General features: G+C 63.0%; 90 protein-coding genes and 2 pseudogenes (2 of these 92 cut by a window edge). 44 read left to right on the top strand and 48 right to left on the bottom strand.

All coding sequences use genetic code 11. The features are described from left to right. The 4 genes from BMY71_RS15475 to thiD form a co-directional block, all read right to left on the bottom strand. Positions 1–411: the start of a glycosyltransferase family 4 protein gene (locus BMY71_RS15475; protein WP_092684889.1), read on the bottom strand. Its footprint begins 648 nt before the window's first position; only the first 411 of its 1,059 coding nucleotides appear in the window; it begins with the start codon at positions 409–411; its stop codon lies beyond the left edge, outside the window. Beyond that, the gene (locus tag BMY71_RS15470) at positions 411–1,208 is read right to left on the bottom strand and encodes a UDP-2,3-diacylglucosamine diphosphatase (RefSeq protein WP_011502051.1); all 798 of its coding nucleotides are present in this window, start codon (positions 1,206–1,208) and stop codon (positions 411–413) included. The genes BMY71_RS15475 and BMY71_RS15470 overlap by 1 nt, the downstream gene beginning before the upstream one ends. 53 nt (positions 1,209–1,261) lie before the next feature. Further along, positions 1,262–1,918, bottom strand: a complete 657-nt coding sequence (locus tag BMY71_RS15465; protein ID WP_011502050.1) for a class I SAM-dependent methyltransferase — start codon at positions 1,916–1,918, stop codon at positions 1,262–1,264. A gap of 94 nt (positions 1,919–2,012) precedes the next feature. Continuing rightward, positions 2,013–2,813, bottom strand: coding sequence for a bifunctional hydroxymethylpyrimidine kinase/phosphomethylpyrimidine kinase (gene thiD, locus BMY71_RS15460; protein ID WP_092684887.1), 801 nt, complete (start codon positions 2,811–2,813; stop codon positions 2,013–2,015). A 149-nt stretch (positions 2,814–2,962) separates the two neighbouring features. Between thiD and BMY71_RS15455 the strand changes: the two genes are divergently transcribed. Next, positions 2,963–3,208 (top strand): Lrp/AsnC ligand binding domain-containing protein, encoded by a 246-nt coding sequence (locus BMY71_RS15455; protein ID WP_041805211.1) that lies wholly within the window; start codon positions 2,963–2,965, stop codon positions 3,206–3,208. A 22-nt stretch (positions 3,209–3,230) separates the two neighbouring features. On the opposite strand, the gene BMY71_RS15450 is transcribed toward BMY71_RS15455, so the two are convergent. From BMY71_RS15450 to BMY71_RS15435, 4 genes are all read right to left on the bottom strand, one after another. Continuing rightward, a complete protein-coding gene (locus BMY71_RS15450; RefSeq protein ID WP_092684885.1) occupies positions 3,231–4,151 on the bottom strand; it encodes a c-type cytochrome in 921 nt (306 codons plus the stop codon). 110 nt (positions 4,152–4,261) lie between these two features. Further along, the gene (locus BMY71_RS15445) at positions 4,262–4,711 is read right to left on the bottom strand and encodes a c-type cytochrome (RefSeq protein WP_092684883.1); all 450 of its coding nucleotides are present in this window, start codon (positions 4,709–4,711) and stop codon (positions 4,262–4,264) included. Between the two features lie 203 nt (positions 4,712–4,914). Beyond that, positions 4,915–7,221, bottom strand: coding sequence for a xanthine dehydrogenase family protein molybdopterin-binding subunit (locus BMY71_RS15440; protein ID WP_092684881.1), 2,307 nt, complete (start codon positions 7,219–7,221; stop codon positions 4,915–4,917). Positions 7,222–7,488: 267 nt separating this feature from the next. Next, positions 7,489–7,782: a hypothetical protein gene (locus BMY71_RS15435; protein WP_011502044.1), complete on the bottom strand. Its 294-nt coding sequence runs from the start codon at positions 7,780–7,782 to the stop codon at positions 7,489–7,491. A 423-nt stretch (positions 7,783–8,205) separates the two neighbouring features. Here BMY71_RS15435 and BMY71_RS15430 point away from each other — a divergent pair, with 423 nt between their 5' ends. Next, positions 8,206–10,014 carry a carbamoyltransferase family protein gene (locus tag BMY71_RS15430; protein WP_092684879.1) on the top strand — a complete coding sequence of 603 codons (1,809 nt, stop codon included), beginning with the start codon at positions 8,206–8,208 and terminating at the stop codon, positions 10,012–10,014. A gap of 2 nt (positions 10,015–10,016) precedes the next feature. Here BMY71_RS15430 and murJ read toward each other — a convergent pair whose 3' ends face one another. The 8 genes from murJ to rfaD form a co-directional block, all read right to left on the bottom strand. Then, the gene (murJ, locus tag BMY71_RS15425; RefSeq protein ID WP_092684877.1) at positions 10,017–11,546 is read right to left on the bottom strand and encodes a murein biosynthesis integral membrane protein MurJ; all 1,530 of its coding nucleotides are present in this window, start codon (positions 11,544–11,546) and stop codon (positions 10,017–10,019) included. Positions 11,547–11,605: 59 nt separating this feature from the next. Beyond that, positions 11,606–12,757, bottom strand: a complete 1,152-nt coding sequence (locus BMY71_RS15420; RefSeq protein WP_011502041.1) for a DegT/DnrJ/EryC1/StrS family aminotransferase — start codon at positions 12,755–12,757, stop codon at positions 11,606–11,608. A gap of 69 nt (positions 12,758–12,826) precedes the next feature. Beyond that, positions 12,827–13,825 carry a Gfo/Idh/MocA family protein gene (locus BMY71_RS15415; RefSeq protein ID WP_092684875.1) on the bottom strand — a complete coding sequence of 333 codons (999 nt, stop codon included), beginning with the start codon at positions 13,823–13,825 and terminating at the stop codon, positions 12,827–12,829. A gap of 169 nt (positions 13,826–13,994) precedes the next feature. Next, the gene (locus tag BMY71_RS15410; protein WP_092684873.1) at positions 13,995–15,407 is read right to left on the bottom strand and encodes a mannose-1-phosphate guanylyltransferase/mannose-6-phosphate isomerase; all 1,413 of its coding nucleotides are present in this window, start codon (positions 15,405–15,407) and stop codon (positions 13,995–13,997) included. A gap of 18 nt (positions 15,408–15,425) precedes the next feature. Continuing rightward, positions 15,426–16,403, bottom strand: a complete 978-nt coding sequence (locus BMY71_RS15405) for an SDR family NAD(P)-dependent oxidoreductase (protein WP_092684871.1) — start codon at positions 16,401–16,403, stop codon at positions 15,426–15,428. Positions 16,404–16,547: 144 nt separating this feature from the next. After that, positions 16,548–18,464 carry an SDR family NAD(P)-dependent oxidoreductase gene (locus BMY71_RS15400; RefSeq protein WP_092684869.1) on the bottom strand — a complete coding sequence of 639 codons (1,917 nt, stop codon included), beginning with the start codon at positions 18,462–18,464 and terminating at the stop codon, positions 16,548–16,550. Positions 18,465–18,588: 124 nt separating this feature from the next. Then, positions 18,589–20,061 carry a D-glycero-beta-D-manno-heptose-7-phosphate kinase gene (gene rfaE1 / locus BMY71_RS15395; protein ID WP_092684867.1) on the bottom strand — a complete coding sequence of 491 codons (1,473 nt, stop codon included), beginning with the start codon at positions 20,059–20,061 and terminating at the stop codon, positions 18,589–18,591. A 25-nt stretch (positions 20,062–20,086) separates the two neighbouring features. Then, complete coding sequence (rfaD, locus tag BMY71_RS15390) at positions 20,087–21,067, bottom strand: ADP-glyceromanno-heptose 6-epimerase (RefSeq protein ID WP_092684865.1); 981 nt, start codon at positions 21,065–21,067, stop codon at positions 20,087–20,089. A 187-nt stretch (positions 21,068–21,254) separates the two neighbouring features. Between rfaD and waaF the strand changes: the two genes are divergently transcribed. The 3 genes from waaF (at position 21,255) to BMY71_RS15375 (ending at position 23,530) form a co-directional block, all read left to right on the top strand. After that, on the top strand, positions 21,255–22,331 hold the full coding sequence (gene waaF / locus BMY71_RS15385) for a lipopolysaccharide heptosyltransferase II (RefSeq protein ID WP_092684864.1): 1,077 nt from the start codon (positions 21,255–21,257) through the stop codon (positions 22,329–22,331). 66 nt (positions 22,332–22,397) lie between these two features. Continuing rightward, positions 22,398–22,985 (top strand): D-sedoheptulose 7-phosphate isomerase, encoded by a 588-nt coding sequence (locus tag BMY71_RS15380; protein ID WP_092684862.1) that lies wholly within the window; start codon positions 22,398–22,400, stop codon positions 22,983–22,985. Beyond that, a complete protein-coding gene (locus BMY71_RS15375; RefSeq protein WP_092684860.1) occupies positions 22,982–23,530 on the top strand; it encodes a D-glycero-alpha-D-manno-heptose-1,7-bisphosphate 7-phosphatase in 549 nt (182 codons plus the stop codon). Before BMY71_RS15380 ends, BMY71_RS15375 begins: the two co-directional genes overlap by 4 nt. Here BMY71_RS15375 and waaC read toward each other — a convergent pair. Next, positions 23,527–24,471 (bottom strand): lipopolysaccharide heptosyltransferase I, encoded by a 945-nt coding sequence (gene waaC, locus BMY71_RS15370; protein ID WP_092684858.1) that lies wholly within the window; start codon positions 24,469–24,471, stop codon positions 23,527–23,529. The two genes, BMY71_RS15375 and waaC, sit on opposite strands and share 4 nt — an antisense overlap. 187 nt (positions 24,472–24,658) lie before the next feature. Between waaC and galE the strand changes: the two genes are divergently transcribed. From galE to BMY71_RS15345, 5 genes are all read left to right on the top strand, one after another. Next, positions 24,659–25,672 (top strand): UDP-glucose 4-epimerase GalE, encoded by a 1,014-nt coding sequence (gene galE / locus BMY71_RS15365; protein WP_092684856.1) that lies wholly within the window; start codon positions 24,659–24,661, stop codon positions 25,670–25,672. A gap of 226 nt (positions 25,673–25,898) precedes the next feature. Then, on the top strand, positions 25,899–27,701 hold the full coding sequence (locus BMY71_RS15360; protein ID WP_092685025.1) for an ABC transporter ATP-binding protein: 1,803 nt from the start codon (positions 25,899–25,901) through the stop codon (positions 27,699–27,701). 72 nt (positions 27,702–27,773) lie between these two features. Beyond that, positions 27,774–28,475 carry a fumarylacetoacetate hydrolase family protein gene (locus BMY71_RS15355; RefSeq protein WP_092684854.1) on the top strand — a complete coding sequence of 234 codons (702 nt, stop codon included), beginning with the start codon at positions 27,774–27,776 and terminating at the stop codon, positions 28,473–28,475. 99 nt (positions 28,476–28,574) lie between these two features. Further along, the gene (locus BMY71_RS15350; protein ID WP_092684852.1) at positions 28,575–29,594 is read left to right on the top strand and encodes a glycosyltransferase; all 1,020 of its coding nucleotides are present in this window, start codon (positions 28,575–28,577) and stop codon (positions 29,592–29,594) included. Continuing rightward, positions 29,591–30,799: an O-antigen ligase family protein gene (locus BMY71_RS15345; protein WP_092684850.1), complete on the top strand. Its 1,209-nt coding sequence runs from the start codon at positions 29,591–29,593 to the stop codon at positions 30,797–30,799. The genes BMY71_RS15350 and BMY71_RS15345 overlap by 4 nt, the downstream gene beginning before the upstream one ends. A gap of 240 nt (positions 30,800–31,039) precedes the next feature. On the opposite strand, the gene BMY71_RS15340 is transcribed toward BMY71_RS15345, so the two are convergent. Further along, positions 31,040–31,249, bottom strand: a complete 210-nt coding sequence (locus tag BMY71_RS15340) for a DUF2934 domain-containing protein (RefSeq protein WP_092684848.1) — start codon at positions 31,247–31,249, stop codon at positions 31,040–31,042. 926 nt (positions 31,250–32,175) lie between these two features. Here BMY71_RS15340 and BMY71_RS24930 point away from each other — a divergent pair. From BMY71_RS24930 to BMY71_RS15305, 7 genes are all read left to right on the top strand, one after another. Further along, positions 32,176–32,313: a hypothetical protein gene (locus tag BMY71_RS24930; RefSeq protein WP_011440492.1), complete on the top strand. Its 138-nt coding sequence runs from the start codon at positions 32,176–32,178 to the stop codon at positions 32,311–32,313. A 372-nt stretch (positions 32,314–32,685) separates the two neighbouring features. Then, positions 32,686–32,943 (top strand): type II toxin-antitoxin system Phd/YefM family antitoxin, encoded by a 258-nt coding sequence (locus BMY71_RS15330; protein WP_092684846.1) that lies wholly within the window; start codon positions 32,686–32,688, stop codon positions 32,941–32,943. Next, positions 32,943–33,350 (top strand): type II toxin-antitoxin system VapC family toxin, encoded by a 408-nt coding sequence (locus tag BMY71_RS15325; protein WP_092684844.1) that lies wholly within the window; start codon positions 32,943–32,945, stop codon positions 33,348–33,350. The genes BMY71_RS15330 and BMY71_RS15325 overlap by 1 nt, the downstream gene beginning before the upstream one ends. 181 nt (positions 33,351–33,531) lie before the next feature. Beyond that, the gene (locus BMY71_RS15320) at positions 33,532–33,780 is read left to right on the top strand and encodes a FitA-like ribbon-helix-helix domain-containing protein (protein ID WP_092685023.1); all 249 of its coding nucleotides are present in this window, start codon (positions 33,532–33,534) and stop codon (positions 33,778–33,780) included. After that, positions 33,777–34,199, top strand: coding sequence for a type II toxin-antitoxin system VapC family toxin (locus BMY71_RS15315; RefSeq protein ID WP_092684842.1), 423 nt, complete (start codon positions 33,777–33,779; stop codon positions 34,197–34,199). Before BMY71_RS15320 ends, BMY71_RS15315 begins: the two co-directional genes overlap by 4 nt. 321 nt (positions 34,200–34,520) lie before the next feature. Beyond that, the gene (locus tag BMY71_RS15310; RefSeq protein ID WP_092684840.1) at positions 34,521–35,840 is read left to right on the top strand and encodes a DUF4365 domain-containing protein; all 1,320 of its coding nucleotides are present in this window, start codon (positions 34,521–34,523) and stop codon (positions 35,838–35,840) included. Further along, on the top strand, positions 35,837–37,291 hold the full coding sequence (locus BMY71_RS15305) for an argonaute/piwi family protein (RefSeq protein ID WP_092684838.1): 1,455 nt from the start codon (positions 35,837–35,839) through the stop codon (positions 37,289–37,291). Before BMY71_RS15310 ends, BMY71_RS15305 begins: the two co-directional genes overlap by 4 nt. Positions 37,292–37,488: 197 nt before the next feature. On the opposite strand, the gene ahcY is transcribed toward BMY71_RS15305, so the two are convergent. The 3 genes and pseudogenes from ahcY to BMY71_RS15290 all read right to left on the bottom strand — a co-directional run bounded on the left by ahcY (position 37,489) and on the right by BMY71_RS15290 (position 41,850). Next, positions 37,489–38,904 (bottom strand): adenosylhomocysteinase, encoded by a 1,416-nt coding sequence (gene ahcY / locus BMY71_RS15300; RefSeq protein WP_092684836.1) that lies wholly within the window; start codon positions 38,902–38,904, stop codon positions 37,489–37,491. A gap of 336 nt (positions 38,905–39,240) precedes the next feature. Continuing rightward, complete coding sequence (gene metK / locus BMY71_RS15295) at positions 39,241–40,437, bottom strand: methionine adenosyltransferase (protein WP_092685021.1); 1,197 nt, start codon at positions 40,435–40,437, stop codon at positions 39,241–39,243. 59 nt (positions 40,438–40,496) lie between these two features. After that, positions 40,497–41,850: pseudogene (locus BMY71_RS15290) on the bottom strand (hypothetical protein). A 200-nt stretch (positions 41,851–42,050) separates the two neighbouring features. On the opposite strand from BMY71_RS15290, the gene BMY71_RS15285 reads away from it, so the two are divergent. Continuing rightward, the gene (locus BMY71_RS15285; RefSeq protein ID WP_092685019.1) at positions 42,051–43,358 is read left to right on the top strand and encodes a UDP-glucose dehydrogenase family protein; all 1,308 of its coding nucleotides are present in this window, start codon (positions 42,051–42,053) and stop codon (positions 43,356–43,358) included. 30 nt (positions 43,359–43,388) lie between these two features. Here BMY71_RS15285 and BMY71_RS15280 read toward each other — a convergent pair whose 3' ends face one another. The 7 genes from BMY71_RS15280 to BMY71_RS15250 form a co-directional block, all read right to left on the bottom strand. Beyond that, a complete protein-coding gene (locus tag BMY71_RS15280; RefSeq protein ID WP_092685017.1) occupies positions 43,389–44,378 on the bottom strand; it encodes a glycosyltransferase family 2 protein in 990 nt (329 codons plus the stop codon). 162 nt (positions 44,379–44,540) lie between these two features. Further along, a complete protein-coding gene (locus BMY71_RS15275) occupies positions 44,541–45,659 on the bottom strand; it encodes a cobalamin-independent methionine synthase II family protein (RefSeq protein WP_092684834.1) in 1,119 nt (372 codons plus the stop codon). A gap of 20 nt (positions 45,660–45,679) precedes the next feature. Continuing rightward, entirely contained in the window at positions 45,680–46,402 is a 723-nt protein-coding gene (locus tag BMY71_RS15270; RefSeq protein ID WP_092684832.1) for an ABC transporter ATP-binding protein, read from the bottom strand. A gap of 24 nt (positions 46,403–46,426) precedes the next feature. Next, the gene (locus BMY71_RS15265; protein WP_011502010.1) at positions 46,427–47,179 is read right to left on the bottom strand and encodes an ABC transporter ATP-binding protein; all 753 of its coding nucleotides are present in this window, start codon (positions 47,177–47,179) and stop codon (positions 46,427–46,429) included. Next, positions 47,176–48,189, bottom strand: a complete 1,014-nt coding sequence (locus BMY71_RS15260) for a branched-chain amino acid ABC transporter permease (protein ID WP_175557684.1) — start codon at positions 48,187–48,189, stop codon at positions 47,176–47,178. Before BMY71_RS15260 ends, BMY71_RS15265 begins: the two co-directional genes overlap by 4 nt. A 5-nt stretch (positions 48,190–48,194) precedes the next feature. After that, positions 48,195–49,061 (bottom strand): branched-chain amino acid ABC transporter permease, encoded by an 867-nt coding sequence (locus BMY71_RS15255; protein ID WP_011502008.1) that lies wholly within the window; start codon positions 49,059–49,061, stop codon positions 48,195–48,197. 155 nt (positions 49,062–49,216) lie between these two features. Further along, positions 49,217–50,395, bottom strand: a complete 1,179-nt coding sequence (locus BMY71_RS15250; RefSeq protein WP_092684828.1) for an ABC transporter substrate-binding protein — start codon at positions 50,393–50,395, stop codon at positions 49,217–49,219. 398 nt (positions 50,396–50,793) lie between these two features. Between BMY71_RS15250 and BMY71_RS15245 the strand changes: the two genes are divergently transcribed. Beyond that, positions 50,794–51,093: a hypothetical protein gene (locus tag BMY71_RS15245; RefSeq protein WP_092684826.1), complete on the top strand. Its 300-nt coding sequence runs from the start codon at positions 50,794–50,796 to the stop codon at positions 51,091–51,093. 63 nt (positions 51,094–51,156) lie between these two features. Then, positions 51,157–51,744, top strand: coding sequence for a DUF2939 domain-containing protein (locus tag BMY71_RS15240; protein WP_092684825.1), 588 nt, complete (start codon positions 51,157–51,159; stop codon positions 51,742–51,744). 27 nt (positions 51,745–51,771) lie between these two features. Here BMY71_RS15240 and purU read toward each other — a convergent pair whose 3' ends face one another. Continuing rightward, positions 51,772–52,635, bottom strand: coding sequence for a formyltetrahydrofolate deformylase (gene purU / locus BMY71_RS15235; RefSeq protein WP_011502004.1), 864 nt, complete (start codon positions 52,633–52,635; stop codon positions 51,772–51,774). A gap of 317 nt (positions 52,636–52,952) precedes the next feature. On the opposite strand from purU, the gene BMY71_RS15230 reads away from it, so the two are divergent. The 7 genes from BMY71_RS15230 to BMY71_RS15200 all read left to right on the top strand — a co-directional run bounded on the left by BMY71_RS15230 (position 52,953) and on the right by BMY71_RS15200 (position 62,820). After that, positions 52,953–55,430 (top strand): CaiB/BaiF CoA transferase family protein, encoded by a 2,478-nt coding sequence (locus BMY71_RS15230; RefSeq protein ID WP_430715334.1) that lies wholly within the window; start codon positions 52,953–52,955, stop codon positions 55,428–55,430. 258 nt (positions 55,431–55,688) lie between these two features. After that, complete coding sequence (locus BMY71_RS15225; RefSeq protein ID WP_011502001.1) at positions 55,689–56,918, top strand: branched-chain amino acid ABC transporter substrate-binding protein; 1,230 nt, start codon at positions 55,689–55,691, stop codon at positions 56,916–56,918. Positions 56,919–57,046: 128 nt separating this feature from the next. After that, positions 57,047–57,994, top strand: a complete 948-nt coding sequence (locus BMY71_RS15220; RefSeq protein WP_011502000.1) for a branched-chain amino acid ABC transporter permease — start codon at positions 57,047–57,049, stop codon at positions 57,992–57,994. Next, entirely contained in the window at positions 57,991–59,292 is a 1,302-nt protein-coding gene (locus tag BMY71_RS15215; protein WP_011501999.1) for a branched-chain amino acid ABC transporter permease, read from the top strand. Before BMY71_RS15220 ends, BMY71_RS15215 begins: the two co-directional genes overlap by 4 nt. Then, on the top strand, positions 59,289–60,038 hold the full coding sequence (locus tag BMY71_RS15210) for an ABC transporter ATP-binding protein (RefSeq protein ID WP_011501998.1): 750 nt from the start codon (positions 59,289–59,291) through the stop codon (positions 60,036–60,038). Before BMY71_RS15215 ends, BMY71_RS15210 begins: the two co-directional genes overlap by 4 nt. Further along, positions 60,038–60,733 carry an ABC transporter ATP-binding protein gene (locus BMY71_RS15205; RefSeq protein WP_011501997.1) on the top strand — a complete coding sequence of 232 codons (696 nt, stop codon included), beginning with the start codon at positions 60,038–60,040 and terminating at the stop codon, positions 60,731–60,733. Before BMY71_RS15210 ends, BMY71_RS15205 begins: the two co-directional genes overlap by 1 nt. A gap of 185 nt (positions 60,734–60,918) precedes the next feature. Further along, complete coding sequence (locus BMY71_RS15200; protein WP_244526069.1) at positions 60,919–62,820, top strand: glycosyltransferase family 39 protein; 1,902 nt, start codon at positions 60,919–60,921, stop codon at positions 62,818–62,820. Positions 62,821–62,973: 153 nt separating this feature from the next. Here BMY71_RS15200 and rfbA read toward each other — a convergent pair whose 3' ends face one another. Genes rfbA through rfbB form a run of 4 tightly spaced genes read right to left on the bottom strand, consistent with a single transcriptional unit; the run spans position 62,974 to position 66,409 of the window. Then, positions 62,974–63,852 carry a glucose-1-phosphate thymidylyltransferase RfbA gene (gene rfbA / locus BMY71_RS15195; RefSeq protein WP_092684819.1) on the bottom strand — a complete coding sequence of 293 codons (879 nt, stop codon included), beginning with the start codon at positions 63,850–63,852 and terminating at the stop codon, positions 62,974–62,976. A 15-nt stretch (positions 63,853–63,867) separates the two neighbouring features. Continuing rightward, entirely contained in the window at positions 63,868–64,764 is an 897-nt protein-coding gene (gene rfbD / locus BMY71_RS15190; protein WP_092684817.1) for a dTDP-4-dehydrorhamnose reductase, read from the bottom strand. A 3-nt stretch (positions 64,765–64,767) separates the two neighbouring features. Continuing rightward, positions 64,768–65,325 (bottom strand): dTDP-4-dehydrorhamnose 3,5-epimerase, encoded by a 558-nt coding sequence (rfbC, locus tag BMY71_RS15185; RefSeq protein WP_092684815.1) that lies wholly within the window; start codon positions 65,323–65,325, stop codon positions 64,768–64,770. 22 nt (positions 65,326–65,347) lie between these two features. Then, complete coding sequence (gene rfbB / locus BMY71_RS15180; protein WP_092684813.1) at positions 65,348–66,409, bottom strand: dTDP-glucose 4,6-dehydratase; 1,062 nt, start codon at positions 66,407–66,409, stop codon at positions 65,348–65,350. A gap of 479 nt (positions 66,410–66,888) precedes the next feature. Here rfbB and BMY71_RS15175 point away from each other — a divergent pair, with 479 nt between their 5' ends. From BMY71_RS15175 to BMY71_RS15135, 9 genes are all read left to right on the top strand, one after another. Continuing rightward, positions 66,889–67,716 carry an ABC transporter ATP-binding protein gene (locus BMY71_RS15175; protein WP_011501991.1) on the top strand — a complete coding sequence of 276 codons (828 nt, stop codon included), beginning with the start codon at positions 66,889–66,891 and terminating at the stop codon, positions 67,714–67,716. Then, the gene (locus BMY71_RS15170) at positions 67,713–69,641 is read left to right on the top strand and encodes a long-chain fatty acid--CoA ligase (protein WP_092684811.1); all 1,929 of its coding nucleotides are present in this window, start codon (positions 67,713–67,715) and stop codon (positions 69,639–69,641) included. Before BMY71_RS15175 ends, BMY71_RS15170 begins: the two co-directional genes overlap by 4 nt. A gap of 205 nt (positions 69,642–69,846) precedes the next feature. Beyond that, positions 69,847–70,740, top strand: a complete 894-nt coding sequence (locus BMY71_RS15165) for a branched-chain amino acid ABC transporter permease (protein ID WP_011501989.1) — start codon at positions 69,847–69,849, stop codon at positions 70,738–70,740. Between the two features lie 104 nt (positions 70,741–70,844). Next, positions 70,845–71,918, top strand: coding sequence for a branched-chain amino acid ABC transporter permease (locus BMY71_RS15160; protein ID WP_092684809.1), 1,074 nt, complete (start codon positions 70,845–70,847; stop codon positions 71,916–71,918). A 58-nt stretch (positions 71,919–71,976) separates the two neighbouring features. Continuing rightward, positions 71,977–73,257, top strand: coding sequence for an ABC transporter substrate-binding protein (locus BMY71_RS15155; protein ID WP_092684807.1), 1,281 nt, complete (start codon positions 71,977–71,979; stop codon positions 73,255–73,257). Between the two features lie 250 nt (positions 73,258–73,507). After that, positions 73,508–74,347, top strand: coding sequence for an ABC transporter ATP-binding protein (locus tag BMY71_RS15150; protein ID WP_092684805.1), 840 nt, complete (start codon positions 73,508–73,510; stop codon positions 74,345–74,347). A gap of 218 nt (positions 74,348–74,565) precedes the next feature. Further along, positions 74,566–75,012, top strand: a complete 447-nt coding sequence (locus tag BMY71_RS15145; protein ID WP_092684803.1) for a GtrA family protein — start codon at positions 74,566–74,568, stop codon at positions 75,010–75,012. Between the two features lie 138 nt (positions 75,013–75,150). Continuing rightward, positions 75,151–75,849: an imidazole glycerol phosphate synthase subunit HisH gene (hisH, locus tag BMY71_RS15140; protein WP_244526068.1), complete on the top strand. Its 699-nt coding sequence runs from the start codon at positions 75,151–75,153 to the stop codon at positions 75,847–75,849. Then, entirely contained in the window at positions 75,843–76,604 is a 762-nt protein-coding gene (locus BMY71_RS15135) for an AglZ/HisF2 family acetamidino modification protein (protein ID WP_092684799.1), read from the top strand. Before hisH ends, BMY71_RS15135 begins: the two co-directional genes overlap by 7 nt. A gap of 151 nt (positions 76,605–76,755) precedes the next feature. Here the strand turns inward: BMY71_RS15135 and wecB are convergent, their stop codons facing one another. The 5 genes from wecB to BMY71_RS15110 form a co-directional block, all read right to left on the bottom strand. Continuing rightward, a complete protein-coding gene (gene wecB / locus BMY71_RS15130) occupies positions 76,756–77,853 on the bottom strand; it encodes a non-hydrolyzing UDP-N-acetylglucosamine 2-epimerase (protein ID WP_092684797.1) in 1,098 nt (365 codons plus the stop codon). Beyond that, positions 77,850–78,479 (bottom strand): acyltransferase, encoded by a 630-nt coding sequence (locus BMY71_RS15125; protein WP_092684795.1) that lies wholly within the window; start codon positions 78,477–78,479, stop codon positions 77,850–77,852. The genes wecB and BMY71_RS15125 overlap by 4 nt, the downstream gene beginning before the upstream one ends. Before the next feature lies 1 nt (position 78,480). Next, the gene (locus tag BMY71_RS15120) at positions 78,481–79,542 is read right to left on the bottom strand and encodes a Gfo/Idh/MocA family protein (protein WP_092684793.1); all 1,062 of its coding nucleotides are present in this window, start codon (positions 79,540–79,542) and stop codon (positions 78,481–78,483) included. Between the two features lie 2 nt (positions 79,543–79,544). Further along, entirely contained in the window at positions 79,545–80,849 is a 1,305-nt protein-coding gene (locus tag BMY71_RS15115; protein ID WP_092684791.1) for a nucleotide sugar dehydrogenase, read from the bottom strand. Between the two features lie 863 nt (positions 80,850–81,712). Next, entirely contained in the window at positions 81,713–83,161 is a 1,449-nt protein-coding gene (locus BMY71_RS15110; protein ID WP_139202651.1) for a lipopolysaccharide biosynthesis protein, read from the bottom strand. A 241-nt stretch (positions 83,162–83,402) separates the two neighbouring features. On the opposite strand from BMY71_RS15110, the gene BMY71_RS15105 reads away from it, so the two are divergent. Both BMY71_RS15105 and BMY71_RS15100 read left to right on the top strand, forming a co-directional pair. Continuing rightward, on the top strand, positions 83,403–84,539 hold the full coding sequence (locus tag BMY71_RS15105) for an N-acetyl sugar amidotransferase (RefSeq protein WP_244526067.1): 1,137 nt from the start codon (positions 83,403–83,405) through the stop codon (positions 84,537–84,539). Between the two features lie 7 nt (positions 84,540–84,546). After that, a complete protein-coding gene (locus tag BMY71_RS15100; protein ID WP_092684785.1) occupies positions 84,547–85,683 on the top strand; it encodes a glycosyltransferase in 1,137 nt (378 codons plus the stop codon). A 136-nt stretch (positions 85,684–85,819) separates the two neighbouring features. On the opposite strand, the gene BMY71_RS15095 is transcribed toward BMY71_RS15100, so the two are convergent. The 4 genes from BMY71_RS15095 to BMY71_RS15080 all read right to left on the bottom strand — a co-directional run bounded on the left by BMY71_RS15095 (position 85,820) and on the right by BMY71_RS15080 (position 100,593). Continuing rightward, positions 85,820–87,175, bottom strand: a complete 1,356-nt coding sequence (locus BMY71_RS15095) for an HlyD family type I secretion periplasmic adaptor subunit (protein WP_092684783.1) — start codon at positions 87,173–87,175, stop codon at positions 85,820–85,822. A 20-nt stretch (positions 87,176–87,195) separates the two neighbouring features. Continuing rightward, complete coding sequence (locus tag BMY71_RS15090; RefSeq protein WP_092684781.1) at positions 87,196–89,511, bottom strand: calcium-binding protein; 2,316 nt, start codon at positions 89,509–89,511, stop codon at positions 87,196–87,198. Then, complete coding sequence (locus tag BMY71_RS15085) at positions 89,508–91,259, bottom strand: type I secretion system permease/ATPase (protein WP_092684779.1); 1,752 nt, start codon at positions 91,257–91,259, stop codon at positions 89,508–89,510. Before BMY71_RS15085 ends, BMY71_RS15090 begins: the two co-directional genes overlap by 4 nt. A gap of 73 nt (positions 91,260–91,332) precedes the next feature. Beyond that, a complete protein-coding gene (locus BMY71_RS15080) occupies positions 91,333–100,593 on the bottom strand; it encodes a peroxidase family protein (protein WP_092684777.1) in 9,261 nt (3,086 codons plus the stop codon). Between the two features lie 299 nt (positions 100,594–100,892). On the opposite strand from BMY71_RS15080, the gene BMY71_RS15075 reads away from it, so the two are divergent. Further along, positions 100,893–102,380 (top strand): sensor histidine kinase, encoded by a 1,488-nt coding sequence (locus BMY71_RS15075; RefSeq protein ID WP_244526066.1) that lies wholly within the window; start codon positions 100,893–100,895, stop codon positions 102,378–102,380. A 181-nt stretch (positions 102,381–102,561) separates the two neighbouring features. After that, the gene (locus BMY71_RS15070; protein ID WP_011501979.1) at positions 102,562–103,227 is read left to right on the top strand and encodes a LuxR C-terminal-related transcriptional regulator; all 666 of its coding nucleotides are present in this window, start codon (positions 102,562–102,564) and stop codon (positions 103,225–103,227) included. 327 nt (positions 103,228–103,554) lie between these two features. Here the strand turns inward: BMY71_RS15070 and BMY71_RS15060 are convergent, their stop codons facing one another. From BMY71_RS15060 to BMY71_RS15050, 3 genes are all read right to left on the bottom strand, one after another. After that, positions 103,555–106,725 carry an efflux RND transporter permease subunit gene (locus BMY71_RS15060; protein ID WP_092684775.1) on the bottom strand — a complete coding sequence of 1,057 codons (3,171 nt, stop codon included), beginning with the start codon at positions 106,723–106,725 and terminating at the stop codon, positions 103,555–103,557. Between the two features lie 15 nt (positions 106,726–106,740). Continuing rightward, on the bottom strand, positions 106,741–107,853 hold the full coding sequence (locus BMY71_RS15055; protein ID WP_041805207.1) for an efflux RND transporter periplasmic adaptor subunit: 1,113 nt from the start codon (positions 107,851–107,853) through the stop codon (positions 106,741–106,743). Positions 107,854–107,949: 96 nt separating this feature from the next. Then, complete coding sequence (locus BMY71_RS15050) at positions 107,950–108,501, bottom strand: cytochrome b (protein WP_092684771.1); 552 nt, start codon at positions 108,499–108,501, stop codon at positions 107,950–107,952. A 243-nt stretch (positions 108,502–108,744) separates the two neighbouring features. Here BMY71_RS15050 and BMY71_RS15045 point away from each other — a divergent pair, with 243 nt between their 5' ends. Next, positions 108,745–109,449, top strand: coding sequence for a TetR/AcrR family transcriptional regulator (locus BMY71_RS15045; protein ID WP_011501974.1), 705 nt, complete (start codon positions 108,745–108,747; stop codon positions 109,447–109,449). A gap of 63 nt (positions 109,450–109,512) precedes the next feature. Here BMY71_RS15045 and BMY71_RS15040 read toward each other — a convergent pair whose 3' ends face one another. The 3 genes from BMY71_RS15040 to BMY71_RS15030 form a co-directional block, all read right to left on the bottom strand. Next, positions 109,513–109,713 (bottom strand): YbdD/YjiX family protein, encoded by a 201-nt coding sequence (locus BMY71_RS15040; RefSeq protein ID WP_430715333.1) that lies wholly within the window; start codon positions 109,711–109,713, stop codon positions 109,513–109,515. Beyond that, a complete protein-coding gene (locus BMY71_RS15035; RefSeq protein ID WP_092684767.1) occupies positions 109,706–111,796 on the bottom strand; it encodes a carbon starvation CstA family protein in 2,091 nt (696 codons plus the stop codon). The genes BMY71_RS15040 and BMY71_RS15035 overlap by 8 nt, the downstream gene beginning before the upstream one ends. 170 nt (positions 111,797–111,966) lie before the next feature. Then, positions 111,967–112,923: a LysR family transcriptional regulator gene (locus BMY71_RS15030; RefSeq protein ID WP_244526065.1), complete on the bottom strand. Its 957-nt coding sequence runs from the start codon at positions 112,921–112,923 to the stop codon at positions 111,967–111,969. Between the two features lie 118 nt (positions 112,924–113,041). Between BMY71_RS15030 and BMY71_RS15025 the strand changes: the two are divergent. From BMY71_RS15025 to BMY71_RS15015, 3 genes and pseudogenes are all read left to right on the top strand, one after another. Continuing rightward, positions 113,042–114,461 (top strand): annotated as a pseudogene (locus BMY71_RS15025) (form I ribulose bisphosphate carboxylase large subunit). Between the two features lie 42 nt (positions 114,462–114,503). After that, the gene (locus BMY71_RS15020) at positions 114,504–114,866 is read left to right on the top strand and encodes a ribulose bisphosphate carboxylase small subunit (RefSeq protein ID WP_011501969.1); all 363 of its coding nucleotides are present in this window, start codon (positions 114,504–114,506) and stop codon (positions 114,864–114,866) included. 151 nt (positions 114,867–115,017) lie between these two features. Next, positions 115,018–115,343, top strand: the start of a protein-coding gene (locus tag BMY71_RS15015) for a CbbQ/NirQ/NorQ/GpvN family protein (protein WP_011501968.1). It continues 484 nt past the right edge of the window; the window shows 326 of its 810 coding nt (coding positions 1–326); its start codon is at positions 115,018–115,020; the stop codon falls past the right edge of the window.

Raw genomic sequence — 115,343 nt, 5'->3', positions numbered from 1 at the left:
CATCACCGCGTGGCTGGCGCCGTGAAACCGGCGAAGCAAGGCCCAGACCCAGGATTCCGGAATCGGCATACGCGCCGAGACGTATTCCGGGAAACGGGTGTGAAAACTGGTGGTGAAGCGCAGGCCGCGCTTGCGGCAGTAGCGCCGCGCGGCCAGCCCAATAGGCCCTTCGGTCGCGATGTGGATACAGTCGGGCTGCGCCGCGATGATCATCCGCGCCACCTTGGCCGGATTCGGGATCGCGATCCGCAGATCCGGGTAACTCGGAAGTCGCATGGTCGGAAAGGTTTCGGGCGTCAGGAACGTGACTTCGGCGCCGAGCGACTTCGCCGCCTCGGCCATCATGGTCAGCGTCCGCACCACGCCGTTGACCTGCGGATGCCAGGCGTCAGTGGCGATCAGGATGCGCATCAGGCGGCACGCGCCGCGACCGTCGGCACCGGCAGATTGCGCTTCAGTGGATCGGTCCAGGTGATGATTTCGAAACTGCCGTCCTCGTGCTCGGCCAGCGCCGTGCAGCTTTCGACCCAATCGCCGCAGTTCATGTAGCGAATACCGTGATCGTCGCGGATCGCGGCGGTGTGGATGTGGCCGCAGATCACGCCCTCGGTGCCGTGGCGGCGGGCTTCCTGCGCCAGCGTCTGCTCGAACGCCCCGATGTAGTTCACGGCATTCTTGACCTTGTGCTTGGCCCATTGCGACAGCGACCAATACGGCACGCCGAACCAACGCCGCAGCGCGTTGACCATGCGGTTCAGCCGGATCGCGAGGTCGTAGGCCTTGTCGCCGACATGGGCGAGCCAGCGCGCGTTCTGCACGACGAGGTCGAACATGTCGCCGTGGATGACCAGATAGCGCCGGCCGTCGGCGCCGGTGTGGATCGCGGTTTCCGCGACCTCGATGCCGCCGAAATGCGTGCCGTAGTAGGAACGCAGGAATTCGTCGTGATTGCCGGGAATGTAGATGACGCGCGCGCCCTTGCGCGCCTTGCGCAGCAGCTTCTGCGCGAAGTCGTTGTGCGATTGCGGCCAGTACCAGTTCGATTTGAGCGCCCAGCCGTCGATGATGTCACCGACCAGATAGATCGTGTCGGCGTCATGGACGCGCAGGAAATCCAACAGCAGATGGGTCTGCGAACCCCGCGCGCCGAGATGAACGTCTGAAATGAAAAGCGTACGGAAACGCCGTTCCGGGCCGTCGTCGCTCATCGGTCTATGTCCCATGCCAGGCTGCCACGGCAGCGAATGACAATGCGGTGGCTTCACGCCGCCAGCGGTGGGCCGGCTCGCTCGAAACACACCAGCGTGTAGATGCCGAACGGCTTGATCTTGCGCCGCTCGATCAGAATTGCGTCGCTGTTCGCCTGCGCCCAGGCCTGCAATCGCGCAAACGGAAATTCAGGGCGCAGACCCAGTCCGCGCGTCTTCTGCGCCGCCCAGCGCTCGACTGCGGCGGCGACGCCGACTTCCGAGTAAAGATGATTGACCAGGATGATGCGACCGCCGGGCTTCACTACGCGGTGGCACTCCGACAGCACGCGCTCGGGATTGGCGACCAGCGTGATCACGAACTGCGCCACTACGCAGTCGAAACTCGCGTCGGCGAAGTCCATGTGGTGCGCATCCATCTGGCGTACGTCCTTCACCCACGGATAGCGGCCGGACAACATCTTGGCGCGGGCTTTCTCGAGCATCGGCGCGCTGAGGTCGATACCTATGATCTCCGTCGAGGCATCGTAATCATCGAACGAAAGCCCGGTTCCGACGCCGACTTCGAGGATCCTGCCGCCCTGCGCCCGCGCTTCGGCGGCCGCGGCGCGACGCCCCTTGACCATCACCGGCCCGCACACTGCGTCGTAGATCGGCGCCCAGCGAGCGTAGGCGGTTTCAACCAGGGATTTGTCGAGGTCGGGGGTCATCGGGTCCGTCGCGAATCTGGAAATCATCATTGATTTCCGATTAGCAGCGGAGTGCGACGGTGCTGCGACAACCCGTCCCGCAGTCCCTCCGGCCTTAGTCGAAGGCGTGGAAATGATGAATCGGGCCGTGGCCTTTGCCGACTTCGAGGCGGTCGGCGGCGGCGATGGCCTCGCTGACCCAAGCCTTGGCGTGACCGATCGCCGTCGCCAGTTCCTCGCCCTTGGCGAGTTGCGCGGCGATCGCTGAGGACAGCGAGCATCCGGTGCCGTGGGTGTTTCGGGTGTCGATCCGCGGCGCCACCAGCACCAAAGTGCCGGCTTCGCTGAACAAATAGTCGGTGCTCGTCGGCCCGTGGCCGTGGCCGCCCTTGATCACCACTGCACCGCAGCCGAGCGCCAGCAGCCGACGGCCCTGGCTTTCGATCGCCGCCTGATCGGTCGCCACCGCTTCGTCCAGCAGCGCGGCCGCCTCGGGCAGGTTCGGAGTGATGATCCGCGCGCGGGGGATCAGCATGGTTCGCAGCGCTTCCACGCAATCGTCGGCGATCAGGCGATCGCCGGAGGTCGCGACCATCACCGGGTCGAGCACGACGTTGGCGGCTGACCAGCGGTCGAGGCCGGCGACGATGGCTTCGATCACCGGCCGCTGCGAGACCATCCCGATCTTGACGGCGGCGACCGCGAGATCGCTGAACACCGAATCGATCTGCGCGGTGACGAACTCAGCCGGCACCGAATGGATCGCGCTCACGCCGAGTGTGTTCTGCGCGGTCAGCGCCGTGATCACCGAGGCGCCGTAGACGCCGTTGGCGGCAAACGATTTGAGGTCGGCCTGGATCCCTGCGCCACCGCTGGAATCGGACCCGGCGATCGTCAGCGCGATCGGAATAGCCATGTCATGCTCGTCGTCGTCATCTGAGGCCGGCCGGCGCCGAACCCATGCTTTCGGACCGGTGGTAGCGTGCCGCCAAGGTCGCCGCAAGCTTGCCACGCCAGGTGGTTTTGGGCTTGATGGGGCCAAAGCAAGACCCGGAGAGACAAGCGATGGTCCCCTTTTTCGTTCAATTCAAATGCGAGCTCGGCAAGTCCTATGCCGTGGCCAATGCGATCGCCGAGGCCGAGATCGCGTCGGAGATCTATTCGACCGCGGGCGACTACGATCTGCTGGTGAAATTCTACGTCGACCGCGCCACCGACATAGGCCACTTCGTCAACGAGAAGGTGCAGGTGATCCCAGGCATCAAGGACACCCACACCATCATCACCTTCAAGGCGTTCGGGCCGAAATAGCGCCCGGCCTCCGTTCCGGGTCTCAATTCTTGCGCGGCGGGCGCGACGGCCCGTCGACCGGCGGCAGCGACTTCACATAGGCGGCCATCGCGTTGCGATCCTCGGCGCTCATTTGCGAGGTGTTGCGGATCACGCGGGCCATCGAGCCGCCGGCGCTGTCGCCCTCGGGCGTCTGACCGGTCTCGAGGAAATAGGCGATATCCTTCTCGCTCCAGTCTTTCAGGCCCTTCGAGGTGATATTCGGCACCCAGCCCTTGCCTTCCGGATCAGGCCCGCCGGCGAAACGCTGCGATGCCACGATGCCGCCGAGGGCATTGCGGGGGCTATGGCATTCGGCGCAATGGCCGAAGCCGTTGACCAGATAGGCGCCGCGATTCCATTGCGCGGTCTGTGTCGGGTCCGGCGCGAAGGTCTTGTCGTCCAAGAACAGCAACTTCCAAACTCCGACAGCGCGGCGAATGCTAAACGGAAACGGCAGTTCGTGCGGAGCCGCCTGCCCGGCCACCGCCGGCAGTGTCTTGATGTAGCCGAACAGATCGCGGACGTCGTCCAGCCGGGCATGCGCATAGGATGGATAAGGAAACGCCGGATACAGATGCGCGCCGTCGGGCGACGTGCCCTTGATCACCGCACTGACGAAATCCGCTTCGCTCCATTTGCCGATGCCGTCGTTCGGATCGGGCGAGATGTTGGGCACGTGGAACGTGCCGAACGGCGACGGCATCGCCAACCCGCCGCCGAGCCTGGTGCGGTCATTCTGATTTGGGGTGGCGTGGCAGGAGGCGCAGCCGCCTGCATCGAATGCGATCTTGCCATTGGCGAGGTCGGGCGTCCGCGAGGGCAGCGCACTGGCGGCGATCGTTGCCGGCGTGGTGAGGACCCATAACCCGCCGCCGACGATGAACGCGATCACGACGATCGCCAAACCAAATCTTCGAGCCACTGCCGCTCCTCACTGGCGAAGGCAACACCCGTCGAATCCGCCTTCTCGGGGCAGATCCCAGCGCACAGGTCAAAGGCGGACGCGTGCGGCGCCCGCCTTTCCTGCGGAGACTAACCGTCCTTCAGACGGAAGGTTTCGTGGCAGCTGCCGCACTGCTTGCCGATCGGCTGGAATGACGCTTTCAGCGTGTCGACATCCTTGATCTTGCCCTGCGCTGCGTTTACGGCCTTGGCAAAATCCGCGATCTCGGCATCAAACTTGGCGCGCTCGTCCCAGATCTTCGGCGACGAACTGTATTTGCTGTCGAACGCCTTCAGGCCCTTGACGCTGGCCGGAAACAGCTTCGGCAGCTCCTTCGCGGTTTCGTCGAACTGCTTCAGCGCCGCATCGACCGCGGCCTGATCGTAAGGCTTGTCGCCCTTCGCCATCGCGCCCAGCAGCATGGCGTTGCGACCGTTGTCTTTCATCAGCTTCTGGGTTTTGTCGACGATATCCTGCTGCGCGACCACCGCGCTCACGCTCAGCAACAAGGCTCCGGCTACTACAAATGTTCGCAACATCAATCATCTCCCACTGGCTCAATTCGAACGAAGCGCGGTTCGGCAGCCTGCCCCGAACCGCACCATGGAAACCCCGATCCAATCGGACTATTCCATATCGCGCATATGACGAAGACGTTACGGGTGCGGTGTCTCATCGCACCGTGCAGAATTAGCGCATGATCGTACCGCGAGACGCGGCCGATCACGTAATCGTCAACGACTCACAACCGATGCTGGCGCTCGTGTTCGCGGATGGCCATCCAGACGCGTTCAGGCGTCGCCGGCATGTCGATGTGATCGATCTTGTACTCGCGCCACAGCGCATCGACGATCGCATTGACCACCGCCGGGCACGAGCCGATCGCGCCCGCCTCGCCCGCGCCCTTCACGCCCATCGGATTGGTCGTGCACGGCACGTTGTGAGTCTCGAAGATAATCGGCGCGGCATCTTCTGCGCGCGGCAATGCGTAATCCATGAAGGTGCCGGTGACGAGCTGGCCGTCGTCGGGATCATACACCGCCCGCTCCATCAGCGCCTGGCCGATCCCCTGGATGGTGCCGCCATGGACCTGTCCCGCGAGCAACAGCGGGTTCAACGTCACGCCGAAATCGTCGACGATGACGTAGTTGACGATCGCGATCTTACCGGTCGCGGGATCGAGCTCGATCTCGACCAGATGGGTGCCGTTCGGGAAAGTGCCGTCGGCGCTGGAGAAGGTCGCGCTGGCGTTGAGTTTCGACGGGTCGACGCCGGGGCGCTTGGCGAGATCGGCGAAGGAGATCGACCGGTCGGTGCCGGCGATGCGGATGATACCGTCGCTGATCTCCAGGTCGGCGGCGCTGGTTTCCAGAGCATCGGCGGCGGTCTCGCGCAACTGCTCACCGAGCTGGTGAGTCGCGCGCTGCACGCTGACGCCACCGGAGGGGATCGATGCCGAGCCGCCGGTGCCGAGCCCGGTCGCAATCCTGTCGGTGTCGCCTTGAACAACGCGGACGCGCTCCTGCGGCACGCCGAACTGTTCGGCGACGATCTGCGCGTAGGCAGTCTGGTGGCCCTGCCCGCTCGACTGGCTGCCGATCAGCACGGTGATGTCGCCATCGGGATCGAGCACAACCTTGGCGGTCTCCTCGCCCATCGTGCCGCAGACCTCGACATAGCAGCCGAGCCCGATACCGCGCACCAGGCCCAGCTTCTTGGCCGCCTTGGCGCGTTTCGGGAATTCCTTCCACTCGCCGATCTCCATCGCCCGCTTCAGATGGGCGTTGAAATCGCCGGAGTCGTAGACCTTGCCGGTCGCGGTCTTGTAGGGCATCGCGCGCGGCGCGATGAAGTTCTTGCGCCGGATCGCATCCGGCGAAATCCCAAGCTTGCGCGCGCAGGCATCGACCAGGCGCTCGATGACATAGGCGGCCTCCGGCCGCCCCGCGCCGCGATAGGCATCGACCGGCACGGTGTGGGTGAACACCGTGCGAATGCGACAGTGAAACGCCTGAATGTCGTAGAGACCCGGCAGCATACCAGCGCCGCCATAGGGGATGTACGGCCCGAAGGTCGACAGATAGGCGCCGAGATCGCCGATCAGATCGACGTCCATGCCGAGAAACTTGCCATCCTCGGCAAGCGCCATCCGCGCCGTCGTGATGTTGTCGCGGCCCTGGGAGTCGCCGACGAAATGATCGGAGCGATCGGCGGTCCATCGGATGGTCTTGCCAAGCTTCTTCGCCGCCACCGCGAGCAGCGCATATTCGCGATACGGGAAAAGCTTGGTGCCGAAGCCGCCGCCGACATCAGGGCAGATCACCCGCATCTTCTCGACCGGGATCTTGAGCACGTTCTGGCACAGGATATCGCGCAGGCGATGGCTGCCCTGGCTGCCGACCGTGAGGGTCAGATGATCCTTCTTGGCGTCGTATTCGCAGACCGCGGCGCGGGTTTCCATGTAGTTGGTGACGATGCGCGGATTGACGATTTTGATCTCGGCGACCGCATGCGCCTTCGCGAAGGCCGCGTCAGCGGCGCTCTTGTCGCCGATCGCTGTATCGAACAGCACGTTGCCGGCGAATTCCGGCCAGACCTGAGGCGCACCCGGCTTGACTGCCTCGGCCGCGCCGATCGCGGCCGGTAGCGGCGTCCACTCCACCACGATCGCTTCCAGCGCGTCGCGCGCCGTCGCCAGCGTGTCCGCCACCACAAATGCTACCGCATCGCCGACATGCCGCACCTCGCCGCTGGCGAGGACCGCGTAGTCAGGGCCCTTGAACGGAGTGTCCGGCAGGTTGAACAGGCACGGCAGCCCACCGAGATCCTGGACGTCGGCCGCCGTCAAAATCGCGAGCACCCCACGCAGATTTCGCGCGGCCGTCGCGTCGAGCGTGAATTTGGCGTGCGCGTGCGGCGAGCGCAGCACCAGCGCGTGCGCCGAGGATTGCGGCGCATAATCGTCGGTATAGCGTCCCTTGCCGCGGATAAGGGGGTCATCCTCCTTGCGCAGGACGCTCTGGCCGACGCCGAACTTTGTGGGAGCCATCGATCACCCTCTCTGGTTCTTTCCGCCATCATGCAGCGGATCGGCGTTCCGCGCAAACAACGTCGCTCGATCACTGCTTCCAGCAGCCGCAAAACGAACCGAATCTCGGAAAGGCCGCGGTGCGGCAGCAAGGCGACATGACAGCTGTTGTCGACGACGTCGTCGACAAGAAACGACAACGTAGTCGACAAGAAAAAGGTGCACCGGCTTGCCGATGCACCTTTTCGATTCGTTAGAGCTTCCGGCGTCACCGCCCGGAGCGGTGCGTTAGTAGCAGACCACCCGGCCGTAGACCGGATTGAACACGCAGCCGCCGCCATAGTAGCCGCGCCCACGACCACGATAGTACCCACGCCCACGTCCGCCGCGATAAAAACCGCCGCCTCGCCCGCGTCCGCCGCCACGCCCGCGGCCACGCTGGGCGTCCGCCTTGGTGGTAGAGGCTGTGAGGAACACCGCCGAGGTGCCCACCAGGCTGAGGCAATAAATGCCGGTCAACGCTGCAGCCGCGATCACTCGCGCCAGCAAACCTTTCCGGGCCTTCGAAACACTTTGAGCCATCTTACGTCTTTCTCCGATCGTTTGAGCATTTGACCAGAACTTCGCCCGTATTGGTGGGCACGCAAGTCCTGAAGGTTCAAAAATGCCGGTCGATTCAAACCGATCTTTGCCGTCTCAACAAATGAGCTTAAGAGCAAGCGCCGGTTTGGGTCAAGTTGCGTCGAAAACTGAAACACCAAACGATACGCGTGCGAAACAGTTTCAACGGCGATAAGTTTCCTTGTGCAATGCGGCATTTCAAAGTTCAAAACGCAAGACCGCAGAGGCAATGAGCATCGCATCCAAAGTCGTGTTCAAGCGCAGGCGACACACTATACTGATATCCTGCAAATTCACTGAACCGCAGCCTCGTGCGGATCGACTTCAGGGTAAAAAGTGCCGGTTGCGATATCCGCGGCCGCCGGGCCTTCAGAAAAGTGGTCAATGTCAAATCAACACACCTACATCCTCGGCCTCAACACCTACGATCACGACGTCAGCGCCGTCCTGTTGCGCGATGGCGAGATCGCCTTCGGTATCGCGAAGGAACGCATTACCCGCGAGAAGCACGCCAGCGGCTTCTACAAGGAGGTCATCGACTATTGCCTGAATGCCGAAGGCATCACGATGGCCGATGTCGATCTGGTGGTGCGCAATTGCTACATCCTGCCGGTGCAGGAAATGGAGGACCGGCTGATCTATCAGGACATGCCGGCCTTCCTGCCCGAATATGAGCGCGGCGACGCCGGCACCCATGCGCTGTTCCGCACCAATTCCAATAAGGTGATGACGATCTCGCATCACCTCGCGCATGCCTACAGCGCGTTCGCGGTGTCGCCATTCGATGAAGGCGTGGTGATGGTCGTCGATGGCGTCGGCAGCTATCGCTCCGACGTCGACGAGAGCTTTCCCGGCGACGAAGCCAGCCCGCTCGCACGCGAATCCGAGAGCTACTACAAGTTCAGCGGCAGCAAGCTCGAGTGCCTCAAGAAAATCTGGATGGAACCGGTGCGCGGTTTCCTCAGCGACGAGTTCTACAACATGCCCGGGCTCGGCGCGTATTACAGCCGCGCCTCGACCTATGTATTCGGCGACTGGAACAAATGCGGCGAGCTGATGGGTCTCGCGCCCTACGGCCGCCCCGGCGCCGTGAAACCGATGCTGCAGATCGAGAACAATGTTCTGACGGTGCCGCATTGGACGCCCGAATTGAACCAGCCCTACATCATGGACTCGCCCGGCAAGTGGGAGAGCCACCCGTCGATGCGGCATTGGGAGGACATCGCCTGGCAGGCCCAGGACGACACCGAGCGCGTTCTGCTGGAGCGGGCGCGCTGGCTGCGCGAGACCACCGGCGCGAAGAATCTCTGCATCGCAGGCGGCGTGGCGCTGAACTGCGTCGCCAACGGCCGGATCGCGCGCGAGAGCGGCTTCGAAAACGTCTGGATCCAGCCGGCCGCCGGCGACGACGGTATCGCGATCGGCTGTGCTTACTACGGCCATCTCGCAGTCCAGCAGAAGCAGCGCTCATTCGAGATGAAGCACGCCTTCATCGGCCGGGCCTACACCGAGGGCGAGGTCGAGGCAGCGACCAAGCGGTTCTTCGTCAAGCCGCAGATCAACATAATCCGCAGCAACAGCGTCTACAAGGAAACCGCCAAGCTGCTCGCAGACCAGAAGGTGATCGGGTGGTTCCAGGGCTCTTCCGAGTTCGGCCCCCGCGCACTCGGCCATCGCAGCTTGCTCGCCGACCCGCGCAAGGCGGAGATGAAGGACATTCTCAACAGTCGTGTGAAGCATCGCCAGCCGTTCCGCCCCTTTGCGCCGATCGTGCTGAAAGAACGCGCCGACGAGATTTTCGAAGGCACAGGCGACTCGCCATTCATGCTGATGGCGAAGCCGGTGGCCGCGGCGTGGCGTGACAAGATTCCCGCTGTGGTCCACGTCGACGGCACCGCGCGTGTGCAAACGGTGGACGAAGAGACCGCACCGGACCTCTATTACATCCTGAAGGAGTTCGAGGCCCTCACCGGCGTGCCGGTGCTTGTGAACACTTCGTTCAACATCAAGGGCGAGCCGATCGTCGAGACGCCGCGCGACGCGATGGCCTGCTTCCTCACCACCGGCATCGACCATCTGGTGATGCACGATACCATCGTGTCGAAGAACAAGGCGCACCGCTTCATCAACCCGGTGCTCGAGGTCTATTCCGACGTCAGCAATCTGGTGCGATCGGCCACCCGCGCGGGCTGAGCTCAGCCCCGCAGCAGCGTCTTGATCCAGCGCGGCCCGAACAACATCAGGACCGCGGCGCCGTAGATGACGGCGCCGACGACGATCAGCAACAGCAGCGCGGCTTCGTCGCGCAGCGTCGGCAGTTGTGCGAGATAGGGCGCGGCCAACCCGTTGGTCGCCCACAATGCCGCCCCGAGCACCACGCCGGTCGCAAGAAACTTGATGATCGCGCTGGTGAGCGCGCGGTCGAACTCGAGATATCCGGCGCGCACCGAGAAGCCGATCACCAGCAGCAGATTGATCCAGGCGCCGGCGGCGGTCGCGAGCGCCAGGCCGACCTGCGCCAGCGGTCCCATCAGCAGCACTTTCAGCACGACATTGGCGGCAACGCCGGTCAACGCCGCCTTCACCGGCGTCGCGGTGTCCTTGCGGGCGTAGAACGGCGCCACCGCGCTGCGGATCAGCACGAACGGAATCAGCGCGATCGCGTAGGCCGCGAGCGTCGCCCCGGCCGCGATCGCGTCGGCGCGGGTGAACGCGCCGCGCGCGAACATCGCCCGCATGATGACGTCCGGGACCGTCAGGAACGCCGCGACGAACGGCGCCGAGAAGAGCAGCGTGAATTCGAACGCCCGCCGCTGCGACTTTTTTGCGCCGGCATCGTCGCCGGCAGCGAGCTGCCGCGACATTTCCGGCAGCAGCACGGTGCCGATGGCGATGCCGATCACGCCGATCGGCAACTGGTTGAGGCGATCGGCGTAGTACAAAGCCGACAGCGCGCCGGCGGCCAAAAAGGTCGCGATGATGGTGTCGGCAAATAGCGCAAGTTGGGTGCCCATCGAACCCAGCGTCGCAGGTCCCAGCGCGCGGAAGAAGGCGCGCGCGTCTTCATCGAGCTTCGGCCTGGCGAAGCGTGGCAGCCCGCCATGCAGCGACAGATCACCGGCGAGCAAGAAGTACTGCAGGAAACCCGAGATCAGCACACCCCACGCCGCCGCATGTCCGGCGGTCGGGAAGAACGCGGCCAGCGCCAGCGTCGCCATCATCGAAATATTGAGAAAGATCGACGCCGCCGCTGCGCTGGCAAAGCGCTGCATCACGTTGAGGATGCCGCCATACAGCGTCACCAGCGTGATCAGCAGCAGATACGGAAAGGTGATCCGCGTCAGTTCGATCGCCAGCGACCGCTGCGCCGGATCATCAGTGAAGCCCGGCGCCAGGATGCTCATCATCTGCGGCATGAACAGCAGCGCCGCCGCCAGCAGCACCAGCTGGGACGCGAACAGCAGCGTGAAGATGCGGCTGGCAAACAGCCGCGCCGATGCCTCGCCGCGCTCGCCATGGACATGGGCATAGGCCGGCACGAAGGCGGCGTTGAACGCGCCTTCGGCGAAAATCGCGCGGAAATGGTTGGGCAACCGCAGCGCCACGAAGAACGCATCGGCGATCGGGCCCGCACCGAGAATCGCCGCGAGCAGGATGTCGCGGGCGAAGCCGGTCAAACGCGACAGCAGGGTAAAGCCGCCGACGGTGAAAATACGCCTGAGCATCCGCCCGCTTTACATCATGATGCGGGCGGGCAAAACGGCGAAATCAGGCAGAGCCGAAATCAGGCCCCGAGCGCGCTGCGCACCGCCGCGATCACCCGATCCTGGGTCGCCTCGTCCAGATAGGCGTGCATCGGCAGGCTGATGACGTCGCGCGACAGCCGCTCGGACGCCGGCAGCCCGCCCTCGGCCACCGGAAAGCCACGATAGGCGGTCTGCTGGTGCATCGACTTCGGATAATAGATCGCGGTCGGAATGCCCTGCGCCTTCAGCGTGGCGGCAAAGTCGTTCCGATCGACGCCCTGCGGCAAACGGATGGTATATTGCGCCCACACCGAGGTGCAGCCCTCCGCCAGCCGCGGCACGGTGACGAGATTGCCGAGCGCGCGGGAATAACGCTCCGCGGCCTTGTTCCGGGCAACGATCTCATCGTCGAAGATCTTCAGCTTTTCGATCAGAATCGCGGCCTGCATGGTGTCGAGGCGCGCTGTCAGCCCGATCCGGACGTTGTCGTATTTTTCGCTGCCCTGACCATGGACCCGTATGCTGCGCAGCACCTCGGCCAGCTCGGCATCGTCGGTGAAGATCGCACCGCCGTCGCCGAAGCAGCCGAGCGGCTTGGCGGGAAAGAAGCTGGTCGCGGTGGCGAGACCAAAGGTGCCGATCTTCCTGCCGTTAAAGCTGGCGCCGAACCCTTGGGCGGCGTCATCGAGCACGAACAGATCCTCGTCGGCGGCCACCGCCGCGATCGCGTCATGATTGAGGGCCTGCCCGAACATGTCGACCGGAATCACCGCCCGCGGCTTCAGGCCGAGCTTGCGCGCCGTGTCGATGCCGCGTTTCAGCGAGGCAATGTCGATGTTGAAGGTACTTTCATCGACATCGACAAAAACCGGCGTGGCGCCCGTCAGCACCACAACCTCGCCGGTTGCGCAGAACGTGAAGGAGGGGCACAGGACGGCGTCGCCCGGACCGATGCCCTTGGCCATCAATACCATCAAAAGCGCATCCGTGCCGCTCGCGCAAACAATCACGTGGCGCGCGCCGCTGAAGGCTGCAAGATCCGCCTCAAGGCGGGTGACTTCGGGACCGTTGATGAAATTGCAGTGCGTCAACACGCGTCCGATCGCTTCATCGAGCAAACCGCCAAGTCGGCGGCGCTGCGCCTCGACATCGATGAACGGGACCGGTTCGGTTCGGAGATGCTGATTCATGAGACCTGGCTGGGATCGGTGAGAACGATAATGCGCCGGGGCGGCGCGCGAGCAGACGGACTGGTGCGCTTAACCTGCGGCGCGCAGCGGCTGCGTGTGCCGAACGGCGGCGGCCTTGGGTGGCTGCTCCAGACACTGGATGGCGATCTCGAGGCTGGCGACGCCCTCCTCGCCGGTGACGGCGGGAACGCCGTTCGAACGGACGGCGCTGATGAAGGCGATCAGTTCGGCGCGGAGCGGCTCGTCGTGTCCGACCGGCAGATGCCGCATCGAATAGCTGCCGTCGGCCTTGAAGCCGAAGCACTCTGTGACCTGACGGGTGAGCAGATCGCCCATCACGTACTTGCCGCGGGTCGCGACCGTGACGTTGCGCGCCTTGAACGGCGTCAGCCAGTTGGTGTTGATGTGGGCGAGCACGCCCGACGCGGTGCGGAATTGCAGCAGCGCGATGTCCTCGCGCTCGGCGACCGCGCTCGAGAGCTGCGGCTGCACTTCGACGATCTCGGATTCGGTGAACCAGCGAATCAGATCGATGTCGTGCACCGCGAGATCGATGACGACGCCGACATTCGACATTCGCGGCGGGAACGGTCCGACCCGGGTGATGCCGATCGACAGAATGTCCTCGTTGCGAATGGCCTGCTTGATCGCGGCGACGGCGGGATTGAAACGCTCGACATGGCCCACCATCAGCGTCACCCCGGCGCGGCGTGCAGCGGCGACGATGTCGCGCCCCTCCGCGACGGTGGAGGCGATCGGCTTTTCCACCATCGTATGGACGCCGCGACCGATGCAGGTGAGCGCGATGTCATGATGCAGATGCGTGGGGGCCGCGATCGTCACCGCATCGACGCCGGCCAGCAGCAATTCGTCCACCGTCGCGAAGGTGCGGCAACCGATCAGCTCGACCGCGCGACTGCGGTGCTCTTCCAGCGGATCGACGACGCCGACCAGCGACACCCCCGGCAAACCGGCCAGAACCCGCCCATGATTGGTTCCCATCACGCCGGCGCCGATAACGCCGATCCTGAGCAGGGGTTTCGTGGCCGGATCAGAAGGTGAAGTCATTGCGTGATGCCTCGGACATTGGCGATGCGGCTTCCTAGCACGCCGCCACAGATGTGGCGATGCGCAGGGGAAATTGCCCAAACACGTTTTGATTCAAAAGATTACAGAGTTCCAACGCGACGCTGACGAAACTACGCAAGCGCCGCTTGGACAGGCGCTGCCGACCGGCTCATTGTCGACTGTATTCGTCGGAGATCCGGATGATATCATCCTCCCCGAGATAGCTACCCGTTTGCACCTCGATCAGTTCGAGGGGAATCTTGCCGGGGTTTTCCAACCGATGGGTTGCCCCCATGGGAATGTAGGTTGATTCGTTCTCGTGAATCATTTTGACATCATCGTTTACGGTGACAAGAGCCACGCCCCTAACGACGATCCAGTGTTCCGACCGGTGGTGATGCTTCTGCAGCGACAAGCGTCCGCCGGGCTTGACCTCGATCCGCTTGACCTGATGGCGTTCGCCGGTGTCGAGCGACTGGTAACTTCCCCATGGTCGCAGCACATGCAGATGATGGTCAGTGACCTCCGGCGCTATCGCCTTCAGCTTCGCCACCAGGCGCTTCAAACCGGCAGGATCGCGTTGGCTCGAAACCAGTACGGCATCCTGACTTGCGACCACGACGAGGTCGTCGACGCCTTCGAGCGCAACCAGCGCGGCATCTGTCGCGACATTGCAGTTGTGGGAATTCTCGAAGACGACCGCGCCCCGGGCGGCGTTGCCGTGCTCGTCCTTGTCGGACAGTTCCCAAACCGCATGCCACGAGCCGACATCGGACCACCCGCAGGACACGGGCACGACGGCCGCACGGGCGGTCTTTTCCATCACCGCATAGTCGATCGAAATCGGCACGGCTGCAGCGAAGGCTTCCGGTTGTAATGTGACGAACCCGAGGTCCGATCCAGCATGTGCAACGGCCTCCTCGATCGTTTCGACGCTGACTGAATCGGTCTTTCGATACTCATCGAGCAGCATTGCTGCGCCGAACATGAAATTGCCGCTATTCCACAAATAGCCGGCCCGAACGTACTCGTTCGCTGTTGTCTCGTCCGGCTTCTCGACGAATGTCTCGACCTTGAAAACATCGGACGAAATCTTGTCCCCTGCGCGAATGTAACCGTACTCGGTCGCCGCACGTTCCGGTCTGATTCCGAATGTGACGATGTATCCCGATTGCGCGGCGTCCCTGCCTTTCAGGCAGGCCTCGACGAACGCCTCGTTGTCGCGCACGACATGATCAGACGCCAGTGCGAGCAGCACGGCGTTGCTATTCACCGCTCGCGCAAAAGCGGCGCCAGCTGCGATCGCCGGACCGGAGTCTCTGCGGAGAGGCTCAAGCAGGATGTCGGCAGCGATCCCGATCTCGTCGAGTTGCTCCTTGACGATGAAGCGATAGGTGGTGTTGGTGATGATGATCGGGCGCGCAAACAGCGTCGAATCCGCGACCCGCAGCAGTGTGTCTTGAAACGTCGATCGTGGACCGAACAGCTGCAAGAACTGCTTTGGACGCGCCTCACGTGAGGCCGGCCAGAGTCGCGTCCCCGCTCCACCACACATGATCACAGGAACGATTTTCTTGTCCATTGAATGCCAATCCGTTTTTCAGACGCCATAGTAGCTTCGATACCATGACGCAAAATCGCGAATACCATCCTCGATCCGCGTTTCTGGACTGAAACCGAAATCGCGCTTGAGGTCGTCGATGTCGGCGAAGGTCTCCGGCACGTCACCCGGTTGCATCGGCAGCAACTCCTTCTCCGCCTTGCGTCCGAATTCGGCCTCCAGAAGATCGACGACACGCATCAACTCTTCGGGTCGATGATTGCCGACATTATAGACGCGCGCGGTCGGATCGCCTGCGTTTTCGGGGACGTCCAACAGGCGACGCATCACACGCATGACGTCGGAAATGTGGGTGAAATCACGCCGCATTCGGCCATGGTTGAACAGCCGTATCGGCGCGCCGGACGATATCGCCTTGGCGAACAGGAAGATCGCCATGTCAGGTCGATACCAGGGGCCGTACACCGTGAAGAACCTCAAACCGGTCGTCCGCAATCCGAACAGATGGCTGTAGGAATGCGCCATCAACTCATTGGATTTCTTGGTCGCGGCGTACAGGCTGATCGGATGGTCGGTCCGGTCACCGACGGAGAAAGGCAGCTTGGCGTTCGCGCCGTAAACGGAGGACGACGAAGCATAAACGAGATGACGACATCCATTGTGCCGACAGCCTTCCAGGACATTGACGAAGGCCCCGAGGTTGGAATCGGCATAAGCATGCGGATTGCTGATCGAATACCGAACGCCGGCCTGGGCGGCGAGATGAAAGACGACCGGGAAGCGTCCCTTAGCGAACACCGCATCGGTCGCCGAACGATCCTTCAGATCCAGCTTCACGAAATCGAACCTGGGATTGTCCCGCAGCAGGTCCAGACGCGCGGATTTCAACGCCGGATCGTAATAATCGTTGACGTTGTCCAGTCCAACGACATCGTAGCCGGCCTCCAGAAGCTCGCGGGATAGGTGATACCCGATGAAGCCAGCCGCTCCCGTGACCAGAACCGCGCTTTTCGGCATCTCCCCCCCAAATACAAGCAGGCAACCCGTTCGAACCTCGCTGCGCGCCTCTGCGGACGGAGGCGGCAGCCATCACGTTTGACGACAGAGGTGCGACATCAGCGGCGCCAGAGACCGCGCATCGCGGACATCACCACCAACACGTCACGCCATGCTGACGCCGAACTCCGGAACCGCATCTTTCAGCACCAGTTGAACTCTTGCATGGTCATTGGTTGCGATGGCCTCATCGAGCGAGATGATCCAGTCTCTCAATGTCTGCATTCTTGGCTCGTTGGGTTTCGCCGCCATCACCCCCGCGATCCCGATTTCAATCGTCGGCTCCTGATGCGCGAACAGGATTTCATTCAGGCGCTCACCTGGGCGCACGCCCGTATAGACGATCTCGATATCGTGCCCGGGTTCAAGGCCCGACAATTTGATCATGCGCTCGGCCAGTTCGACGATCCGTACCGGCTGCCCCATGTTGAGCACGTAAACCGACACGTCGGAACATGCAGACGTCAGAGCATGCGTGGCCGCCGTGATGACCAGATCACATGCCTCACGGATCGTCATGAAGTACCGCACCATATCCGGATGGGTGACAGTCACAGGGCCGCCCGCTTCAATCTGAGCCTTGAACTTCGGCACGACGGAGCCATTCGAAGCCAGCACATTACCAAATCGCACGGAAATCAGCCGCATCGGCGTCTTTCCTGCGCCCTTGTCCGAGAGTTCGCGATCGAGCGCCTGACAATACATCTCCGCGAAACGCTTGGTGAGCCCCAGCATCGACACCGGCTCGATGGCCTTGTCGGTCGAGATCATCACCATCGCTTCCGCACCCGCGGCCAAGGCCGCGTCTGCAACGTTGATGGATCCGAAAATGTTGGTCTTGACGGCCTCGCTCCAGTCGCGCTCCAGAATTGGAACGTGCTTCAGCGCGGCGGCATGGAACACCAGATCCGGCTTGAACTCGTTCATCAAGCCGAGGATACGCTCGCGATCCCGAATATCCGCGATGCGACCTTCGACGCGGATCTGAACCGGAGTCGCCGAGAGCGTTTCGACGACCGCGTAGAGCGCCGGTTCGGAATTCTCGATCACCAGCAATCTTGCGGCGCCGAAGGTTGCGACTCGGGCGCAGATTTCAGCGCCAATCGAGCCGCCGCCTCCGGTCACGATCACCGCCTTGCCCTTCACCAGGGCCTCCAGACGGCCGTAGTCGATCTTCTCGGTCGGCCTGAGCAGCAAATCTTCGACCGCAACGGCCGCCAGCCGGGGCACGTCGCGGCTTTCTTCAAGTGACGGCAACCGGCTGACCAACAGGCCGAGTTTTCGTGCGCGGACCAAAATCGATTCCGCATGGGCGTCAGGCTCGAAGGCGGACGGCGTCATTACCACGCGCTCGATCGGCTTTCCACGTCTCGCGTAGTCCGCGACGACATCCTGAAGGTCGCCAATCCCTCCGAGGACAGGAATATTTCGAACGAGCTGGCCGCGGTCAGCGGCCGAAGGCGATAAAATCCCCACCGGCCAAAGCTGCTTGACGGCGCCACTCTCGATTCCCCGAATCAAAATCTCGGCATCGGCTGCGCGGCCGATCAGAACCGTGGGAGCGGCATTGATCGCCTTAGCCTGATTGCGTGTTCGTGTGTAGCGGAAGTAACGGTAAGCAAATCGCGGCGCACTCAGAAAGGCGACTTCGAGGAACCAGTACAGAACGATGGTGATCCGACCCAGGAAGAAGGTTCCGTAAGCGTCGGGCGCCAGGAAAATGTAATCGGTGATGACAAGAACTACGGTGAGGACGGTTGCTGCACGAAGAATATTGATGCCGTCGGGAAGCGAAACAAACCGCCATTTCGACGTCGTCAACCTGAAGACATAGAATACGAAGACGCTCAGCAGCAGAAAGCCCGGCATCAACGTCCAAAGTAGCGGGAGGCGAGCAGACAGATCTTCACCGTCGAAGCGAAGATAGAAACTCGTCAGAATCGCGCACGCCGTCGCAATCACATCGTGCAAAATGATGAGGTAGTTTCGCGATCGCATCTTTGAAAAAAAACGCATTACCATTCGCCCGCAACTTGAAAATCTGGAATTTCTCTAATCACAACGCGCTGATATCTCATTCCCATTACGATTGCCATATTCCTGTGCGATCGCAACCGATAGACGGATTCCGATTCCAGGGACCGCCTCATGTGGTCCCCTCCCGCGCTTTCTCGACGAGCGAGGTCGTGCTGAACCCCGGCAGCACGTCGACCAGCAGCACCTCACCGCCTCTGGCCGCGACGATCTCGTGGCCCACCACCTGCTCGCGCGTGTAGTCGCCGCCCTTGACCAGCACGCTCGGCACGATCCGCTTAATCAGCTTCAGAGGGGTGTCCTCCCCGAAGATCGCCACCAGATCGACCGCTTCGAGCGCGGCCAGCACTTCGGCGCGCGCCCGCTCGTTCTGGACCGGACGGCTCTCGCCCTTCAGTCGGCGCACCGAGGCGTCGCTGTTGAGGCCGACGATCAGCCGGTCGCAGGCGCCGCGGGCCGCGGTCAGGACCTTGACGTGGCCGGGATGCAGGATGTCGAAGCAGCCGTTGGTGAAGCCGACGCGCAGCCCTTCGCGCCGCCATTCGGCGAGGCGAAGGTCGAGCTCGGCTTCGCTGCCGATGATTTTCTCCTCCGCGGCGAGCGAGGCATGCGGCAGGATCTTTCGCCGCAACTCCGCCGGCGTCACCACCGCGGTGCCATTCTTGCTGACCGCGACGGCGGCCGCGGCGCTCGCGGCCCGCATCGCGGTCGCCCAGTCGGCGCCGGCGGCAAGCACAACCGCCAGCACGGCAGCAACGGTGTCGCCTGCGCCGGAGACGTCACGCACCTTCACCGGCATCGCCGGCACATGGATCGGCTCGCCGACGCGGGGCACCAGCGTCATGCCGTGCTCGCTCTGCGTCACTAGCATCGCCTCGCAATCGGCGAGCGCCATCGCGTCCTGCGCCGCCGCTGCGATGTCATCGACAGTCTCCGCGGCGCTACGTGTCGCGGACACGAATTCCTTACGGTTGGGCGTCAGCAACGTCGCGCCGCGATAGATCGCGAAGTTGGCGCTCTTGGGGTCGACAATCACCCGCTTGCCGAGTTTTCGTGCGGCTTCGATCACACTTGCGATGACCCGCTCCGTCAGCACCCCCTTGGCATAGTCGGACAGCAGGACGATGTCGGCGCGTTGAAGTTGCGGCAGGATGGCGTCGAGCAGGCGCTGTTCGATCTCGCTGGATGCGGCCGACGCGGTCTCCCAATCGGCACGCAGCATGTGGGTGGAGAAATGTTCGGACACAAACCGCACCTTGCGGGTGGTCGGCCGTGCCGGATCGCACACCAGCAGCGGCTCGATCCGGGATTCCCGGGCAATCTCGGCGCTCAGCGTCCGGCCCGCCTCGTCGCCACCGATCAGTCCGACAAAAATGCATCGCGCGCCGATCGCCGCGATGTTACGCGCCACGTTGCCGGCGCCGCCGACATTGATCTCGCTGCGCTGGACTGCGATCACCGGCGTGGGCGCCTCCGGTGAGATCCGCGACACCTCGCCATAGACGAACTCGTCGAGCATCAGATCGCCGACGCACAGCACCGTCGTGCGGGCAATCGATTGCAGCAGGGTGTCAAATCTGGACATCAAACTCGACGCAGTTGGAGCGCGATCAGCGGAAGCGATCGTTACCGTCAAGGTAGCCCCTGACATAGGAAGCGACCGCATCTTCGAGCGGCGTGAAGCCGCCATTATAGCCTGCGGCACGCAACCGGTCGCCTTCGCTCTCGGTGAAATACTGATAGCTGCCGCGAATCTGTTCCGGCATGTCGATGTACTCGATATGCGGTGGGGTTCCGAGCGCCGAATAGGCCGCAAGGATCAGGTCGCGGAAACTGCGGGCATGGCTGGTGCCGACATTGAACAGGCCGCTCACCGACGGCGTCGCGAACAACCACAACATGACCCGAACGACATCGTCGACATAGATGAAATCGCGGCGCTGGTCGCCGTCGGCAATGCCGTCGCGATGCGACTTGAACAGCTGCACCACGCGCCCGGCCTTGATGTCGTCGAAACGCCGCGCCAGCACGCTCGCCATCGTGCCCTTGTGGTATTCATTGGGGCCGAAAACGTTGAAAAACTTGAGCCCCGCCCATTGCGGCGGCAGCCGGTCGCCGCGCGCGGCGCGCTCCGCGACCACCTGATCGAACAGGTGTTTGCTCCAGCCGTAGAGATTCATCGGCCGCAACTGCTTCAAGGCGGCAAGCGAGGCATCATCGCTGAAGCCTTGCGCGCCGTCGCCATACGTCGCGGCCGAAGATGCGTAGATGAACGGTACCCGGTTCTCGGTACACCAGTCGAGCAGTCGCAATGACAACCGGAAGTTGGTGTCAATCACCAAATCGCCATCACTCGCGGTCGTCTCCGAGATCGCGCCCATGTGGAACACCGCCTCGAGCCTGCGGCCTTTCAGCCAGTCGGCCAGTTCGGCTGGCGGCACGACATCGGCAAGCTGACGCTTGGCGAGGTTCTTCCACTTGCCGTCATGACCCAGGACATCGCTCACGGCGATGTCGCTGCGGCCGGCGTCGTTCAGCGCGGCCACGATGTTCGATCCGATAAAACCGGCGCCTCCGGTTACCAGCAGCATGTGTCCCCCGCCTTGATTTGAGCGGCCACCTTTGCCCCACTCCGCCCGGGCAGGCAACTCGAACTCTGACTTTCGGCGAAATCGGAACCTGCATGCCGCAGAAATCCGGCTGGACGCGGGGCGACGCAAGCGCTAACCGGCATCACCGCGTTCCTCTCGGGGTATTAGAGACTCCGCCCGCAGCGTAATGAATTACAATTCACTCAAATTGAGCCTGGCCACGGCGGTCGACCGCTCTGAGACCAGCCCGGTTTTGCTGATCCCCTATATGTGGATCGGCGATTTCGTGCGCTGCCATACCGTGGTGCGGGTGCTGAAGGACCGCTGGCCCGACCGACCGGTCGACGTCCTGACCACGACGCTATGCGCCCCGCTGGTGGATTACATGCCGGGCGTGCGCCAAGGGATCGTATGGGACCTGCCGCGCAAGCAGCTCGCGCTCGACCAGCAGCGGGCCCTCGCCGCCAGACTCCGCGAACAGCGCTACGGCGATTCGCTGGTGATGCCCCGCACCTTCAAATCCACAATCGCGCCGTTCCTCGCCGGTATCCCGAACCGGACCGGCTTCATCGGAGAGGTCCGATTTGGCCTGCTCAACGACTGGCGACGCGGCGAGAAGGCGCTGCCGCGGATGATCGACCGCTGCGCCGCACTGGCGCTGCCGTCCGGAATCGAACTCCCGATGGACTGGCCGGAGCCGCAGCTCGTCGTGCCGGAGGCCGAAATTGCCGCCTGGCGGCGGGCGAACGGGCTGGAAGGTCAGGCCGCCGTGGCGCTGGCGCCGGGCGCGGTCGGGCCCTCGAAGCGCTGGACCTATTATGCCGAGGCGGCGAAAGCGCTCACGGACCGCGGTTTCGCGGTCTGGGTGATCGGCGGGCCGGGCGAGACAGACAAGGCGGCCGAGATCGTGGCGATGGCCGGTCCCCGCGCGCGCGACCTCACCGGCGCCGATCTGCGTAACGGCATCATGGCGCTGGCGGCGGCCGATCTGGTGATCTCCAACGATTCCGGCCTGCTCCACGTCGCAGCGGCCATCGGCAGCCGCACCATCGGGATTTTCGGCCCGACCAGCGCCTGGCACTACGCGCCGCTGAACCCGATCGAGGCGGTGATCGAGACCACAACCGACGTGCCCTGCCGCCCCTGTCACAAGCCGACCTGCCGGATGGTGCACCACAAATGCATGCGCGACATCCCGGTCGAGGATGTCATGACCGCGGCGCTGCGGGCGCTCGGCGCGGCCGGCCTCGCCCCGGCGCAGTAGCGCCGCGCGACTTGCGCCCGTCCCTGCCCTGCGCTTAACCAGTGCCTTTCAGCTTTCAGGTGTCACGTGAGCCAGGACCGGATCGCCGCGCATTTTCACAACTCACTCGTCGCGATGACCGCGGCGGTGGGCGACGAGGCCGTGTTGTCGGCGTCACGCGCGATCGCCGCGGCTTCAATTGCGGCGCTGCGTGACGGTCGCAAGATTCTGATCGCAGGCAATGGCGGCAGCGCCGCCGACGCCCAGCACATCGCCGCCGAGATTATCGGGCGCTACAAGCGGGATCGACCCGCGTGGCCGGCGATCGCGCTCACCACCGACACTTCGGCGCTGACCGCCATCGCCAACGACTACGGCTTCGATCGGGTGTTCGCGAGGCAGGTCGAGGGGCTCGGCCAGCGCGGCGATGTCTTCATCGGCATCACCACGTCGGGCCGCTCACCCAACATTCTCGCCGCGTTGAAGATGGCGCGCGAACGCGGCCTGGTCACCATCGGCATGACCGGGCCGAGCGGCGTCTCGATGGCCGCGTGGTGCGATCATCTGCTGGTGGCGCCCGGCGCCGAGACCGCGCTGGTTCAGCAGATCCATCTGATGGCCGCGCACGCAATCTGCGACGAGATCGAAAGCGTGCTCGGCGCGACAAAGGCATGACGTCGAGCTCCACAGCGCCGCTGCGGCCGGCCGCATTCCTCGATCGCGACGGCGTCATCAACTACAACGACCATTACGTTGGCACGCGCGAGCGGTTTCGCTGGATGCCCGGGATCGCTGCGGCGATCCGCAGGTTGAACGACGCCGGCTACTACGTCTTCATCATCTCGAATCAGTCCGGCGTGGCGCGCGGAATGTTCAGCGAGGACGACGTGCAGGCCCTGCATCGCTGGATGCTGGACGAATTGCGTCCGCAAGGCGCGCGGATCGACGACATTCGCTATTGTCCGCATCATCCAGAGGGCGTCGTCGAGGCCTACCGAAGGGCGAGCGACGACCGCAAGCCGAAGCCCGGCATGATCCTCGATCTGGCGCGCGCTTGGCCGGTGTCACTGCAGGGCAGCTTCGTGATCGGCGACAGTGACATCGACATCGAGGCGGCGCGGGCCGCTGGCATTCCGGGCTTTTTGTTCGAAGGCGACGATATCGACGCGTTCGTCGTGCAAGTGCTCGATCGAATGGCCCGCGGCGCCGTATCGAACTAATCGAGCAGGCGCTCGGCAGCCTCGATCGCCTGTCGGGCCGATGGCGCGCCGGCCTTGCCGCCCAGCACGCTCATCGGACCGCTGCCGACCGGACCGGTCAACCCCGGATCGGTCGAGACATAGATGCCGACCAGCGGCACCCGATAGGCAGCGGCCAGATGCATCAGACCGGTGTCGACGCCGACCACCAGCGCCGCATTGGCGATCACCTGCGCGGTGAGATCGAGGCGCTGCCGCGGCAGCACGCGGCTGCCTTCGATCGCGCCCGACAGCATTTCGGCGAGTTGCCGTTCTGCCTCGGTGCCCCACGGCAGCACGACCTGCATTCCGCGCTTCTGCAGCCAGCGGCCGGTCTCGATCCAGTCCTCCGCGCGCCATTCTTTGGAGGCGCGCGAAGTGCCGTGCAGTAGCACGGCGTAGCCGTTTTCCTCCGCGCGCGGCGGGCGGATCAGGCCGTAGTCGATTTTTGCGGGCGGCTGATAGCCGAGCGCGTGACCCGTGAGCAAGCGATTGCGCGCCACCGCATGGAGGTCGCGGCTTACGGCGTGGGTGACGCCGTAGAACCGCGCAGCGAGAGGCTCGCGGATGCTGTCGGCATCGTAGCCGTGACGTTCGCCATGCGCGAGGCGCGCGATCACCGCGGAGCGGATCAACCCCTGCGTGTCGATCACCTTGTCGAAATCCGGCTCGCGCAGTCGCGTATTGAACGCGCCGATCTCGCGCCAGGTCGCGCGCGAAGCGAGCTTCGATCGCCAGCGTCGCGTCGCCACTGGAATCACCTCCGCGATCGACGGATGCAATTGCGCCAGCGGCGCGAAAGATTCCTCGACCACCCAGAACAGCCGCAATCCGGGAACCGCGCGCGCGGCATCGGTCATCGCGGGCATCTGATGCACCACGTCGCCGAGCGAGGAAGTCTTGATGATGAGAATGTCCGACATTGCCGCCGATGGCCGCCACAACAGCGGCACTCGTTACAGTTTGGCAACCATATTGTCGATTCCCCCTGTGGAGCGCTGGAAAATCGCGAAGATCAGGGGCTTGGCTACACCGCAAGTCCACCGTTTGACGAAAGACTGAGGCCGACCGCGCGGGCGCAGATCCGCAACCTCAACACGGGAGCCCTTCATGACCGTGCTCGTGACCGGCGGCGCCGGATACATCGGAAGTCACACCGTGCTGGCGCTGGTCGAGGCCGGCGAAAGCGTCGTGGTGATCGACAATCTGAGCACCGGCTTCTCCAGCTTCATCCCGGAAGGCGTGCCGCTGTTCATCGGCGATGCCGGCGATGAGAATCTGGTCGAGGGCGTGATCAGGAATCACGGCGTCGACGCCATCATTCATTTCGCCGGCTCGGTGATCGTGGCGGACTCGATGCGCGATCCGCTCGCTTACTATCGCAACAACACCATGACCTCGCGCAACCTGCTGAGCGCAGCAGTTACGTGCGGCGTGAAGAACTTCATCTTCTCCTCGACCGCAGCGGTCTACGGCAATCCCGACCGCACGCCGGTCCCGGAAGAAGCGCCGACCCGACCGCTGTCGCCCTATGGCTGTTCCAAGCTGATGACCGAGATCATGCTGCACGACACCGCATCGGCCTACGGCATGAACTACGTGGCGCTGCGCTACTTCAACGTCGCGGGCGCCGACCCGCAGGCGCGGATCGGGCTCGCAACCGCCGGCGCGACGCATCTGATGAAGATCGCGGTCGAAGCCGCGACCGGCCAGCGCCCGCTGGTCGAGGTCTATGGCGCCGACTATCCGACGCCCGACGGAAGCTGCATCCGCGACTTCATTCATGTCAGCGACCTCGCTCAAGCCCATGGCGCGGCGCTCGGCTATCTGCGCCAGGGCGGCACGCCGGTGACGCTGAACTGCGGCTACGGCCGCGGCTATTCGGTGCTGGAAACCATCGAGGCGGTGCGGCGCGTCGCCGGTCGCAATTTCGCGGTGTCCACCGCCGCCCGTCGGCCCGGCGACATCGTGGCGATGGTCGCCGACACGCGCCGGATACGCGCGACTCTGGACTGGACGCCGCGCTACGACGACCTCGACACCATCGCGGCGGATGCGCTGGGATGGGAGCGCAAGCTGGTCGCGCAGCGCCAAGGCTTTGAACGGCAAGCGATTCCAGCTTAAGTCAGCCCCGCTTCCCTAGCTTTTGGCTTGAAAACCCGGTCCATCAAGGGCAAGGAGGCGTTCGTTACGCACGCCCGCGCGGATCCCGCACAACTGTACCCGGTTTTGTGATCAGGATACGGGCAGCCTCATGGACTGGAGCACTGTCTTTCGGCAAACCGGTTGGCACTTTGCCGAAACATGCTCGGACGCGCGCGACCTGTTCGACGCCGTCGATGGAACGCGGATGACCGACGCCCCACGTAAGATAACGGACGATCCCTACGGCGCGGCGCAGCTCGTGCGTCGTCTGGTGATGGAACAGGCCTCAGTCTATTGGCGTCGCTATCTGCTGGCCTTCAGCCTGATGGCGGTGGCCGCGGCTGCGACGGCGCTGTCGGCCTATCTGCTCGGACAGGTAATCAACCAGGCCTATGTCGACCGCAATCTGCAGGGCATCATGATCCTGTCGGTCGTGAGTCTCGCGATCTTCACGCTGAAGGGGGCAGCGACCTACGGCCAGTCAGTGATCCTGACCCAGATCAGGAACGCGATCCTCGCCAATAATCAGCGGCGGCTGTTCGCCAAGCTGATGCACGAGAGCCTCGGCTTCTTCTCGCAGCGGCACTCCTCGGAGTTTCTCGCGCGCCTGACATCCGGCGCGAACTCGGTCACCGAGGTCCTCAATTTGCTGATCAACGCGGTCGGCCGCGATCTGCTGTCACTGATCGCTCTGGTCATCGTGATGGTCTCGCAGGACCCGTTCATGGCGCTGTTCGGCCTCTTGATCGCGCCGCCGGCGGTGTTCGTGCTGCGCAAGCTGGTGCGGCGCGTGAAGGGCCTCGCCTACACCCAGTTCACCGGTAACGCCGAAATTCTCGAGACCATGCAGGAGTCGCTGCAGGGCATCCGGACCGTGAAGGCGTTCTCGCTCGAACAGACCATGCGCGAACGGATCGACGCCAGCATCAGCGCGGTCGAGCGGAACGCCAACAAGATGGCGCGAGTCTCGAATCGGTCCAGCCCGCTGATGGAGACGCTCGGCGGCTTCGCAGTGGCGGCCTCGCTGATGTATGGCGGCTACCGCGTGGTCGCGACCGGCGCGACGCCGGGGCAGTTCTTTTCCTTCCTCACCGCGTTCCTGCTGGCCTACGAGCCGGCGAAGCGGCTGGCGCGGCTCAACATCGAGCTCAACAGCGCCCTGGTCGGCGCGCGGATGTTGCTCGAGATCGTCGACAGCCCGCAGAGCGAGCCCGACGACAGCGACAAGCCGCCCCTCGCGTTGACCGTGGCGCGCGTCGAGTTCGACAACGTCTGCTTCGCCTATCGTCCCGACGAGCCGGTGCTCAATCACATGAGCTTCACGGCCGAGCCCGGCAAGATGACCGCGCTGGTCGGCCCCTCCGGCGGCGGCAAATCGACCGTGCTGGCGCTGCTGCTTCGGCTGTACGAAGCCGGCTCCGGCGACATTCGCATCGACGGCCAATCGATCGCGGCGGTGTCGCGGCGGTCGCTGCGGCAGCAGACCGCCTATGTCGGCCAGGACGTCTATTTGTTCCGCGACAGCATCCGCGCCAACATCGCTTTCGGCAAGATCGGCGCCAGCGAGGACGAGATCGTCGCCGCCGCCAAGGCTGCCCATGCGCATGATTTCATCATGAGCTTCCCGCTCGGCTACGACACGCCGGTCGGCGAACACGGCGCGCAACTGTCCGGCGGCCAGCGCCAGCGGATCGCGGTGGCGCGCGCGCTGCTCCGCGATGCGCCGATCGTGCTGCTCGACGAAGCGACTGCGGCGCTCGACTCCGAATCGGAAAAGCTTGTGCAGGAAGCGATCGAACGTTTGTGCCTCAACCGCACCACGATCGTGATCGCGCACCGGTTGCACACCATCATGCACGCCGACGCCATCCTGGTGGTCGAAGCCGGCGAGATCGTCGAGCAAGGCCGGCACGACGATTTGTTGCGGCGCAGCGGCCGCTACGCCTCGTTCTTCCGTCTGCAGCAGCGCCACGCCGCGCCGCTGGCGCCCGCAGACACCGCGATCTAGACTCACGAAGACGACGTTTCGCGCTTCCGCGCCGATCACTCGATTTGCAATCCCCAACGGCGAAGGTCAGTCATGAGCAATGCCAACCACGTGATCGCGCCTCCGGCGCAACCCGCGCTGGCCGTGCACGGCGTCAGCAAGACCTTCCCGGTGCGCCGGATCTGGTGCGTGGGGCGCAACTATCTCGAGCATATCCGCGAACTCGGCAATGACGAGCGCAACCCGCCGTTCTTTTTCGCCAAGCACGCCGACATGGTCGCGCCCGACGGCGCCACCATCCCCTACCCGACGCTGACCAAGGACATGCAGCACGAGGTCGAACTGGTGGTGGCGCTGAAAAGCGGCGGGCTGAACATTCCGGTCGACACCGCGCTCGATCACGTCTGGGGTTACGGCGTCGGCATCGATCTGACGCGGCGCGATCTGCAGACCGCGTCGCGCAAGAAGGAACAGCCCTGGGAGATCGGCAAATCGTTCGACCTCTCGGCGCCTTGCGGCGCGCTGCGCCCGGCGTCGGAGATCGGCCATCCGGCGAAAGGCCGGATCTGGCTGTCGGTCAACGGCGCCGAACGACAGAAGGGCGATCTCTCCGAGATGATCTGGAACGTCGCCGAGATCATCTCCAGGCTGTCGCAGCAGGTGCAGCTCGGCGCCGGCGACATCATCATGACCGGCACCCCGGCCGGCGTCGCCGCGCTCGTGCCGGGTGACAAGATCGAATGCGGCGTCGACGGCCTCGGTACGCTGAAGGTGACGATCGGCAAGGCGATGTGAGTTGCGACCGACAACTCCGCTTGCCGCTGGCAAGCCTTTACCAATTGGCATAAGAACTTAGTTATACCAGCCCGTGCTGGGGTCGCTACCAGGTAGCCGATGCGCATTCTGTTCAGCCAGACTGTTCCCTATCTACCTCATGAGTTCGGCGGCGGGCTGACGAATACCGACGCTCTATGCCGGGCTTTGATCGCGCGCCGACACGAGGTGATGGTGCTGTGCAGAGATCTTCGCAGCGGGCTCACGCGGCTGATGCCATGGGCGCGCAAGGTCGATCTCGGCTATCCGGTCACGCGCGTCGACGATCCGCTTGGCGCGGTGCGAGACGTATGCCAGAGCTATCGGCCCGATCTCGCCGTGGTGCAATTCGGCGATATCGCCGGCATGGTCGCGGCGCTGAAGTCGGCGGATATCCCTGTTCTGGCTTACCTGCACGACACCGGAACGGTCGCACAGGTCAAGGGTGGCGCGGACGCCTACGCGGCTTGCTCAAGCAGCGTCGCCGCGGCGCTACGCAACATCGACATCGAGGCCACCGTGCTGCCCGTGTTGATTGATCCGGCCTCCTATCGGGTCCCCGCGCCTGGCAATTTGATCACCTTCGTCAATCCAATTCCGCGCAAGGGAATCGAGATCGCCTTCGAACTGGCGGCGCGGAGGCCCGAAATCGGCTTCCAATTCGTCGAGGCATGGCACTTGCGCGCACGGGTTCGCAAATATCTGCAGCAGAGGATCGCCCATCATGGCAACATCCAGTTGCGTCCGCCGGTGCGGGACATGCGCCAGATCTACGCCAATACACGGCTGATCCTTGCGCCGAGCCTTTGGGAGGAAGCGTGGGGACGGGTGATTTCTGAAGCTCAGGTCAGCGGCATCCCGGCTCTGGTCAGCGACAGCGGCGGCATGCCCGAAGCGGTCGGCGCCGGCGGCGTCGTCGTGGCACGCGATGCGCCGATCGGAGAGTGGGCCGCGGCGCTCGACAAATTGTGGTTCGATGAGGATTTCTACCGGCAAACATCCAAATTCGCGCTCGACCATGCAGCGCGCCCGGAATTTTCCGTCAACGCCATCGCCCATCGCTTCCTCAATCTGATCCAGGGGCATGCAACGCGTCGATGACGACACTATCGGAGCGGCTGACCATCACGCGACGTTTCTTTCGGGAGAAGTATCCATTCGCCTGGGTGCTGGCGGGCTTCTTCGTGCTGCTGGTTTTCTACGGAAAATCGATCACCCAGAATTACTACTATCTTCTGCTGCTTGTGCCGTTTCTTCTGGCGATCACCGCTGCGGAGGCGAAACAGCTGGCGCGGAACGGTGTACTCATCGCACTCGCCGTCTACTTTGCGACGCTGTGGTTTTCGCTGCTCTGGAACGGGCACACCACTCCGGCGTGGACGATATACTACGCGCGAAACCTTCTGGCTGAATTGTCCTTTGTGACGCTGATCGCCTGGCTTCTTGAACACGACCGCAACCGCACAGAACTCCTGGCGAGCCTCTCGTTGGGAGGGAGCCTTTTCATCGCACTTGTCCTGTCCTTATGGGGACAAACGGAGTTCGTCGGCGGCCGGTTGACGCTGTTCATGTGGTCGAACTCGAATACCGGAGCGGCTGTGACCGGCGTGGCGACGCTGTTGCTCGTCAGCGCCTTGTTGAATTGCCGGAACGGGCCGCTGCGATATCTGATTGCAGTTCTGCTGTTCGGACTCTCGATCGAGATCGTTTTTTCGCTCAGTCGCGCCACCCTTCTGGCTGTGATCACCGCCTGCTTCGTTGCCCTTCTCGCACGCCGATCTCTGAAAGCCTTGTTGCTGTTGACCATCCCCCTGCCGGTCGTCATGGCTGCCGCAACTGCCGCGGGGTTCATTCAACCACTGAATTATCTCACGAGAGGCGACTCCGCACGGTTCGAGGTCTGGCGAGCATTCTGGCAGCCGATCTCGGAGCATATTTGGCGCGGCATCGGGATCGATCGGCAATTCGCGCTGGTGTTCGAGATCGCGGGATCGCCCATCGACAATCCGCACAATATGTTTCTGATCGCTCTGTTGTATGCGGGGATTCCCGCGTGCCTTGCCTGGGCTGGCGTTCTGTTCGTGATGGTGAAGTCGGCGGTGCCGATCGCTTGGCGTGGCGGGGACGTGCTCGCCTTGAGTATGGCTGTGTACGTGTTTGTTCATGGTTTGGTCGAGGGCGTGCTGCTGGTCGAACTTGCCAACTGGCAATGGATCTATCTGCTGCTGCCGATCGGCTGCGTCGCAACCGCCGCATTCCGCAACGAGGCTGCGGCGGCTTCGCGTTCGATCGAGGCCAAAGCTTGATTCACGCCGACCCGGCGGGTCTCTGAATGCCCCCTTGCCCAACGGCTCCCGCGAGAGCGGCGCGGCCGGAGCGGGTCGGATCGGCGTTTTTCCGAGTTCGATGTGTTTTTCGAGCGGCGTTCGGCCGCGGGTGTTGCGACGGGTTTCGCACCCCAATCCATCCAACCGCGACTGACGGGTCACGGATCCAGTTTGGTCAGTGCAGATCGCCGATCTTGGCGACCTCCGATCCGGCGGCGTTCAAGCGACCTTGCGTTTGCGCGGCGTCGCGGTCGTCTTCGCGGATTTCTTGGACGCGGTCGGTTTGACAGGCGTGATCTGCGCCAACGACTGCGCAAGCAGCTCGCGTTGAGCGGTCAGCCAGAAGCCTTCAGCGTTGCCGTCCGGGCGGCCGGCGTCGTTCCAGAGATGATAGGCGCGCTCGCGGATCGCCTGTTCCAAATCCTGCATCGAATACTCCTGTTGCGTTGCGGGAGACGATGCCGACGTGCGGTTAATAAAATTTGAATCGGCGGAATTTGCAGCGCGATGCGTGCGCCTGTCAAATGACGTGCAACGACGGGACGGCTGGCGATCGCGACGCCACTTGCTACCGGCTGCGCGCGATGGTCACAGCCCCATCACAACCACCCACACACAACCACCCACGCCTCCGCGTTCTCGCGGCGCGATGCGCCCGAGGTTTGCGCCGTTCGTTTCGCCCTCCTCGAGAAGAGGGCGCGCGGAACGCCGGGTGCCCGATGCACCCGCGGCCTCGTGTGCAAAGTGAAAAAGCACACGAGTTCGAAACCACGGTCACACCGGAGAACATCCGGCGTTCCGCGCGCGGTGGGTTAACGCCTATTTCGCGCTCTCCCCGGTGGACGGCTGTTTCGCCACCGCTCGTGGGTGATTGAGAGATCCCCGCTGTCGGCATCAGGCCGGGGCCTCCACCTCCCACATGACGTCAGCATCGCGACGTCAGGACCACGCGACTTCGGCCGTCCGCGTTCGGCGTGTCGTCTGCCGGGCGGGTTGCGGCCGATCCCGCAACGCCGCTTCGGCCGACGCCGACTGCGTCCACCGCCTCCCGCCCCGCGGATCGTGACGATCGCGAAACGCCCCTCTCATTGGGGCGGGATGAGCGGACTATAATCCTATTTCGATGCGTCTGTCAAGCGACGCTTTCGAGCGCGTCCGGTTCCGATCCGCAGCCGGCCGCGCCGACGCTGAACGCGACCGGGCGCTGACGATGGCGGCGCGCGCGAAATCCGTGGCACCGCGGCCGCAAAGGGCGCACGATGGCGCCACCAATGCCGCGCGACGCGAATCGCAAGCGGTTCCGCCGTCGCGATCGGCAGCAGACGTCCTCAATCCCAGTCGAACAGGAGACCACGATGGCCAAAGGCGAGCAAAAGGGTAATCGCGAGACCAAGAAACCCAAGAAGGAAAAGCCCAAGACCATCGCCGCCGCCCCGAGCCAGAAGACCGGCGGCTGGCAGCCGACGCAGGGTGGCACCGGCAAGAAGAAGTAACAGCGCACGAGACGAGCGCGCCCGCGGACGGGCGCGTCACCTCTCGTCCGTCATTCCGGGGCGCGAGCGTAGCTCGCGAACCAGGAATCCATCATCACCGCGATCCGTGATGAATCGCAGCGCCGCGACTTGTCGCGATCTGTAGCCCGAATGAGCGCAGCGACATCCGGGACGGCGATCGCATTCTTCGTAGGGCGGGTTAGCCGAAGGCGTAACCCGCCGAACAGCCGCAGGGCTTGTCTCGGCGTAATGGCGGATGACGCTGCGCTCATCCGCCTTACGGGCTCTGGTGAGTACCGCGCAGCGATGGCTTGACCGCGATCGACCATCGCCGTATTCTGGCCAGATAATCTAGCCAGAAAGATCCGCCCCATGGCCGAGCGCAGCTGGTCGGTGCAGGACGCCAAGAACCGCTTCAGCGAGGTGGTCGAGGCGGCACGGCGCAGCCCGCAGACGGTGACCAAGCACGGCAAGCCTGCCGTCGTCGTCGTCGATGTGACCGAATACCAACGCCTGCAACAGCTCGAACGCGCCCACGCGCCGTCGTTCGCCGATGTGCTGCTGGCGATGCCGCAGGACGACCGCGACTTTTCGCGCGCCGACGTGCGCATGCGCGATCTCGATCTGTGATGTTTCTGATCGACACCGTGACGCTGTCCGAACTGCGCAAGCGGCAGCGCGACCCGCAGGTCGTCGCGTGGTTCGAGCGGCAGCGAACGGCCGACCTGTTCCTCAGCGTCATCAGCATCGGCGAAATCGAGCGCGGCATCGCGCGGCAGCGCACGACCGACCCGGACTTCGCACGCGCCCTCGCCGCCTGGCTCGACCGCGTTCTGACCGTCTATGGCGAGCGGATCGTCCCGTTCGATCTGCGCGCGGCCCGGCGCTGGGGGGCGCTGAGCGCCGCACTCGGCAACGACAGCGCCGACCTGATGATCGCCGCCACCGCACTCGAACACGGACTCACCGTGGTGACCCGCAACGTCTCGGATTTCGCACCGACAGGGGCGGCGGTGGTCGATCCGTTCAGTTCGTAGGGCGGGTTAGCCGAAGGCGTAACCCGCCGAACAGCCGCAGGGCTTGTCTCGGCGCAATGGCGGATGACGCTACGCTCATCCGCCCTACGGGCTACGCCGAACCTTAAGATGTCGCCTCTTCAACGCTTGCTCGCCTGCCCATCAATGACTATTTTGCAGTCATTGACTGATGGAGGCCGGCATGGCGGTGATGACGATCCGGAACATCGACGACGCCATCAAGCAGCGGCTGCGGGTGCGCGCCGCCGTCAACGGGCGCTCGATGGAAGACGAGGCGCGAGACATCCTGCGTTCGGCGCTGTCGACCGACGAGCCGCGCGCGCGCAATCTCGCGCAAGTCATCCATGAGCGGTTCGCGGCGACGGGCGGCGTCGACCTCCCCGACACGCCGCGCGAGGCGATCCGGCAGCCGCCGGATTTCGGCGAATGATCGTCCTTGATACCAACGTCATTTCCGAGCTGATGCGTCCAAAGCCGGATGCCGCGGTGATGGCATGGATCGGCGAACAACCGATCGCCGGCTTGTTCACCACGAGCTTGACGCAGGCGGAGATCTTCTACGGCCTGGCGCTGCTGCCGGAAGGACGCCGCCGCGACGACCTGATCGCCGCCGCGCGACCGATCTTCGAGAGCGACCTCGCCGGTCGCGTGCTGCCGTTCGACACCGACGCCGCAGACGCCTACCCGGCCATCGCGGCGAGCCGGCGACACAGCGGCCAACCCATCAGTCAGATCGACGCCCAGATCGCCGCCATCGCCCGCTCCCGCGGCGCCCGGCTGGCGACGCGCAATGTTGCGGATTTCGCCGAGTGCGGGATTACGGTGGTTGATCCCTGGAGGGGGAGGTAGCGGTCCACGTAGCTTGGATGAGCGCAGCGACATCCGCGACAGCAAGCGCATTCTTCGTAGGGTGGGCTAGCCGAAGGCGTAACCCGCCGAACAGCCGCGGGGCTTGTCCGGGTGCAATGGCAAATGACACCGCACTCGGCCGCCCTACGGGCCGATGAAGTTATCATCGGCCGCCCGCCGAACTGGAGACTGCGGGCAACATCAATCCCTCTGCCAGGTATCACGATACTACAAGTCCAAAACAAAGCGAAATCTCGCATAAAGCTATCAATATCTTCAAATGCCGCTTAACAGTGTTCCCGAATTGTTCTATATTTCAGCATGACCAAGAAAATTACCTCCAGCCAGCTCTTGGGAGAAATCGGCGAGACTTCGGTTCGTCTGCGCTTCCTTCACATCGGCTTCCAATTCGACGGGCGCTCGCGCCTGGAAGCTGGGGTCGATGGAATTGCGGAGGTCATGGACAAAGGTAAGCCTCTGGCCCGAATGATTGCAGTTCAGGTCAAAGCCACCGAAGCAGCGCGATACACCTCTGAAGATGAGACCAGCTTCAGCTACCTATTACGTTCAACCGACTTGGCGTATTGGAGAGGATCGAACCTTCCTGTAATTATAGTTCTCTACCGGAAATCAGATGATACTTTTTATTGGAAGGAAATTGCCGGCAAGGTCGACGATGACGATCGTAGACTTCAATTCGATAAGATCGTTGATGTACTAGATGAACGCGCCGTCGATCGACTGGCCGCTCTAACCGTCCCAAAAGCTGGATTCGGTTACTATGTCCCCCCAATTGGGGGCGGCGAAGACGCGCTGGTTAACATCCTGCCAGTGCAATACCCATCAGAATTATTCGTCTCGTCTACTCCTTACACGCCCAAGAAGGCGGCTGCGATTCTTCTAGAAGGAGACGAACCTCGCTTCGATTGGGCAATCAAAGGCGAAACATTCTGGTCATTTAGCGACCCCCGTGAATCAGTCTGCCGCCACATTGTCGATCCCGATCAAGTGGAAGCGATAGCAACATCTTTCCTAGCATTTCACGAAGATAGCCACGAACGGAATAATTTCTCTTTCTTGCTGCGCAAGACGCTGGACCATCAATTTCGCAAAGACCTATCATGGGATAAAGAGCGAAAGATATATTACGCTCGCGCCTTCTCAGAAAACACACCGCGCTCATTTTCTTACGGGGCATCGAAAAAGAGAACTTCAACCGAAATAGTGAACGTGTCCGAGAACAAAATTGAAAAGAGCAAGATCGATTTTGTTCGGCACCACGCCTTCATCCCGCGATTTGAATTACTCTACGATCAATGGTACCTTATTGTTAGCCCTACCTATTTCTTCACAACTAATGGATTTATCCCGCATTCCTATCCATCCGCACTGTTAGCTGGCAAGAAACGGCTGGACAACAGCGCATCGCTACGAGGGCAAGTCATTATGTGGCATCGCTTTCTGACTCAGTCCGAGCGCGATCAAGAGAGCCTCTTTGCAACACCGGCACCAGAGCAGCGATTGAGGTTTGGCGAGCCTCCTACGGTCACTCTCTCAACGCGAGTACCTGAGGACGTTTGGGGAGCTCAAAAGAGGCGCACCACTGAATCAGATGATGGACAGGAGCGCATGTTCGGATGAGATTCGAAACGAAGATATTCGACGAACCCCACCTTGAGTTTGGTGACAAACATCATCATCCGGACCCCCGACTAGGACTGTTCGAAGCTGGACCTCTTCAAACCCCTTTAGGAGACGCCATTAAAATCGCAGTTGTTGGCAGCGCCAAGACTGTGGAGAATACGAAGGAATTTCTTGCGGACGCATCGGCCGGCTTTACCGGCAGCGGCGAGAAGCATCCTAATCTACATCCAGATTTTCCTGGCCTGGGAAATAGAAATCCCTTCCGCTGCAAATTCGAAATCGAGGAGGGGGCGACGGCGGCAATTTCTCAGTCCAAAATTGATAAGATTAGGAAAGAGCCCAATCACACAAAGGCCGTGGAATTAGCTGTCGATGAGATCGTTCAACAGCTTGAGACTCTCGACGAGAGCAGCCGCCGCCCCCACGTGGCGATTATCGCCTTACCCGTCGAACTGATCGAGCGCGTTTGGAATGCGAAGGTCGATTCCAAGGCCACAGTCGAGAAGGATGATAGTGGCGGCTCGGACGCGCCAGACTTTCGCGGAATGCTCAAAGCAAAAGCGATGGGGCTTAGCTTTCCGATTCAGATCGTGTGGGAAGACGTACTTGATGAGAGCGCCAAGATTCCCCTGAAGGTCAAAGAAAGTCGATCCAGAAAGATCCAAGAGCAAGCAGATCGAACATGGAATCTCCTTACCACGCTTTATTACAAAGGGACTGGACGCATCCCTTGGCGAAAGATGCCTCAGGACGGCGAGTTCAGAGCTTGCTATATCGGCATTAGCTTCTACCGCGAAGTGGGTGGCCAACAGCTATTCACAAGCGCGGCGCAGATGTTTGATGAAAGAGGTCGCGGCTTTATTCTCAGAGGAAAGCGATCGCAGACTGAGAGTCGAGGGCGCCATCCTTACATGACTCGGGAGGACGCCTTTGAACTCATCCGAGATGCACTGTCGGCCTACAAGAACCACCACAAACATTACCCTGCACGTGTCATAGTCTTCAAGACTTCTCAGTTTCGAGAAGAAGAGGCGGCAGGCATTTTTGACGCGATTGACGAAGCGGGCGCCGAACTTCGTGATCTCGTTTGGATCCAGGAATCATACTCCGTAAAAGTACTTCGGGATGGAAACTATCCAGTAATGAGAGGAACTTTTGTGGAGCTGGACGGAAAGGGCCTACTTTATACAAATGGAAGCATTCCTTACTATGGGACTTATCCAGGTCAGTACGACCCGCGCCCACTTCTGCTTTGCCCATACCAAGGGAGTGACAGCACAGTCGCACAGATCGCAGGAGAGGTATTGGCTCTAACCAAAGTCAATTGGAATTCCACACAAATGAATCAGAAGTTACCAATTCCAATTCGCGCTGCCCGTGCAGTTGGCGAAGTACTGAAGTACACAACAAATCAGAAGATCAGCTCGGACTACGCTCGCTATATCTAACAGCTCAGGTGAAAAGCGCCTCTACTTCGAACACCTTGTCGCGGTCGATTTTTCTAGCTAGCGAAAAGCCCCGGAGCATCGCTCCGGGGCTTCGTTTTTCCGATGGATGGCCTGGTCAAGCCCGGCCATGACGCTGTGCGATAACGACAGCGGCAGTGCGAGATGGCGGCGAGCGCAGCGACCGCCGCCCTCCCCCATCAATACCGATAATGATCCGCCTTGAACGGGCCCTCGACCTTGACGCCGATGTAGTCGGCCTGGTCCTTGCGCAGTTCGGTGAGCTTGACGCCGATCTTGGCGAGGTGCAGGCGCGCGACCTTCTCATCCAGCGACTTCGGCAGGACGTAGACTTCCTTCTTGTACTTGCCGTCCTTGTTGTTGGCGAACAGTTCGATCTGCGCCAGCGTCTGGTTGGTGAACGACGCCGACATCACGAAGGACGGATGGCCGGTGGCGTTGCCGAGGTTCACGAGGCGGCCTTCGGACAGCAGGATCATCCGCTTGCCGTCCGGGAAGGTGATCTCGTCGACCTGCGGCTTGATGTTGTCCCACTTCAGGTTCTTCAGATGCGCGATCTGAATCTCGTTGTCGAAGTGGCCGATGTTGCAGACGATGGCGCGATCCTTCATCGCGCGCATGTGCTCGATGGTGATGATGTCCTTGTTGCCGGTGGCGGTGACGAAGATGTCGGCGATCGGCGCCGCATCTTCCATGGTCACGACCTGATAGCCTTCCATCGCCGCCTGCAGCGCGCAGATCGGATCGACTTCCGACACCATCACGCGGGCGCCGGCCTGGCGCAGTGACGCCGCCGAGCCCTTGCCGACGTCGCCGAAGCCCGCGACCATCGCGACCTTGCCGGACATCATCACGTCGGTGCCGCGGCGGATGCCGTCGACCAGCGATTCACGGCAACCATAGAGGTTGTCGAATTTCGATTTGGTGACCGAGTCGTTGACGTTGATCGCCGGCCACAGCAGCGTGCCGGCCTTCTGCATGTCGTAAAGGCGATGCACGCCCGTGGTGGTTTCCTCGGAGACGCCACGGATGTTCTTGGCGATCTCGGCGAAGTAACCCTTCGGCTTGTCCTTGAGCTGCTTCTTCAGCAGCGCGAAGAAGATCACTTCCTCATCGGAGCCGGGCTTGTCGAGGAACGCGGTGTCGCCGTTCTCGGCGCGCAGGCCGAGATGGACGTACATGGTGGCGTCGCCGCCGTCATCGAGGATCATGTTCGGGGTGCCGCCGCCGTGCCAGTCGAACATCCGGGCGGTGTAGTCCCAATAGTCCTCCAGGCTCTCGCCCTTGATGGCGAACACCGGAATGCCGGCGGCGGCGATCGCCGCGGCGGCATGGTCCTGGGTCGAATAGATGTTGCAGGACACCCAGCGCACGTCGGCGCCGAGCGCCGTCAGCGTCTCGATCAGCACCGCGGTCTGGATCGTCATGTGCAGCGAGCCGGCGATCCTGGCGCCCTTCAGCGGCTGCTTCGGGCCATATTCCTCGCGCGTCGCCATCAGGCCGGGCATTTCGGTCTCGGCCAGCGAGATTTCCTTGCGGCCGAACTCGGCGAGGCCGATGTCCTTGACGATGTAATCGGTGAACTTGGCGGTCATGAGTACTTTCCTGAACGGAGTAATTCGGAAACGTCGATACGAAGCGAAATCGAACGTTTTGTGACGAACCGCAAACGAAACGTCATCCTGAGGTAGGCGCACGCTCGAGCGGGACGATGCTTCCTCGAATCATCATCCCGTTCGAGATTCCTGTCCGAGCATGATCTTTTCCGAAAACCGGCATCCGCTTTCCGGGATCATGCTCTCGTGCGCGCCTCGAAGGAGCGCTGCGGGCACTTCGCTGGGTCATCCGTCGAGGCTCGCCGAACACGGCGAGCACCTCAGGATGACGGCAGACGCCTCCCCGGCGATCGGCCGGAGAGGCGGAACGTCTTCTTAAACCGCGCGCTTCAGGGCGTCGGCAAGATCGGTCTTCTCCCAGGAGAAGCCGCCGTCGGCGTCGGGCGTGCGGCCGAAATGGCCGTAGGACGAGGTCCGGGCGTAGATCGGCTTGTTGAGGTCGAGATGGGTGCGGATGCCGCGCGGGGTCAGGTCCATCGCCTCGGCGACCGCCTTCTCGAGCTTGTCTTCCGAGACCTTCCCGGTTCCGTGGGTGTCGATGTAGATCGACAGCGGCCGCGCCACGCCGATGGCGTAAGCGAGCTGCAGGGTGCAGCGGTCGGCGAGGCCCGCGGCGACGATGTTCTTGGCGAGATAGCGCGAGGCGTAGGCGGCCGAGCGGTCGACCTTGGTCGGATCCTTGCCCGAGAACGCGCCGCCGCCATGCGGGGCCGCGCCGCCGTAGGTGTCGACGATGATCTTGCGCCCGGTCAGGCCGGTGTCGCCGTCGGGGCCGCCGATGTAGAACTTGCCGGTCGGGTTGATATGCCAGATCGTCTTGTCGGTGATCCAGTCGGCCGGCAGCGCCTGGCGGACATAGGGCTCGACCCGCTCGCGGACCTGGGCCGAGGTCATGTCCTCGACCAGATGCTGGTGCGACACCACGATTTCGCGGACGCCGACCGGCTTGCCGTTCTCGTACTGGATGGTGACCTGGCTCTTGGAGTCCGGGCCCAGCACCTTCTCCTTGCCGGAATGTCGGGCTTCCGAGATCAGCCGCAGGATCTTGTGGGCATAGAAGATCGGCGCCGGCATCAGGTCGGGCGTCTCGTTGGTGGCGTAGCCGAACATGATGCCCTGGTCGCCGGCGCCCTCTTCCTGGTTGGTGCCGGGCTGCAGCGCGTCGACGCCCTGCGCGATGTCCGCCGATTGCGGATGCAGCAGGATTTCGATGTCGCAGGTCTCCCAATGGAAGCCTTCCTGCTCGTAGCCGATGTCCTTGATCGCGGCGCGGACGACGCTCTCGATCTGGTCGTTGGTCACCGAGGCCGGTCCGCGGGTCTCGCCGGCGATGACGACCTTGTTGGTCGTTGCGAGCGTCTCGCAGGCGGCGCGGATCGCCCAGGGGCTGATCCCCGCCTTCGGCCCCTCGCGGAAGAACAGATCGACGACCTCGTCGGAAATCCGGTCGCAGACCTTGTCCGGATGTCCTTCCGACACCGACTCACTCGTGAACATGTAAGACGCGCGCATCACCAACCCCTGTATCCGCCGGATCCGGCGGCGCTTTCGTGAATGATATCCCTGAAATGTCAGTCGCGACGGCGCGAGATGACGTAGGATTCGTCGTAAAACCAGAGCCCGCTGTGCTTGCGCAGAACTTCCCTGGTAGCATCGAGATACTGGCCGCCCTGGGTCATCTCGGTAAGCCGATCATCCTCGATCTGCGCGACATACACCGCCGCATTCCAGGCTGCAAAGGCCGTCGAATTGCCAATCGACCCGGTGACCTCGTTTGGCAGGGCTTCCATATCATAACGAAAGATCGACCGGCTATCCGCATATGCGTTAAAGTTGAGGTCCCTTCCGGCCGATCCGAGCTCGTATTTGACCGCACGTAGCAGTTCGTGGCGGCTCACTGAGAACGGGTTTTCCTCCGGCCACACCGACTGGACGATTTCCAGCCCCGGATCGTGCCCGTGGGAGTGAATTCCGATCAGCCGCCCCCCCGGCCCGCAACGCACGCGCCAGCGGCGCGATGATGCGTTTGGCGCGAAAATTCACGCTGGATTTGGCCCGATAGGGCTGCGAGGCGATGATCAGGTCGAAATTCGCCTCGGTCCGCCCTGCCCGCGGGATCACCGAATCGAGCAGGAAGCGATGGTCCTCGCGATACAGAACGATCGCCACCGGCCGCTCATAGACCGGCATTCCGGAGCGCGGGCTGACGCTGGCGCGCCAGTTTTCCTGCAGAAACGGCGCCAATTCGGCGATCTGGGTCTCAAACTCGCCGGATGAAGCGCCGCGCAACGGCACTTCATGCCAGATCATCCCGGCCGCCGCTGTCGGCGAGGCCGGCGTCAGCCATGGCGCTTCGGCGTAATACATATTGGTGAGAACAAAAACCGTCGCCGGGTGCTCGAACAGCCGGTCCGGGACCTTGTCGAGCGTCAGGCGGACGTCTTCAACGCTGAGTTCCTTGCCCGCAACATAGAACGGCATATGCGGGAACCGGCCATGCATCGCACGCAGAACGCGCGCCAGCACGGTCCCGTCTCCGCAGCCGGCGTCGAACACGCGCAGCGCGGGCGGCCGGGGATGGATGCTGGCGAGTTCCAGCGCGACCCGGTCGGCGACCACCCGCTTTTCGCTGCAGGTGTGGACGAACAGCAGATACTTCTGCCGATTCTCGAAGAACCGGAAGTTGCCGCGGGCGTCGCGCCGCTCCGGCGGCACCACCAGCCCCCGCGGCGGCGGCGCGGTTCCCAGCCCCGCCGCGACGAACGCCTCGATCCGCTCCAGCGTATCGACGGTGATGCGTTTGCCCTCGCGCAGCCGCTGCACCAGCTTGCCGTCATTGACAGCGCGGCGGCCGAACGTGGTCTCGGCCATGCCCGCCTGACGACAATAGTCGGAAATCCGGCTGAGGAGCTGGTCGTTTTTCATCATTCGGCGGTGGGCAGAACGGAATCGGACAGGAAGCGCACCATCACCTGCCCACCGCCGGAATGCAACCGGGCGATCGCCGGACAAAACCTCGGCCACCCCCATGGAATTCATGCACCGTCATTTGGAAACACTGGTCTTTCTGCTAAGAGGCCCCGGCGCCGACGATCCGCCGGGCGTGCCAGCAGAATGAGCGTATGATGCGAATAGCGATGATCGGAACCGGCTATGTGGGGCTGGTGTCGGGGGCGTGCTTTGCCGATTTCGGCCATCACGTCGTCTGCGTCGACAAGGACGCCGACAAGATCGCCGCGCTACATCGGGGCGAAATCCCGATCTATGAGCCGGGGCTCGACGAACTGGTGGCGGCCAACGTCAAGGCGGGGCGACTCGGCTTCACCACCGATCTGAGCGTGCCGGTGGGCGAAGCCGAAGCGGTGTTCATCGCGGTGGGCACGCCGTCGCGCCGCGGCGATGGCCATGCCGACCTCAGCTACGTCTATGCAGCGGCGCGCGAGATCGCCGCCGCGCTGAAGGATTTCACCGTCGTCATCACCAAGTCGACCGTGCCGGTCGGCACCGGCGACGAGGTCGAACGGCTGATCCGCGAGACCAATCCCGAGGCGGATGCCGCCGTTGCCTCCAACCCGGAGTTTCTGCGCGAGGGCGCGGCGATCCGCGACTTCAAGTTTCCCGACCGCATCGTCATCGGCACCTCCGACGAGCGCGCGCGCAAAGTGCTCGGCGAGATCTATCGGCCGCTGTCGCTGAACCAGGGGCCGCTGATGTACACCGAGCGGCGCACCGCCGAGCTGATCAAATACGCCGCCAACGCCTTCCTCGCGACCAAGATCACCTTCATCAACGAGATGGCGGATCTGGCCGAAAAGGTCGGCGCCGACGTGCAGGACGTCGCCCGCGGCATCGGCATGGACAACCGCATCGGCGCGAAATTCCTGCACGCCGGCCCCGGCTTCGGCGGCTCGTGCTTCCCCAAGGACACCCGCGCTCTGGTCAAGATCGGTCTCGACCACGAGGCGCCGCTGCGGATCGTCGAAGCGGTGCTGGCCGTCAACGAAAACCGCAAACGCGCGATGTCGCGCAAGGTTCTGCATGCGCTCGGCGGCAGCCTGCGCGGCAAGACCGTCGCGGTGCTCGGGCTGACGTTCAAGCCGGACACCGACGACATGCGCGAGGCGCCGTCGATCCCGCTGGTGACCGGCCTTCTCGACATGGGCGCGACGGTGCGCGCATTCGATCCCGCCGGAATGGCGCAGGCGCGCGAAGAATTGCCGGATATCACCTATTGCACCGACGCCTATGACTGCGCGCAGGGCGCCGACGCCCTCGTCATCGTCACCGAATGGGTCCAGTTCCGCGCGCTCGACCTCGCCAGACTGAAGCAGACCTTGAAGCAACCGGTCATCGTCGATCTGCGCAACGTGTACCGCCCGGAGCAGATGGCGGAGCACGGCTTCGTCTATCACGGCATCGGCCGGCCCTCGTAAGGGTTCGGCTCGGACGACGACGCGGTCGAGCTACCCGTCGCGGCGGGTCTCGCCGAGCGCCGGATGCGCGAGATAGGCGAGCAGTTTCATCTCGCGGCGTCCGCGCGTCACGGTGTCGAGCACAAGGCCGGACGAAACCGACAGCACGGCGACGATCATCAGCCCCATCGACAGCACCGCGGTCGGCAGCCGCGGCACCAGGCCGGTTTCGAGATAGGTCACGATCACCGGCGTCGCGAGGCCGAGCGACAGCATCACGAGGCCGAGCGAGATCGAGCCGAAGAACCGCAACGGCTTCTCCGAGCGATACAGCTTCAGGATGGTGCCGAGAATGCGGAAGCCGTCGCGCCAGGTGTTGAGCTTACTGAACGAACCGTGCGGCCGCTCGAAATACGGCGTCTCGATCTCGCGCACCGGCATCGCCAGTTCGAGCGCATGCACGCTGAGCTCGGTCTCGATCTCGAAGCCGTCGGACAGCACTGGGAAGGTCTTGACGAAGCGGCGCGAGAACACCCGGTAGCCGGACAGGATATCCTTGAAGGCCTGGCCGAACACCGCCGAGAGAAACCCGGTCAGCAACAGATTGCCGGTGCGATGGCCGGGACGCCAGGCGCCGCGTGCCTGATCGATCCGCGATCCGACCACCATATCGAGATGCTCGTCGATCAGCGCTGCGATCATCTTCGGCGCGCTGGCGGCGTCGTAGGTGGCGTCGCCGTCGACCAGCAGATAGACGTCGGCGTCGATGTCGGCGAACATCCGCCGCACCACCTGCCCCTTGCCCTGCCGCCGCTCGCGGCGCACCTCGGCGCCGGCCTCGCGTGCGACCTCGGCGGTGCGGTCGGTCGAATTGTTGTCATACACGTAGATCGCGGCGTCCGGCAGAACGCGGCGGAAATCCGCGACCACGGTCGCGACCGCCGCCTCCTCGTTGAAGCACGGCACCAGCACCGCGACGCGCGGCTGGGCGGCGGCTTGCGGAAACTCTTGCTCGGCGAAATCGTGCAGCGCCTGCGCCATCGACGCGAGATCGCCGCGGATCGGGCGTCGGGTCTCTGGCGCTGCGGCCATGCGGCAATCCTTAAGCAATCGTTAGGGTTTGAACCCGGCGATGATAAGGACGCGCCGCTTAAGGAACTCTCAAGCGACACGATCGACCGAGGCACGCCATGCCGCAGGGCGCTATCTGCCCCAGACGTCCTGCGCCACTTCGACGGCGAGGCGCAGCTTGTCCCACTGCTCCTGCTCGCTGAGGATGTTGCCCTCTTCGGTGGAGGCGAAGCCGCATTGCGGCGACAGCGCGAGCTGCGCGAGCTGCGCGAATTTCGCCGCCTCGTCGAGCCGCCGCTTGATGTCGTCCTTCTTCTCGAGCTCGCCGAACTTCGAGGTGATGACGCCGACCACCACCACCTTGTTGCCCTTCGGCAGGAAGCGCAGCGGTTCGAAGCCGCCGGCGCGTTCGGAGTCGTATTCGAGGAAGTAGCCGTCGTAATTGATGCCGGCGAGCAGCGTCTCGGCCACCGGCTCGTAGCCGCCGGACGAAATCCAGGTCGAGCGGAAATTGCCGCGGCAGACATGGGTGGTAATCACCATGTCGGACGGCCGCTCGGCGATCGCGTAGTTGATGACCCTCGAATAGATCTGCTGCAGATTGTCCGGATTGTCGCCGCGCTCCCGTGCCTTCTGCAATTCGTCCTGCGAGCACAGATAGGCCCACACGGTGTCGTCGAATTGCAGATAGCGGCAGCCGGCGTCGTAGAACGCCTTCACGGCTTTGCGATAGGTCCTGGCGAGGTCCTCGAAGAAGCCGTCGAGATCGGGATAGACCTCGCTGGAAATCGCCTTGCGGCCGCCGCGGAAATGCAGCACCGCCGGCGACGGGATCGTCATCTTCGCCGTCACATGCGCGATGTCGGCATGCCTCTTCAGAAAGCGGAAATGCTCGAGCATCGGATGGTCGTCGGGGAAATCCAGCTTGCCGATCACCCGGATCGAATCGTTTCGGGTCTGCACGCCGGCGAACTGAATTCCGGTGTCGGGATGGTACAGCTCGCAGCCGGTGAGATGGCTGAGGAAATCGAAATGCCACCAGGAGCGGCGGAATTCGCCGTCGGTGGCGAGCTTCAGTCCGATCGCCGACTGCTTGTGGACGATCTTCTCGATCTCCATGTCCTCGATCCTGCGCAAATCGGCGGCGGAGATTTCGCCCTTCTCGAGCCTGGCGCGCGCGTCCTTGATACTCTGCGGACGCAGCAGGCTGCCGACCTCGTCGGCTCGGAACGGGGCTTTGGTTCTCTGCATCGATTCACTCCCAGACAGGATCAGCTTTTTGTGCCGGCGGCGCCAGAAACGCCGAGGTAGCGCTCCAGCGTTGCGGGGTCGTCCTTCAGCGCCGCGCTGGTCGCGTCATGCACGATCGCTCCGCGCTCCAATATCACAACGCGATCCGCGAGCCCGAGGATTTTTCGCGCGTTCTGTTCGACGATGATCGTGCAGATGCCGCCGGACCGGGTGATCGCGCCGAGCGCTGTTAGCAATTCGTCAACGATAATCGGAGCCAGCCCCTCGGTCGGCTCGTCGAGCAGCAGCAGTTTCGGATTGAGCGTCAGCGCCCGACCGATCGCCAGCATCTGCTGCTCGCCGCCCGAGAGTTGATTGCCGAAATTGCCGCGCCGTTCTTCGAGCCGCGGAAACATCTGGTAGATCCGCGCCACCGTCCACGGACCGGGCCGCGCCACCGCGGTCAGGTTTTCCTCGACGGTGAGCGACTTGAAGATGTTGCGCTCCTGCGGCACCCAGCCGATCCCCGCGCGCGCCCGCTGATCGGGCCGCATCGTGGTGACGTCGACGCCGCCGAGCGCGATCCGGCCGGAGAATCGTCGGGTGACGCCGACGATCGAGTTGATCAGCGTGGTCTTTCCGGTGCCGTTGCGGCCGAGCAGCGCCAGCGCCTCGCCGTCCTTGAGCGCAAGCGACAGCTCAGGCAGCACCACGGCCTCGCCGTAGCCGGCGCGCAGTTTCTCGATCGACAACAGCTCAGACATTTGGAAGCTCAGACATCTGGAAGCTCAGACATGGGCGTCCTCGCCGAGATACACCGCCTTGACCAAGGGATCGCGCGCGACCTCGTCGGGCGGGCCTTCGACCAGCAGCGCGCCGGACACCAGCACCGAGATCCGGTCGGCGAAGGAGAACACCAGATCCATGTCGTGCTCGATCAGCAGCACGGTCACGTCGCGCGGCAGGTTGGCGACCACGGCGAGAATATCGTGGCGCTCGCTTTCGGGCACGCCGGCGGCCGGCTCGTCGAGCAGCAGCACGCGGGGCCTTGTGGCGATCGCCACCGCGATTTCCAGCAGGCGCTGCTTGCCGTAAGGCAGCCGGCCGGTCGGCTCGTTCATCACGTCGAGCAGATGAAAGCGCGCAAGGTTCTCGGCGATCTCGTCGTTGATGTCGGTGCGGGTGCCCATCCGCCGCCACCAGTCGCCGCCATGGCCGGAACGCTCCGACACCGCAAGGCCGATCGTTTCGAGCGGCGTCAGATCGGCATAAAGCTGATTGATCTGGAATGTTCGCGACAGCCCGCGCAGCACGCGCTGATGCACGGGCGTATTGGTGATGTCCCGGCCTTCGAGCAGGATGCGGCCGCCATTCGGCTTCAGCACCCCGGTGAGCAGGTTGATCACCGTGGTCTTGCCGGCGCCGTTGGGGCCGATCAGCGCATGGCGCGCGCCCGCCTCGACATTGAGCGAGAGATTGCGGGTGACGTTCAGTCCGCCGAAATGCTTTTCGAGCCCGATGGTCTGCAGCGCCAAGGTCATGTTGCGCCTCCGCCCTCCGCCTTGGATCGGCGCAGCGCCCGACGCGGCACGAACATCACCCAGCGCTCCAGCCGCTCACGGCCGATCAGCACGATCGTGACCAACACCAGCCCGATCCAGAACTGCCAATATTGCGGGGTGATGGTGGAGAAGAACTCCTGCAGGATCTTGAACACCACCGCGCCGATCAGGCCGCCATAGAGATAGCCGGTGCCGCCGAGAACCAGCACCAGCACCAGATCGGCCGAGCGCTCGAACGAGAACACGTCAAGCGAGGCGAGCTGTGTCGTCTGGGCGAACAGCCCGCCGGCAATGCCCGCATACAGCGCCGCCAACGTATACACCGCGACCAGCCGCCGGTTCACCGGAATGCCAACGGCCGAGGCGCGCAGCGGATTGTTGCGGATCGCGCGCAGGCTGAGCCCGAACGGCGAATGCACGATGCGGCGCGCCAGCAGGAACATCACGAACAGCACCGCGACGCTGTACCAGAACCCAGTCTTGCCGAAGAGGTCGAACTCGAACAGTCCGAGAATCGGCTGCATCACGATGCCCTGCAGGCCATCGGTGCCGCCGGTGATGTTCGAGAACCGTTCCGCCAGCGCCTCCATCAGCAGCGCGATGCCGAGCGTCACCATCAGCCTCGTCAGGTCGACGCCGCGGATCACCAGGAAGCTGGTGGCAAAGCCGAGTACGGCGGCGGCCAGCCCCGCGACCAGCAGCGCCAGCACCGGCTCGCCGACGATGCCGTGCAGCGCCAGCAGGCCCGCGGCGTAAGCGCCGACGCCGAAGAACGCGGCGTGACCGAGCGAGACGATGCCGGCGTAACCGAGGATCAGATCGAGCGACAGCGCGAACAGGCCGATCCGCAGAATTTCGGTCATGATCAGATAGCGCGACGGAAACAGCAGGCCGCAGCCGATCAGAACGATCCAGAACACGACCTCGCCGGCGTGCCACCGCGCGGTTCGGCGGGCATGGAAGCCGACATTCTCCGAGGGCGTCGTCATGCCGGTCATCGCGTAGCCGTGCGGCCGAACAGGCCGTTGGGGCGCCAGATCAGGATCACGATCATGATGGTGTAGATCATGAACGGCCCGAGCTTCGGCAGATAATATTTGCCCGCGACGTCGCCGATGCCGAGCAGCAGCGAGGCGAGGAAAGGCCCGGTGATCGACGACGAGCCGCCGACGGTGACGACGATCAGAAAGTAGATCATGAATTTCAACGGGAAGTGCGGATCAAGGCCGAGGATTTCCGCGCTCAGCGCACCGCCGAAGCCGGCCAGCCCGCAGCCGAATGCGAAGGTCAGCGCAAACACCTGCGGCACGTTGATGCCGAGGCCGGACGCGACGCGCGGGTCGTCGACCGCGGCGCGCAGCCGACTGCCGAACCGCGTCTTCGCCAGCGTCAATTGCAGCGCCACCGTGAGCAGCCCGCAGATCACGATGATCATCAGCCGGTAGCGGCCGATGCCGACGCCGAACAGATCGATCTGGCCCTGCAGCGCTTCGGGTAGTTTGATGAACACCCGCGACGATCCCATGATGAAATCGACCGCGGCGACCGACATGAACACCAGGCCGACGCTGAACAGCACCTGGTCGAGATGCGAGCGATCGTAGAGGTGGCGATACAGCAGCCGCTCGAACACCGCGCCGATCAGCGCGCTGGCGAGAAAGGCGATTGGCAGCGCCGCGAAAAACGGCCAGCCCATCTTGTTGACCAGCACGGCGCAGACATAGCCGCCGGCCATCGCGAAGGCGCCGTGCGCAAGGTTGACGAAATTCATCAGCCCGAGCGTCACCGCCAGCCCGCACGCCAGCACGAACAGCAACATGCCGTAGGCGACGCCGTCAAAAAGGATGGTGAGGAAGGTCATGACGCTTGCGATCACTTCGAGTTCGTCATTCCGGGATGCGCCCCTTGGGGTGCAGACCCGGAATCCATAGTCACCGACCGGGATTATGGATGCCGGGTTCGTGCTGCGCACGCCCCGGAATGACGAACGTCAAATCCGAGTTGCGTGACTTAGAACTACTTCTTCGTCTTGCCGGGGTCTTTGACGGCGTCGAACTTGGCGAATTCGATGTTGTAGAGTTCGCCGTCGACCTTTTCGACCTTGCGGATGTAGATGTTCTGGACGATGTCGCGGGTTTCCGGATCGATCGAGATCGGACCGCGCGGGCTTTCCCACTTCATGCCTTTCATCGCCGCGATCAGAGAATCGCCATCGGCCTTGCCGCCGGTCTTCTTCAGCGCCTCGTAGACGAGATGGATGCCGTCATAGCCGCCGACCGCCATGAAGCCCGGCCGCTGCCCGAACTCCTTCTTGTAGGCGGCGACGAACTCTTTGTTCATCGCCGAGGGATGCGCCGCCGAGTACATATGGGCGGTGACCACGCCGAGCGCGGCGTCACCCATGCTGTTCAGGAGATCGTCGTCCATCACGTCACCGGGACCGATCACCTTGATGCCGCTCTTGTCGAGGCCGCGCTCGGCAAACTGCTTCATGAAGTTGCCGCCCTGGCCGGCCGGCACGAACACGAACATCGCATCCGGCTTGGCGTCCTTCATGCGCTGCAGGAACGGTGCGAAGTCCGGATTGGCGAGCGGCACCTTGATCTCTTCGACGATCTCACCGCCGCCGGCGGTGAAGCGCTCCTTGAAGAAGGCCAGCGCGTCGTTGCCCGGGGCATAGTCCGAGGTCAGCGTCGCGACTTTCTTGATGCCGTTCTTCGCCGCCCAGTCGCCGATGATGATCGAGGACTGCGCCAGCGTGAACGAAGTGCGGACGATATAGGGCGAGCGTTCGGTGATGATCGAGGTGCCGGCGGCCATCACGATTTCCGGCACCTTCGCCTGGGTGGCGAGCGGCGCCGCGGCGAGCGCGGCCGGCGTGATGCCGAAGCCGGCGATCACATTGACCTTGTCGTTGACGATCAGTTCCTGGGCGAGGCGCTTGGTGTTGTCCGGAATCGCGGCGTCGTCCTTGAGGATCACCTCGATCTTCTTGCCGGCGACGGTGACGCCATGCTTCTTGATGTACAGCTTGATCGCGTTGTCGATCTGCTTGCCGGTCGAGGCTTGGCCGCCGGTCATCGGCACGATCAGACCGACCTTGAAGGTGTCTTCGGCTTGCGCCGCCGCGATCGGGGCGCCCGTTGCGACGGCGATACAGGCGGCCTGCAGCAGTGTTCGTCTGCCAATCAGCATGAGTGTTTCCTCTTGTCCCGATGCCTCTCGTCCCGAGGCTTTTGCCCCGGTCCGTATCCTAGCCGAGGTGGCGCCGCGGTGTCTTGCAGGCTGGAGCCGGCTATCCGCGACCTAGCGAAGTCTCCCCGCGACGATCTCACCGCGCGACCCGTGGCAACGAATTGCCAAGGGTCTCGTGCTACGGTGGGGGTGCGAGGCCCCCAGCCTCCGACCAGAAATCCACGGCTTCGATCGGCCGATTGGTCACATCATTGCCATGGAAACCGGAATGATGGGTGCAATATCAGGTATGCCAATATCGGATGGAAGACATAACATCCCGCGTGATTGATCCGCCGCCGCGCGGCAGAGCCGGCCGACAATGCGAGCCGGCAGTGAACCAGGACGTCGAAAGCCCAATGCAGTTAAGTTCGTTGCGTCTATCGGTCGCTGCCGCCGCCGGTCTGATCCTTTGCAGTCTGACCGGATGTGGCACCATCAACGAGCAATTGACCGTCGGGCTCGCCGACTTCGTACCGCAATGGGCCGGCGGCCTGCCGGCGAACGCGCCGCCGCGCCCCGGGACGGCGAAATACGACGCTTACATGCGCGAGCAGGAAAGGCTGCGAAATCTGCCAGCGGCCGAACGCCAGAAGATCGAAGGGACCACGGCGACAGAGTCCGGGCAGTCGGCGCCGAGCGGCGGGCCTCTGCGTTGAGCGATCGCGGCCGGCGTCAACCGGCTCGATGAATGCGGTGACTCCAGCGACGGAGCGATAGAGATGCGCTGGTTCTTCGGCGTCCTTGCGGTGATTGTGGTCGGCATTCTGATCTATCTGGGATCAGCGGCGACGTCCCTGGCCGGCCTCGCCGCCGCTGCGCGCGCAGGCGACGGCGCTGCGGTGATCGCGCGCACCGACGTCAAATCGCTGACCCAATCACTGGCGGACCAGATCGTGACTGCGTATCTCGACCGCATCGGGCAGACTCGTCAGGTTCGGCCGATGGAGCGAACGCTGGTGCGGGGCGCAGGGCTCGGATTAGCCGAGGCGATGATCACGAAGATGCTGACGCCGGAGCATCTGACCCAGATTTTGAAGACCGGCGGTCTCGACGCCGATCCGAGCTTGCCGTCGTTCGCCGGCGTGCCGAAGCTGACGGATATCGACACCGGCAATGTGCTGTCGCTGCTGCAGCGGTTCCGATTCATTCAGCCGGTCGAATTCGCCATCCGGATCAGCGAAAGCTCCGATCCCGACGCCTACAGCGCGATCAAGCTGCATTTCGACGGTTCGGGATGGAAGATGTCCGGGCTGATCCTTCCCACGGCTGTTGCCCGCGATCTGGCTGCCGCTCTGCCGGCCAAGTAGTCCGGGATCGGAACCTCGGCGCGGCCTTCAATCCGTGAACACCACGGTCTTGCGGCCGTTGAGGATCACCCGGTCATCGAGGTGATAGTGCATCGCGCGGGCGAGCACCCGCCGCTCGATATCCCGGCCCTTGCGGACCAGATCCGCAGGGGTGTCGCGATGGCTGATGCGCTCGACGTCCTGATCGATGATCGGACCTTCATCCAGCGTGCTGGTGACGTAATGCGCGGTCGCGCCGATCAGCTTGACGCCACGATCAAACGCCTGGTGATAGGGCTTGGCGCCCTTGAAGCCCGGCAGGAATGAATGGTGGATGTTGATACAGCGCCCCGCCAGACGGCCGGCCATCTCGTCCGACAGGATCTGCATATAGCGCGCCAGCACCACGAGATCGGTCTTGGTCTGCGCGACCAGCGCGGTGATCGCAGCCTCCTGCTGCCGCCGCGTCTCCTTGTTCACCGGCATGTGGTAGAACGGGATCTCGCCGAAATCGAAGCCGCTGAAGGTTTCACGCGGATGGTTGGAGACGATCGCGGTGGGGATCATCTGCAGTTCGTCGATCCGCCAGCGATAGAGAATATCGGCGAGGCAGTGATCCGACTGTGACACCAGCAGCATCACCCGCCGGCGAGTCGCACGATCCCGCATGTGCCAGCCCATCGCGAACTTGACCGCGACCGCGCCGAAGCCGGTGCGCAATTCCGCCAGCGGCGCCACGCGCTCGGCCGCGTTGAACACCACGCGCATGAAGAAGTGGCCGCTCTCTGTGTCGTTGTACTGCTGGGCGTCGAGAATGTTCTGTCCGTTCTCGAACAGAAAGGTCGTCACCGCGGCAACGATACCGGCGCGATCGGGGCAGGACAGGGTCAGAACATACTGATGATGGGGCATTGGCGATCTTGATAGCAGCGGCGAATGCGCTGGAACTCGGTTCGGGACCCTGCTCTAGCACCGCCGCGACGCCTGCGCCAATCCCGATCAAAGACGCAGGATCACCCAGCACGGCGCCCGGCGGGGTTTGGTTGGCCGGCTCGACGGCTGTGGCAGTCTGAGCTCGACCCCCGCGAGGAAGCGGAGTTCGCCCGGCGGCTCGCCGAGCCGGGCGCCGAGGCTCTGCGATGACCGATGGTCGCGATCAGTGACGCGACCTCGGCGATCGTCGGGTCAGCCTGCAGCTTTGACTTGACGCCCGCGCCCACGCCGCCAAGATGCGGACAACCAAGAAACAAGGTCGGGTGGAAATGCGGGCGCTACCCTTGTCGGAATTGCGCGTCGTGGAAATCGGATCCGGCGACGCGCTGGCTTATTGTGGGAAGCTGTTCGCCGATTTCGGCGCCGAGGTCATCAAGGTCGAGCCGCCCGGCGGCGATCCGGATCGACAGATCGCTCCGCTGGTCGATGCCGGAGGGCGACGCGAAAGCGCCACCTTCGCGTGGCTCAACACCAACAAATACAGCATTCTCGGCGACCTCGATCAACCCGACGACACCGCACGCATCGAACGATTACTTGCGGACAGCGACCTGCTGCTCGACGCGCGTCACCCGACAGCGATCGAAGCATCGCCGCTGTCGCATCGGCGTCTGCGCGAGGTGCAGCCCGGCCTTGCGATCACGTCGCTGTCCTGGTTCGGCGAGCACGGTCCCTATCGCGATTATCTCGCGACCGATTCCGTGTGTCGCAGCCTCGCCGGTCTGGTGAAACTGGTCGGGCCGGCGGAAGGTCCGCCGGTGCTGCCGCGCGACGGCCAGATCGCCGTGATCGCCGGCCTCACGGCGTTCATCCCGACCCTGGCGGGGCTCTACGCCCGCGCCGATCAGGGCGCGCGGCGATTCGCCGTCAACGCCTTCGAGGCGATGCTGCAGATCACCGAATTCGATATCGCACTGGCGCTGGAAGCGGGCTCCACCCGGCCGCGGATCGGGTTGAACCGGTTCGGCCGGGGCTTTCCGGTCGGCAACTACGCCACCAAGGATGGCTGGCTCGGCGTCACGGTGGTGACTCCGGCGCAATGGCTCGGCTTTTGCGCAATGATCGGCCTGCCCGAACTCGGCCCCGACCCGCGCTACTCCGCGACCGCGGATCGCTTCATCCATGCCGACGAACTCAACTCGATCATCCGGCCGGTGCTGATGCACAAGACCGCGCTGGAATGGTTCGAGCGCGGCATCGAATTGCGGCTGCCGCTGGCGCTGGTTCCGGACATGGCGCAGTTGCTGGCGCAGCCGGTGATGCGCGAGCGCGGAGCCTTCGCGAAGGTCGAGATCGGCGCCTCGTCGTTCGACGCGCCCGTGCTGCCGCAGCGTCTGACGAAATCACCCTGCAAGCCGAACGGCCGCGCCCCCCGCGCCGGTGAACACAATGACGCGGAGCTGTCGCCGCGCCGGCGCACCGCCGAACGTGCCGTCCGCCCGAACGAAGCTCTGCCGTTGTCGGGCATCCGCATCGTCGATCTCACCATGGGCTGGGCGGGACCATCGGCTGTGCGTCAGCTCGGCGATCTCGGCGCCGATATCATCAAGGTCGAGTCCTGCCAATATCCGGACTGGTTTCGCGGCACCGATCCACGCGGGCCTTACCACCCCGAACGGACCTATGAGAAGACCTACTGGTTCCAGACCATGAACCGCAACAAGCGCGGCATCACGCTGGACCTCACCACCGACGACGGGCGCGCCGTGCTGAAGCGGCTGCTCGCGGGCGCCGACGCGGTGATCGACAACTACGCGGCCGATGTGCTGCCGCGGCTCGGCCTCGACGTCGCCGCGATGCAGGCGATCAATCCGCGCCTCGTCGTGGTGACGATGCCGGCCTTCGGCATCACCGGCCGCTGGAGCGCCGCTCGCGCCTATGGCTCGACGCTCGAGCAGGCGTCGGGCCTGCCGTCGGTGACGGGCCGCGACGGCGATCCGCCGACCATGCTGCACGCGGCGCTCGGCGATCCGGTCGGCGGACTGAACGCCGCCGCCGCGCTGATGCTCGGGCTGATGCATCAGAAGCGAACCGGCGAAGGTCAGCACATCGACCTCTCGCAGGTCGAATGCATGCTGCCGATGCTGGCGTCATCGATCATCGAGCAATCGGCGACGGGACACACCAGTCCACGGATCGGCAACCGTCATCCGCGCTTTGTGCCGAGCGGCTGCTTTCCCTGCGCCGGCGACGATCAATGGGTCACGCTGGCCGTGCAGACCGACGCGCAATGGAAGGCATTATGCAGGGTGATGCACCGGCCCGACTTCGCCGCCGATCCCTCGCTCGCCACCGCGGACGGTCGTCGTGCCGACGAGGATCGCATTGAGATCGCAGTCCGACACTGGACATCCAGTGTGCGGCCGGAACTCGCGATGGTGACGCTCCAGGAGGCCGGCATCGCCGCAGGGGTCGCTCGGCTGCCGATCGATCTGGTCGGCGATCCGCATTTGCTCAAAACCGGACATTGGCAACCGGTGGTGCGCCGGTTCATGGGCGCGCATCTGTTGCCGTCGGTGTCCTATCGCGAGGACTTCGCCGACCTGCCCTACCCGATCGAACGACTCGCGCCCACGCTCGGCCAACACAATGACGAGGTACTGCGCGAGCTTGGACTAAGCGACGCCGAGATCGAAGGCCTGCACGATCGGGGTGTGATCGGAAATGTAGCAACCACGAAAAAGAGCGGCGGCGTTAGGCTTGCGGCGGAGTAAGGTTGCCGGCCGCGTTTGACCATGACGCGGCAGAGAAGTCCGCCAAGGTCGTTTTGCCCCGGCAGAGCGAGGCAGACCTCGCGAGCAAGCATCCGACGTTTGGACGCAGCCACGTAGCGAACGCCGTCTTGCTGCGGAACCGTCATTGGACCAGTATGCGACCGAAGGAGCGTAACCGGCGGGTTGAAACCGCTGACCGATTTGCGCTAACACCGATCCAAGATCAAGAACCCAACAGGGGATTCAGGGAGGACCACGATGAAGAGACTTCTCGCAGCCGTCGCGATCGCGCTGCCGATGCTCGGCTCCGCGGCGATGGGCCAGGAAACCGTCAAGATCGGCTATATCGATCCCTTGTCCGGCGGCGGCGCCAGCGTCGGCGAAGGCGGGCTGAAGACCTTTCAGTTTCTCGCCGAAGAGCTCAACGCCAAGGGCGGCATCCTCGGCAAGAAGGTCGAAATCGTCCCGCTCGACAACAAGACCAATCCGCAGGAAAGCCTGATCCAGGCCCAGAAGGCGATCGACTCAGGCGTCCGCTACATCACCCAGGGCAACGGCTCGTCGGTCGCCGGCGCGCTGTCGGACTTCATCACCAAGTACAACGAGCGCAATCCCGGCAAGGAAGTGCTGTACTTCAATTACGCCGCGGTCGACCCGGTGCTCACCAACGACAAGTGCAGTTTCTGGCATTTCCGCTGGGACGCGAACTCCGACATCAAGATGGAGGCGCTGACCAACTACATGAAGGATGCCCCCTCGATCAAAAAAGTGTACCTGATCAATCAGGACTATTCCTTCGGTCAGTCGGTTCGAACCCAGGCCAGGGCGATGCTGGCCGCGAAACGCTCCGATATCCAGATCGTCGGTGACGAACTGCATCCGCTGCTGAAGATCACCGACTTCGCCCCCTACGTCGCCAAGATCAAGGCCTCGGGCGCCGACACCGTGGTGACCGGTAATTGGGGACAGGATATCGCGCTGCTGTTGAAGGCGGCGGCCGACGCGGGTCTCAAGGTCAGCTGGTACACCTACTACGCCGGCGGCGCCGGCGGCCCGACCGCGATCAAGCAGACCGGGCTCAACCATCAAGTGTTCCAGATCACGGAAGGCTTCGCCAACGTCGATCACAAGACGTCGCAGGACTTCGAAAAGGCGTTCCGCGCCAAGGTCGACCTGAGTCTCTGGTATCCGCGCGCGGTCAATGAAATGCGGATGTTCGCTGCAGCCGCCGAGAAAGCCAAGTCGCTGGATCCGGTGAAGGTCGCTCAGTCCCTCGAGGACATGAAGTTCGAGGTGTTCAGCGGCGGCGAAGGCATGATGCGGAAGGACGACCATCAGTTCTTCCAGCCGATCTACATCTCCTCGTTCGGCGAGATCAAGCCGGGTCAGTTCGACGAAGAGAAGACCGGCTGGGGCTGGAAGGAGGTCGCCAAGATCGACACCGCCAAGACCGTTCTGCCGACCACCTGCAAGATGGAGCGGCCGTAAGGCACTCCCGTCATGCCCGGGCTGGTCCCGGGCATCCACGCCTGATGGTGTGGAGACGCAACAGACGTGGATGGCCGGGACAAGCCCGGCCATGACGAAATCATGTCGTCACCCGGCCTTGGAACACCATGCTCGAGCTGATCGTCATCTCCACCCTCAACGGCGTGCTGTTCGGGATGCTGCTGTTCCTGATGGCGAGCGGCCTGACCGTGATCTTCAGCATGCTCGGCGTGCTGAATTTCGCCCACGCCAGCTTCTACATGCTGGGCGCATTCTTCGGCTTTCAGATCAGCCGCTGGTTCGGCTTCTGGCCGGCGCTGTTGTTCGCGCCGCTGCTGGCCGGCGCGATCGGCGCCGCGGTCGAACGGTTCGGCCTGCGCCGCGTCCATCGCAACGGCCACGTCGCCGAACTGCTGTTCACCTTCGGCCTCGCCTTCGCGATCGAAGAGATCGTGCAGATCATCTGGGGTAAAAGCCCGGTCGATTTCCGGCCGCCGGCGTTGCTGGACTTCCCGGCGTTCACGATCTTCTCGACCAACTACCCCGCCTACAAGATGTTCATGCTGGCGGTGTCGATCGTCATCTTTATCGGCCTGTTGCTGGTCCTGAAGAAGACCAGGGTCGGCCTGATCGTGCAGGCGGCGCTGACCCACCCGCACATGGTCGGCCATCTCGGCCACAACGTCGAACGGATCTTCATGCTGGTGTTCGGCGTCGGCACAGCGCTCGCCGCCGTCGCCGGTGTCATCGCGGGTCCCTCACTGGTGACGCAATCGAACATGGCCGGGCTGCTCGGCCCGATCCTGTTCGTCGTCGTCGTGGTCGGCGGTCTCGGCTCGCTGCCCGGCGCCTTCATCGCGTCGCTATTGATCGGCCTGGTGCAGACCTTCGCCGTCTCGATCAACGGCTCGCTCGCCTCGGTGTTCGGACCGCTCGGACCGGACCTGGCGCAATCCTGGCTCAGCGACATCTGGAACGTGACGGTCGCGCAGATCGCGCCGATCATGCCTTACCTGCTGCTGGTGCTGATCCTGATCTTCCGGCCGATGGGGCTGTTGGGAACCCGCGAAACATGACCGACCTCGCCTCCCGCGTCGCGCCGCCGCGGCCGGCTTTGTCCGACCGCCTCAAGTTCTATGGGATCTGGATCGCGACAGCGCTCACGCTGCTGCTGTTGCCGAAGATCTTCGCATCCGGCGGATCGCTGACCACGTTCAGTCTGGTCGGGATCTCGATCATCTTCGCGCTGTCCTACAATATCCTGCTGGGCCAGACCGGGATGCTGTCGTTCGGCCACGCGGTGTATTACGGGCTCGGCGGCTTCCTCGCGATCCACGCCATCAATCTGCTCGGCGGCAATAAATGGCCGATCCCGCTGCCGCTGGTCCCGCTGATCGGCGGCGTCGCGGGGCTGTTCTTCGCGGCCCTGATCGGCTGGGTGATGACCCAGCGCTCGGGCACCGCCTTTGCGATGATCTCGCTCGGCCTCGCCGAACTGGTCGCCTCCTCGGCGCTGATCCTGCGCACCTTCTTCGGCGGCGAGGCCGGCATCTCGGCCAACCGGACCAAGCTGTTCAAGCTGTTTGGGCTGAACTTCGGTCCGCAGATCCAGATCTATTATCTGGTCGCGGCCTGGACCCTGATTGCGATCATCGCGATGTATGCGCTGACCCGCACTCCGCTCGGACGAATGTGCAACGCGGTCCGCGACAATCCCGAGCGGGTGCAGTTCGTCGGATACGATCCACATGTCGTCCGCTATCTGGCGTTCTGCTTCTCCGGCTTCTTCGCCGGCATCGCCGGTGCGCTCGCCGCGATCAATTTCGAGATCGCCAATTCCGCCTATCTCGGCGCCGTGCAATCCGGCACCGTGCTGTTCGCGGCCTATATCGGCGGCATCGGCTTCTTCATCGGCCCGATCGTGGGCGCGATCTTCGTGACCATCCTGTCGCTTGGGCTCAGCGACCTCACCCACGTTTGGCAGTTGTATTTCGGCCTGTTCTTCATCGCTGTGGTGATGTTCACGCCGGGCGGCATCACCGGCCTGATGATGATGCACCGGCCGCTGCTGCGCGCCGGCATGCTGACGCAGATGCTGCCGAGCTATCTGCTGGCGGCGCTGCCGACGCTGGCGCTGGTCACCGGCCTGATGCTGATGATCGAAACCACCGTGCACTACACCGTCAATCCGGGCGAGAGTCCGCACATCAAGGCGTTCGGCATCCCGTTCAACGCCGCGAGCCCGCTGACCTGGACCATCTCCGCGGTGCTGATCGTGGCCGGCTTCGTCCTGGCGCGGCTCGCCTGGGCGCGTGTCGGCCACACCTGGGACACCACGCTGACCGCCGCCCGCGCCAAGGTACACGCCCGATGAGCAACGCGATCGAACTCCGCGGCGTCGAAAAGAGCTTCGGCATCACCAAGGTGATCCAGAACATCAGCCTGAGCATCGCACAGGGCGAGCGCCATGCACTGATCGGCCCGAACGGCGCCGGCAAATCGACCACCTTCAACCTGATCAGCGGCTATATGCGGCCGACCTCGGGCAGCATCCTGCTGCGGGGCGAGGAAATATCCGGCTTGCGTCCGTTCCAGATCAACCGCCGCGGGCTGTCGCGCTCGTTCCAGGTCACCAACGTGTTCACCAACATGACCGTGTGGGAAAACCTGCGCTGTGCGGTGCTGTGGGCGACGGGCCACCGCTACGCGTTCTGGAAGAACGTCGACAAATTGCCGGAGGTGCGCGAGCGGACCGCGCAGATCCTCGAGGACATCCACCTCACCTCGCGCCGCGACATGCCGGCCGGTCTCCTCACCTATGCCGAGCAGCGCGCGCTGGAGATCGGCATCACCATCGCCGGCGGCGCGAATGTGATCCTGCTGGACGAGCCGACCGCCGGCATGAGCCACGCCGAGACCGAACGCGCGGTCGCGCTGATCCGCCGCCTCACCGAAGGCCGGACGCTGCTGATCGTCGAGCACGACATGAGCGTGGTGTTCGGCCTTGCCGACCGCATCTCGGTGCTGGTCTACGGCCAGGTGATCGCCTCCGGCACGCCGGAAGAGATCCGCGGCAATCCGAAGGTCAAGGAAGCCTATCTCGGCGAGGAGGCAGCCTGATGCTCGAGGTCAAGGATCTGCACGCGTATTACGGCAAGAGCCACATTCTGCAGGGCGTCGACATGCATATCGCCGCCGGCGAAGTGGTGAGCCTGCTCGGCCGCAACGGCGTCGGTCGCTCCACCACGGTCAAGGCGATCATGGGCGAAGTGCCGCCGCACGGCACGATCATGTTCAAAGGCAAAAACATCGCCGGCCTGCCGAGCCACAAGATCGCGCATCTCGGACTCGGCTACGTCCCCGAGCATCGCGACATCTTCCCCGGCCTCACCGTCCGGCAGAACCTGATGCTCGGCGTCAAGAATCCGCGCAACCCCGGCAAATGGCGGCTCGACGACATGCTCGACATGTTCTCGAACCTGAAGGAACGCGCCGATACCGCGGCCGGCGTGCTGTCCGGCGGCGAGAAGCAGATGCTCACCATCTGCCGCACGTTGATGGGTGATCCGGAACTGGTGATGATCGATGAGCCGACCGAGGGACTGGCGCCGATCATCGTCCAGCAGGTCGGCGACCTGATCGTCGAGATCGCCCGCCGCGGCGTCGCCATCCTGCTGGTCGAGCAGAAGCTGTCGATCGCCATGCGCATCTCGCACCGGGTCTATGTGATGGGCCACGGCAAGATCGTGTTCGAAGGTACTCCGGGAGACCTCAAGGCCAACGAGGCGGTCCGCAAGGAGTGGCTCGAGGTCTGAGCCCTTCGAGATCTGAGCCCTCGCGCGCAGCTTTCCGATCCAAGGCATGACTTTCAGCCGCCGCGGCCGATATGCTATCCGATGCCCCGGGAAGGCCCGGAATCCCTTCGGATGACCGCGAGAGTTCCCTGGGGATCGTGATGGCGGATGCTGAGCGACAGGACGGTCGAACGACCGGCCGTCCAATGGCCAGTGCGCATGTGCAAAGTACAGCGCAGCCGGTCAGCGGCCGGGCCGCCCGCGCCACATGGTGGCCCGAAGCGCTGGCCTTCGTGATTGTCCTGAGCGCTGCGATCGCCATCGCCGCTTGGATGTTCGCGGAGTACGCGCGCGCGCCGGATCTGCTGTGGCGCGTGTTCTATCATGACCGCAACTCGCATTACAGTTTCGGGCTCGACCTCGCATTGGCGATGCGTCATCTCGACCCCGCCTGGTTCTTCAGCGAGTTGGAAAAGGCCAAGGTGTGGCCGCCATTCCACGGGTTGGTGCTGAGCGTCGTCCTGCTGATCGGCGGCATCGACTATCGCCTCGGCATCGTGCCGAGCCTGACCGGTTGGGTCGCGACGATGGCCTTCGTCTGGCTGATCGCCCGCCGGCTGTTCGCCGACCGGATCGACGGACTGTTCGCCGCTGCAATCGCCACGACCCTGACCGCCGCCAGCCCCACCTTCCGGCTGATCAGCGCCGACGTGATGCTGGAAGGCCTCGGCGCCGGCCTCTCGGCTGCAGCGCTGTGGGCCTATCTGCGCGCATCCGCCACCCCCGACAGCGCCGCACGCTGGCGGCTGCTCGCGGTGATCCTCACCGCGCTGTTCTTCCACAAGGGCAATTACTGGGGGCTGCTGGTGGCGCCGATCGCGATCGCCTTCGCCTCCGAACACTGGCGCGCTACCGTCCGGGTTGCCCGCACGATTGGCCGGGTCCGGGTCGGCACTGCGCTCGCAGCGCTCCTCCGCCAGCCGCTGCTGATCCTCGCCGCGCTGGTGGTCGCGCTGGTCGCCTTCATCTACGCCCGCGGCCCGACGGCGATCGAACTGTTCGGGAAATCGGTGTCGCTGTATCCGCCCGAGAACCTGACGACGCTCGCCTATGCTTTGGTGTTTCTGTGGTGGACGTTGCTGTGGTGGCGACACAAGGAAGCGATCGACGCTGCGCTCGGCGTTCCCGGCCGCGCCATGCTGTACTGGCACGTCTCGCCGATCGCGATTTCGTTCCTGCTCCCGCACCGACTTTCGCGGTTCCTTTGGTTTGTCGGGCCAGCCAACAATCCCGATCCCAACGCCGGCCTGTGGCAGGGCGCACAGTTCTATTGGCAGGTGTTCGCCGACGGTTTCCACACCATGCCTTGGCTGGCGATCCCGGTTCTGGCCCTGGCGGTGATCGGTGCATTCGGACTTCCACGTCTCACGCCGGGCGCCCGCGCGGTGTTTCTGTTCGCGCTACTGGCCTGGGCCGGCGTGGTGATCCATCCGCAGCACCAGGGCCGGTTCATGTCGACCTGGGTGTTCGCGGTCTGGATCTGCTCCGGCGTCGGCGCCGGGCTGATCCTGGGCTGGATGCGGAACCTGTTGTCGCCTTGGGTGCGCGGCGTCCTTGCCATGGCCGCCGCCGCGTCGCTGCTGGTCGTCAATCTCGGCCACCCCATGCCGGAGGCTGCCTACACCTATGCGATCCACACCAAAACCGGCCCGAGCGACCTCAATCTGGTGCGCCCCTATCTGCCGGAGTTAGACGGCGCACGCGAAGTCGCGGTGTTCACCACCTTTGGAGGCAGCAAGCTGTTTGCGTGGGTGATCCGCGAGCATTGCCGTTGCAACCGGATCGTCGACGATCTGGTCCCGGCCAATCTCGGCTCGCGCGAGGAAGTCCGGCAGGTCATGACCGAGCGGATCGCCCGGTCGACCGCCGACATCATCGTCACCATCGACTCGCCGACCAGCCACTACCAGCTGCCCTCGGTCGGCTGGGTGTATTCCCGGATGGCCGGCATCCTCGACGCCATGGCCGAACAGACCCGCTTCGCGCGCGCGGCAACCTACGACCTGCCGGACGAACAGGCGCAGGCGACGATCTGGCGTCGGCGCTGAAACGCTTGCTCCAAGCCGTCGCACTGGAGCGTTTCGAGCGAAGTGGAAACCGGTTCGCGTGAAGAAAAACGCGTCAGAACAAAAAGCTAGAGCTCCGGTTCTGATCTATCAGAACCGGAAAAGCTCTGGAAAACGCTCAATGAGCTTCGTCCGTCAACGTCGGGCGACGTCGAGCAGATATCGGCCATAGCCGCTGTTCGCAATCGGCTTGGCGAGATTCTCGAGTTGCCCGGCATCGATCCAGTTCATGTGGAAGGCGATTTCCTCGGGACAGCAAATCTTGAGACCCTGCCGTTTTTCCAGAACGCGCACGAATTCGGCCGCATCCAGCAGGTTGTCAGGCGTCCCCGTATCGAGCCACGCAAACCCGCGGCCCATCCTTTCGACGCGAAGCTGCTTGCGTTCGAGATAGACCCGATTGACGTCGGTGATCTCGAGTTCGCCGCGCGCCGAAGGCGTCAGATTGGCAGCTATATCCACCACATGAGAATCATAGAAATACACGCCGGTCACAGCCCAGTTCGATCGTGGCGCGACCGGCTTCTCCTCGATCGAGATCGCCAACTGGTTTTCGTCGAACTCGACGACACCATAGGCGCTGGCGTCGCTGACCTGATAGGCGAACACGGTGGCACCTTCGCCATGGCTCGCCGCGCTTTGCAACAACGCGATCAAATCGTGGCCGTAGAAAAGGTTGTCACCGAGCACAAGAGCCGAGGGTCCGCCAGCCACGAAGTCGGCGCCAATGATGTAAGCCTGCGCCAGTCCCTCGGGGCGCGGCTGCTCGGCATAGCTGAACGACATCCCCCAGCGCTCGCCATCGCCCAGCAATTGCTGAAACCGCGGCAGGTCCGCCGGGGTCGAGATCACCAGGATCTCGCGGATGCCCGCCATCATCAGCGTGGATAGCGGATAGTAGATCAACGGCTTGTCATAGATCGGCAGCAGTTGCTTGGAGGCTGACACCGTCATCGGATGCAGGCGCGTTCCTGTTCCCCCTGCCAGAATGATGCCCTTGGAAACCCTGGTCATGTTGAAGCCTTTGGCTCAATGGCTGGCGCGCTGTGCGGCGAGAATCCGGTCGATGCAAAGCGGGAGCGGATCGGTCCAATTCGGGAGGCGGATGCCGTGACGTTCGGCGAGACGCGAGGTGTCGAGCCGGGAGTTGGCCGGGCGACGCGCCGGGGTGGGATATTCAGAGGTCGGAATCGGCTTGACGCGTGCTGACGGACCACCCGCGGCGGCCGAGTGAGCAAAGATTGCTTCGGCGAAACCGGCCCAACTGGTGTCGCCAGTGCAGCTCATGTGGAAAATGCCACGCAGTGCGCCATCGCTCGGGCGCGCTAACAAGTTGCGGGCCACCGCGACAACACAGTCCGCAATATCCAGGGCGCAGGTCGGCGCGCCCCGCTGGTCGCACACAACCGACACCTCGGCGCGACTGTCGGCGAGCATCAACATGGTACGGACGAAATTCTTGCCAAAGGGGCTGTAGACCCACGCCGTGCGCAGGATCGCGTGGTCAGGATTTGCGGCTGCAACAGCCTTTTCCCCGGCGAGCTTGCTGGCGCCGTAGACACTGAGCGGCGCCGGCGCATCGTCCTCGCGATAGGGCCGCGACAGGCTGCCGTCGAATACGTAGTCGGTGGACAGATGCACCACGGGGATGCCGAGATCGGCGGCGGCGGTCGCAACCGCGCCGGCGCCGGCTTCATTGATGCGGTAAGCCAGCTCGGCTTCTTTCTCGGCGAAATCGACCGCGGTATAGGCCGCGGCGCTGATGACCGCATCAGGCTGAGCAGCGCCGATCGCCTCCGCAACCGCAACCGGGTCCTGCAGATCGACGGCGGGACGGGCGATCGTGACGATCTCGATATCGGCAGGCGCACGCTCCAGCAGCGATTGGACCACTTGGCCGACCCGACCTGTCACTGCGAGGCGCATCGGCTACTCGAAAACGGGCGCAAGCGAGCGAAACGACGGCTGTCTCAAATCCTTGTCGGACAGAACCGCCTCGTCAGACCTGATCGGCCAGTCGATCGCCAGATCCGGATCGTCCCAAGCCACCCCCAGATCATGCGCCGGGGAGTAGTAGCTCGTGACCTTGTAGAGAACGTGGGTATCCGGCTCGAGTGTGCAAAAGCCGTGCGCAAATCCGACAGGAACGAGCAGTTGCTTGCCATTCTCCGCGGACAATTCCTCGGCGACCCATTTACCGAATGTCGGCGAGGAGCGCCGCAAGTCGACGGCGACATCCAGGATGCGGCCACGCAGGACGCGAACCAACTTGGCCTGAGCTGCCGGCGGGCTTTGGAAGTGGAGGCCACGGATTGTACCCGCCTCCGCCGAAAACGATTGGTTGTCCTGGACGAACTCGAACGAAATGCCATGCTCGACAAAGCGCCGGTGATTGTAGGTCTCGCAGAACGTCCCGCGCGTATCGGCAAAGCTCTTTGGAACGACGACCTTGACGGCCTCGATGGCGGACGGCGTGACAGTAAGCACAGATGTCCTCCTTAGGCTGCAGTCAGACGGTGATGCCGAGGCGCTCGCCGCGGTACGCACCGGAGCGGACCCGTTTCCACCAGCCCATATTGTCGAGATACCATTGAACTGTGTGGCGCAACCCGGTTTCGAAGGTATGGCGCGGCTTCCAACCTAGTTCGCGCTCGATCTTCCTTGCGTCGATGGCATAACGCAGATCGTGACCCGGCCGGTCGACCACAAATTCGATCAGCTTCTCGCGTGGACCGATCGCTGCGTCGGGCGCGAGCTCATCGACGATCCGGCAGATCGAGCGAACGACCGACATGTTGGTGCGCTCGTTGTCTCCGCCGATATTGTAGCTTTCACCGACGCCTCCGGTTTCGGCAACGAGCAGCAGCGCCTCGGCATGATCCTCCACATGAAGCCAGTCGCGAACATTCTCGCCGGTCCCATAGACCGGCAGCGGCTTGCCTTCCAGCGCATTGATGATCATCAGAGTAATCAGCTTCTCCGGAAACTGATAGGGACCATAGTTGTTCGAGCAGTTGGTCATCACCATCGGCAGGCCGTAAGTATGATGCCAGGCGCGCACCAGATGGTCGGATCCGGCTTTCGAGGCTGAATAGGGCGAATTCGGTCTGTAGGCCGTCTCCTCATTGAAAGAGCCGGACGGTCCAAGCGATCCAAACACCTCGTCGGTCGAGACATGGTGGAAGCGAAAACCAGTCTTGCGACCAGCCGGCAGCGAGCGCCAATGGTTTAGGGCCGCCTGCAACAACACGAACGTCCCGACAAGGTTGGTCTGGACAAATTCATCGGGACCGTCAATCGACCGGTCGACGTGACTTTCGGCTGCGAGGTGCATCACGATGTCGGGCGAAAACTCCGCGAAGACCCGGCGCATGGCCTCGACATCAGTAATGTCGACCCGTTCGAAGCTGAACTTCGGACTGGCCGACACCGGCGCAAGCGATTCCAGATTTCCGGCATAGGTCAGCTTGTCGACGACAACAACCTCATGATCGCTGGTTTCGATCAGTCGACGTACGACGGCCGAACCGATGAAGCCCGCGCCGCCCGTAATCATGAATTTCTTGGTCATTGACTCGAGTGCACCAGCTACCAGTCTACGCCCCAGGGAGTTGCCGGTGCTCCAGCAACCAGTGAGCCATCCGCGGCCCGCTGCACCAAGCAAGGATCATCCAAGGGAAAAGAATTAAGGCACCGGCAGATGAGCCAGACCCTCGCGACGATAACGTCCCACACCATAGCTCAGCTCATGCTGTGATGCAGCAACAAGCTTCCACAGCCGGCTGGAAAGCCCCTCGGCCAAGTGCAGAATCAGACGCGTCCTGAAGCACGATTGAGGTAATCAAGCGCGTCCCGATCCTCCCTCCTTGCGCTCAAGCCCATTTTCCAGACTAAAATAGTCGCATATCTTCGGCAACCCGCCTGTAGTAAATTCAGGGAAAGCGATAAGCTGCGGGATAAAGACCGCGGCAGGTAAAGCGCGGAAAGCGCTAGGAGCATCCCGCCACCACACAGCAATGCTGTGGCGAAAGGCGCTCGGGGAGGAACGGTTTGGAACACGCGTTGGAAGTGCGCAATGTGTCCCTGCGCTTTGGCGGCGTCCGCGCGCTGAGCGAGGTCAGCTTTGCCGTAAATGACGGCGAATTGTTTTCCATCATCGGCCCCAATGGCGCCGGCAAAACCTCGATCGTCAACTGCATCTCCGGCCGCTACCGGCCGACCGAAGGACATCTGTTCTATCACGGCCGCGATATCACCGCGCTGAAGCCGAACGCCCGCGCCCCGCTCGGCATCGGCCGCACCTTCCAGAACCTCGCCCTGTTCCACCACATGAGCGTGCTCGACAACATCATGGTCGGGCGCCACCATTTGCTGAAGAACAACTTTTTCACCGGCGCGCTGTACTGGCTCGGGGCGCGGCGCGAAGAGCTCGAACACCGCCACAAGGTCGAGGAGATCATCGACTTTCTCGATCTGCAGTCGGTGCGCAAGGCCACCGCGGGCACCCTCTCCTATGGCCTGCGCAAGCGCGTCGAACTCGCGCGCGCGATGGCGCTGGAGCCGAAACTGATCCTGCTCGACGAGCCGATGGCCGGCATGAACTTCGAAGAGAAGGAGGACATGGCCCGCTACATCGTCGACCTCAACGAAGAGTTCGGCATGACCGTCGTGATGATCGAGCACGATATGGGCGTGGTGATGGATATCTCCAACCGCGTCGTGGTGCTGGATTTCGGCCGCAAGATCGCCGAGGGCGACCCGGCCGAGGTGCTCGCCGATCCGCACGTCAAGCGCGCTTATCTCGGTGAGGAGGACGAAGTGCTGGTCGATCCCGACGATGCGCCGGACCATCCGCCGATTGCGGAGCGCGTGGCATGATCGACTACGCCGGCCGCGTCGCGCAAGCCGACACATTCCCCAAGCTGCTGCGTCTCAATGCCCGCGAGTTCGGCGGCGAGATCGCCTTGCGGGAAAAGGACCTCGGCCTCTGGCGCGTCTTCAGCTGGGCTGACTACCAGACCCGGGTCCATGATTTCGCGCTGGGAATGCTGGAACTGGGGCTGACCCGCGGCGACGTCATCGGCATCATCGGCGACAACCGGCCGGATTGGGTGGCGGCGGAGATCGCGACCCACGCGATCGGCGCAATGAGCCTCGGGCTGTACCGCGACGTGCTCGACGAGGAGGCCGCCTATCTGCTGACCTACGGCGCGGCAAAGCTGGTGTTCGCCGAAGACGAGGAACAGGTCGACAAGCTGCTCGGCCTCGCCGACCGGGTGCCCAACCTGGAGCATATCGTCTATTCCGATCCGCGCGGCATGCGGAAATACGACGACTCGCGGCTGATTCCGGCCGACCGGCTCGCCGCGATGGGGCGCGACCGCGCCGCCCGCGAGCCGGGGCTGTACGACAGGCTGGTGGACGCGACGCAAGGCGGGGACGTCGCGATCCTGTGCACGACCTCGGGCACGACCGCGCATCCCAAGCTCGCAATGCTGGCTGCGGGACGCATTCTGAAGCATTGCGCGACCTATCTCAGCTTCGACCCGAAGGGGCCGGAGGACGAATACGTCTCGGTGCTGCCGCTGCCTTGGATCATGGAGCAGGTCTACGCGCTCGGCAAAGGGCTGTTGTGCCGGATGAAGGTCAACTTCGTCGAAGAGCCCGACACGATGATGAACGACTTCCGCGAGATCGCGCCGACCTTCGTACTGTTCGCGCCGCGGGTCTGGGAAGGCCTTGCGGCGGATGTCCGCGCGCGGGTGATGGACGCCTCACCGCTGAAACAGCGGCTGTACGAGACCGGCATGAAAGCGGGGCTCGCCGCATTGGCGGAGGGCAAACATTCGGGCTTCGCCGACGCGGTGCTGTTCCGCGCGCTGCGCGACCGGCTCGGGTTCACGCGGCTGCGCTCGGCGGCGACCGGCGGCGCGGCGCTCGGCCCCGACACTTTCAAGTTCTTCCGCGCGATGGGCGTGCCGCTGCGCACGCTGTACGGCCAGACCGAACTGCTCGGCGCCTACACCTTGCATAGGCCGGATGAGGTCGACCCCGACACCACCGGTGTGCCGATGGGACCCGAGATCGAGATCAAGGTCGAGAATCCCGACGTCCAGGGCATCGGCGAAATCGTGGTGCGCCACCCCAACATGTATCTCGGCTACTACAAGAACGAGGAAGCCTCGGCCGCCGACATGAAGGACGGCTGGATGCAATCCGGCGACGCCGGCTATTTCAACGCCAAGGGCCAGCTCGTCGTCATCGACCGCATCAAGGATCTCGCCGAGACCTCGCACGGCGAAAAGTTCTCGCCGCAATATATCGAGAACAAGCTGAAATTCTCGCCTTACGTCGCCGAGGCCGTGGTGCTCGGCGCCGGGCGCGAGCGGCTCGCGGCGATGATCTGCATCCGCTACTCGATCATTTCGAAATGGGCAGAAAAGAAGCGGATCGCCTTCACCACCTATTCCGATCTGTCGTCGCGCCCCGAGGTCTACGAGATGCTGCGCAGCGAGGTCGAGACCGTCAACGCGACGCTGCCGGCCGCGCAGCGGATCTCCCGCTTCCTGCTGCTGTACAAGGAACTCGACGCCGACGACGGCGAATTGACCCGCACCCGGAAGGTCCGCCGCACGGTGATCAACGAGAAGTATGCCGACATCATCGACGGCATCTACGGCGGCAAGAGCGACATCCCGGTCGACACCGTGATCCAGTTCCAGGACGGCACCACCCAGCGCATCCGCACCTCGCTGAAAGTGGTCGACCTCGGCCTCCCCGCCCATGCGGAGGCGGCGGAATGATTGCATCGCTTCATGCGGCAGAGCCGATGACTGCGCCCTCTCCCCTTGTGGGAGAGGGCGGCCTCGGGGCCCGCCGCGGGCCCAGCCGGGTGAGGGGTCGTGCGCATCTTGATCGCACCCCCCTCACCCGCCCTCGCTTCGCTCGGGCACCCTCTCCCACAAGGGGAGAGGGAAAGACAACCTCATCCGCTTTCGGTTATCCCGCATGAATTCCCAGCTCCTGATCCAGCTTCTGGTCAACGGTCTCGTGGTCGGCACGCTTTACGGCGTGGTCGCGATGAGCTTCGTGCTGATCTACAAGGCGACCCAGGTCGTCAATTTCGCACAGGGCGAATTGCTGCTGATCGGCGCATGGGTGTGCTGGACGCTGCTCGCCAAATACCAGGTGCCATTCTATTTCGGCATGCCGATCACGCTCGTCTTCATGTTCGCGTTCGGCATCGCGATTCAGATCGTCATTCTCCGGCCGATGATCGGCGAGCCGATCATCTCGGTGATCATGGTGACGATCGCGCTCTCCACCGTGTTCCAGGCGGCGTTGAAATGGATCTTCGGCGTCAGCCCGCAGCCGTTCCCGCAGATCTTCACCAGCCAGTCGGTGTCGTTCGCCGGGCTGCAGATCCAGACTGTCTACGTCATGAGCCTGGTGGTCTCGATCGCGATGATGATCGGCATGGCCTGGTTCTTCCGGGTCTCGAAATACGGTCTCGCGATGCGCGCCACCGCGTTCAACCAGCAGGTGGCGCAATCGCTCGGCATCTCGGTGAAGAGCGTGTTCGCGATGGCCTGGGCGATCTCGGCGACTGTCTCCGCGGTCGCGGGCGTCGTGGTCGCGGTGGTCAACGGCGTGTCGTCGGGCCTTTCGGCCTACGGCATCAAGGTGTTTCCGGCGGCGATCCTCGGCGGTCTCGACTCGATCGGCGGCGCGGTGCTCGGCGGCATCATCATCGGCCTCCTCGAAAATCTCGCCCAATACGTCGACAGCGAATATCTGCACTGGGGCAATCTTTACGAGATCGCACCGTTCTACGTGCTGATCATCATCCTGATGATCAAGCCCTACGGACTGTTCGGCACCAAGGACATCGAGCGCATTTAGGCATCATCGCCGAAAAGCGGACACCGGTTTTCGGGCACGACTGTGCCCAGACACAAAGGGGCGTTGGAATGACTTCATTCAAGAGTGAGCGTCGGTAGCGCCCCATGGCCAATACGTCACTGATTCCCGCCGGCGATTTTCGCACCACATACGCCGCCGACACCACGATCTTCCCGACCAGGACGAGCCGCAATGCGGCGATCGTCGGCGTGATCCTGATCTGCTTCGCGCCGCTGGTGCTGAGCGGCTATTGGCTGAGCGTGCTGATCCAGATCGGCATTTTCGGCATCGCCGCGCTGGGCCTGAACATTCTGGTCGGCTTCACCGGGCAGATTTCGATCGGCCACGCGGCGTTCTTCCTGCTCGGCGCCTACACCTCGGCCTATCTCAACAACACTCTGCCGATCCCGGTGTTTTTCACGATCCCACTGGCGGGCGTAATCACCGCGCTGGTCGGCCTGGTGTTCGGCCTGCCGGCGGCGCGGCTGAAAGGGCTGTATCTCGTCATCGCGACGCTGGCGGCGCAGTACATCCTGATCGACTTCTTCTCACGCGCCGAATGGTTCTCCGGCGGATCGGTGCCTGCTTCCGCGAATCCGTTCTCGATCTTCGGCTATACGCTGCGGGGGGATAAATCATATTTCTACGTCGTGCTGGCCTATCTCCTGGTCAGCTATCTGCTGGTGACCAATCTGATGCGGACCCGCGACGGCCGGGCGCTGGTGGCGGTGCGCGACCACTATCTCTCCGCCGAGATCATGGGCATCAACCTCACCAAATATCGCACGCTGTCGTTCGGCCTCGCCGCGTTCTTCGCCGGCATCGCCGGCGCGCTCTACGCCCACTATCAGCTCGTGGTCTCGAACGAAGGCTTCGGCATCGAGCGTTCGATCCTGTTCCTCGCGATGATCATCATCGGCGGCATCGGCTCGATCAGCGGCACCTTGATGGGCACCGCCTTCGTGGTGCTGCTGCCGGAAGCGATGGAATGGATCAGCATGGAACTGAAAGGCGGCGCGATCGACCGCGTGCTGCAGCTCAACAACAACCTGACCTTCCTGCGCGAGATCGCGATCGGCCTGATCATCATTGCATTCCTGGTGTTCGAGCCTGACGGGCTGGCGCATCGCTGGCGGCAGATCAAGGCGTACTGGAAACTCTACCCGTTCTCGCATTGAGGTTGGAACGGGGAATGCACGACGAGACCTCACAAAAGACGACCGGAGGACAACAACCATGACGATGAAAACCCTACTGAGCACGGCGTCGCTGGCGCTCGTGATCGCAACCGTCTCGGCGACCGCGCAGGCGCAGATCGCGATCGGGCATCTCGCCGACTATTCGGGCGGCACCTCTGATGTCGGCACGCCCTACGGCCAGGCCGTCGCCGACACCTTCGCATGGGTCAACAAGAACGGCGGCGTCGCCGGCAAGCAGCTCAATGTCGACAGCAACGACTACGGCTACCAGGTGCCGCGCGCGATCGCGCTGTACAAGAAGTGGTCCGGCGGCGACAAAGTCGCAGCGATCATGGGCTGGGGCACTGCCGACACCGAAGCGCTGACCGGGTTCCTCGCCCAGGATAAAATCCCCGACATGTCCGGCTCCTACGCCGCCGCTTTGACCGACCCTGAAGGCACCAGCGGCAAGGCCAAGCCCGCACCCTACAACTTCTTCTACGGCCCGAGCTATTCCGACGCGCTGCGCGCCGAGCTGATGTGGGCGGCGGAGGACTGGAAGGCCAAGGGTAAGTCGGGCGCTCCGAAATTCGTGCATATGGGCGCCAACCATCCCTACCCCAACGCGCCGAAGGCTGCAGGCGAAGCCCTCGCCAAGGAGCTCGGCTTCGAGGTGTTGCCGCCGCTGGTGTTCGCGCTGGCGCCGGGCGACTACAGCGCCCAATGCCTGAGCCTGAAGAGCTCGGGCGCCAACTACGCCTATCTCGGCAACACCGCGGCCTCCAACATCTCGGTGATGAAGGCCTGCAAGGCGGCCGGGGTCGACGTGCAGTTCATGAGCAACGTGTGGGGCATGGACGAGAACGCCGCCAAGACCGCCGGCGACGCCGCCGATGGCGTGATCTTCCCGCTGCGCACCGCGGTCGCCTGGGGCGGCAATGCGCCCGGCATGAAGACTGTCGAGGAAGTCTCGAAGATCTCCGACCCGACCGGCAACGTCTATCGTCCCGTGCATTACGTCGCGGCGGTGTGCTCCGCGCTGTACATGAAGGAGGCGATCGAATGGGCCGCCAAGAACGGTGGCGCCACCGGCGAGAACGTCGCCAAGGGCTTCTACCAGAAGAAGGATTGGGTGCCGGCCGGCATGGACGGCGTCTGCAATCCCTCGACCTGGACCGACAAGGACCACCGCGGAACGATGAAGGTCGATCTGTATCGCTCGAAAGTGACGGGACCGACCGATGGGGACATCAAGGACCTGATCGCCAAGGGCACGATCAAGCTCGAGAAGGTCAAGACCGTCGACCTGCCGCGCAAGCCGGAATGGTTCGGCTGGTGAGCTGAAAAATGCGGCTGGAAAAAGCCTGAGCAACAGTGCGGTGCCGCCGCCGCTTAGAGCCGCGGCGCCGCAACATCACCAACCGTCATCCCCGCGCATGCGGGGATCCAGTACGCCGCAGCTTCTCGTTCGAAGAACGAACACTCTGGAATACTGGGTCCCCCGCTTTAGCAGGGGATGACGTCGGTAAACGGGGCCAGCATCAGCCTCGCTCAAAACAACATGACGCCCAAGACGATCAGGACTGTCCATGACCGAAGCCGCCGCACTCGATCGATCGCAGGCCGCCACCCCGGTGCCTGCCCCGCTGCTCAGCGTCAGGAACATCGAGGTGGTCTATGACGATGTCATTCTGGTGCTGCGCGGACTGAGCCTCGAGGTTCCGCAAGGCGCCATTGTGGCTCTGCTCGGCGCCAATGGCGCGGGCAAGTCGACCACGCTGAAGGCGATCTCCGGCCTGCTGAAAACCGAGGACGGCGAAGTCACCCGCGGCGAGATCGTGTTCGACGGCGAGCGAATCGACGGCACCGACCCCGACAAGATCGTCCGCCGCGGCATCTTCCAGGTGATGGAGGGGCGGCGGATCATCTCGGACATGACTTCGCTCGAGAATTTGCGGCTCGGCGCCTTCACCCGCAGCGACCGCAAGGTCTCCTCCGATATCGAGATGGTTTACAATTACTTTCCGCGGCTGAAGGAGCGCACCGGCCTCGCCGGCTATCTCAGCGGCGGCGAACAGCAGATGCTGGCGATCGGCCGTGCGCTCATGGCCCGGCCGAAGATGATCCTGATGGACGAACCCTCGATGGGCCTGTCGCCATTGCTGGTGAAGGAGGTATTCTCGATCATCAAGCAGATCAACCGCGACCTCGGCGTCACCATCCTGCTGGTCGAGCAGAACGCCCGCGCCGCCCTGTCCGTCGCGAGCCACGGCTACATCATGGAACAGGGCAAGGTCGTGCTCGACGGCACCGCCGAGGAACTGCGCGACAACGAGGATGTCAAGGAATTCTACCTCGGCGGCGCCGGCGATCAGCGCAAGAGCTTCAAGAATCTGAAGAGCTTCAAAAGACGGAAGCGGTGGCTATAGGGCTCTCCCATCTCGGGTTCCCGGATTTGTGGAACCCTTGTCGCGCGGCGACTGCGGTGGGACCATAACGCGCCAGTTCAGCTCCAGCGCTTGATCTGGATCGATCGCACCGGCGGCCCTGCATCCCCCCCTGCAACTCGCGGGAAATCCAGCAAAAACGGCCAGACAGCGCCTCTCGATCCTGCTAAGAGCGGGTCCGTATCGTCCGGACGCCCGTCATGCACCCACAACTCCGCCGACTTTCCGACCTGCGCGTTTCAAGGTCGCTCGCGTCCAAGATGGTCGCGTTCGCCAGCATCGGCGTCGTCAATACGTTCATCGACCTCGGCGTCTTTGCCCTCGCCTACAAGGTGTTCGAACTCCCGATCGTGCTTGCGAACGTGCTGGCGTGGCTGGTGGCAGCGTCCTGTTCCTACGTGATGAATACGATGATCACCTTCCGCGTGGAGTCGGGGCGTGTGCTCAAGAGGAAGGACTATCTGAGCTTCGTGGCGTCCGGGCTGCTGGGGCTGATCGCAAACACCACGACATTGGTCGTACTGTCGGCCTATGTTCCCGTATTCACCGCAAAGCTGGTTGCGATCGTCGTCAGCTTCGTGGTGAACTTCTCGATGTCACATCTCGTCGTCTTCCGGCGGAAGCCGGCACACGGGGCGGATGGATAGACCGCACGACCGGCAACGTCGAAGGCCGGCGGGCGCGGGCAGGCTTGATCCGCCTCCAGCCCAGCTCGTCGCGCCGTTTCCGGGATCTCCTCGGGCGGCCGCCCGTGCAGAACATGACATCGACTTGTTGAATCTGGTATGTTTGATCGCGATGAAACTAGGCTGGTCCGGTCGTGTCGTCCTGTCGCCTCAACCTATGCGTTGCCACAAATGATAGCCATCGTTGACTACGACGTCGGCACGGTCGCGTCCGTGTCCAACATGCTGCGAAAGGTCGGCGCGAAGGCAACGATAACCCGAGATCCGGACATCCTCCGCGCGGCAGACAAGCTCGTTCTGCCAGGAGTGGGCTCGTTCGATGAAGCGATTTCCAATCTTCGCCGATTGGAGCTGTTCGATCTGCTCAACGAACTGGTTGTCGAACAGCAGAAGCCGATCCTCGGCATTTGCCTTGGCGCCCAGTTGGTCGCGAACGGGAGCGAGGAAGGGACCCTTCCTGGTTTCGGATGGATCGATGCTCAGATCGTGCGGTTCAAAGCTGCGTCCAATACCCAGCTCCGAATCCCCCATATGGGCTGGAACACGATCACTCCCACACGCCCGGGCATCGGCATTTTCACCGATGCGCCAGATCCAATGCGGTTCTACTTCGTGCATTCGTACCATATGTTGCCTGCATCCTCGGACGACGCTCTCGCCACCACCGACTATGGTTACAGGTTCGTCAGCGTGATGGGACGGAAGAACGTGCTGGCGATGCAGTTTCACCCCGAGAAGAGTCACAAGTTCGGACTGCAGATTTTCAGGCAGTTCAGCGAGAGTTTCGTCGCGTGCTGAAGACCCGCGTCATTCCCTGCCTGCTGCTCCGCGATCACGGCCTCTACAAGACCGTGAAGTTCAAGGATGCCAAGTACGTCGGCGATCCCATCAACGCAGTCAAAATCTTCAACGACAAGGAGGTCGATGAGCTGATTTTGCTCGACATCGGCGCTACTCCCAACAAGCGTGAACCGAATTTCGAGCTGATCGGCGATATCGCTGGTGAGTGCTTCATGCCGTTAACCTACGGCGGCGGCGTGAACTCCCTCGATCAGATTCGCAAGTTGCATCGGCTCGGCGTCGAGAAGATCTCCTTGAACACCGCCGCCTTCAAGGACAGACAGCTGGTCAAGGAGACCTGTCACGTGTTCGGCAGCTCCAGCATCGTGGCTGCCATCGACACCAGGAAGACGCTGTTCGGCCGCCATGAAGTCTGGATCGAGGGCGGAACCGTGAATACCAAGGAAGACCCAGTCCGATACGCCGAGGAACTCAACAGGCTCGGGGTCGGCGAAATCCTGGTGAATTCGATCGATCGCGACGGCACCGGTAGCGGCTATGACATCGACCTGCTGAAGAAAATCTCCGCGGCGGTCGACGTCTCGATCATCGCATGTGGTGGCGCGGGTTCGCTGAAAGACATGCAGGCTCTGGTCCAGCAGGCACAGATCCCGGCGGTCGCGGCGGGAAGCATGTTCGTCTTCCATGGCAAGCATCGCGCGGTGTTGATCAGCTATCCGACGCAGAAGGAACTGGAGCAGTTCCTGGCTTGATCGACGTGCGTGATAGCGTTTTCGAGCGAAGTGGATGCCGGTTCGCGTCGCGAGAACGCGTCAGAACAGAGAGTTTGGAGCTGCGGTTCTGATTCGATCGGAGCCGGAAAAGCTTAAGCCGGCGATATCAATGTGGAGCGATACGCTGCGATCAGGACGCAGCGCCTTCGCCTTGCGCCAGTAACAGGGCGACGATGGCGGCGCTGGCCTGACCATTGCCGTAGGGCGTCGCTCCGGTGTCTTCGGGAACGAAAGAATCGCGAGCTGCTGCGACGATGGCGTCGCTGTGCGGACCCACCACCTTGTTCCAGCCCAGCGCAACCGTTTCAACCCATTCGGTTTCGTCGCGCATGGTCACGCAGGGAACCCGATAGAAGTAGGCTTCCTTCTGAACGCCGCCCGAATCAGTAACGATGGTCCGCGCCGACTGCTCCAGAGCAACCATGTCCAGGAACGGCAGCGGATCGACGACCGTCAAGCCTTCCAGTCGTCCAGCCAGGTCATGCTGCGCCAACAGCCTCCGCGTGCGCGGATGCAGAGGCAACACCACCGGCATGTCGCGCGCCAGTTCGGCGAGCGCAGTCATGATCTGCGCCAGCCGTTCACGATCGTCGGTGTTCTCCGCGCGGTGGCAGGTCGCGAGAATAAAGCGTCCTGCGTCGAGGCCGAGACGTTTCAAGATCTGGCTGCGGTCGCGTGCACGTTGTCCGGACGCAAGCGCGACGTCGTACATCACATCGCCGACATTGTAGACGGACTTCACGATGCCTTCCGCCGCGAGATTTTCGACGGCCGACGCGGTCGGGCACAACAACAGGGACGACAACCTGTCTGCGACGATGCGGTTGATTTCTTCCGGCATTCGCATGTTGAAGGATCGCAGGCCGGCCTCGACATGCGCGACGGGGATATGAAGCTTAGCCGCCGCCAGCGCGCCAGCCAGCGTGCTGTTGGTATCGCCGTAAATCAAGACCCAGTCCGGCTTCTCTGCCAACAGCGTGAGTTCGATCGCCGCCAGCATTTGCCCGGTCATGGCGCCGTGCAACCCGCCGGATATCTCGAGTTGATGGTCGGGCTCCGGAATATCGAGCTCGTCGAAGAACACCTTCGACATATTGTCGTCGTAGTGCTGCCCGGTATGGATCAGGACCTCGGTCACGCGGCCGGAATACTCGCCGCGAATCGCGCGCGATACGCCAGCCGCCTTGATGAACTGCGGACGCGCTCCGACAATGGTGGCGATCTTCATTGCGTCGGTTTCGTTGTCGGCGGGGCGTCGGACGACGGCGATCGATCGCCATCCTGCGCTTCGGCGGGCCGACAGGCGGCGTGGTCGATGTCATAAGCGCGATCGCAGCTCTCGCACCTGATCCGGCCGGTCGCCTTCGGCAACTGCACACCGCAGACGCACATCCATCCGAGCCGGCGAGCCGGCACCCCTGCCATCAGGGCGAAGGCCGGGACGTCGCGGTTTACGACCGCACCGGCGCCGACGAACGCATAGCTTCCGACCGTGACTCCGCAGACGATTGTCGAATTGGCGCCGAGCGTGGCGCCTTTACGGACGAACGTCTCGCGGTACTCCTCCTTGCGGGAGATCGCCGAGCGCGGATTGTAGACGTTGGTGAACACCATGCTCGGACCGCAGAACACGTCGTCCTCGATCCGCACGGCGTCGTAGACCGAAACGTTGTTCTGAATCTTGACGTTGTTGCCGATGGTGACGTCGTTCCCGACGAAAACGCCTTGCCCCAGCGAACAACTGCGACCGATCCGGGCGCCGCCGCAAACATGAACCCAGTGCCAAACGCGGGAGCCGTCACCGATCTCGGCGCCAGGATCAACGATCGCACTCGGATGGATGGTGACACTCATCTCAAAAATCCAGCGGCAGCGGGATTCGCCGTCCGTCCCGCGCCGACAGATACGCGGCAATCAGGACTTCGAGCGACCGCAAGCCCGCACGGCCGTCGGTCTCCGGGTCGGCTTCGCCGCGCAACACCTTGATGACATTGTCGTAGTACAGCGGGTGCCCGAACCCATAGACCGAGGTGGTCGCATAGCTTGCGGCGTTGATTTCGGCGTCATCCGGATCCGGCTCGGCGAATTCCCAATGCTGGATCTCGTTGACGGCAAGACCGCCGACCCGAACGGTGCCCTTTTCCCCAAGGATGGTGATACTGCCTTCAAAGTTCTTCGGATATGAAAGCATCGTCACGTTGACGGAGCCAAGCGCGCCGGAGCGCCACCGCACGCCGATGACACCCGAATCTTCCACCTCGATGTTGCGCGCCAGGGTGGCGGTGTAAGCCTGCACGCTCTCGATCGGACCGATCAGCCAGTCGAGCAGATCGATGTAGTGGCTGGCCTGGTTCATCAGCGCGCCCCCGTCGAACTCCCACGTCCCTCGCCACTTGGCGCTGTCGTAGTAATCCTGCGGGCGGGTCCAGAACACGTTGATGTTCACCATGTAGACCCGGCCAAATCGACCCTTTTCCATCGCGCGCTTCAGCAGCTGAAGCGTCGAATTGCGGCGGTTCTGCTTGACCACAAACAGGCGGACACTGGCATCGTCGCAGGCTTTCACCATGCGCACCCCATCGTGCCACCGCGTCGCCATTGGCTTCTCGGTCACGATGTGGCGGCCGGCTGCGGCGATTTCGATCGCGTGCTCGGCGTGCAAGCCGCTCGGCGTCGTCAGCGAGAAGACATCGGCGTCGGAATTTTCCAACAGATCGCGCAAATTCGAATAGGGCGTGGCGCCAGTGGTTTCCGCCGCGGCCGCCAAAGACTTGGGGTCAATGTCGCAAACCCCGACGATCTCGGCGCGATCCTGGTGTTTCTTCAGCGCCATGAAGTGGTTTTGAGCGATCCTCCCGCATCCGACGAGCGCAAAGCGGATTTTCCGGTCGGTGATGTTCGGGGGATACTGGCGCATCTTCAGGCCTTGATGATGTGATCGGCGGGCTCACGGAACTTGCCGCGGCAATCCACGAGCAACTGTGAGTTCAATCCGATCAGGTCATAGTCGAACTTGTCGTGATCAGTCGTCAACAACACGCAGTCGAAGTCCTTGAGACTATCGGCCGTGAGCTGAACGCTGGACAGCGAAAACTGGTGCTGTCGCATCTTCGGGAACACCGGGATATGCGGATCGCTGTAGGCGATCGACGCTCCCAGATCGCGCAGCTTTTCCATGAGGAACACCGACGGCGACTCGCGCATATCGTCGACGTTCTTCTTATACGCGATCCCGAGGATCAGAATCTTGCTGCCGTTGATCGACTTCCTGCGCGAATTCAGTCCGTCCGCGACCTTGGCGACGACGTAGTCGGGCATCGACGAATTGATCTCGCCGGCAAGCTCGATGAAGCGCGTATGCATGCCGTATTCGCGCGCCTTCCAGGTCAGGTAAAACGGGTCGATCGGGATGCAATGGCCGCCGATGCCAGGCCCGGGGAAGTAGGGAACGAAGCCGAATGGCTTGGTGGCCGCGGCGCGGATCACCTCGTGGATGTCGATCCCCATCTTGTCGGCAACGATCTTCATCTCGTTGACGAGGCCGATATTGACCGACCGATGGATATTCTCCAGCAGCTTGGTCAGCTCGGCCGCGCGCGTCGAGCTGACCGGCACCACCTTGTCGATAACACTTCCGTACAGCGCCAGACCCACCTCGAGGCAGCCAGGTGTATGTCCGCCGCAGACCTTCGGAATGGTCCGGGTCGAGAAATTCTGGTTTCCGGGATCCTCGCGTTCGGGCGAGAACACCAGGAAGATGTCGCTCCCGACAGCGAGGCCCCGCGCCTCGATCCGCGGCTTCAGCTCTTCGTCGGTTGTGCCGGGATAGGTCGTACTCTCCAGCGAGACGACCATGTCGCGGTGCAGATACGGCACCAGCGAGTCGGCGGTGTCGAGCACAAAGCTAAGATCAGGTTCGCGGTACTTGTTGAGCGGCGTCGGCACGCAGAGGATCAGGGCATCGACCTCGGCGGCTCGCGAGAAGTCCGTCGTCGGCTCGAAACCGGCCGCCACCGCCTTCCTGATGCTCTCCGCCGAGATATGCTCGATGTAGGAGTCGCCACGGTTGATGATGTCGATCTTGTCCTCGTCGATATCGAAGCCGATGACCTTGTATCCGACCTCGCAGTAACGGAGAGTCAGTGGCAGGCCGACGTAGCCCAGACCGACGATGCCGATGACGGCCTTTCTGGACTTGAGCTTGTCGATCAGGTTCGATTTCATTTGCCGGCTCGCGATGTTCTGACGGATTCGAACGCCATTCGGACGCTTGATCGCTCGAACGGATGCCCCTGCCCAGCCTGGATGCAGGGCGAAGCCGTGCCGTTCTGTATAAGGGCCGAAGCCCGTAGGTCAACATATGCCGAACTGGCAAATTTTATACGCTAGAACCACCAGTATTGGGAACGAGGCTCGGTCAAACGACCTGGACCGTCGAATCGATCCGCCACCCAGCTCTCAAATAGCGACCGCGTCCCTGATGGTAAAGACCTGCGTCGCGCGCGGCAACGGCAGTACCAGCGGCTTCTCGCACCGGGCGAGTTCGACCAGCCGCCCCGTTCAATCGTTCAAGGGGGGCTGCGACGCCGCGCAGTGTCGAGTTGCGCGAGGCGGCCGACATCGCGATCAGCAATCAGTTGAAAATCGACGGAGGTACTGCAATCCGCGACGTCGAACAGTCCCCGGTTGGATTTGCCCGAACAGATCGGCTGAGGCGATATCCGGATCTGGCTCGCCGTCCAGAGTACGGTCTCGTCGGAAAAATGATCGAGGCGAAATCGGCGATGCCGGGCCCCACCCCGAGCAGCTTCCTTTCTTTCCGAGGACAGAGATCTGCCTCGCACGTGTCCTTGGGACGTGGGCCGTTCGCGGCCGCCCCTTGTCGAGGTCCCGTCATCGGCGAGCCGAAATGCCACGGCCTCCACAGCCCTTGCCGATCGTAAGCACGTTCGGATAAGTCTGAAAAGAGCAACCAAAACCGGCGCGGATGCCGTTGGTGTAGTTCATCCGGGCGCCCATCCGCGGTTCGCTGTTAGGCCGGCGCCGAGGGCCTGCACATCGAGGCACACCTCGCTGCCACGGACAACTCAGGACCGGGCACGAGACCTGAAGGAATAGATCGCGCATGGCGCCGCAACGGCAATCGCGGCCAGCGCTCCGAACAGCATCCCGACATAATCAGGCGGCCCGTATCGTTGAATTGGCAGCTGAATAGCGAGCGATACTGCGACTGCCGAAGCCAGCAGCAGCAGGAATCCTAGATATCGTCGTGCGCCCAGCCCGGAAAGGACAAACACCGCGAACAAATAGCTCACATGGTACGCGATCTGGATCGCCACGTAAGCGCGTGCGACGGCGATCTCCGAATAACCGTTGTTCAGGAGCAAGATCACCGTCAACAAGGAGGCGATATCGAATGTCGCCTGGATTCCCAATGCGTACTGCTGCTTGCTTCGAACCTCGAAGATCCGCTCGGGCCAACTTGTAAACAGTGCGAGGAACGCCATCGGCATCAAAATTGATGCGTACTGCCCGGCTTCCCGCCAGTTCTCCCCAAAAATCAGGGCGAACGCCAACGGGCTCCAAAACCACGCGAAGACGAACAAGGGCGCCATCCCGCACGCGATGCCGCGTAACAAGCCGAGCATCAGGCTCTCGAAGGCCGGCGTGCCGATGCTGGTTGCAGCCTCCTTGTAGAAGACTTGGCTAAGCGAGGACGACAGAAAGCTGATCGGGACCGTCAGAACCGTACGCGCCAGGCCGTAAAATCCAGCAGCCGACAGGTGGCCCGTCGCGGTGAACGCGAGAACCAAAAACTCCTTCGAAACAGTTCCGAACAGGCTGTACGGGACGTTGAATATTGGAAACTGGCGGTAGCGGCTCGCAGCCTCACGAATCTGCCGCCAGTTCAATGCGCCCCGCGCAGCGAACGCATAGCGCAGCAAGATCGCAAGACCTGCGACGGCGCCGAACTGACCCGCGAGACGCCCCACAACGAGACCGTTCTGCATCATCGCAAACGCCGCAATCAGGATCGAGAAGCCTGCTGTCCCACCTTGTTGAAGCAACAACCCGCTCGCAATCGCCCGATAGGCTCTATGACGATTGGCGACGCAATTCAGGATCTGGGTCGACGCCATCAACAACGCCAGGACAGGAACAGACCACCACAATGGCGCGAGCGGTCCCAAGAGCCTTTCCACCGACGAAGGCAGCAGCCATGGCAAAACGAAAGCAGCGACCGCGAAGGCGACCGCGGTTCCCATGGCAATCAGCGTGAGATCGGCCGCCTCGGCCTCACTCTTGGGAAGCACAATGGCAAGCTCGTAGCGCAGGGTCGATATGATCGACAGAATGGCGGCAGCGGCAGTGACGGCTGCGAAAACACCGAAATCCGCCGGTTGATAGAGCCGCGTCAGAACTGGCGCAGCCAGCAACGCCAGCGCCTGCGCCAAGGCGGTCCCGCCCATCAAGATCGCGGTATGGCGCAGGAATGGAATTGAAATGGTCATGATTCGCGAATATTCCACCGTCACTTGTAAATCGACGTCGTGACCGTTATAGCAATTCCACCCGGTCTTGCAGCAACCCTTCGGCCCATCACCGATAATTTCCGGTGTTGTTGGTGAGCTTGGCGTCGGCTTGAAGTCCCAGGCGAGCGCACTTAGCAGTTTGCTTGATGCCGAGCCTCATGGGGGTCGCAGCTATAGACGCCGTCGCAAACCACCGCGGTCGAATTGAGCGTCAGACATCAGTCTTCGGAAGCGAGAAATCTTCGTGCAACAGTATCAGCAGTGCATCCGTTGCGTCATGGATACGAGCGATCCTGAGATCACGTTCGACCCGCAAGGCGTTTGCAACCATTGCCGCAAGTTCGAAGAGGAGACGCGGCTCGGATGGTTTCCCAACGAGATCGGCGCCAAGAAGTGGGCCGCGACCTGCGAGCAGATCCGTCTTTCCGGAAAAGATCAAGAGTACGACTGTATTCTGGGCCTCAGTGGCGGGGTCGACAGTTCATACATGGCACTGAAGGTGAGGGACTGGGGCTTGCGCCCGCTGGTGGTGCACGTCGACGCCGGATGGAATAGCGAGCTCGCCGTCGCGAACATCGAAAAGATCGTCAAGCACTGCAATTTCGATCTCCACACCCATGTCGTCGATTGGGAAGAGATGCGCGACCTGCAGTTGGCTTACCTGAAAGCAGGCGTCGCCAACCAGGACGTTCCGCAAGACCACGTTTTCTTTGCAAGCCTGTATCACTTCGCGACCAGCAACAACATCCGCTACATCCTCAGCGGAGGCAACCTGGCGACCGAAGGCATTTTTCCGGAAGCCTGGCATGGCAGCGCGATGGACGCGATCAACCTCAGGGCAATTCACGCAAAGTATGGCGAACGAAAGCTGGAGACTTACAGCACCATCGGATTCTTCGACTACTACTTCTGGTATCCGTTGATCAAGAAGATGCGCACCGTCCGCCCGCTCAACTTCATGCCCTACGACAAGCAGCTCGCCATTCGCGAACTCGAGCAGATCGGCTGGCGCGCCTATCCACGCAAACACGGCGAGTCACTGTTCACAAAACTGTTTCAGAACTACTACCTGCCGACCAAGTTCGGCTACGACAAGCGCAAACCGCATTTCGCCAGCCTGATCGTATCCGGTCAGATGACTCGTGACGAGGCGCTGGCGAAGCTGCAGGAGCCGCTTTACGATCCGGAAGAGCTCGAGACCGACATCGAGTATTTTTGCAAGAAACTCAGGATTACTCGCGAGCAATTCGACAGCTATCTGACCGCCCCATCGCATCATCACACGGATTTCCCGACCTGGGAGGCCCGCCACAAGCTGCTGAAGAAAGTGCAACGCTTGATTCAGCGCGCGATCGGCCGGGAAGTTAAAGTGTATTCTTGACCTGACGATGAACAAACATCAGCTGATACAGCTCTCTACCGTCCATCCACGGAATGATATCCGCATCTTCGTCAAGCAGGTGCAGACCTTGCATGCCGCGCTCGACGCAGACGTCGCTCTTGTCGTTGCGGATGGGCTCGGCGACAGTCTCGGGACTGGCAGTGCCAATGTTCACGATCTTGGAAAACTGCCGGAAAGTCGATTGCTGCGCGCCATCCACGGTAACAAGCGCGCTTTTGATTTCATTCGCCGGACTAAACCCCGTCTTGTGCACTTTCATGACCCCGAGCTGATTCCGTTGGGTCTCGTCCTTCGTGTTTTTGGACACGAAGTGATCTACGACGTCCATGAGGATGTCCCACGACAAATAATGAGCAAGCATTGGATCCCGGTCGTGTTGCGGTGGCCAGTGGCCAAGGCAATTTCAGCGATGGAATGGCTGGCCGGCAGGTTCTTCAACGGAATTGTACCCGCTACTTCGACCATTGCGGCTCGGTTTCCTCTCGAGCGGACAGTCATCGTTCAGAACTTTCCAATCCAGTCTGAACTGGTTCTCGCAACACCGCAACCATACAACCAAAGGCCTCAAGCGTTTGCCTATGTCGGCGCGCTCACTGACATCCGCGGCGTCAAGGGCATGGTGCAAGCGCTCGATCATTTGAAAGATCGACCTGACGCACACTTGGAGATAGCTGGGGCAATCAGCCCGGCAGGTCTGGCCGCCGAATTGCGCGAACTGAGCAGCTGGTCCCGTGTGAGATACCGCCAATCTCTCAATCGGTCCGAAGTTGCTCAATTGTTGGGGGGCGCGAGAGGCGGACTCGTCCTGTTCCATCCGATGCCGAACCACATCGATGCTCAGCCCAACAAGATGTTTGAATATATGTCAGCTGGACTACCTGTTGTGGCCTCTGATTTTCCCCTGTGGAGAGAGATCATCGACGGCGCAAAATGCGGTCTGCTTGTCGATCCTCTCGACCCCAAGGCGATCGCCGATGCGATGCGCTGGATTCTCGATCATCCCGAACAAGCAGAAGCCATGGGCAGAAACGGGCAGGCCGCCGTTCGAAACAAATACAACTGGGATCGCGAGTCGAAAACGCTGATTGATTTCTATCGGACTTTGTTAAAGAGCAAGAATTAAGGCGGCTGAATGGGCGCGCTTTGCTGGCATGGATCGTCCCCGCGCCGACCACAGACGGGCGTACAGGCCGTCACGACTGTCCTGTCGAAAAGCCTTTGCCAGCAAGGGTTGATCGAAAGGCAACCGGCATCTCCGATCAACGCTCCCGGAAGGCTCGGTTGAACTGGTCGCTCATCGGCTTCAGCAGATAGGATGCGGCCGTCCGCTCCTGGGTGGAGATGAAGACCTCCGCCGGCATTCCGGGCACCAGGCGAAGGCCGTGGATCAGCGCAGCGGCTTCGTCGGTCAGTTGCACATAGGCGATGTAGCTCTCCTGGCCCGTCGCCGGATCGCGCGCGGGCGCGGGCGAAACCTGTGCGACGCGGGCCTGTAGCTCGGGCGTCGTCGCGCGGCTGAATGCCGACAACCGGACGCGCGCGGGCTGCCCCTCACGGACCTGATCAATATCCACCGGCGCGATCTTGACCTCGAAGCGCAGCGCGGCGTTGTCGGGAACGATCGTCGCGATCCGCGCTGCCGGCGTGATCACGCCACCGACCGTGAACACGAACAGCTCGTTGACATAGCCGGCGATCGGCGCCTTGATGTCGGTCCGTGCGAGCCGATCCTCGATTGCCACCCTTCGCTCACTGAGTTCCGCGATTCGCGCGTCGACCGTGCGTAGTTCGCGCTGCGCCTCCGTGCTGGCATTCTGATCGACTGCAATGATCTGCAGCCGGATCTCGGTGGTGCGCACCTTGGCCCGCGCGATGCCGGCGGCGATCTCGCCGCGCTCGCCGAGAATCCGCGCCCAGTCGCGCTGCACCGAATAGACGCGGGCGTATTCCACGATCTTCCTGTCGAATAAGCCGAGCAGTTTCTCTCTTTCGGCACTGACCAGCTTGATCTCCTCTTCCTTGGCCGCCAGCCGCGCCTCCATGCCGTTGATCTCCTCGCCCGTCTGGCCGACGCTGAGCTCGAGCTGTTCTTTCTGGCTGTCCCGGGTCAGTTTGTTGCCGGCAAACAGCCGCCGTTCGCCGACCATCACAGTCTCCGACGTCGTGCTGAGCCCCGTGAGTTCCGAAGGAAAGTCGATGGCGGCAAGATTGTCACGCTCGGCGGTCAGCCGCGCACGCCGTCCCAGGGCTTCACTCAACTGCGAACGGACGATCAACAGTTCGGCCTTGATCTGTACGTCGTCGAGCGTCGCCAGCACCTGCCCCTCGCGGACGAAATCGCCCTGGCGCACGGCGAGCATCTTGACGATGCCGCCATCTCGATGCTGGACCTCCTTGAGGTTCTGATCGACTTTCACCGCGCCGGATGTGATCACAGCGCCTTCGAGCTTTGCCAGCGCACTCCAGCCGCCGCAGCCGATCACCAGCAACGCGACCAGCGAAACGCCGCCGAGGACACGCGGCCAAAGCCGAAACGGCTTGTCTTCGCTCGTTGCCCCTGACTCTTTAGGGCTCACGGCAACCGGGACGAACTCGCTGGAATCGACATGTTTCATAACGAATTCTCCTGGGTCGCTCACGACACCGACACGGTGAACTGAAGCTGATGATGACCGGACAGCTGGATCGCGTAGAAATCCTGATCATTGTCGGGCCTGTCCTGCACCTCGATGATCGTGAATTCGTCGTTGTCCTGTTTTTCGAACCGGAAGCGGACCGGCCGCTGATCGCCTTGATCGGCGAGATAGATGTCCTCGAAAAGGTCGGCGACTTGATCGGCGGCGTCGTCCTCGTCGCGATAGTAGATTTCGTAAGTCGCGGCGATGATGCGATCTCCGACCGAAAAATCGGTGATCTTGCGGACGATGTCGGGCTGATGATCATCGTCCCGTCGCTGGAACTGGAACGTGTCGTTGCCCTCGCCGCCGGTGAACGACACCGAGGATGACCCGGCCATGAAGTCGTCGTCACCGCTACCGCCGATGAACCGTTCGAAATTGGCAAGCAGGTCCTTGCCGATTTCGATGCCTTCAGCTGTATTCTCGCCGAGATCGATGTTCACCCGCAGCGTTGCCCGCGAGTAGTCCATGGTATCGCAATCGGCCCCGCCATCGTATCGGTCGTCGACGCCATCCATCGCCGCCAGCACGCGGTCGTCGCCCGCGCCGGTGTCGACGACGTCCTCACCGGCGCCATCCGAAACCAGATCGTCACCCGAACCGCCCCGGATCGTCACCGCATCGGCGCCGGCGCTGAGATCGTCATCGCCGCTGCCGCCGATGATTTCCTCGAAGCCAGCGATCGTGTCGTGGCCGATCTCGTCGCCATCGGCCGTGCCCCGCTCCAAATCCACGGCGACGCGCGTGTTTGCGGCAGAATAGTCCAGCGTGTCGCGACCGGCATCGCCGGAATAGTCATCCGTCGCACCGTCCGCCGCGGCGACGACGTAGTCGTTGCCCGCGCCGGCGCGAACGATGTCCGCACCAAGCCCATCGATCAGCGTGTCGTTGCCGGCGCCGCCCGACAGGGTGTCGTCGCCGTCGCCCCCGGCCATCCGATCGTTGCCGTCGCCGCCGTCGAGCTCGTCGTCGCCGTCACCACCGTCGAGCGTGTCATTGCCGGCGTCGCCGTAAAGCCTGTCGTCGCCCACATCCCCGATCAGGATATCGGCCCCGGCGCCGCCGAACAGAGTGTCGTTGCCGTCCTCGCCAAACAGGATGTCGTCACCGTCCTCGCCGAACAGGCGATCGTTCCCTGCTCCGCCGAACACCACGTCGTTACCCGGGCCTGCGAAAACGATGTCGTTGCCGGCGCCCGCATAGACGATGTCATTGCCGGATCCGGCGACGATATGATCGTGGCCCTCGCCGCCGCTGATCGTATCGCTGCCCTCGCGGCCGTCGATATTATCGTCACCGGCATTGCCGATGATCGTGTCGGCGCAGCGCGTGCCCAGCAGATTGTCGTCGCCGGCGCCACCGATGATCGGCGGCGGTTCGACGACGTTGAAATGCGCGGTCTGCTTGATCAGCAGATTGCCGTCGGTGATCCAGTAGGTCAGCGTCACCTCGCCGAGCATTCCCTGATCTCGCGCGAAAACCCAGCTTCCATCGTCCGCCTGCTTCAGCGCGCCGGAACTCGACCTGACACCAAGAACACGGAGCGCATCGCCATCGGGATCGGTGGCGCCGGCGAGCAGAGCCAATACCGCAATCGTCATGCCTTCGCAGCCGACGACGTTCGACAGATAGACAGGCCCGGCGACGCGCGGCGCGCGATTGCGCTGGTTTTCGGATGTAGGCGGGTTGACCGAAGGAGGACGTTCCGGCGGCAGCCGCAGCGGGCCGTCGTTTCCGCTCCCGCGATCGCCGCTGCCACCTCCGCCGCCTCCGCCGCCTCCGCCGCCGCCAGCTCCACCGCCGCCACCTCCGGGATTGCCGGCCCGGTTGTCGTTGGGGGCACCCGGGCGGTCCCCGAACGTCGAGCGGTCGATCGTCACTGGCGGAGGCTGATCGTTTGAACTCAGCGGCGGCGCGGACGTCATCACGACAGCGCCGTCCTTCGATAGGGCGAACCGCACCGGAATGACATTGTCGGACGATTTCGGCTGAGGCCGGATACTTCCGGTCGCGAGATCATCGTCCTCGGTGGCGATGGCTTCATCGGGCTTCGGACCGGCTGCCTCGTCATCACCACCCGGCGGCTTCGGCTTGCCTTCCTCGCGCGCTTCGAGCCCCACCGGCATGAAACTCTTCAGATAGGCCGCGCAGCCGGTCAAGAACAGCAAGAAGGCGAGCGGCACCCAGCGGCGCTTGTCGGATTCTTCGCTGACAAAATCTTCGCGCGTCGGCGTCTTCGATTCAGATTGCCTGATCGGCTTGGCTGTAATCATGCCGGCCTCCGGATCAGTTCCTGCGGCTCTTCCGCCGCCGGCCGCGCCTGCGGCTGCAGGCCCGGCGTCATGATGTCCTGCTTCTTGCCGAACGCGACCATGCGTCCACCCTGGACGATCGCCACCAGATCGACCGCAACCAGGGCGCTCGGCCGATGCGCGATGACGACGGTAATGCCGCCACGCGCGCTAATTCCCTCGATCGCGGCGGTGAGCGCCGTTTCGCCCTCGCCGTCGAGATTCGAGTTCGGCTCATCCATCACCACAATGAATGGATTGCCGTATAGCGCCCGCGCCAGCGCGACGCGCTGACGCTGGCCGGCCGACAGCGATGACCCCTGCGGGCCGAGTTGGGTTCGATAACCGTCCGGCAACTTCACGATCATCTCGTGCACGCCGGCCGCCTTGGCCGCTTCCACCACCTTGCGATAGTCGGGCTGCGGCTCGAAGCGGCAGATGTTCTCTTCGATGGTCGCGTCCATCAGGCTGACTTCCTGCGGCAGATAGCCGATGTGCCGTCCGATCTCGTCCTCGCGCCACTGGCTGAGATCAGCGCCGTCAAGCCGCGCGCTGCCGCGCAGCAGTGGCCAGATCCCGGTCAGCGCGCGGACCAGGGTGGTCTTGCCGCCGGCGCTCGGGCCGATCACCCCGAGCGCCTGCCCGGCCTCGAGTTCGAAGCTGACATCGCTGAGCACGATCTGGCCGGTGCCCGGCACGGCGATCGTCGCCTTCTCCACGGTGAGGCGATTCTTCGGCGCCGGCAGTTGCATCGGTTCGTCTGCCGAAGCGAGCGCCACCACGGTGTCGCGCAGGCGGTGATAGGCCATGCGCGCTGCGATGAAGGACTTCCAGTTGCCGATTGCGAGATCGACCGGCGCCAACGCGCGCGCCGAAGCCACCGAGCAGGCGATGATCGCGCCGGCCGACAGCTCGTTCTTGATCGTGAGGTAGGCGCCAAGACCGAGCACCGCCGACTGCAGCAGCATCCGCAACACCCGCGACACCGCTGCGAAATTGCCCGTAATGTCGTTTGCCTTGGTCTGCAACTCGAGGTGCTCGCCATTGGCGATGTTGAACCGACTGACGGCACGATCTGCGAATCCCATCGCCTTCAGCACTTCAGCATTGCGCGCGTTGCAATCCGCGATGGTGTTGCGCGCCATCGCCGCCTTGCGGGTGGCGATGCTGAGGCGCTTGGTCAGGACCTCGCTGACGACCGTCATGATCGTCAGCACGAAGGCACCGGCGAAGGTGAGCGCCCCGAGCAGCGGGTGCAGGAAGTAGATGAAGACGAGATAGATCGGCATCCACGGCAGATCGAACAGCGCGGACGGACCCTGGCTGCCAAGGAATCCGCGAACCGTGTCGACGTCGCGACCGCGCTCGAGCGCTTCGGAGGTCGAGAAGCCGAACCGTGGCATGTCGATCGCGACGCGGTGCGCCAGCGGCGCGATCTTCTTGTCGAGCCGCGCGCCGACCCGCACCAGCACCTGCGACCGGATCACGTCGAAGCAGCCCTGGAAAAGGTAGAGTCCGGCTGCGAGCGCCGACAGCAGCAGCAACGTTGGAATACTGCCGCTGGTGAGCGCGCGATCGTAGATCTGCATCATGTACAGCGATCCGGTCAGCGCCAGAATATTGATCATCCCGGAGACCAGAAACAGGAAGATCGCAACGCCGCGCAAACCACGGGTCAGCTCGGCGAGATTTCGCCGCTTCGCAGACGAAAGTTCTTTCGGCTTGGCCATAATGAATCAACCCGCTTGAAACGAGGGAAGGTCTCGGTGGCTCGCGGCGCCACGCCGCGAGCCACCAAGGCGCCTACAGACCGACGTTCGACGACGTTAGATTGTGATGCCCGGCGACCTCGATCTTGAAATCGGCATCGGCATTGCCGTCGATGTTGCCGCGGATCACGGTGAAGTCGCCGTCTTCGCGGCTCTCGAAGCTGACGGCGAGCTGGCCCGCCGCAGTAAACGTCGCTCCATTGATCAGTTCGAAGCTCTGATCGCCGTTGGCGCTGGTGCTGGCGTCGATCGCCGTCAGATCGATCCGGTCGCCCGGCTCGAAATCGAGGATGGTGTCGCCGTTGGCCGCCGACGTCGAGGTGAAGCGGAAGGTGTCATTGCCAGTGCCGCCGCTGATCACGTTCACCGCGTTGCTGGCGGTGATCGTGTCGTTGCCGGAGCCGGTGTAGACGTTCTCGATGCTCCACAGCGTATCATTGCCGGTCTGCGAGCCCGAGGCGCTGCCGTGGAACAGCGGTCCCGAACCGAGGTTGACGGTGACATTGGCCGTCGCCGCCGACAGGTCGAGCGTGTCGATGCCGCTGCCACCTTCGCTGTCGTCGCCATAGTACACGTCGTTGCCGTCGCTGAGTTCGGCCACGATCAGATCGTTGCCGGCGCCGCCGAACACGATGTCGTCACCCGCGCCGGCGTTGATCAGGTCGTTGCCTTGATGACCGAAAATCCGGTCCGCTCCGGCGTCGCCGTAAATCATGTCGGCACCGTCGCCAGCGAATACCTGGTCGTTACCCGCTCCGGCGAAGATCACGTCGCGACCTGCGCCGGCGTTGACGAAGTCGTTGCCGTCACCGGCCGAGATCGCGTCGGCGCCGGCGTCGGCGGCGATCACGTCGTCATCGGCAAAGGCGACGATGTTGTCGTCGCCGGCGCCGCCGACGAGCACGTCGGGCTGCGGCGTTCCCGTGCGGATCACGCCCCCGACCGGCGGCGTCGTCCCATCGCCCTCACCATTGGCGGGTGGAGTATCGTCGTCATCATCGTCATCACCACCGGCGGTACCGTCACCATCGTCATCGTCATCGTCGGTCGGCGGGTCGCCATTTCCCACCGGCGTGCCGTCTCCCTCTCCCTCTCCCTCTCCCTCGTTTTCATTCTGGTCGATCGGATCAGTCTGGAACATGTGCTCCGGAAGACCGGTCATGCCGGTGTTGCGGGTGACGATGTCGGCGAATTGCTGGCCGTCGATGAAGTTCTCGTAGAAGTCGAAATTATCGAACCGCGAGATGTAATAGAACCGATCGCCGTCCTGCAGCCGCTCGAATTGCTCACTCAGCACTACCCAGAAGGTCTCACCGACCAGGCCGCCATTGATGTGCTTTTCGGCCAGGCCGCCGACCCAAAGATCGAGCCGGTCGATGCCGCTGACGATCCCGGTGCCGTCATTCTGCATTGCGATCGCGATGTCGGGATTGACCTCGCGGAAGGCGGCAATATCAGCGGCCGCCAGTGTCAGGTCAGGATAGGCCTGCTTGAACTGGGCGATCACCGCATTATTGAGATCGTTGCGTTGCTGGAAGTCCTCCCAAGAGCTGTACGGCGTGAGATCGCTGCCGGCGAAGCCGACAGATTCGGCGACGTAGGGGTTTGTCGATGCGGCGAGGTCACGCCGCACCTGGTTCAGCGTGCCGAGACCGAGGTCCCAACCGCGGGCGACGTTGAAGGCGAACAGATCGGCGTTGATCCGCACCAGATCGTTGCGCACGGCGTCGACGATGTTGAAGTCGACGTCCTCGGCCGGTTGGCTGACGGTGCCTCCGATGATGGCGTTGACGCCGTGCTGCGCATAGCCCGGCTGCGGCGTGTAGCCCGGGGGCAGCGGATTCGGGAACGCCGACGGGTCGTTGCTCGGATTGAGGAAGGCGTCGAACAGGTTGACCTGAGTCGGATTGCCGTTCGCATCGAGCACCGTCATGGTCTGGCCGATCAGCGAATGGCCGAAGCGGAACACTGCGCCGGCGAATTCGTGCGAGATGCCGGCGTTGGCGTTCGGATCGTACTCCTCGAAACCGTGAGTGCCCTGGCTGCGCAGACCGCCAAGCAACGTCTCCAGATACTCGTCAAAGACGACGCGCTGATACTCCGCCTCGTTGATCATCTTGGCGGCTTGGAACAGCTCCTCGGCCGTGCCCTGGAACCCGGCGGCGGCAAGCCCCTCGACATGGTGGTTGTGGTTGCGGGCCCAGATGGTGTGGATCGAGGTCAGCGCGAAATTCTCGTTGGTCCGGCCGTCGCCGGAGACATAGTGATCCAGCACGTTGATGAACGGGTTGGCGTCCAGCAACAGCGCATGGTTGGTGCCCATGAAGTTCGAGATCATGGACGGCAGCAACGCTTGATTGATCACGCCGTTCTGGCCGACAAGGCCCACGAAATAATCCCGGAACGCGACCGAGCCGCCCTGCAGACTCGATGAATGGAACACGGTGTTGTTCTGCCAATGCTCCGTGATCAGTTCGCGCAGCGTCGGCAGTAAAGCGAATTCCGGATTCGACGGATCAGGCGCGCCGGCGAACAGATGCGCGCCGAGGCCGCCATTGTCATCGCCTGCGCGCAGGAACTGGCCGACCAGATCGTTGGAGCCGTAGGCCTGGTTCTGGTCGACATAGGGCGAGGTGCGGTTGATGTGCTGCGGCACGCCGTTCGCGTCGTAAGACGCGACACTGCCGCGGGTGAGGTCGGCTGGGTTGCCCGATCCCGGTGCGCCGCCGCCCAGCGCCCCGATCTGGATCGTGCCGTTGCCACCCTTTCCGAGGAAGTCGAGGCCGTGGTCGATATACTGCCCCATCGCCATGAAGAAGATGTTGGCGTCGTTACCGGCGTTCGGCAGCCCCGCTTCCTGACCGCCGAGGACATTGCTGATAGTGCGCGGGTCGAGTCCGTCGAACACTGGATTGATCGCAAGATTGCCGTTGGCGTCCGCCTCACCATAATGGGGATTGGTGATCCGAATGAACGGCTGGTCTGCAGAGCCCCAATTCGGGTTGGCAACGTTGTTGTTGTGGCCGGACAGGTCGCGAACGCCCGTGGCGCCATCGTCGTCGTCGCCCACCGGCCGCTGGCCGTTGACCAGCGCCTTCAATCCGGCGAGATCGCTCGCGGTGTACTCGAACGCTCCGGTGACGCCTTCGCCGTTACCGCCCGGCGCCGAACCATTCTGAAATTGCGGCGGCACCGCGCCGGTGAATGTGATGGAGTGCGCGCCGTTCGACAGGGTCTTGGTGCCGTTGCCATTGTCCGCCAGCACATAGTTGGCAAGGCTTGTCCCCGGCGCCAGCTCGACCACATCCTGCGGGCGCAGATTGCCGACGATAGTGTCGTTGCCCCCGTTGGAGCGGAACAGGATACGATGGGCAGATTGCAGCGTAGAGACGTCGACGGTGTCGTTTCCGCCGTCGCCGTTGATCGTGATGGTGTTGAAGTTCAGGCTGGTGGGGTCGAAATCTCCGACCGCCGTCACAGTGTCGCTGCCGGCGCCGGTGTTGATAGTGATTTCCTCGATGTTGTCGAGCTCGGCGATCACCGTGCCGTTGCGGGTGATGACGATCTCGGTGCCGGGCTTCAGACCAGTGAACCCCGCCGCCAGGGCGGCAGACGCAGCATAGACCACAAAGGCCTCTTCAGAGCCCGAGCCATTCACCACGAAGCGGTCAAGCGTGCCCGCGCCGCCATCGACGAAGTCGCGGCCGTCATTGGCGATGTCAACGCCGCCAATCGAAGTCGCCGTCCAGTTGATGGTGTCGTCGCCGGCTCCGGCGAAGATCAGGTCGTTGCTGCCGGCGCCTTCCAGGATGTTCGCAGCGCCGTCGCCGACCAGGATGTCGACGCCATTATTGCCGTTGATTGCACCAGTGGTGTCGCGCACCACCTGAACACTCGCGGGGTCGGTCGCGAAGCCATCGCTGACCGTGTAGTTGAAGGATCCGCCGTTGATCGTGCCGGTATCGGTGATGGTGACCGGACCGCCGGCGGGGCGTGTCGCGGTGAGGTTGTTGGCGCCGTTCACGACGGTGATCGCGAACGGGCTGTCGGCGTCGGTGTCATTCGCCGTCAACGCCCAGTCCGGAATTTGGAAAGCCACCCCGTTGCCATTGTTGGTCACGATACGGTCGTTGACCGCGTTCGGCGCATCGTTGACGCTGATCACCTGGATGGTCGAGGTGGCGATGTTGCTATCGACGAGGCCGTCATTGACGGTGACCTGGATGATGCGGTCATCGACGCTCGGCGACTGCGACGTGGTGCGGAACGTGATCGCCTGGATCGCGTCCTGATAGGAGGCCCGGGAGGCCGCGCCCGTCAACGTGACAGTGATCCGCCCGTCGACCGAGGTGTCGATCGCGCCGGCAATGCCGGCCGGGAGCCCACCGACGACAAGTTGATCGCCGGCCGACGCGTTGGTGAGGACGATCCGCGCCGATGCCATCGTCGCCGAATCGTCGGCGATGTTGGGCAACGAGGCGATCGGCGTCGCCGGGCCGTCCTCCGTGAAGGTGGCTCCGACATCGATCGTCGGGGTTGCCGCAGGCACCGTGACCACGACCGACAGATTATCGATGTTCACTGTCTCGTTGGCGGCGTTCAAGCTGGTGACTTCGAAGCGGATCGCCGAATTCGCCGTGAACGGGCCGGTCAGATCGAAGCTGCGCGTGGTGTTTCCGCCGTTGCCTACGATGGTGTCGAGCTGATTGAAGACGACGCCGTCTGCCGAGTACAAGACTCGGACGAGTTCACCGCCGTCAAGATTGTTGGGGTCGGCATCAAAACTCAAACGTGCCGAAGTCACGCCCGCGAGGTTGATCGTGCGCTGGATCTGCGCTCCGTTGCCTTGATCGAACTGCAGCACACCACCGGTAATTCGGATCTGGCCCGCCGCGGCGGTCGCGCTGTTGTCATCGCCGGTTTCGACCCAGCCTGAGCCCCAGACGCGATTGCCCGTCGAATTCGTATAATTGGCGGCATCGAAATTGTCCGCCACGGTCAGGGAATCGAAGCCGTTGAGCCGAAGCTCCGGCGGCGTCAGCGTGAAATCGCCGTCGGCGAAGCGCAGCACCTCGAAGTTGCGCAGCGTGTCGACGCCGTCGGAGACGATATTGCGGCCGTTCGCTGGATCGATCACGTTCGACACCGTCACGTGCTCGACGCGGATGCTGCCGTCGGCATTGCCGCTGATCACATAGTTGGCGCGAATGTCGTTGAACACCGCGATATCGGTGTCGCCGGCACCGTCGTCCTCGATGATTTCGCGCACGATGTAAAGCTGGTTCGGCACGATGGTGCGCGCGATCATCAGCTCGAACAGGCTCTTGCCGACCCAGCTCGGGTCCGCCGCGTCGGCGGCGGTGAAGACGTGCTTCAGGCTATCGACGGTCGCGATCTGGTTGTCGGCGGTGTTGGCCTCGCCGGCACCGGTGATGCGGATGCGGACGTTGAGCCATCGGTCGCCGTCGAGAATGTCGTCGCCGCCATTGCCTTCGATCACGTCGCTGCCGCCGCCGCCGAACAAAACGTTACCGCTCTCGAAGAGCCCGGTCTGTCCGACCTGCACGATCTGATCGAGGCCGGCGATGCGGTCGAGGCCGGCCTGGTCGAGGCCGTCGTTGAAGAACACGCCTTCCGTGGTAGCGGTGATATCACCGGCGGCGATGTCGCCGAACACCCGGCTGTCACCGATCAGAGTGTCGTTATTGTCCCAACCGGACAGCGCTTCGACTTTGTCGAACCGGTTTCGCAGAATGTCGGCCTGATCGGTGGTGAAGATCGGGATGTTCATGTCGGCATAGCCGTCGAGGCTCATGCCCTTGAAGATCGCCCAGTCGAAGCCGAACATGCCCTCGTTGCGCATCACGCTTTCGCCCTGGACCATGATGTCGTCGCCGGATTCGGCGTCGAAATCGTGCTCCTCCGAGCCGGCGAACATCACGTCGTGGCCCTTGATGGCGGAGTTGAAGAACAGTTCCGAATTGTCGCCCGCGGTGGTGTCGAAGCCGCCGCCGGCCTCCATCCAGTCGTCGCCCTCGTTGCCGAGCAGGAAGTCGACGCCGTCGCCGCCGAGCACGAAGTCGTCGCCTTCGCCGGCGAACACTTCGGTGTCGTCGACGCCGACGAAGACAACGTCCTTGCCGGAGCCGCCCATCAGAATGTCGATGCCGTTGGAATTGGCGATGACGTCGTCGCCCTCGTCGCCCTTCAGGAAGTCGCCGGTGTCGCCGGAGTCGGTGATGATGTCGTTGCCGGCGCCGCCATTGACGAGATCGACGCCAGCGCCGGATTCGATTCGGTCATCACCGGCATCACCCCAGATGCCGTCGTCGCCGAAATCGGTAATGATCGTATCGTCGCCATCGGTGCCGCCGACCACGATGTGCTCGCCGCCGCTGAACCGGATGTAGTTTGCGTCGGGACCGGCCGTGCCGGGATCATTGCGGATGACCTTGCCGAGCCCGAGCGCTTCCAGGAACGGGTCGGCGCCTTGCGGGTCCTTGCCCGGCGCCGCGCCGTTGTAGTCAGCCTGGTTGGACTCGTCGACTTCCAGAACGTAGTCGTAGTTGGCGAAGGAATCGACGCCGATGTGACGCGGAACGATGTCGTCGGCGGTGCCGCGAATGCCGTCCGGGCCCGGCTGCGCCAGATCGGTGTTCGCCATGATCAGCTTGGCGAACGAATTCTGCTCCAGCATGTTGAGGAAGTTCTGTCCCTGGGTTCGGGTCAGATAGTAGAAACGGTCGCCGTCCTGCAGGTTCTCGAGCTGCAGTTCGAAGATGGCGTTGAAGGTCGAGCCCAGCATGCCGCCGAACGGCATCTTCTTCTCGGCCAGACCGCCGATCCACAGGTCGATCCGGTTGAGGCCGGTCTCCACACCGGCCCAGGCACCGGTGCCGGTGAGAAACGCGGTCCGGTCGGCGGCCACCGTCGCGTCGCCGTTCTGATCGACGCCGAACACCAGCTCCATCGCGGCCATGCGCTTGGCTTCGAGCGTGGTGGCGCCGACGATCGTCGCATGCGTGCCGTAGGCGGCGACGAAATTGACGATCGAGGCCGGATTCTTCAGGTTGGTGGCGAGGTCGACCCAATGGTCGTAGGGCTTGAGGAAGGTCGATCCGCTCGCCGCGTAAAGTTGCGTCCGGGTCTCATTCAGCGATGGCATGCCGGTGTCGCGGCCGCGCGCGATGTTGATCGCGGCGAGATCGAGCGGCAGGCCGAGCAGATTGTTGCGCAGCGCGTCGACGACGAATTCGTCGATTTCGTTGCCGCGCTCGATGGTCATGCCACGCACGATCGCAGCGGCGCCGGCGTCGTGCGAGATGGCGCCGTCATTGTCGAACAGGACCGGGTTGAGGAAGGATTCGACCAGACCGAGTTCGCTGTCCATCGGATTGCCGTTGGCGTCGAGCCGCGGCATTCCTTCAGTCAGCATCGAATGGCCGAAGCGATACACCGTGTTGGCGAATTCCGAGAAGATCGCCGGATTGATGTCGGTGACCGAATTGAACACGAAGGGATCGATCGCCGGCTGAATCTTGCGGGCGAACTCTTCGAACACCAGGTGCTGGTACTGCATTTCGGTGGCGAAGCGCGCCCCTTGGAAAAGCCGCTCGCCGTCCCAGTTCAGGCTGTTGGCGTAGTCCAATTGTTGCAGCGCATTCATCGTTCCGAAGCCGGGATCGAGCGCGCCGATATCCGTCGCCAGCCACTCGTTGATAAACGCGATGTCGCCGGAGTTCAGGATCGTCAGCTTCTGGCTGTCGACCTGGCGGTTGTGCTCGGAATGGAAGATGTGGTGCACCGCGGTGAGGCCGATGTTCTCGTTGCCGCGGCCGTCCCCGGTGATGTAGTGACGGTCGAGCAGCTCGTCGTCGTATTCGAGCCTCTGGCCAGTGAGCGGATTGATCGCGACGTCGTTTCCGGTCGCGGAATCGGTATCGGGTGTGAGGACGCCATCGACCACGACCGGCGCCGCATTGTGCGCGATGTCGTCGAGGAAAGCGTGACTGGTGCGCACCGGGCCCGCGCCATTGTTCAACGTCGCGAGATTGAGGGGCGCCAGGTTGGTACCGCTGGCGACGAGGTCATCGGCGGTGTTCGGAATCCCGTCGCCCCCGAGACCGATGATCACCTGCGCAAAGCCATTGGCGTCACGAATAAACTCACCATAGGCATCGGTGCGCAGCAGCGGCACGTTGAGGACGTCGAGATCGGACAGCACGATGCCGAGCATGTTCTGCGCCTGCGCCTTGACGTCGGCCCAGGTTGCGAGGCCGCCTTCCGCGCCGCCCAGCAATTTGCCGGTCGCCATCGGAACGCCGCCGACCATTTTGTACTCGCGCAGGAACACCTGGTGCGAGGCATGCGAGGTGTAGGTCTGGTTCTGGTCGACGAATGGCGTCGTCGTGTTGACTTGCGACCCGTCGGCTGCGGGCGTCGCGCGGGTCAGCGCCATGAACGCCATCTGCCCGGGGACTTCATCGCCGGTTCCTGCGATGCCATCCGGACCATGAGTGCGGAGCGGATCGTCGGCGGCCAGTGGAACATAGACGGTGCCGGCGCCGCCCTTGCTGATCAGGTCCAAGCCGTGATCGAAGAACTGGCCGAAGAAAGTCATCCAGGCATTGAACGGCGCGGAGAGGCCTTCGTCGGGCGCGACGTTCGGAACGTCGATCGAACCGTTGGTGACCGTGACGCCCTTCTGTTCGAGAATCGTGTCGAGTTCGAGTTGCAATGCAGCATGATCGCCGAGCGGGTCGGCGTCGCGCGCCGCTTTCAGCGCCAGAAAGGCGGCGGTGATCTCGCTTTGGTCGGCAAGAACGTCCTCCGAGCCGGCGAAGGTGAGCGCGGCAATGATGGCCGCCGGATTGTTCAAGCTCATGTCGACGATGAGATTGGACACGGTGCGGGGCGCGGTGTCGACAATGGTGCCGGGAGCTGCGTAGTTTCCGCCAGTCACCACGCCGCCCGGCGCCGGGCCGTTGAGATCGATCGAGCCGGTCCCTGTCGTATAGCTCGCCGTTAGCAGGCGCGGCATTGACTGGTCAGCGGCGCCCCATTGCTCGCGTCCCGGGACGATGTTGTTATCCTGACCGTCCACCGTCCGAAGCCCGACCGGCACTTTCGGATCGGCGACGGCGAGCAATGCGCCTGGCGTACCTGCCGGAACGACGTTGCCGAGCGCGTCGACGTAGATGCTGGTGAGCGGCGCGCCCGCCGCGTGGGCTTCTGCGACCTTGATTTGACGGAGAATGAAAGCGAGATCAGCCTGATTGAGCGTAAATGCAGCCATTTTCCGTCTCCCTGCGTGGATTTGTTGCCCTGACCCGAACGGCGGCCAGGCTTCGGATTAATGCTACGTTAAGCATTCGCGGGACCGACTCGGGACCGCGCAAGGTCTGATCAGCAGTCGGACCAAGGCCACACGCGGTATTCGGCCTTGGTCCCGGACTTTGGTCTGATAGCTGCGCGCTATTCGGTGGAGCGAAGACAACCCGGAGTGATCGATCCGCGGTGGAAGAGGTGTTGCGAGGTCTACGAGCGGCGGCTTCGATAGATCGTTGGGAATGAAGCGTGCACCGGGGTGTTAATATGTTTCGAACAAAGTTTTCGGACCTCGACAAGGCGCCGATTTCATCGTTCTCCGGCAGTGAATTGGGACTTCGGTTGATGCAGCCGCTTCATCGCATCCGGTCGATTTGGCGCCGCGCGACCTTGCTCCAGCAATTCCTGGCCGCTGCAACCGTCACGATCTGTGTGTCGATGGCCGTCCTGACCTATTCGGTCTCGACCCGGCTTGAGTCGAGCATAATGCAAGCAGCCGCGGAGGAAGGCGCGTTGTTGGTCGGCCACTTCATCGGCCCGCACGTGCAGGAATTGGCTTCTTCCGACGTCTTGTCGCCGCAGAACGTCGAAAGGCTCGACGCGATGCTGCAGACCGTGCTCAACGAGCGCGTCAAGGTCATCAAGATCTGGATGAAGGACGGCAGGCTGGTCTATGCGACCAACAACAAATTGATCGGCGAGAAATTCCCGTCCGATCACCTCGACAAGGCGTTCGGCGGCCGCGTATCAGGCTCGTTCGACGATCTCGATGACGATGAAAACACTTATGAGCGCGAATTGAAGGTTCCGCTGATCGAAATCTATGCGCCATTCTATCGAACAGGAACCAGAGAAGTCATCGCGGTCGGAGAGGTCTACAACGATGGCTCGCGTCTTCTAGGAGAGTTGTCGCATATCCGCACCGTAACTGCAGGCATCGTCGGGGCGGTCACGGCACCGATGATGCTGCTGCTGTTCCTGATCGTCCGGCGAGCGAGTGCAATCGTGGCGGCACACGGCGCAGCGTTGTCGCGAAAAGTGGACGAGGCCAAGGCACTGGCGGACCAGAATGATCAATTGCGGCGCGAGGCCGACGAGGCCCGTCTGGATGCTATCCAATCCAACGAGGGCCTGCTCGGTCAGATCGGGCAGGACTTGCATGATGGCCCGATCCAGCTCCTCAGCATCCTGACGCTCAAACTGTCGGAGATGAAGCCGGCGGATAGCGGAAGCACCGCGCTTCCCATGGTGACCGGCAGTGCGACCGGCGGTCTTGCCGACCTCACCGCGGCCGCACTGTCCGATTTGCGCGACCTCTCTATTGGTCTCGTCTTGCCGCAGTTGGAGGGGCTCAACGCCCGAGAGACGCTCTTGCTGGCCGTGCGTCAGCACGAAGCTCTGACGGGAACGCGTGTCCTCACCGAGATCGGCGACCTCACTTTCTTCCCCCCGCCTCCCCTGAGAACCTGCCTGTTTCGGATCGTTCAGGAAGGCCTGAACAACGCTTATTACTACGCCAGCGGACAGGGCCAGCACGTGTCGGCGAGCGGGAGCGCCGGCCAGATCACGATCGTTGTCCGCGACAGCGGCAGCGCCGATGCACCGGCGAGTCCCCGCCTACGCAAGACCGGCCTGGGTTTGCCGGGCCTGCACCGAAGGGTCCAAGGGTTCCGCGGCTCGCTTGAGATCGCACAATTGTCGCCGGGAACCGAACTTCGGGCAACCTTGCCGATGGGCGATCCGGCCGGCGGTTAACGGTAGTGATCGACCACACAACTCTCCTGACCGAATACTTTATTGAATTGCGGCAATAATTCTATCAAATTGTGGTGGGGTCGCCGCTCTGGCCTCAGATGTGATTGAACCTTTTAGGGAGATCCGCTGACCTTTGTGAATAGACCAGGGCATTTTAGAGCCGGATTGATGGAGTGGATTTATGAGTAGGGTCTCGGTTGCCCTCGTTGATGACCATCCGTTGATGATCGAAGCGGTTTTCTCCCTCCTTTCCCGAATTGATTCATTTGAAGTGGTGGCGACCGGAACCAGCGCGAAGGACGTGGTCGACATCGGAACACTACTCCGACCGGAAATCATGATCGTCGACTTGGGGCTCCCCGGCGACGTCTACGCGGCGATTGCGAGCGTCGCCTCGAACTCCTGCGGGACCAAACTCGTCGCCTTCACGGCTTCGACCGGCGTCGACACCGCCATTCGCGCCCTCGACAGCGGGGCGAGCGGATACGTGCTCAAAGGTAGCAGCCCGGACGAGCTGCTGGATGCGATCGCCTCGGTGCGATCCGGGGAAACCTACATCACGCGCAACTTCGCCACCCAAGTGATCTCGGCGCTGCGCGATGCGACTATCCGGCGCCGTGCCGCCATGGCGGTCAAGCTGAGCATCCGCGAGGAACAGATCGTGCGGCTGTTGCTGAAGGGCAAGACCAACAAGGAAATCGCCCACGCGATCAGTATCAGCGAGAAGACGGTCAAGCACTACATGACGATCCTCATGCAGAAGTTGCAGGTGCGCAATCGGCTCGAGGTCGTGATCGCCGCGCAGAGGCTGGATGCAGAGCGGCAACTGCCTCGGCTGCATTCCTGAGATGGAAGCCCGTCATACGTGCTCCAAATAGCCCCTGTGAATCGACACGGTCGTCTTGGTCGCGTCGAACTTCACGCGCAAGATGCTTGGAGAAGCGATACCGACAATCACACCCTACCGATCGCCGTATCGCGGGTGTCTTTCGCGCCCCAGCGCGCTCATCCTGACGCGGTCACCGATATTCAGTGACGCCCCCTGGAGGTTGTTGGAGATTGGCCTGCCCATTCGATCGACTTTCATCTTCGGCGGCGGCTCGCTGATTGGGAGGCATAAGATTTCGCGAGTTGGAACGTTCGAAGTTGGTACGTCTAACGTTCGACCATCCGGTCATCGATTGTCTGGCTGGTGATCAGCGGATCGTCGGCCTCTCGAGATGGTCGGCAGGGAAGTCGTCAGTGACCGGAACGTGCTCTTGAGGTTTTCCCATCCGGATACGGTCTCCGTCCCATCGAGCGACCGCCGAAACCAGAGCGCATAGAGCGCCGGCAGGAACAGCAGCGTCAGAGCGGTGGCGACCAGCAGGCCGCCCATGATGGCGACGGCCATCGGGCCCCAGAAGCTCGATCGCGACAACGGGATCATGGCCAGCACGGCGGCTAGCGAGGTCAGCACCACCGGCCTCGCGCGGCGCACCGTCGCATCGATGATCGCCACCCGGCGCGGATGGCCGGCCGCCACATCATGCTCGATCTGATCGACCAGAATGACGGCGTTGCGGATGATCATTCCGGCCAGGGCGATCAGGCCGAGCAGCGCCACGAAGCCGAACGGCTTGCCCGAGACCAGCAGTCCGAGGCAGGCCCCGATCAGACCGAGCGGCGCCGTCAGCAGTACCAACGCCAACCGCGAGAAGCTCTGCAGTTGCACCATCAGGACCGTGAGCATGATCACCAGCATCATCGGCATCACCGCAACCAGCGCGCCATTGGCCCTGCCGGAGTCCTCGATCGCGCCGCCCAGCTCGATCCGGTAGCCCTCCGGCAGACGTTGGCGCAGGTCGCCGAGCGTCGCCCAAACCGCGGCGGAGACATCGGGCGCCTGCACGCCGTCGCGAACGTCGGTACGCACCGTGATCACCATGTCGCGGTTGCGACGCCATTGGATCGCTTCTTCGTGGCCCTGCTCGATGCGGGCGACCTGCGACAACGGCACCGGAACGCCGTTGCGCGACAGCACCGTGAGATCGCCGATGGCGCCGATATCGCCGCGCTGCGACGCCACCGCGCGGGCCACCACCGCAACCTTTTCGGTGCGATCGCGGACGGTGGTCACCGTGGAGCCGGTCACCAGCGTCTGCAACGTCTGCGCGACCGTCTGGGGATCGAGCCCGAGCGCGCGTGCGCGGTCTTGATCGACGACCAGCCGGATCGAGGGCATCTGTTCGTTCCAATCGAGTTGCGGCTCGATGGCGTTCGGATTGGCCCTCAGGATATCCCGAACCTGATAGGCGATGCCGCGCACAGTGTTGGGATCGGCGCCGATGACCCGGAACTGGACCGGAAATTCAATCGGCGGCCCATATCTGAGCCGATTGACGCGCACGCGGGCATCGGGAATTGCTCCATCGGCCACCGCGTGCTCGATCTTGGCCTTGATACGCTCTCGCGCCTCGCCGCTTCTGGCGACGACCACGATCTCCGCATAAGCCTCGTTTGGCAGCGCAGGATTGAAATTGAGCAGGAAACGGGGCGGCCCCTTCCCGATAAAGCTGGCCCAGGTCGCGGCGTCGTCGTCGCCGGCGAGGAGTGCTTCAGCCCGCTTCGCCGCCTCGATCGTGGCGCCGATCGCGCTGCCTTCCGGCAGCCGGAGCTGGACAAACAGCTCGGGCCGATCCGACGCCGGGAAAAACTGCTTCGATACCTTGCCGAAGCCGATGACGGATAGCGCGAACATAGCAAAGGTCGCCACCACGACCTTGATCCGATGCTGCACGCACCAGCTGACGACGCTGCGCAGCCGGCGATAAATGCCGGTCTGGTAGATCGCGCCGGGATCGCCGGCATGGGTCGTTTTGAGGGTCGGCAACAGCTTGAAGCCGAGATACGGCGTGAAGATCACGGCGACCACCCAGGACGCGATCAGCGCAATAGCGACCACCCAGAAAATGCTGCCGGCGTATTCCGCGGTGCCGCTGGCCGCAAACCCGACCGGAACGAACCCGGCGGCCGTGACCAAGGTCCCGGTCAGCATCGGAAACGCGGTGGATTGCCAAGCGAAGGCGGCCGCCTCCGCGCGACCAACTCCCTGCTCCATCTTCACCACCATCATCTCGACCGCAATGATGGCGTCGTCGACCAACAGGCCGAGCGCGATGATCAGCGCGCCGAGCGAGATCCGGTGCAGGTCGATGCCGATCATCAGCATGATGCTGAACACGACCCCGAGCACCAACGGCACCGAGGCCGCCACCACGATGCCGGTGCGCCAGCCGAGCGACAGGAAGCTGACGATCAGCACGATCGCGAGTGCTTCGACGAACGAGCGCATGAAGTCGTCGACCGCCTCGGCGACCACCGCGGGCTGGTTGGCCATCCGCTCGAAGACGAGACCGACCGGCGTCGCTCGGTCGACCTCGGTCATCACCGCTTCGACGTCGCCGCCGAGTTTGAGGATGTTGGCGCCTTTCTGCATGACGATTCCGAGCGCCAGCGCCGGGACGCCGCGATGACGCGCCAGAAACTCCGGTGGATCGATGAAGCCCCGGCTCACCGTGGCGATATCGCCCAGCCGGATCACCGCGCCATTGGCGGCGACCGGCGTTTCCTCGACGGCCTTCACGCCGTCGAACGCGCCGGTGACGCGCAGCGGAATCCGCGTCGAAGCGGTTTGCATCATCCCCGCTAACGACAATGCGTTCTGTCTGGCGAGGCTGTCGAAGATCGCCTGGGGCGCGATTCCGAGATTGGCGAGCTTGACGTGGTCGAAATCGACGAAGATCCGCTCGTCCTGCGTCCCATAGATCGTCACCTTGGAGACGTTGTTCACCTTGAGCAGGCGCTGCCGGGCAGCCTCGGCGACGCGCTTGAGCGTAGCGTAGTCGGCGCTCTCCGATCTCAGCATGTACACGATGGAATCGACGTCGCCATATTCGTCGTTGACGTTCGGCCCGATCACCCCATCCGGCAGGTCGGGCTTCAGGTCGACCATCTTCTTGCGCACCAGATAGAACAGCCACGGCACCTGACCGGGCGGCGTGGTGTCGCGGAACTCCATTTGCGCAGCGACGAAGCCTGGCTTGGAATAAGTCGTCACCTTGTAGAACGACGGAAGTTCCTGCAGTTTCTTTTCGATCCGGTCGGCGACCTGGAACTGCATCTCTTCCGCGGTGGCGCCCGGCCACGCTGCCGTCACCACCGCGACCTTGATGGTGTAGGACGGATCCTCGGCGCGTCCGAGATTGCGGTAGGACAGCGTCCCCGCGACACCGATCATCAGGATCAGGAACAGGATCAGGGTGGGATGGGCTACAGCCCAGGCGGAGAGATTGAAGCGATGCATCACGGCCTCCGCGGATCAAAAGGCAAGCGCGGAGATCGGACGGACAGTCAGACCAGGGTCGAGCTTTTCGACCCCGAGCTGCACCACCGTCTCGCCTTCGGAAACCCCCGCCGTGATCAGCACGCTGCGGTCGTCATAGCGGGCGGTCGTCACCCGGCGCGGCGTCAACTTGCCGTCCTGATCGACAACCCAGACCGACGGACCCTGGCCGTGATTGAACAGCGCAGTGAGCGGCAATCGCGCCGCACGCACTCCGATCGACTCGCTCAGTGTCAACGTCGCGCTCATACCGAGCCGCACGGCCTGGTCGACATCCAGGATACTGTAGCGGGCAGCATAGGTGCGGGTCGCCGGGTCGGCCGCGAGCGCCAGTTCGCGCAATCGCACCCGGTAGGTTCGATCCGGCAGCGACCAGAGCGAAAGGCTGGGGATCGCGCTTTTTGCCTGCTCGACGAAAGTTTCCGGCAGTGCCACCAGCGCTTCCATCTCGGTCAGTCGCGCAAGGCGAACAGCGACCTGGCCGGGCGCGACCACTTGGCCCGGCTCGACCGGCGTCGCGGTGATGACGCCGTCGGCGTCGGCTTCGAGGGTTGCGTAGTCGAGCGCGTGAGCGGCAAGGTCCACCGAGCGCTGCGCTCGGGTCAGCCGGCTTCGGGCCTCCTCGGCTGCAGCACGGCCCTTTTCGAGGGTAGCCGCGGCCGCCCAGCCTTTACTTTGCAGCTCGGTGACGCGCTTTTCGTCCGCTTCGGCCTGCGCCAGACTGGTGGTCGCGGCCCTCACCTCGGCTTGGGCCTGCTCGCGTTGCAGCTCGAGGTCGTTGGTATCGAGAACCAGCAGGGCTTGCCCCTTGCGTACCAGGTCGCCATTTCGGACCATCCGCCGTGCGACTTTGCCGGCGACGCGAAAGCCGAGGTCGCTTTCGATGCTGGGGCGGACCGTCGCGGCGAAATTGCGCGTTCTGGTATCGTCCTCGAAGCGGACTGCTGTGACCAGCACCGGGCGATCCGTCATGCGGGTTGGCGCGTCCTTGCGCTCGGCTTTAGGGCTGGCGGGGTCGCAGGCCGCAAGCGCAAGCCCAAGCGCCATAACGATGATGAGCGTATTTCCGAAGAGGAGAGCCTTGTTCATCGCCCTTGGCCTTGATGGAGAGTTTTGGTCGATCGGCATCATCGCGCCGCAGAGCGAACCGTCCCGCCGCATCGGACAGCCCGCCTCACGCGGTCTTTACGGGAGCAGGCCACCCCACATCCGCCTCAACAGCCCATCCTTGTCGATGAAGTGATGCTTCAGCGCGAACAGCGTGTGGCCGATGATGAGCAGCACTAAGGCTGCAGCGAGCGTGAAGTGGATGTCGCCCCAAAGGCCGGCGAGATGCTCGCTCTTTTCGACCGGCGGAGGAATCGACAATCCGAACAGCGAGGCCGGACGGCCACCGGCTGCGCTCATCACCCAACCGGAGACCGGAACGGCGAACATCAGGACATAGAGCAGCAGGTGTCCGAGGTGACTGGCGTTCCGCAGCAATGGCGAATAGGCCGCCGGAAGCTCTGGCGGGGTGTGCGCAGCACGCCACACCAGTCGCACTGCGAGCAGCAACACCACCAGTACGCCGAACGACTTGTGCAGATCATAGAGCGCATATTTTTGCGGCGAAGGCGGCAAGTTGCTCATGTAGAAACCAACGCCGATCAAGCCGAAGATGATCGCCGTCATCCCCCAATGCAGAAGAATGGCCATGCGCGTGTAGCGCTCCTGCGGGTTCGCCGTGGTCTCCATTGCCGTCTCCAAAAGATACAAACAATACCGTACGTACGGTATTAGATGTTTTAGCTTGACGCGCCGGAGCTGTCAAACAATACTGTACAAGCGGTTCAGTATTGACGCTGCATCGACGAGCCTCCCTTTGTCGGCCGTGGACGGCGTTTGACGGCTGGCCGGCGGCATCGCATCAACGGCTGTCCATTCCGCGGATTTCGGCGCGCCAGACATGGGCCCAGGCAACACGCCCATGGAGCGGTCATGGTAAGGGTACGGACAGAGGCAAAGCGGGAAGCAATCCTGGAGACGGCGGCCGAAGTGTTCCGCGAACGTGGGCTCGACGGCGCCTCCATGTCCGAAATCGCCAAGCGGCTGGGGGGGTCGAAGGCAACTCTCTATGGGTACTTCCCATCGAAGGAAGAGTTGTTCGTCCACGTCAGCCTGCGGGTCGTCGCCAAACAGATCATGCCCGCGTTGCACAGAATGGCGGAACGGGCCGACGAAGACCCTCGCCAGGTGATTTTCGATGTCGGAAGGCAGTTGATCAGGCTGGTGACTTCGCCCAGTTCCGTGACTGCTTTACGTCTTGCGGTGGCGCAACGATCGGTCGGAAACCTCGGCCAGGTTTTCTATGACGCCGGGCCGCGGAAAGGCGTCGAGGCATTCGCGGCCTATCTGGCGGCAGCCACCAAGGTCGGCCGCCTCAACGTGCCGGACCCGACCGTTGGGGCGCACCACCTGCGATTTCTGCTCGAGGCGGAGACCTTTTGGTCGTCGACGCTCGATCTCAAGGAGAATAAAAACGCGACCGAAATCGATCAGGCCATCGAACGCGCCATCGATGTTTTTCTAGCGGCCTATGGCCCGACGACACCCGCTCTGTCGCCGACAGCCGCTCACAAGCGCAAACGCGACACCAGCCGGTCTCCAGGCAATGCCAGCGCACCTCGACCTCGCCGATCGTGACGAACGATATCGCCTCCGGCGGGCGCTTCGATCCTCGCCCGCCGGCGCCCTCGCCGTCCCCGCTCAGCAACAGCCGCGGAAGCGGCCTTTGCCGACGGCGAAGCGCGCATTCTGGCGTTCGACGAAAAATTCGCCGTAGCTCATGATCGGCTTGTCCGGATGCTGCTCCTGGCGGTGCTCCACGTAAGTCTGATAGTCGGGAATGCCGACCATCAGACGCGCGGCGCGTACCGACCATTCTTTCAGCGCCATGAGGTCACGCAAGGTCGGCTCCTCGGATGTTCGCAGGCATGCCAACCTCGTTGGCGGTGATCCTCGGATCGCTCAAGGCCCGGCGGATAGCGATGGCGCCATAAACGATCATCGACAACACCACGGCGACGAACATCGCGCACAGTGTCGCGTCGACATAATCGTTGACGATGATGCGGTTCATCTCCGCCATGGTCTTCGCCGGCGCCAGGATCTTGCCGGCCGCGGCAGCGTCGCTGAACTTCCACGCATGGGCAACGAAGCCGATCTTCGGCTCGGCGCTGAAGATTTTCTGGAACCCCGCCGTCAGCGTGCAGATCAGCAACCACAAGGTCGGCACGATCGTGACCCAGGCGTAGCGCTGGCGCTTCATCTTGAACAGGACGACCGTGCACAAGATCAACGCGATCGCCGCCAGCATCTGATTGGAGATGCCGAACAGCGGCCAGAGCGTATTGATGCCACCCATCGGGTCGATCACGCCTTGGTAGAGGAAGTACCCCCAGGCGCCGACCGCCAATGCCGATCCGATCAGATTGTTGGTCCACGACTCGGTCTTGCGGAACGACGGCACGACGCTGCCGATCATATCCTGGATCATGAACCGGGCGACGCGGGTGCCGGCATCGACCGTGGTCAGGATGAACAGCGCTTCGAACAGAATGGCGAAGTGATACCACAGCCCCATCAAGGCGCGGCCACCGAACATGCCCGACAGGATGTGCGCCATGCCGACCGCGAGTGTCGGGGCGCCGCCGGTGCGCGATAGCAGCGTCTTCTCACCGACGTCCTGGGCGAGCTGGTTGATCATGTCGGGGGTGAGGGTGAAGCCCCAGCTCGAGATCACCTGCGCGGCCTGCACGGCGGTGGTGCCGATCACACCGCTCGGGCTGTTGATCGCGAAATAAATTCCGGGTTCGAGCACGGTGGCACCGATCATCGCCATGATGGCGACGAAGGATTCCGTCAGCATTCCGCCATAGCCGATGAACCGGAGCTGGCTCTCATTTTCCACCATCTTCGGGGTGGTGCCGGAGGCGATCAGCGAATGAAAGCCTGAGACCGCGCCGCAGGCGATGGTGATGAACAGGAACGGGAACAGGCCGCCCGACCAAACCGGGCCGGTGCCGTCGATGAACTTGGTGAGCGCCGGCATCTTCAATTCCGGCTGGACGATGATGATGCCGACCGCGAGCAGCGCCATGGTGCCGACCTTGAGGAAGGTCGACAGATAGTCCCGCGGCGCCAGCAGCAGCCACACCGGCAACACCGAGGCCACGAAGCCGTAGCCGATGATCATCAGCGCGAGCGTTTCGCCGCTGAGATCAAACCAGGCCGCCAGCGCCGGATTGTCCGCCACGGTCCGGCCGTAGATCAGCGACGCCAGCAGCAGGACTACGCCGATCACCGACATTTCCGCGATGCGACCGACCCGGATGAAGCGGGCATAGACGCCCATCAGCATGGCGATCGGAATGGTGCAGAACACCGTGAAGGTGCCCCACGGACTGCCGACCAGTGCTTTGACGACCACCAACGCCAGCACGGCGAGCAGGATCACCATAATCAGCAATACGCCGACAAGCGCGATGCTCCCCGCCACTGGGCCCATTTCGGCGCGCACGATATCGCCGAGCGAGCGGCCGTCGCGCCGCGTCGAGAGAAACAGCACGATGAAATCCTGCACCGCACCGGCGAAGACGACGCCAGCGAGTATCCATAGCGTGCCAGGCAGGTAGCCCATCTGGGCAGCAAGCACAGGGCCGACCAAGGGACCGGCGCCTGCAATGGCCGCGAAGTGATGACCGAATAGCACGTAGCGGTTGGTCGGGACGTAGTCGAGGCCGTCATTGTGGCGGTAGGCAGGAGTCTGCCGCGCAGGATCGACGCCAAGTACTTTGGTGGCAATGAACAGCGCATAAAAACGGTAGGCGATGAAATAGACGCACACCGCTGCGATGACGAGCCATGCCGCGTTGATGCTCTCGCCTCTGCTGAGCGCGACAATTCCGAACGAAAACACACCAAGCGCGATCACTGCGGCCCAGAGCAACTTTGACTGAAGCGAACTTCCCTTGGTGGCGAGCGAACTCATGTCTTTCCTTCTCGATCTCAGCCAGACAGAACTTCTGACGGTCGGTTGAGCATGAATTCTCCACCGAAAGATCCCGCGTTGATTCCGATCAAACCCCGCATGATATAATTGCGGTTCGACAACGACGAGCGCAGCGGATCACCTTGGCGGTGGCGAGCCTCTCTTCGTCATCAGTTCCCTGGCGCGTTCGATGCGCTGAGGCGGCCGCCGGCGAGCGGAGACGTTCGGTCGGACGAAGCGCCGGCAAGGAGGAAGTCGACGAATGCACGCGCCACGGGCGACAGGGTCTTGCCCTTCAACCACACCGCGTTCCAGCGCCGGCACAGCGGAAAGCCCTGCACGTCGAGCACCGCGAGGCAGCCGTTGGTCAGTTCGAGTTGCATGCTCGAGATCGGCAGCACCGACACGCCGAGCCCGGCCATCACACCCTGCTTGATCGCCTCGGTGCTGCCGAGCTCCATGTAAGGCGTGATCGCCAGATCATTTTCGATCAGATAGCGGTCGAACGCCGAACGGGTTCCGGACCCGGCCTCGCGCACAAGCCAACGTTCGCGGGCGATCTGCAACGGCGGAATAGAACGCACCGCAGACAACGGGTGCTGGGTATGGGCCGCAACGACGATCAGGTTTTCGTAGAACGGGTGGGCTTCGACCGCGAGGTCGTCGGGCGCCTGCCCCATGATGACGAAATCGTCCAGATTCTCGACCAGGCGCTCGATCACGCGCTCGCGGTTCGTGACGATCAACCGCGGCAACACCGCCGGATGATCGACGATGAACGAGCCCAGCAGATGCGGTAGAAAGTACTTGGTACTGGTGACTACAGACAGCCGCAACGGACCTTTCAGCGTGTCGTCGAGTGAGTCGAGCGATTGCTCGAGCACTTGCAGCCGACCAAGGATATCATTACAGGCGGCCTGCATCTCATGCCCGGCGGGGGTGAGGAAAAAGCGTTTCCCGATATGCTCGAACAGCTTGGCGCCGACGTTCTCCTCGAGGCGCCGAAGCTGAATCGACACTGCGGGCTGGGTCAGATGCAACTCTTCGGCCGCGCGGGTGAAGTGCCGGTGCCTTGATACTGCTTCGAACAGTCGAAGCTGCTGCAAGGTCAGATGCATTCGCGCCATCATAACATCCAGTAAATCGTTACGATTGAAACTATCAATTTCTGTTTATGAACTCAAGTTCCTAGGTTCCCCGCCATGACGGCCCGGTTCAAGCGGCCGGCACCAAAGGGGACATGCAATGCTGAAGAGTTATCAGGCGGGAGTGCGGGAATACCGCGAAACCTATTGGGACCCTCATTACACGCCGAAGGACAGCGACATTCTCGCGGTGTTCAAGGTGATCCCGCAGGCCGGGGTGCCGCGCGAGGAAGCCGCCGCCGCCGTGTGCGCCGAGTCGTCCACCGCGACCTGGACGACGGTGTGGACCGACCTGCTGACCGATCTCGATTATTACAAGGGCCGCGCTTACGCCATCGAAGACGTGCCCGGCGACGACGAAGCGTTCTATGCTTTCGTCGCCTATCCGATGGGCCTGTTCGAAGAAGGCTCGATCGTCAACGTCTTCACCTCGCTGGTCGGCAACGTGTTCGGCTTCAAGGCGGTGCGTGCGCTGCGCCTGGAAGACGTGCGCTTCCCGCTGTGGTTCGTCACCACCTGCGACGGCCCCCCCGCACGGCATTCAGGTCGAGCGCGACAAGCTCGACAAGTATGGCCGCCCGATGCTCGGCTGCACCATCAAGCCGAAGCTCGGCCTCTCTGCCAAGAACTACGGCCGCGCCGTGTACGAGTGTCTGCGTGGCGGCCTCGACTTCACCAAGGACGACGAGAACGTCAACTCGCAGCCGTTCATGCGTTGGCGCGACCGCTTCGAGTTCTGCCAGGAAGCGATCGAGAAGGCCGAGCAGGAGACCGGCGAGCGCAAGGGCCACTACCTCAACGTCACCGCGCCGAACATGGAGGAAATCTATCGCCGCGCCGAGTTCGCCAAGGAGATCGGCTCGCCGATCATCATGAGCGACTATCTGACCATCGGCTGGGCGGCGCATTCCAGCCTGTCGCGCTGGTGCCGCGCCAACGGCATGTTGCTGCACGTCCACCGCGCGATGCACGGCGTGATCGACCGCAACCCGCGCCACGGCATCAACTTCCGCGTGCTCGCCAAGCTGCTGCGCCTGCTCGGCGGTGACCATCTGCACTCCGGCACCGTGGTCGGCAAGCTGGAAGGCGACCGTGCCGCGACGCTCGGCTGGGTCGACCTGATGCGCGAGCGCCACGTCAAGGAAGACCGCAGCCGCGGCCTGTTCTTCGATCAGCCGTGGGGCCACATGGCGCCGGTGATGCCGGTCGCATCGGGCGGCATTCACGTCTGGCACATGCCGGCGCTGCTCGCGATCTTCGGCGACGACGCGGTGTTCCAGTTCGGTGGCGGTACGCTCGGCCATCCGTGGGGCAACGCTGCCGGTGCGGCCGCGAACCGCGTCGCGCTCGAAGCCTGCGTGCGCGCCCGTAACGAAGGCCGCGATGTGGAGCGCGAGGGCAAGGACATCCTCACCGCCGCCGCGCAGTCGAGCCCGGAACTGAAGGTGGCGATGGAAACCTGGCGCGAGATCAAGTTCGAGTTCGACGTGGTCGACAAGCTCGACGCGCCGCACCGCTAAACCACTGCATCTTGCATCACGCCAATTTTGGAAACGATCATCATGACCACTCCGATAAAGGACTATCAGTCCCGTATCTCCGATCCGAACAGCCGCAAGCTCGGCACCTTCTCCTATCTACCGCCGATGGATGCCGAGCAGCTGCGCAAGCAGATCAACTACATCGTCAACCAGGGCTGGACGGCGGCGATCGAGCACACCGAGCCGAGCCATGCCACCGGTTACTACTGGTACATGTGGAAGCTGCCGATGTTCGGCGAAACCGACGTCGACCGTGTCCTCACCGAAATCGAGGCCTGCCGCGCCGCCAATCCGAACCACCACGTTCGACTGATCGGCTACGACAACGTCGTCCAGACCCAAGGCACCAGCATGCTGGTGTATCGCGCGCCGATCGAGGTCTGACCGCAGCTGCGGATCTCCCCTGACATCAAAACTGGACGGGGGCGCATGACTGCGCAGCGCAGTCGCGCGCCCCCGGCCTCCGCCCGGCGGCCCTCAGGGCCCAGTTCTGAGGGCGCGCCGGTCGCCTCACCGGTCACACAGGACACACGCGATGAGCGAGATTGACAGCGCCCCCTACAGGATTGGAGCCCAACCCTATTATCGCCCGGTCGGCAACGAGGTTGACCTCTACACCGCCGCCTATGCGGCGCGCATGCCGATGATGCTGAAAGGTCCGACAGGCTGCGGCAAGTCGCGCTTTGTCGAATACATGGCCTGGAAGCTGCAGCGCCCGCTGATCACGGTGGCCTGCAACGAAGACATGACCGCCGCCGATCTGATCGGCCGCTTCCTGCTCGATATCAACGGCACCACCTGGCGCGATGGCCCGCTCACCTTGGCAGCGCGGATGGGCGCGATCTGCTATCTCGACGAAGT

It is taken from the genome of Rhodopseudomonas pseudopalustris (genome assembly GCF_900110435.1).
Classification (GTDB): domain Bacteria; phylum Pseudomonadota; class Alphaproteobacteria; order Rhizobiales; family Xanthobacteraceae; genus Rhodopseudomonas; species Rhodopseudomonas pseudopalustris.
Note: the sequence above shows the minus strand (reverse complement) of the source record. Positions and strands in the feature narration are given on the sequence as shown.

Excerpts from the sequence above, each read along its gene's own strand:
- BMY71_RS15250 (WP_092684828.1), bottom strand. The coding sequence starts at position 50,395 with ATGCTGATTGGCAGACGAACACTGCTGCAGGCCGCCTGTATCGCCGTC.
- rfaE1 (WP_092684867.1), bottom strand. The coding sequence starts at position 20,061 with ATGTCCAGATTTGACACCCTGCTGCAATCGATTGCCCGCACGACGGTG.
- BMY71_RS15095 (WP_092684783.1), bottom strand. The coding sequence starts at position 87,175 with ATGAAACATGTCGATTCCAGCGAGTTCGTCCCGGTTGCCGTGAGCCCT.
- BMY71_RS15070 (WP_011501979.1), top strand. The coding sequence starts at position 102,562 with ATGAGTAGGGTCTCGGTTGCCCTCGTTGATGACCATCCGTTGATGATC.
- BMY71_RS15205 (WP_011501997.1), top strand. The coding sequence starts at position 60,038 with ATGCTCGAGGTCAAGGATCTGCACGCGTATTACGGCAAGAGCCACATT.
- BMY71_RS15045 (WP_011501974.1), top strand. The coding sequence starts at position 108,745 with ATGGTAAGGGTACGGACAGAGGCAAAGCGGGAAGCAATCCTGGAGACG.
- BMY71_RS15060 (WP_092684775.1), bottom strand. The coding sequence starts at position 106,725 with ATGCATCGCTTCAATCTCTCCGCCTGGGCTGTAGCCCATCCCACCCTG.
- BMY71_RS24930 (WP_011440492.1), top strand. The coding sequence starts at position 32,176 with ATGGCCAAAGGCGAGCAAAAGGGTAATCGCGAGACCAAGAAACCCAAG.
- BMY71_RS15155 (WP_092684807.1), top strand. The coding sequence starts at position 71,977 with ATGACGATGAAAACCCTACTGAGCACGGCGTCGCTGGCGCTCGTGATC.
- BMY71_RS15085 (WP_092684779.1), bottom strand. The coding sequence starts at position 91,259 with ATGGCCAAGCCGAAAGAACTTTCGTCTGCGAAGCGGCGAAATCTCGCC.
- thiD (WP_092684887.1), bottom strand. The coding sequence starts at position 2,813 with ATGGCTATTCCGATCGCGCTGACGATCGCCGGGTCCGATTCCAGCGGT.
- BMY71_RS15020 (WP_011501969.1), top strand. The coding sequence starts at position 114,504 with ATGACCACTCCGATAAAGGACTATCAGTCCCGTATCTCCGATCCGAAC.
- BMY71_RS15100 (WP_092684785.1), top strand. The coding sequence starts at position 84,547 with ATGAACAAACATCAGCTGATACAGCTCTCTACCGTCCATCCACGGAAT.
- BMY71_RS15275 (WP_092684834.1), bottom strand. The coding sequence starts at position 45,659 with ATGCAGAGAACCAAAGCCCCGTTCCGAGCCGACGAGGTCGGCAGCCTG.
- BMY71_RS15160 (WP_092684809.1), top strand. The coding sequence starts at position 70,845 with ATGGCCAATACGTCACTGATTCCCGCCGGCGATTTTCGCACCACATAC.
- BMY71_RS15145 (WP_092684803.1), top strand. The coding sequence starts at position 74,566 with ATGCACCCACAACTCCGCCGACTTTCCGACCTGCGCGTTTCAAGGTCG.
- galE (WP_092684856.1), top strand. The coding sequence starts at position 24,659 with ATGACCGTGCTCGTGACCGGCGGCGCCGGATACATCGGAAGTCACACC.
- BMY71_RS15440 (WP_092684881.1), bottom strand. The coding sequence starts at position 7,221 with ATGGCTCCCACAAAGTTCGGCGTCGGCCAGAGCGTCCTGCGCAAGGAG.
- rfbB (WP_092684813.1), bottom strand. The coding sequence starts at position 66,409 with ATGACCAAGAAATTCATGATTACGGGCGGCGCGGGCTTCATCGGTTCG.
- BMY71_RS15030 (WP_244526065.1), bottom strand. The coding sequence starts at position 112,923 with ATGGCGCGAATGCATCTGACCTTGCAGCAGCTTCGACTGTTCGAAGCA.
- rfbA (WP_092684819.1), bottom strand. The coding sequence starts at position 63,852 with ATGACCAGGGTTTCCAAGGGCATCATTCTGGCAGGGGGAACAGGAACG.
- BMY71_RS15325 (WP_092684844.1), top strand. The coding sequence starts at position 32,943 with ATGTTTCTGATCGACACCGTGACGCTGTCCGAACTGCGCAAGCGGCAG.
- BMY71_RS15210 (WP_011501998.1), top strand. The coding sequence starts at position 59,289 with ATGAGCAACGCGATCGAACTCCGCGGCGTCGAAAAGAGCTTCGGCATC.
- hisH (WP_244526068.1), top strand. The coding sequence starts at position 75,151 with ATGTTTGATCGCGATGAAACTAGGCTGGTCCGGTCGTGTCGTCCTGTC.
- murJ (WP_092684877.1), bottom strand. The coding sequence starts at position 11,546 with ATGCTCAGGCGTATTTTCACCGTCGGCGGCTTTACCCTGCTGTCGCGT.
- BMY71_RS15170 (WP_092684811.1), top strand. The coding sequence starts at position 67,713 with ATGATCGACTACGCCGGCCGCGTCGCGCAAGCCGACACATTCCCCAAG.
- BMY71_RS15355 (WP_092684854.1), top strand. The coding sequence starts at position 27,774 with ATGAGCAATGCCAACCACGTGATCGCGCCTCCGGCGCAACCCGCGCTG.
- waaF (WP_092684864.1), top strand. The coding sequence starts at position 21,255 with ATGAATTACAATTCACTCAAATTGAGCCTGGCCACGGCGGTCGACCGC.
- BMY71_RS15410 (WP_092684873.1), bottom strand. The coding sequence starts at position 15,407 with ATGGACAAGAAAATCGTTCCTGTGATCATGTGTGGTGGAGCGGGGACG.
- rfbD (WP_092684817.1), bottom strand. The coding sequence starts at position 64,764 with ATGCGCCTCGCAGTGACAGGTCGGGTCGGCCAAGTGGTCCAATCGCTG.
- BMY71_RS15360 (WP_092685025.1), top strand. The coding sequence starts at position 25,899 with ATGACCGACGCCCCACGTAAGATAACGGACGATCCCTACGGCGCGGCG.
- BMY71_RS15420 (WP_011502041.1), bottom strand. The coding sequence starts at position 12,757 with ATGAATCAGCATCTCCGAACCGAACCGGTCCCGTTCATCGATGTCGAG.
- BMY71_RS15245 (WP_092684826.1), top strand. The coding sequence starts at position 50,794 with ATGCAGTTAAGTTCGTTGCGTCTATCGGTCGCTGCCGCCGCCGGTCTG.
- BMY71_RS15055 (WP_041805207.1), bottom strand. The coding sequence starts at position 107,853 with ATGAACAAGGCTCTCCTCTTCGGAAATACGCTCATCATCGTTATGGCG.
- BMY71_RS15305 (WP_092684838.1), top strand. The coding sequence starts at position 35,837 with ATGAGATTCGAAACGAAGATATTCGACGAACCCCACCTTGAGTTTGGT.
- BMY71_RS15270 (WP_092684832.1), bottom strand. The coding sequence starts at position 46,402 with ATGTCTGAGCTGTTGTCGATCGAGAAACTGCGCGCCGGCTACGGCGAG.
- BMY71_RS15240 (WP_092684825.1), top strand. The coding sequence starts at position 51,157 with ATGCGCTGGTTCTTCGGCGTCCTTGCGGTGATTGTGGTCGGCATTCTG.
- purU (WP_011502004.1), bottom strand. The coding sequence starts at position 52,635 with ATGCCCCATCATCAGTATGTTCTGACCCTGTCCTGCCCCGATCGCGCC.
- ahcY (WP_092684836.1), bottom strand. The coding sequence starts at position 38,904 with ATGACCGCCAAGTTCACCGATTACATCGTCAAGGACATCGGCCTCGCC.
- BMY71_RS15415 (WP_092684875.1), bottom strand. The coding sequence starts at position 13,825 with ATGACTTCACCTTCTGATCCGGCCACGAAACCCCTGCTCAGGATCGGC.
- BMY71_RS15340 (WP_092684848.1), bottom strand. The coding sequence starts at position 31,249 with ATGCAGGATTTGGAACAGGCGATCCGCGAGCGCGCCTATCATCTCTGG.
- BMY71_RS15225 (WP_011502001.1), top strand. The coding sequence starts at position 55,689 with ATGAAGAGACTTCTCGCAGCCGTCGCGATCGCGCTGCCGATGCTCGGC.
- BMY71_RS15265 (WP_011502010.1), bottom strand. The coding sequence starts at position 47,179 with ATGACCTTGGCGCTGCAGACCATCGGGCTCGAAAAGCATTTCGGCGGA.
- BMY71_RS15445 (WP_092684883.1), bottom strand. The coding sequence starts at position 4,711 with ATGTTGCGAACATTTGTAGTAGCCGGAGCCTTGTTGCTGAGCGTGAGC.
- BMY71_RS15315 (WP_092684842.1), top strand. The coding sequence starts at position 33,777 with ATGATCGTCCTTGATACCAACGTCATTTCCGAGCTGATGCGTCCAAAG.
- BMY71_RS15435 (WP_011502044.1), bottom strand. The coding sequence starts at position 7,782 with ATGGCTCAAAGTGTTTCGAAGGCCCGGAAAGGTTTGCTGGCGCGAGTG.
- BMY71_RS15320 (WP_092685023.1), top strand. The coding sequence starts at position 33,532 with ATGGCGGTGATGACGATCCGGAACATCGACGACGCCATCAAGCAGCGG.
- BMY71_RS15400 (WP_092684869.1), bottom strand. The coding sequence starts at position 18,464 with ATGGTAATGCGTTTTTTTTCAAAGATGCGATCGCGAAACTACCTCATC.
- BMY71_RS15200 (WP_244526069.1), top strand. The coding sequence starts at position 60,919 with ATGGCCAGTGCGCATGTGCAAAGTACAGCGCAGCCGGTCAGCGGCCGG.
- BMY71_RS15125 (WP_092684795.1), bottom strand. The coding sequence starts at position 78,479 with ATGAGTGTCACCATCCATCCGAGTGCGATCGTTGATCCTGGCGCCGAG.
- BMY71_RS15470 (WP_011502051.1), bottom strand. The coding sequence starts at position 1,208 with ATGAGCGACGACGGCCCGGAACGGCGTTTCCGTACGCTTTTCATTTCA.
- BMY71_RS15310 (WP_092684840.1), top strand. The coding sequence starts at position 34,521 with ATGACCAAGAAAATTACCTCCAGCCAGCTCTTGGGAGAAATCGGCGAG.
- waaC (WP_092684858.1), bottom strand. The coding sequence starts at position 24,471 with ATGTCGGACATTCTCATCATCAAGACTTCCTCGCTCGGCGACGTGGTG.
- rfaD (WP_092684865.1), bottom strand. The coding sequence starts at position 21,067 with ATGCTGCTGGTAACCGGAGGCGCCGGTTTTATCGGATCGAACATCGTG.
- BMY71_RS15285 (WP_092685019.1), top strand. The coding sequence starts at position 42,051 with ATGCGAATAGCGATGATCGGAACCGGCTATGTGGGGCTGGTGTCGGGG.
- BMY71_RS15350 (WP_092684852.1), top strand. The coding sequence starts at position 28,575 with ATGCGCATTCTGTTCAGCCAGACTGTTCCCTATCTACCTCATGAGTTC.
- BMY71_RS15035 (WP_092684767.1), bottom strand. The coding sequence starts at position 111,796 with ATGAGTTCGCTCGCCACCAAGGGAAGTTCGCTTCAGTCAAAGTTGCTC.
- BMY71_RS15075 (WP_244526066.1), top strand. The coding sequence starts at position 100,893 with ATGTTTCGAACAAAGTTTTCGGACCTCGACAAGGCGCCGATTTCATCG.
- BMY71_RS15255 (WP_011502008.1), bottom strand. The coding sequence starts at position 49,061 with ATGACCTTCCTCACCATCCTTTTTGACGGCGTCGCCTACGGCATGTTG.
- BMY71_RS15455 (WP_041805211.1), top strand. The coding sequence starts at position 2,963 with ATGGTCCCCTTTTTCGTTCAATTCAAATGCGAGCTCGGCAAGTCCTAT.
- BMY71_RS15430 (WP_092684879.1), top strand. The coding sequence starts at position 8,206 with ATGTCAAATCAACACACCTACATCCTCGGCCTCAACACCTACGATCAC.
- BMY71_RS15230 (WP_430715334.1), top strand. The coding sequence starts at position 52,953 with ATGCGGACAACCAAGAAACAAGGTCGGGTGGAAATGCGGGCGCTACCC.
- BMY71_RS15220 (WP_011502000.1), top strand. The coding sequence starts at position 57,047 with ATGCTCGAGCTGATCGTCATCTCCACCCTCAACGGCGTGCTGTTCGGG.
- BMY71_RS15090 (WP_092684781.1), bottom strand. The coding sequence starts at position 89,511 with ATGATTACAGCCAAGCCGATCAGGCAATCTGAATCGAAGACGCCGACG.
- wecB (WP_092684797.1), bottom strand. The coding sequence starts at position 77,853 with ATGAAGATCGCCACCATTGTCGGAGCGCGTCCGCAGTTCATCAAGGCG.
- BMY71_RS15215 (WP_011501999.1), top strand. The coding sequence starts at position 57,991 with ATGACCGACCTCGCCTCCCGCGTCGCGCCGCCGCGGCCGGCTTTGTCC.
- BMY71_RS15080 (WP_092684777.1), bottom strand. The coding sequence starts at position 100,593 with ATGGCTGCATTTACGCTCAATCAGGCTGATCTCGCTTTCATTCTCCGT.
- BMY71_RS15345 (WP_092684850.1), top strand. The coding sequence starts at position 29,591 with ATGACGACACTATCGGAGCGGCTGACCATCACGCGACGTTTCTTTCGG.
- BMY71_RS15465 (WP_011502050.1), bottom strand. The coding sequence starts at position 1,918 with ATGACCCCCGACCTCGACAAATCCCTGGTTGAAACCGCCTACGCTCGC.
- BMY71_RS15405 (WP_092684871.1), bottom strand. The coding sequence starts at position 16,403 with ATGCCGAAAAGCGCGGTTCTGGTCACGGGAGCGGCTGGCTTCATCGGG.
- BMY71_RS15375 (WP_092684860.1), top strand. The coding sequence starts at position 22,982 with ATGACGTCGAGCTCCACAGCGCCGCTGCGGCCGGCCGCATTCCTCGAT.
- metK (WP_092685021.1), bottom strand. The coding sequence starts at position 40,437 with ATGCGCGCGTCTTACATGTTCACGAGTGAGTCGGTGTCGGAAGGACAT.
- BMY71_RS15120 (WP_092684793.1), bottom strand. The coding sequence starts at position 79,542 with ATGCGCCAGTATCCCCCGAACATCACCGACCGGAAAATCCGCTTTGCG.
- BMY71_RS15115 (WP_092684791.1), bottom strand. The coding sequence starts at position 80,849 with ATGAAATCGAACCTGATCGACAAGCTCAAGTCCAGAAAGGCCGTCATC.
- BMY71_RS15150 (WP_092684805.1), top strand. The coding sequence starts at position 73,508 with ATGACCGAAGCCGCCGCACTCGATCGATCGCAGGCCGCCACCCCGGTG.
- BMY71_RS15280 (WP_092685017.1), bottom strand. The coding sequence starts at position 44,378 with ATGGCGCAGGCGCTGCACGATTTCGCCGAGCAAGAGTTTCCGCAAGCC.
- BMY71_RS15260 (WP_175557684.1), bottom strand. The coding sequence starts at position 48,189 with ATGACGACGCCCTCGGAGAATGTCGGCTTCCATGCCCGCCGAACCGCG.
- BMY71_RS15165 (WP_011501989.1), top strand. The coding sequence starts at position 69,847 with ATGAATTCCCAGCTCCTGATCCAGCTTCTGGTCAACGGTCTCGTGGTC.
- BMY71_RS15330 (WP_092684846.1), top strand. The coding sequence starts at position 32,686 with ATGGCCGAGCGCAGCTGGTCGGTGCAGGACGCCAAGAACCGCTTCAGC.
- BMY71_RS15050 (WP_092684771.1), bottom strand. The coding sequence starts at position 108,501 with ATGGAGACCACGGCGAACCCGCAGGAGCGCTACACGCGCATGGCCATT.